Raw genomic sequence first — 113,217 nt, forward strand, 5'->3', positions numbered from 1 at the left:
AGTGAAAACAGTTTGTATTTTTGTACATAATTCTCCTTTAAATTCAAAAATTAATAACTATATGATGACTAACTTTTTATCAAGACAACAAAATAACATGAATAGCTTCTTACAATCTATAATTGACAGAGATCCAGCGGCAAAATCTAAGCTAAGTTTGGTATTAACTTACCCGGGTGTGAAAGCTGTTTTCTTTCATAGAATTGCTAATTTTTTTAGCGTTGCAAAATTTGATTTGATTGCAAGAATCATTTCTCAGTTTTCAAGATTTTTAACTGGTATTGAAATTCACCCAGGAGCAAAAATTGGAAAAAATTTATTCATCGATCATGGTATGGGTGTTGTAATTGGAGAAACATCTGACATTGGAGACAACGTTACTATTTATCATATGGCAACATTAGGTGGAATTGCGCCAAGTATAAATTCAAATGATCAACGTAATATAAAGAGACATCCAACAATTGAAGATGAAGTAGTTATTGGATCAGGTGCTCAAGTATTAGGGCCTGTTACAGTTGGAAGATGCGCAAAGATTGGTGCTAATGCAGTAATCACCAAAGATGTTCCAGAAAAAGCAGTAATGGTAGGAATACCTGCTAAAAATGTTGGGTTAGCTGATAGTGAGTTCAAACCTTATGGTATTACCCCAGACAGTGATACAAAATCAAATTAATGAGTATTATTCAAAATGATTTTATTTCAGGAATTGGAAATACTCCTTTAATAAAATTAAGAGCTGCATCAGAAATTACCGGATGTAATATTTATGGTAAAGCTGAATTTTTAAATCCAGGTGGATCAGTTAAAGATAGAGCAGCGTTAGCATTAATAAAAGATGCCCAAGAAAAAAAATTAATTTCAAAAGGTGGAACCGTTGTTGAAGGAACCGCAGGGAACACTGGAATTGGTTTAGGACTTTTAGGAAATTCATTAGGATACAAAACAATTATCGTAATGAACGATAATCAAACGCAAGAAAAAAAAGATTTGCTTAGAAATTTAGGTGCAGAACTTAGATTAGTTGCTCCTAAACCTTACAAAGATGATAATAACTTTGTAAAAATTGCAGCAAGACTTGCAGATGAGTTAAGACCCTCAAATAACAATGGAGTTATATGGGCTAACCAGTTTGATAACACTGCAAATGCAAAAGGTCATTATGAAGGCACTGGTCAAGAAATTTGGAAACAGACAGATGGTAAAGTGGATGGATTTGTATGTTCATCTGGAACAGGTGGAACAATTTCAGGGGTAAGTAATGCTCTTAAAGAAAAAAATAAAGATATCAAAATCTATCTATCAGATCCTAAAGGATCTGCTCTTTATAATTATATAAAAAATGGTGAATTAAAATCTGAAGGTGGATCAATTACTGAAGGAATTGGATCCAGTAGAGTAACTAAAAACTTTGGTGAAGCTAAAATAGATAACGCCTATTCAATTGATGATCATGAAGCATTACCTATTCTTTATGATTTAATTCAAAATGAAGGATTAAGTCTTGGAACTAGTTGTGGAATTAATATTGCAGGTGCTATTAGACTTGGTAAAGAATTAGGACCTGGAAAAACGATTGTCACCATTCTTTGTGATAGAAGTGATAAATACTCTACTAAAATGTTTAACAAGAAATTCCTTGAAGAAAAAGGCTTACCCTACCCTAGCTGGCTTTAGATATAAATCTTGTCAGACAATCCAAAAATAAGAACTGCACTTAAAATTGTGAAAACTAATGGTGCGATGATGGCTTCATTAGAATCGTTCTTAACACCTGTTTTATCAATCTTAAGGGAATAAGTGTTCACCAGTAAGACACAAATATTTTGAACAAAAATTAGATTAAAGAATGCCCATGTTCCTTCAACACCGTTTGGTCTTACAAACATTATATAAAGAGCCATTAAAAATGATCCTAGAAAAATAGCCCCAGTCATTCTCATGATAGTTGCTGCGGTCTCGTCTATTTCAAACTTTGCTCTAAACTTTTGGTTATCAATTGTCATTTGATATGAATAAACACCAAAACCAATAAAGTGGATTATGAAAACTATTAAATAAAAAACTCCATTAAATTTATCTATCATTTTAAAACCATAACAAATTTAACTACAGATAAATTAAAATTTTTGAGCATTTTAGTCTCACTCTCCTTAAGGTTGAGTAAAATAATCAACAAATATAAGGGTATGCATTAAGAGCATTACTGTTGCTACTATTTAGCTCTTATTGGACATCATTAGAAACTGTAACGTTTAATTATAATAATTCTAAACAAGGAGAAAACAGTGCAGGCAATTTATTCAAGAACAATGAGAGTTAAAGACGACATGCTAGGCAAAGCTATGGAGATTGGCAAAGGATTAGCAAAAGTTAGAAAAAAATATTATCCAAAACATGGGATTTATTTTTCATTTCAAATAGGTGGTGATCCAAGAACAATTAGAGAGACAGTTATTGGCCCTATGTTTGAAGGTGATAATGAAGCTGATGCAAAAATGTCTGCTGATAAAAAATATCAAAACCTTCAAAAACAATTAAAGAAAGTTGCAGTTGAAGGAACTATTCAAGATGAAATGAGATTCATATTTAGTGAATAAAAAGAAAGGAAAACAAAAATGAAAAACTACATAGTAACACACACTTTTAAATCAAAAGAAGCTAAAGCTAAAATGATAGAAGTTACTGGTTCAATGTCAATGGAAGATATGACCAAAGCTATGACAAGTGAAAATGCAAAGTGTCAAATGAGCTGGAATACGCCAGGTGATAACTTAACAATGTTTTGCTGGTGGAAAGGTAATGATCCAGATGCAATTAACAAACAATTAGAGTCTATGAATGATTTCTATGAACCTCATAAATTTGTTGAGTGTACAGATGATATTATAGATTTTAACGCTAAATAAACAAAAAGGAGTTAAAAATGATAGTAAAAATAGAAGGACCAATTGAAACTTTTGCTAAATGGAAAGCAATGGTTCACAACAATTCAGAAAAAATCAAAAAATATGGAATGACATTTCTTTATGCCGGATCTGAAAAAGGCAATGAAACTAAAATCACTGCAATAATTAGATTTGATACCATGGAAGGTCTTGAGGGTTTTAAGGCTGATGATGAGCTTCATAAAGAAAGAGCTGCAGCTGGCGTAGATTTGGCTAATTCAGTTACAACCCCAATGGGAGATGATCTCCTAGAACAATACAAAGGATAATAAATATGTCAATATTGGCAAAATATAATGCTGCTATGGAAGCTAAAGATGAAGCTGCAATGAATGAAATTTTACATGATGATTATAAGTTTACTATGCATGCATCAGGTAATGTTTTGGGAAAAGCAGATGTAATTAAATGGGCTATGAGTGGTGACATTAAAAGAGATAAAATAAGAGTGGTTTTTGAAAATGATGAAATTGGTGTTGAGCATGCATTTGTATCATTTAATGATGGAAATACAGAAGCAGTAATGGCGGTATTTAAATATCAAGATGGAAAAATGATTTCTCTTGAAACGGGTGCAACTAAGATACCTAAATAATTATATATATTTTGCGAGATTTCATTTAATATTATTAAATGAGTCTCGCAACATCCTATGGCTATTTAATCTTAGCAGTTTTGCTTGGAGTGACTTCAAATAGTTTTGCAAAAAGTGCTGAAGGTTTTACCCTTCTCTTTCCAAGTATCACCACTGGTATAACAATTGTTGCATGTATGTATGCACTTTCAATGGTGATGAAAAATATTCCAATGGGAATAACTTATGCTTCTTTTGCAGGATTAACTATTATTGCAACTGTAGTTGTTGGAATATTTAGATTTGATCAAATACCAAATCTTTATTCAATAATAGGATTAGCTTTCATCATAGTTGGAGTTTTGATGGTTAATTTGTTAGGCAATAATTAAACATGAAACCTTTGTTTAGTTATTTATTCTTGGCTATAGGAATTTCATTTGGTATAGCTTCAAATAGTTTTGCCAAAATATCTGATGGTTTTACAAAATTAACTCCATCAATTTTGTGTATTTTGTTTATGTGCATTACAATGTTTTCTATTTCAAAAGCAATGTCAGCACTACCAGTTGGATTTGCTTATTCTACTTATAGTGGATTAACAGTTACTGGTGTCGTTTTATTTGCAATGCTTAAATATAATCAAATACCAAATATTTATGGAACTATTGGGATTATTCTAATTATTGTTGGTGTTGTGATGGTTAATTATTTAGGAAAACTTAATTAATTAAAATCATCTGGTAGCTTGTGAATACCGTCATCTGCAAGTTTAATTTCAAATTCATCTACAACATTAGATAGATCTAATGAAGAGTATAAATGAGGAAACATATTACCATCTGATGCTTGTTCCCAAATTAGATGATCCAATTTTAATGTTTCAACCTTTAGTAAAACTAGATTTTCTTGTTTTGAGTAATACTTTTCAAGAGTTCCTTTAACCTGATCTTCTCCTGAAAAATGAATGTAACCATCTGCTATATCCTTAGATGATCCCAAATAAGTTTCTGATTGTTTTACTTTTTGCCACTCATCAAAATCAATTATTTTAAAAATATATTTTAAATTCACAGTTACCAGGAAGAGTTTGGACCATTTAAAAAGGTTAATTCTTCTTCAGTAGACTCTCTTCCCAGAATCTTATTCCTATGAGGATATCTATGAAATTGTCTAATAGCTTTAGTGTGATCTTTCCAAAATTTTTTAATTTGAACATATCCCTCATGCTCTTTTAGATATTTGTTAAGTAGATAATAAGCCATGTCATGATCCGTTATCTCTTCACTATGAATTAGAGGTAATATCATAAAAAATCTTTCACTTTCATTCATAGATTCTAGATAACCTGCGTAAACCGCATCATTAACAATTAATCTTGTTTTATGATCTTGTGCAAAAGCTTTCTTATCATCTCTAAACATGTTTCTTGAAAATTGATCAAAAAGAATGACTAATGCTAGCGCACTCATTGGTTGATCTTGCCAATCATCGTACTCATTTTGACTTGCAAGTTCATAATCATTTAAAAATCTATCTTTTATAGTTTTATCAAACAACTCGTCTTTCTTAAATCTCTTTTCAGATGAAGTTTCTTTAAACCAAAAATCTAAAATTTCTTGAGCTTTTTTTGGAATCATTTTGATACAGGTTTCAACAATTTTAAAAACTTATTGTGAATAGTTTTATTAGAGGAAACTAAGATATTGCCTGCATTTACTGCATCTCTATTATCCCAAGTTGAAATATATCCCCCTGCAGCTTTCACTATTGGGATTAATGGATGAATATCCCATATTTTATTTGAACATTGAATTACGATATCAACTTTACCTTCTGCTAAATGTGAATAACTTAATGCATCACTACAGGGAAATTGCATCAATCTTAATATTTGTGGAATTTTTTTTTGTTTATTAAGGGAGAGCCAGCCGTGAAATGCTGCTGAAACTTTTACGTCTTTGAAAGCAACTTTTTTATTAACTGATATTTTTTTTCTTTTACCGTTATCAACTACATATGCAGCTTTATCAGAATGGTTAATATAATATTTTTTTAAAACTGGAAAATTAGCCAAACCTAAAATAGGATTTCCTTTGAAATTTAATGAAATAAGATTGCTCCAAGTAGGATTTCCAATAACAAATGATCTTGTGCCATCTATTGGGTCAATTACCCAAGTGAAATCACTATTAGATTTTTTGTGACCAAACTCTTCACCAATAACTTGATGATTAGGAAATTTTTTTTTGATTTTAGACCTAATAAATTTTTCAAAAGCTTTGTCAGATGTTGTGACCGGATCGTATCCTTTATCTTTAAGTTTATTTGATATTTTGAATGTTTTATTTAATTTAGAGTAATAAAAATTAGTTAAATCATTTGCTAACTTATTTAAAAAATTAGCATAAATTGAATAGTTTTTTGAATTAAATTGATCCACATTAATTTCATACTATTTTATTTATGTTGAATAAAGTTAAAATTTAAATAATTTTTGATTTTAATTATGAAAATTGAACTCAGTAAAACAAAGTTTATTTTAATTAGCTCAGACAAAAAAAAGAGATACGCCCTTTTTAGTTAAGAGATAGAGTTGATGGTGAGAAATTTTAAGATAAAAATACTCAGTAAAGGCTGTTCAATCTAAATTAATTATGGTGTTATCTAAGATTGACCGAGATATTTAAAAATAAAATTTAATATCTAGATTATTTTTTCAAACAATTGTTAACAAGTATTGCCATTAAGATCCAGACAACAAAAGTTTCCCCATGGCTAAACACATAGTCTGCACCAGCAAAACCAGCAACAATATTTATTGCATAAATAATAATAGTTGATGCAACAAGACTTATTAATAGATCTCTTAAAGCACATAAGTATTTCATAATTAAACTTTATACATATTCAATTATCATGTAAACTTCATTCTATGAATAATATTGGCTTTATCGGTGTTGGCTACATGGGCTATGGAATAGCTAAAAATATTTTAAACAAGGGTAACAACTTATTTGTAATTGCTAACAAAAATAGAGAGCCAATTGAAAAAATTGTTAACGAAGGTGCAAACGAAGTAAAAACCTTAGAGGAATTTAAAGAAAAAAAATTAAATGTTTTAGTTAAATGTGTAACTAATACACCTATTGCTAAAGAAATAGCATCAAAGCTCTCTGGTATTTTAGATGAAAAAACTCTAATTATCGATATTACAACTCACAATAAAACAGGATCAATTGAAACTGAAAAGATTTATCAATCTAACAATATTAATTATGTTGAATGTCCTGTTATGGGAGGCCCAACGCAAGCAGAAGAGGGTGTCTTAGGTGGTATTGTTGGTGCTACAGATGATAATTTCAAACTTGCAGAACCAATTCTAAAATTTTTTTGTAAAAATTATTTCCATTTTGGCCCTGTTGGAATGGGTGCAAAATCAAAGCTTTTAAACAATTTTTTAACATTGGGGAATGCTGCTTTGATAAATCATATGACAAAAGCTGCAAAAAAATTTGATCTTGATTTACAAAAAATCTTTGATGTTGCTAAACTTGGATCTGGAAATTCGGCTGCACTAATTAGAATTTTTGATGCATTACTTAAAGGAGACTCAAAAGGATTTAAATTTACAGCAACTAATTCTGTAAAAGACTTAACTTACATTCAAGATCTATTAAAAGATTTTCCAGAAGCTGAAAAAATTGCAGAGGATAATAAAAATTATTTTCAAAAAGCTGTAGATGATGGTTATGGTGAAAATTTTATTAGTGAATTAATTGATAAAAAATAATTTAAGAAGAACTAAATAAATTATCGAGAATCTACTAAAGCGGCAGGTTGTATTCAAGAAGTATATTTACATAAAAAACAAATAAACAAATTGAAATTATTTTTATAATACTTACCTTTATAACACGGAGGTTATTATGTTAAAACTTACACCACCTGACACTTAGCTGAAGAAACAATCCATAAAACAAACTAAAAAAATCCAATCGGATTTAAAAGCCGAAGAGGTTGAATAAGGGAGCTCTTTAGGACTTATCTTAAAGAGCGAACCCTTAAAATAATTGAATTTTATTTATAAACTATTTTAAACATTGCCTCATTTCTTCTGTTCATTGGAAGAGTAAAAGGACTATCATAAGTGGCTCTTATAGGGGGGCCTGAAGTCATAATATTATTTTTTTCTAATTCTTTTAAAAGAATATCTCTATGTTTAATAAAGTTTTTATCACTAGCTCTTCCAGAATATCTAATAACAGCATAATAACCCCCTTCAATATTTACAATACTTACATTTTCTTTTATTGGTTTAGGTGCATTTTTAGAATTAAATTTAGAAGGTAAATAAAATTGCATACTCATGTTTCCATTTTTTTCAAATTGTGTAACAGGAGTTGTCATTTTTATCTTCTCATTATCTTCATTTCTTCCAGATATATAATTGAACAGTTTTCTAAAATTATTCTCAGAGCCAGAATCTATAGTTTCAACTGCCAAACGATCAGAATATTTTCTAATTTCATAAATTTCAATTTTTTGAACAACTTTATAATTAGGTTCTTCATAAGCCATTAGCAAAGAATAAGGTAAAAATACTAAAGTGCAAAATATAAGAGTATTCAGTTTTAGAAATTTCATATATTTATATTATTTTGTACTCAAAGTTTTGAGTATTTTGATTTATTTGTACCAATTTAGCACCATTTTTTTTGTGAAAATTAGTTGCCATTTCAGTTAATGGGGAAAGTGTGACCAATCTATTTAGATGATTTGATTTTTTAATTTTTTTAAATACTTCTTTAACTATTAATTTACCACCGCCCTTTTTCTTAGACCAGACCGTGTAAGCAATAGCAATTTGACCACCGCTTTGATCTCTCATCGCAGTTTGTAAAAAAGCATCAGTGCTTAATTTTTCTAACTCATCGACACTTTTTGGAATTATATTTGTATAAGCAAAACACATAACAGCATGAATTTCACCTTTGTACTCAACTCCATATATTTTTCTACCGTACCCAGTTCTAAAGTCATTATCTAGTTCAGGTCTAACTGGATCTTCTTCAGTATTACATTCTTTAAGCTCAACAAGTTTAGCTCCTTTAACCCAACCAAAAAAACTATCAATATTTTGATTTAATATTTTTTTATTTTTTCTAATACGCGCTTTAATTCTTGGTTTAAATTTTTTATTTAAAATTTTAATCATAAAAGATTAATAGTACTTAATGAGTAAATTTCTAATATTTAAGAAATTGTCACATATAATTAATAAGATAATCATAAACTAATTTAGAACTAGAAAATAGGATTAATATATAAATTATATTATAAAATAATTTTTCATCTATCATTTTAAGAATTCTATATCCAATATATATTCCAACAATAGCTAGTGGTACCAGTATGATTGATTGTTTAAAGGTTTGAAGGTTCATCATTGATAAATGGATATAAAATGGAAGTTTAATTAAATTAACAAAAGTAAAAAAGATAACTCTAGTTCCAACATAAATTTCTTTTTTTAATCTTAATGGTAATAAATAAATGCTTGTAGGTGTACCACCTGCGTGTACACAAAAACTTGTAAACCCAGCAATAGCTGAACATATTCCACCTTTAAAAATATTCTTTTTAGACTTTTCTTCTTTATCTTTTTTAAATAAAAAATAATGAACTGTAAAAACAAAACCCATTACACCAACAATAAATTTTAGTATCTCTTCTGAAAAATATGAAAACGTTAATGATCCTATTAAGATTCCAATTCCAGCAAATGGAATTATTAATTTAAGAGTACTTAAATCAAATTCTTTTCTAAACCTATATACTGCGATCATGTCTGAAAATATTAAAATTGGAAGTATAATTGCTAATGCCTGACTCAAAGGCATCACCAATGTCATTAAAGGAACTGAAATTAATGATATAGATCCACCTAAACCAGACTTGGCAATTCCATACAATATAATTGCTGGAACAACTGTAAAAAAAAATAATAAATTTATTTCCATTTATTTATTGAATTTAATAATTTTTGACCCAAGGGACTAATTGGTTCTTGAAGTGTGATCTTTCTACCTGTTTTTTCTTTAACAAGTTTAAGTAATTTTTTTGCAAATCCTTGTTTTCTAAAAATAGGATTAACAAATATATATTCTACCTCTCCTTTGTCATTAAAACGAACAAATCCTAGTGTTGTATTTTCATTTTTAAAGGTAAAAACTTCATCAGATTCAACAAGTTCGTAATTGGAATTATCAATATTAATCATGACTATTAATAATTAAGAAGTAAAAGAATGATAGCAATAGTAATTATAATTGAACTTACAATTATATAGTTCAACCTAATATTAAATCTTTTTTCAACATATTTAGTAATTTTTTCCCAAAAAAGAACAATTAAAAAGATAATAATAGCTGGTAATATATATTTGATCATTATCTAAGAATTATTGTCACTAACATAAACAGAAACTCCTCTTGAGTTTAAATCTACATCAAATTTTTTATGTAATGGTGGAAAAGCTCTTTGAGAACAGTCCAATCGATCACAAGTTCTACAAGATACTCCTATAGGAATTTCTGTTGACTTGTCATTAATGTTTACATTTTCTGTATATACAAAATCTTTTGCATACTTAGCCTCACAACCAAGACCTATTGATAATATACTTTTTGCTTGTCCAAATCGTCCAATGCCTTTTTCAACAGTTCTTGCAATACAAACATATTTTTCACCATTAGTCATCTTACTGACGGCAGCTTGAATAACTCCTGGTCTTGTTAATGCAGAATAAACATTCCATCTTGGACACGCTCCTCCATATCTGGGTATATCTATACCTGATAAAGAAAATCTTTTAGAGATATTCCCTGCCATATCTACTCTTAAAAAATGAAATGGAATTCCTGGAAGTTTTGGATCTTGCAAACAGGTAACCCTGTGTGCCACTTGTTCAAATGAAGTTGCAAATGTATTTTGTAATAGTTCCAAGTCGTATTTAAGTTTTTTACACTCAGTATGAAAAAATTTATAAGGCATTAATATTGCTGCTCCACAATAATTTAATAAAGCTACCTTTGTTAATTTTTTTGACTCTTCTGAGGGAAAACTAAATTTTGATAAATATTCATCGATTTCATTGTTAGCTCCCTCTTGCGCTATTTGTGCAGCTGCATGTAATTTTTTTGTTTCTAATGAACTATAATCACTTAATAAAAGTTCTTTTTTATTTTTATGATAAATTTTTGAAAAAGGTTTATTCTCTTCTGGTATTACATCTACAACTTTAATTGAATATTCAGATTTTAAATATTCGCATAAAGCAATATATCTTGTTCGATTATTTTTTTGAATTTTTTCAAAAACTTTATTTGCAAACTCTTCTAACTTAGGAAAATAATTTCGATTTTGCTGAAGAAAATCTGAAATAACTTCACCTGGGAACGAATTTTTTCTATTATCAACGATCTTTCCAGATATTTTTTCAATCTTATCAATTAGCTCATGGTCTTTTTTTTTTAATATGTCACCTAACCTTACAATTGCCTTACCAATTTTAGGATTAGTACTAACTAAATCTTTAACTTCAGGTCCCAAAATATCTAAATCTTCAAATAAACTATCATCTAAAATTTCAGAAATTGTATTTTGCAAGTTGAGATCTGTCTTTGATGTTAAATCTGATAACTCAATATTTAATTTTTCACAGACACTTAATAGTAAATCACCATCTATTTTTCTTTTTCCACTTTCAATTAAATTTAAATAACTTGGAGATATGCTTAGGTCTTCTGCTAATTTGTTCGCCTGAAGACCTAGCTGTCTTCTAAAAGCTTTGATTTTCGGGCCTATTTTTAAATTTATTTGACTCATATTTACTATTTGTAAATTTTGTAAATTTATTTTTACAATTTTTTTCTTTGATTTACAAGCTTTTTTGCGAATTAAGTGGCTATTGTAAATCTTGTAAATTATAAGTTTTATATGAATAAAAAATTAAATAATAATGAAAATGAAGCTCAAATCATAAAAAAAGAAGATTTTGATCAACATAATAGTAGAGGGATCTACATGAGAGATGATCATTGTGATTGGGGTTCTAGTGGAATGAGTGACCTTATTAAGTCTTTAGACGATAATAACTAATCCTTTCCAACTAATTCAATTTTCTTTAAAAAATACTAACTTCATAGGAACACTAATAATGAGTGCAGAGAATATCTCATACGATTTAAAAAGATTTGCTGGAATTAAACGTGATTATACAGACGAAGAAGTTGAACGTCTTAGAGGTTCAATTAAAATTGAATACTCTATGTGTAAAAATCAATCACAAAAACTTTGGAATTTATTAAACTCAGAATCTTATGTTAATACGCTTGGATCATTGTCTGGCAACCAGGCGGTACAGCATGCTAAAGCAGGATTAAAAGCAATTTATCTTAGTGGATGGCAAGTAGCTGCTGATGCAAATACCGCAGGAGAAATGTATCCTGACCAATCACTCTACCCTTATGACAGTGCTCCAAAATTAGTCGAAACTATGAATAATTCCTTGGTAAGAGCAGATCAAATTCAACACATGGAATTACAAGATGGTGATATGAAGAAAGAAGACTCTGTTGATTATATGTTGCCAATTATAGCAGATGGTGAAGCCGGGTTTGGTGGACCATTAAATGTATTTGAATTGACTAAAAAATTTATAAGAGCTGGTGCAGCAGGTGTTCACTTTGAAGATCAGTTAGCTAGTGAAAAAAAATGTGGACACATGGGAGGTAAAGTTTTGGTCCCCACTGGAACAATGGTTAAAAATTTAAAATCAGCAAGACTTGCAGCAGATATAGCAGAAGTACCTTTGATTATTTTGGCAAGAACAGATGCTAATGCTGCAAAATTAATTACAAATGATTTTGATGAAAATGATAAGCCATTTTTAACAGGTGAGAGATCTCCAGAAGGTTTCTTTTATGTTAAAGATGGAATTGAACAAGCTATTTCAAGAGGACTTGCCTATGCACCTTATGCTGATTTAATTTGGTGTGAAACAGCAACCCCAAATCTTGCTGAAGCTAAAAAATTTGCAGATGCAATACATGAAAAATTTCCTGGAAAGTTATTAGCATACAATTGTTCACCTTCATTTAATTGGAAAAAACATTTAAGTGATGACGAGATAGCTTCATTTCAACAAGAAATTGCTAAGATGGGTTACAAATTTCAATTCATTACATTAGCTGGGTTTCATACTCAAAACATAGCTATATTTGAACTAGCAGAAAAATATAAAGCAGAAGGTATGACTGCTTACTCTAGAATTCAACAACAAGAATTTTCTAGAGAAAAAGATGGATACACAAGTGTGAAACACCAAAGAGAAGTTGGTACATCTTATTTTGATGCAGTATCAAATACTATCAGTAGTGGAAAGAGTTCAACAACTGCTATGGCAGGTTCAACTGAATCTGAACAATTTTAAATAAATATAGATTCCCTCTAATTTTTTAATAGCCCTTAATTGGGCTATTTTTTCTTTGAAAACTTAGAAATAGGCTGTTAATTATCAAAAATGAGTAATAAAAATTTTGGTTTTGGTACACAAATTAGAAAGTCTCCTTACTTTGACTCCACTGTCAAATGGGGTGCTACAGGATTTTCAGTTTATAATCATATGTATATTCCAAGGGATTTTGGGAATCCTGAGCAAAATTTCTGGAACTTAATTGAAAAAGCTATTCTTTGTGATGTAGCAGTCGAAAGACAGGTTGAGATTACTGGTCCCGATGCATACAAATTTACACAATTATTGACACCTAGAGATTTATCAAAACTTGCTATTGGGCAATGCAAATATGTTTTAATTACAAATAATGAAGGTGGTATTTTAAATGATCCAGTATTATTAAGATTAGCTGAAAATCATTTTTGGTTATCACTTGCAGATAGTGATATTTTATTATGGGCACAAGGTGTTGCAGTAAATTCAGGTTTTGATGTTCAAATTAAAGAACCAGATGTTTCTCCATTACAACTTCAAGGGCCAACATCAGGTGAAATAATGGTCAAACTTTTTGGAGAAGAAATTAAAAATTTAAAATACTATTGGTTAAAAGAATATGATTTAGATGGAATACCTTTGATTGTTTCTAGAACAGGTTGGTCAAGTGAACTTGGTTATGAAATATATTTAAGAGATGCTTCTAAAGGAAATGAATTATACGAAAAAATAATGCTAACTGGTAAGCAACATGGATTGCAGCCAGGTCACACATCCTCTATTAGAAGAATTGAAGGCGGAATGCTTTCATATCATGCTGATGCAGATATCAATACTAATCCATTTGAGCTAGGATTAGATCGTTTAATAAATTTAGACGAAGATATTAATTTTATTGGAAAGGAAGCGTTAAAAAAGATTAAACAAGAAGGAATAAAAAGAAAACAAGTTGGTATCGAAATAAATTGTGACCCTTTAAAATCACCAAATACAACTTTTTGGAAAATTACAAAAGATAATGTTGATATTGGTAAAGTTACATCTGCAGTTTACTCTCCTAGACTAAAAAAAAATATTGCTTTAGCTATGATTTCAGTTGAACAATCAGAAATAGGAAATGAGTTTAAAATAACTACAAATGAGGGTGTGTTTGATTGTATTGTTGTTGAAAAACCTTTTTATGATCCAAAAAAGAAAATAGCTAGTAATTAAGATTTAATATTATAACCTTTTTTAAGAATATACGAAACTGCTGTTATACAAATTATCAAAAATACCATCATTGAACTGATACTTTTCCAAATATTAAAATCAGCTACACCGTAAAAAGAAAATCTTAAGCTATCAATTAAATAAACTACTGGATTAAAATAAGATATTGTTTGCCAAAAAGGTGGTAGCATATCAAGGGAGTATAAACTTCCTCCTAAAAACACCATTGGTGTGATTACTAATGATGGGATGATAGACATTTGTTCAAAGTTTTTACTAATAACTCCAATTAAAAATCCAAATAATGCAAAAGTAAATGAGACTAAAACTAATAGAAATATCATTAACATTGGATATTTAACAGTCACATCAGCAAAAAATGATGCTGTAATAAAAATTACCGTTCCAACCATTAAAGTTTTTGTAGCTCCTGCCCCAACAAAAGCGAGGACTGTTTCAAGTGTTGATATAGGTGCTGCTAAAATTTCGTTAATTGTTCCATTAAATTTTGGAAAAAATATTCCAAATGAAGTATTACTTATTGATTGAGTTAATAAAGTTAGCATTAACAGGCCCGGAACAATAAACGATCCATAACTAACACCATCAATCTTTTCAATATAACCCCCAATAACTGAACCAAAAACTACAAAATATAATGATGTAGATATTACTGGCGAAAGAATAGACTGACCGATTGTTCTTATAAATCTATTCATCTCATGAACATAAATAGCTTTGAAGCCATAATAGTTAAATTTCATTATTTTCCTTTACCAAATTAACAAATATTTTTTCCAGAGTACTTTGTTCTGTTTTTAAATCTTTTAATTTTAATCCAGTGTCTTTTAAATCTTGTAACAAATCAGTAATACCAGTTTTTTTAGCTTGTACATTGTAAGTATAAATTAAAGATATGAACTCTTCACCTATTTCAAGATTATATTTAAGTAAATTCTCAGGGATATTTGTAATTTTTTCTTGTAATTCAACAGTTAATTTTTTATGACCCATTTTCTTGATTAATTCTTTTTTATCTTCAACAATAATAATTTCACCTTGATTTATAACAGCCACACGATCAGCTATGGCTTCTGCTTCTTCAATATAGTGTGTTGTTAAAATAATTGTGACTCCAGTTTTTCTAAGATCATCAACAACCATCCACATGTCTCTTCTAAGTTCTACGTCAACACCAGCAGTTGGCTCGTCAAGAAATAGTATCTTAGGCTCATGAGATAAAGCTTTAGCAATTAAAACTCTTCTTTTCATTCCACCAGATAATTGTCTCAATCTTTGGTCTTTTTTGTCCCACAAACTTAAATCTTTTAAAATTTTTTCAATATGTTCAGGCTTCGGTGCTTTTCCATGCAGTCCCCTGGAGTAAGACACTGTGTCAAACACAGTTTCGAAAGACTCTAAATTTAATTCTTGGGGAACAAGTCCTATTATTGATCTTGTCTCTCTATAGTCTTTTATAATATCAAAATTATCTATTGTGACTGTACCTGAAGATGGTTTAACAATTCCACAAATAATACTAATTAAACTTGTTTTACCAGCACCATTGGGTCCAAGCATAGCAAGGATTTCGCCTTGTTTTACTTTGAGGCTGACATTATTAAGTGCCTTGAAGCCATTATCGTAGACTTTTGAAAGATTGTTAATGCTTATTTGAATTTCAGACATTTGGGATTGATAGTTATATAGAGGTTATTTATTGAATTTCAATAAGATATAAATAACAGTGAAAAGAGACCATAAAAATGGTCTCTTAATATAATCTAGATATTAGTTTTTTTTTATTAAAAGTATTATCGCTGGAAAAAAAGTTGCTACTACAAAAGATAAAAACAACAAAGATTGTGTAACAAATGGAGCAAATAAATCTTTAGACATTAGCACACCAACAAGTAAACTTTTTGAAAAATCTGGAAATGGAAACAATAGAAAGCCACCAATTAATCCTATAATAATTGCAACATATGCGACTTTTTCATTTACTCCTTTATTATAAAAACTATAAAAAACTGTGTACACAAACGCACAACAAAATAAATCAGCTAGTAAAAATAAATACAAAATATCAAAACCTTTTGAAGCAATAAAGAATGAAACTAAGGATATGGCAATTATAAAATATTTTGATAATTTTAGATAATCTGTATTTTTATTAAGTTTAAATGTTGCTTTTCCATCCACCACAAATAAGCTGGATATTGCATTAACTAAAGTATCAACAGTCGAAATTGTAAGCGATAATCCAAGTATAATTATTAATAAAGATAGAGTTTGCGTTTGCTCCTTTAGTAATAACGTAAAAAAACCTAAATCAGGTCTTTGACTAGGATCTATAGAAAAAGACACCATTCCAGTAAATCCCATGAAAAAAACTACTGGCACAATTATAAAAAAAGAAATTAACAAACTTTGTTTAAGAATTTGGTAATTTTTTGCAGCATATACTCTTTGCCAATTCCCTTGGTGAAATAAATTAGTTGCTGCTACAGCTATAAAAAAAGTTAGTCCAGCAGTGTAACTTGGTGCATAGGAGCCACTTAATAATTGGGGATTTTTTTGTTCTATAAACTCAAATGAAAAATTATTTCCAGTATTAGATAAAATATAAATTATTGAAATTAACAAAAGTATACTGATCACGATCATTTGAATATTATCTGTGAAAATAGATGCTCTCAAACCACCATATAGTGTGTAGGTTAATGTTGCTAAAAGTACTATTAATGCAGTAATCCATAATTCTGTACCTGATATATAGTTTATTAACACAGATACTGCTGTTACTTCTGCACACAAAAATATGAACATATAAAATATAGTCATTAACAAAATCAGTTTAAACAAACTCTTTCCAAATTTTTTTCTCATAAATTCTATGAGTGATGATCCTTTTGGAAATTCAGTTCTAATTTTTTTTCCAAAATAGATTAAAAAAATCATTGGAAAAGCTGTACCAAGTGAATATCCTAAAACAGCACCTATTCCACCCCATGTAGCTGCTGCAGCTGGACCAAATAAAATCCATGCTCCTAATGCGGAGGCAACCAAACTTGTAGTTAATGAGAATAAACCTACGTTTCTATTTGCTGTAAGATAATTGTTTATACCTTTGAATTTTCTTGAGTGATATAGCCCTAGCACCGTAAAAATTAAGCTTATAACTATAACTATTAATAATGATGTTGATTGACTTATTAAGTGTGTATTATCCATTGTTCTCCCTTTCTGAATTACCGGACAGGTTCTTAGGGTTTAATCTCAGTCTATCTAGACACCCCTTTAATTAACAAATAGTATATTTTTACCCTTTATGAAAGGTTTTTTTTATATCAAATGTTTCTCTATTAAATAATAAAGAGTAAAAATTATCAAAGACAAACAAATGATTATAAAAACTCTCTCTTGATTGCTCATTATTGTTGGCTTTTATGATTCATTATCTCAATCATACATTGAGTTGCATAGTCTCGCCATTCTGATGAATTTTTTTTTTTAAGATTGTTTAGATGATCTCGATTACTTTTAATGTCATCTTGATGTTTTAATTTATCAGCACCATTAAGATTAGCTTCCATACTTGATAAATTTGTCTCCATTGCTTTTATCCATTCATTACCAAGCTCAACACATTTTTGATCATCTTTTTCATCACAAATCTGTTTAAAAAAATTGAATATTACATCGTCAGTTTTGATAGCAGTATTCATGACTACTTATTACAAGTGCCTATTGATCCTGGACCACACGTTTCACCACTAGTCCATGTCGCGCCAATTAAATTAGCACCATCAAAATTAGCATTGGTAATGTTAGAAGAGGTAAAATTAGCTTCCATTAGATTTGCATTTTGAAAATTTGACTCTATTAAAGTGGCACCCATAAAATCAACTCTTGTCAAATTTGAACCTGTAAAATTTGTTTTTTCAAAATTTGCTCCTATAGAGATTGTTTCATATAAATTTGCTCTTACAAAAGTAGATTCAGGAAAAGTTCCAAATGACAAATTTGAATTCATCATGATACTCTTATCAAAATTTACTTGAATAAAACTTGCAAATGAAAGATTTGAATTAGGTAAGTAACTTCCTTGCAAATCTTGAGCATCTGAAAACCTACAATTTGAGTAATCTACTCCATCAGTCAATGGATCGTCACATCCTGCATTGCTATTAGTAAAAAAAAACAAACTTAAAATTATAAAAAGAAATATTCTCATATCTTATGTTAACAAAATAAATTTAATTAGACAAATAATTGTAAAAATATCTATTTATTTAGGCTAAATTATGAATTTGTTCTTCAGCCTCTTTGATTGATTTTTCATAGTCTAATGCCATTTGGTCAGCACTAACTACATCAACCTTTTCTATGCCAAAAAAATTTAATATGTATTTTAACCATGGTGTTAAGAAATCTTCCTTAGAGTTTAATTTGGTTCCTCCAGAAGTAATCACTAAATATGCGCGTTTATTTTTTAATAATCCTTCTCTTCTTCCATCGGGTTTAAATCTAAAAGTTTCTCCTACTCTAGCAGCTAAATCAGACCATGCTTTTAACGTTGCTGGAGGACCATAATTATAAATTGGGGCTGAAATTATAATAATGTCACTCTCTTTTAATTCAGAAACAAGTTTATCTGACAGACTAAACATCTTTTTATGTTCTTCTGTTTGATCTTTTTCGTCAATTTTCATACCAGACTCAGTGAGACCACTCACAAAAAGCATTTCATCATCTAGATCTCTATAAACAACCTCGTCCTCAGGTTTTTTAATTTTATCTAATACTTTTTTGGCTAATGCTCTTGAAGTAGAACCTTTTTTTCTAGCGCTTGAATCTATTTGATAAATTTTCATAAATTATTATTAACCGAAATTTTGCATAAATGGAAAAATTTTAATTATGTAGAAACCAATTGCCTGCAGTTGATTTGTTAAAATTAATATACCTGTAACTAAAAGAATAATTCCACCAGATTTGGATATAAGATTAATATTTTTCTTAAAATTTTTAGAAAATAATAAAAATTTTTGAATTAAATACCCTGAAAGTATAAAGGGGATTGCAAGACCAATAGAATAAAAACTCAATAACATAATAGCTTTTGATAAAGTTTCCTCTATAGAAGCTAAAGCTAGTATTGAACCTAAAATTGGACCAATACATGGTGTCCACCCAAATCCAAAAGCCAACCCTATTAAATAGGGAAATAAGATGTGTTGTGATTTCTTTGCTTCAAATCTTTTTTCCAAGTTCAAATAACCAATATTTATTAATCCGATTAATTGTAGAGAAAAAATTATTATTACAATACCTGCCAGCACCCTTAATATTTCTGAATTTTGCAAAAGTGTTTGACCTAAAAAGGATGCTGAAGCTCCCAAGATAATAAATACAGTTGAAAATCCAAAACAAAATAAAATTAAAGGTAAAACATCTATTTTTTTTGATTTTAAAATTTCTTGTAATGATTGCCCTGAAATAAAAGAAACATATCCAGGTATCAAAGGTAAAACGCATGGGGACAAAAAACTAATAAGTCCTGCTCCAAAAGCTATTAATAATTCAATCATTTAACCTGTGTTTTTCATAGCAGCAGAAATTCCAGCAATTGAAGTCATTAAAGAATCTTCTAAAAATTTTTTATCTAATTTTTTATATTTTTTATTTGTTAATTTATTCATTATATCAGATTGCAATATGTTTAACATTTCTGTGTAATTATTTCTTATAAATAATGCTTTTCTAAATTCTTTTCTCTCTTTTACTACATCTTTGGGAGTAATTTTATTATGTAACTTCACCAGTGCATTAAATTGAAACCTTAATTTTTTTCCAATTCTTTTTAAAGATTCATCTGCTAAATTTTTTTCATAAATTACTGAGATTTCAGTATCTACTTTTGAAATTACCATGTCCAAAATATCCATAGTTGACACAAAATATGGCCAATTTCTTTCCATGTCTGTTAGTGTTTTGGAAAATTTTTTTATTGAACCATATCTCAATGCTTCTGTTGTTCCAAGCCAAGCAGGCAACATTAATCGTATTTGAGTCCATGCAAATACCCAAGGTATAGCTCGTAGGCTTTGTATGTTATCAACATTTTTTCTTTTAGTTGGTCTTGATCCTATCGCAAGTTTTCCAAGTGATTTGTGAGGAGTGACTGTTTTAAAGTATCTTATAAAATCTTCACTTTGGTTTAAATATTTTCTATAGGCTGAAGTCGATATTTCAGACATTTTCTGGATTAACTCTCTCCAATTTTTTTTTGATCTTGGAGGAGGGTTTAACGATGCATCCATCACTGCACCAATGTAACTACAAAGATTGTATTCTGCCAGAGGTTTGTATCCATATTTTTGTTGAATTACTTCGCCTTGATCCGTAATTCTAATTTTCCCATTTACAGTATTTGAAGGTTGAGATTTTAATGTTGCTTGTATAGGTCCTCCTCCTCTTCCAGCAGAACCACCTCTGCCATGGAAAAAAACTAAATCTATTTTATATTTTTTAGCTAGATTTCTAAGCTCTTCTTGAAGCTTGTATTGATGCCAACTTGCAGATAGTTTTCCTGCATCTTTGCTAGAATCTGAATAACCAATCATTACTTCCTGCTGATTGTTTATGAGTTTTCTATACCAAGATAATTTAAAGAGATTTTCCATTACATCTTTTGCATTTTTTAAATCATCTAATGTCTCAAAAAGTGGAACTACTCTTAGTAAATTCTTAATTTGAGCTTGTTTTTGCAAAAAATAAACTGATAAAATATCTGAAGCTTTTGAAGTCATTGATATTACATAAGCACCAAGACATTGAGCTGGCTCTTTAGAAATCTGTTTAAAAGTATCCCAAACCTCTTTGTTTTCTTTATCTCTAATATTTATTTTATCTAAAAAATATTTTTTTTGTTTAATTAAAGAATTTAGTAAATTTATTTTTTTATTTTCAGATAGTTTTAAGTAATTAGTTTTATATTTATTTTTTATTGCATCATTTATCAATTTTTCATGACGTGAAGACTCTTGTCTTATATCTAATTTTGCAAGATTAATTCCAAAACATCTAACTCTTCTAATCAAATCTAATAGATCTGAATTTCCCACATGTTGTCCACGATTTAAATTTAATGAGTCCCTTATATCTCTTAATGGTTCTAAAATTTCATTTTTACTTTGTAATAATTTACTTTCATCAAGTGATATATTTTTATTTAAATGTCTCTCTATTATTTGGTGAGTTCTTCTTATTTTATCTCTCGTAGGTCTTAAATATACTCTGTATGGCTCAAAAGTATTTCCAACTACTCGTCTGATCTTTTGAGAACATTCTTTCATTGATAGGTCTTGAATTAATTTAGTTAATTCTTTTTCATACAATTTAGCAGCTTGCCATCTAGAAAATAAAATTACCTTTTTAGTAACTTCGGCTGTTACATTAGGGTTGCCGTCTCTATCACCGCCCATCCACGATCCAAATTGAATAGGATTAAAAGTCCTTGGTAAATCTTTTTTTAAATTTTTTCTAAAAATATCATTTAATCTTTTGTAAACTTTGGGAATTGTATCCCACAAACTGTCTTCAATAATTGCCAAACCCCATTTTGCCTCATCTAATGGAGAGGGTTTTGATCTTTTAAGTTCATCAGTTTTCCATATTATTGTGATTTCGGTATAAAGTTTTCTGTCTATTTCAATAATTTTTGATGGATACTTTTTATACAAATGTCTCTGTTCCATTAAATCAATTAAATTGGCGTATTTCTGAATCAATGTTCTTCTTTTTACCTCAGTTGGATGGGCGGTTAGAACAATGCCAATATCTAAATTTTTAGCTTGTTCGTATATTTTATTATTAGAAATATTTTTATCCTTAAAAAGTCCATTAATTATGTCTTCAATAAATATATTTTGATTTTTATCTTTAAAGAAAGGATTGTCATATTCATTTAGTTTTCGTGATGCATCTAATGACTCTGCAAGATTCATTAAATTTAGAATATGAGAAAATGCTCGAGTAATTTTGAAAGTTTGTTTGGGTGGTAGTTTTTTAATTTCTTTAGATATTTTTGAAAAAACTTTTCTTTTATTTTTATCTAATAATGTATTTTTAGATAATAATCTTAATCTCTCTACAATCTTAAAAAAACCAATACCTTCCTGATCTTTTATAACTCTTCCAAGAAATGTTCCTAATAACCTTATATCTTCTCGTAAAAGTTTTGTAGGAATTCGCTCATAATAAAGATCTCTTTTTTTCATCAGCTATAATAAATTTTTTTTGTAAAATTCCCTTCGAGTTAGTTTTTACACTAAATAAGAAACCTGAATATCTAAATTTTTGCAGATCAGCTCTGTTCATACCTTTTGTTGCTGAAGTAATAAAAATTTCATTATTTTTTTGTCCACCAAATGTACAATTAGTTATATTTTTTGCTGGCAAATTAATTCTATGAATTAATTTAGCATTTTTATTAAATACTGAAACACAAGCGCCATGAAAGTGTGCTACCCAAAGATTTTTGTCTCTATCCAAAGTCATACCATCTGGTGATCCATCCTTTGGTAAAAATTTTTTAAATATTTTTTTATTAATAATTTTATTTTGATTATTAATTTTTATTTTATAAATTATCTTTTTTGAACTATCGGTGTGATAAAAATTATTTTCATCTATAAATGCTGGTCCGTTAGTAATTCTATAATTCTTATCGACTTTAGTTAAATTTAAGTTCTTATCTAATTTATAAAGTGAGCCTTTTTCAATTTTTCTTTCTAGATTGTCCATAGTTCCAAACCATAAATTTCCTTTTGGATCAGTTTTTCCATCATTAATTCTATTTAATTTAATACCCTGTTCGATTAAAATACTTTTTATTATTTTTTTTGTTTTTATATTTTGAATTCTTAATTCACCTTGAAGACCCAAGATAAAGATATTATTTTTAATATGAGCCAAAAAACCAATTTCTTTATCAACTTTAAATTTTTTCTTTTTGTTATTTTTTGTATTTAAAGAGAAAAAATATTTTTTTTTAATGTCTACAAAGTAAATTGAATTATGTTCTTTAACCCAGAGAGTTCCTTCCCCAAGTTTACATCTTAATTTCCAGAGAACTTTAGGTTCAGTTGTTTTAATTTTATTCATTGACTTCAAATTCTTTAATAAAATCAAAGTTAGGGGTTATTCCTATTCCAGGATTATCTGATACAGACGCAAATCCTTTATTTTCTTTTACTTGATCTAGAATTGAAAAACTTTCAGTCGGAAGATCAGTGATAAAAATATTTTTTTCTGTTGTGTCAAACTCAAGCATTGATTTTGAAGGAAATAAACCTCCTGGCATATCAGGTTGAGCTATTAACAAATGTAGATTAGTTGCAATACTTACAGCAGATCCCCAGACATGGTTTACAACTGGTATAAAGTTAGCTTGTGCTAATGCAGATACTTTTAAATACTCAGTAATTCCACCTAATCCACAAACTTCTGGTTGAGCTATATCTATACATTTTTTTTTAATTAATTCATTCCATCCATATTTTGTAAACTCAGCTTCCCCTCCTGCAATATTTGTTTTGATTTTTTGCTTTAATTCTCTATAGCCATCATAATCTTCAGGCGCCACAGGTTCTTCAAACCAAAAAATATCAAGCTCATCTAAACCTCTACCAACAAATAAAGCATCATTTAGATTATATGCATGATTTGCATCTACCATTAGTCTAAAATCTTTTCCAACAACTTCTCTTACTGCTCTGACCAACTTAAGATCTTCAGTTGGTCCCAATCCAATCTTCATTTTCATAGCTTTAAAATTTTTAGATTTAATTTGGCTTGCTTCTTCTTTAAATAAATCAATTAATTCTGATGTAGATTTTTTTTGTAACATCATTCCATAACCATATACTGGAACTTGCTCATTACACTTTCCACCAATCAATTGGTAAAGAGGGCTTTTAGTTTTTTTTCCTAAGATATCCCATAGTGCAATATCAACACCAGACAATGCCTGAATTGGCATTCCTTTTTGCCCACTATCTCTTAAAAGATTATAAACTTTATGCCAAATGTGCTCTTTATTTAAAGGATTTTCGCCAATGATTAATGGTTGAATTACTTTTTCAACAATAAACTTGTTAGCTAAAGCAATATTACCAGGTCCAAAACATTCACCCCAACCTGTTATTCCTTCATCTGTTTGAACTTCTACAAGATGGGCAGTTCTAAATTTATAATATTGTTGTGAATACCCTAGTTCTTTTTCTAACTCATATTTAAGTACATGACTTTTAATAGAAGTTATTTTCACAATTTATTATATCGCAACTACTTTCGAGTTTTGCTCACCTAAGTTTTCTATTGATAATTTCATTGTGTCTCCAGCTTTCAAAAATTGCTGAGGTTTCATTCCCATTCCAACCCCTGGAGGTGTTCCAGTAGTAATAATATCACCAGGTTGTAATGACATAAATTTACTTACATAAGACACAATCACATTTACATTAAAAATCATTGTACTTGTATTACCTGTTTGCATTCTATTACTATTTACATCTAAGCTCATTTTTAAATTATTGATGTCTGATATTTCATCTTTTGTAACAAGATAAGGCCCAATAGGTCCATAGGTATCATGAGATTTTCCTTTTACCCATTGACCCATTTTTTCAATTTGCCATTCTCTTTCACTAACATCGTTAACTAAACAATATCCTAAAATATGATCTTGAGCTTTATCTTCTGAAATGTGTTTTGTATCTTTTCCAATTACAATTCCAAGTTCAACTTCCCAATCTAATTTTTTTGACCCTGAAACTATTTCAACATTATCATTAGGGCCAGTTATACAGCTAGTTGCCTTCATAAACATTATAGGTTCTGACGGAACTTCTGCTCCAGTTTCGGCAGCATGGTCAGAATAATTAAGACCTATTGCTACAAATTTTCCTGGTTTTGTAAGACATGAACCAACTCTTTCACTTGAAGATAGTTCTGGTAACGAAGATAAATCCACACTTTGTAATTTAGATATAGTTTCAAAATTTACATGATCAGGATTTAAATCTTTAATATGTGAACTTAAATCTCTAATCTTACCCTCTTTATCTAATGCTGCGGGTTTTTCATTTCCTTTTTGTCCTACTCTTAATAATTTCATAACTTTCCTTTTTTTATTAATTAAATTGAAATTCCACCGTCAACAGAAATAGTTGTTCCTGTTGTAAATGTTGCATCATCACCAGCTAAATAAACAGCTACAGCTGCAATTTCTTCTGCTGTTCCTAATCTTCCCATAGGCTGTCTAGCTATAAAATCTTTTTTGGCTTGAACTGGATCTGGGCTTTGATTAACTCTATCTTGCCAAGAAGGTGAAAACACTGTTCCTGGTGCTATAGAATTACATCTTATATTTTGCTTAACAAAATCGGCTGCTATTGATTTGGTTAAACCAATTACTGCTCCTTTTGTTGTGCCATATACAAATCTATTGGGAAATCCTTTTAAACTTGAAGCGCAAGATGAAACATTAATTATACTTCCTCCGTTTTGCTTAACCATTAAAGGTAAAATTGCTTTACACATTTGGTACATAGATTTGACATTTACATCAAAAGAAAAATTCCAGTCTTTTTCTTCACATTCAAGAATACTTCCATGATGAACAAATCCTACCGCATTAAATAAAACATCTACTTTGTCTAATGTTTTTATAAATTCTAAAATTGCTTCGTTATTTGTTGAGTCTAATGTTTGAACATTAATATTAGGATATTCTTTATTTAAATCAGCTAAGGTTTTATCGTTTAAATCTGTTGCTGTAACACTTGCTCCTTCATTATGAAAAGCAATTGCAGTTGCTTTTCCAATTCCCTGGCCAGCTGCTGTTACTATTATTTTTTTACCTTCTAATCTACCACTCATTTTTTATTTATCCTTTCAATTTCTTTATAAAGAGAACTATGGTCTGTTTCTCCATGTCCATTTTCAACAAGAGTTTTATACATTTCTTTAACTAAATTTGAAATAGGTAAATGAGTATTATGGCTATTTGCACACTCTAAAATGTTATTCATATCTTTTAAATGAACTGAAGTTCGACCTTTTGGAGTAAAGTCTTTATCAATCATTCTCTTTCCATGTGTTTGAAGAATTTTACTATCTGCCCAACCACCTGATAAGGCTTTGATCATTTTATTTGGGTTTGCTCCTGCTTTTTCACAAAGAGTTATGGCTTCTGCAACTGCTCCAATAGTTAATCCAACTATAATTTGATTTGCTAATTTAGAAACTTGTCCACTTCCAACTGGTCCTACTAAAGTTGGATTGCCCATAGCTTTTAAAACATTAAGAGCTTCATTAAAAACATCTTGTTCACCACCTACCATTATTGCTAATGAGGCCTCTTCTGCCCCAATAGTTCCTCCAGAAACAGGTGCATCTAAATATTTAATATTTTTAGATTTTAAATTATTACCATATTTAGTTGCTGTAGTAGGCTTAACTGAACTCATATCAATAACTGTAGCATTTGATTTTAAATTTTCTAAAAAATTAGAACTATCCATTACTTCATTAATTGCCGTATCATCAGTAAGCATAGTGATCACAACATCACTATTACTTACGACATCATCAATAGAAGTTGCGATTTCTGCACCAAATTCTTTTAAGGCTTCAGCTTTCTTTTGGGATCTATTGAAACCTTTTAAACTATAACCAGCTTTCAATAAGTTTTTTGCCATAGGTAGACCCATTAGGCCTATCCCAATAAAACCAATTTTTTTCATTATTTAGTGGGTTTGAACTCGTGGAAATTTTGTGTCGTAAATTCTGGAAAGAACATCACGCACGCTAAAACAATTAATTGAATTACTATGAAAGGACCAAATCCTCTAAAAATATCTGTCAATGAAATGTGAGGTGGAGTAACAGATTTTAAATAAAAAGCAGCTGGCCCAAATGGTGGGCTTAAAAATGAAACTTGCATATTTACACAAAATAGAATTCCAAACCAAATAGGGTCAAAACCAAGTGCTAAAACTATAGGTAAAAATACAGGCATTGCTAATAAAACAATCCCCACCCAATCCATAAATGCTCCTAGTATTAAAAACATTATTTGCATCATAAAGATTAGATACATAGGTTTTAAATCGTAGGCTAATATTGTTTCTGCAACATAAGTTGGACCACCTGCTAAAGAATAAGCTCCAGCTAAAGTAGTTGCTCCAAATGTAATTGTTAAAATTGTTCCAGAAGCCTTAAAAGTTCTAACTAATGCATCTTTAAATAAAAACCACGTTAACTCTTTTCTAAAAAAAATTATGATTAATGTTGCAACAACACCCATTCCTGCTGCTTCAGTAATTCCTGTTATACCAGAATAAATTGAACCCAAAACAATTACCACTATTCCAATTGGAGGAAGCAGACCTGGAAGGTAAGACATTTTTTCTTTAAAAGTTAATGGTGGTTCATCGCTTAATGGTGCTAAATGCGGCTGCAATCTTGTCCGAACTAAAATATAAGTAATTATTAAACCTGAGATCATTAAACCTGGAACTATTGCCTCTTGAAACAGCATCGTAATAGATGTTTGAGTTGTTAATCCATAAATGATTAAAACAATTGATGGCGGTATCATTGTTCCTAAAGAACCTGACGCACAAATAATTCCAATAGACATATCTTGGTCATATTTAAGTCTCAACATCTGAGGTAATGCAATCAAGCCTAGTAAAACTATTTCTCCTCCAATAATTCCACTCATCGCAGCCATAATTGTCGCCATGATAGCTGTTACGACACCAACACCACCTCTCGTTTTTCTTAACCATGCATTTAAAGCATCATACAAATCTCTAGCTATATTTGAGCGCTCAAGTAAGGAGGCCATAAATATGAATAAAGGAACAGATAAAAAAGAATAAGTTACAACAAGTGAATAATATCTTGAAAGTAAAATACCCATTGCATGTTCGCCAATATTTACAAATACAATAACTGCTGCCATAAAACCTGATGCAAAACCAAGTGGAACTCCAATAGCAATAAGTAATAGCAGTCCAAATATTACAATTAATGATAGCGTTCCTATATCCATTTTATTTTAAGTCTTTTGAGGGGTCGTATTGTTTTTCTTTTGGGTTTTTCCAATCTACTATTAAGTTATTTACTGATTGAACAGCGATAAGGAATACACAAATCAGTGTAAGCGGCTTCATGGTTGCAGGAATTGGAGGATCCCAAAAAGTTGCGAATCTTTCCCAAGTTACAAATGATCTATGTGCGTCTTCCCAACCTCCATAAATGACAGCAGCAGCAAAAATGACTATTACTAATGTGCTTATTAAATCAAAAATCCTTTGAGTTGGTCTTTCTACATAATCATACAACATCACAATTCTTATATGACTTCTAAGTCTTGTTGCATATATTCCGCCGACTAAATAAATAACTCCTGCTAACCACAAACATAGTTCATTTACCCACATAGTTGGCTTTTCCATAATATATCTCATAAAAATTTCATACATCATTACAATTACAATGACCGGGATTAAATATTTAATTGTATGGCTTATAAATAAAGTAATTCTATCTATCCAATTAATTGGGAAATCATCTTTGCTTGCAACTTTTTCTGTTTGTTCTTGTAAGGACTTATCAAGCATAATTTTTTAAATTTTGAAAAAGAAGGGCCTTTTCAGGCCCTTCAAGATTTTTCTGTATGCTATAATTATAGGATACCGTTAGCTTTCATGTAAGCTTTGTGCATTTCTATAAGTTGAGCAGCCTCAGGAGATTTTGTCTTCCAAGTTTCCCAAGCTTTTAATGCAGATGCTCTGAACTTAGCTCTCTCTGATGGAGCCCAGTCATGAAGAGTAACACCCATACCTGCTAATTGTTTAACAGCTTCAGCATTTTTTCTTTCAACTAAGCTAGTGATAGTTCTACCAGCAATTTCTATTCCAGCTTTCATAGCACCTCTTTCATGCTTCTTAAGTTTTTTCCAAACTTTAGAATTACAAGCTAAGTGATCAGCTGGCATAGAGTGGAAACCAGGATATGTAGCATATTTATTTTGCTCATAGTGTCCACCAGCAGTATTAGTTGCTAAACTAGAATAGTCAGCACCATCAATTAGACCAGTTTGTAAAGCAGTTGGAACTTCACCAAAATCCATTACGATTGGTTTAGCACCTAACTCAGCAAAGATCATACTTTCCATTCCTGGAGGTGATCTAAATTTAAAGTCTTTAATAGATGCAACATCTGGAATTGGAACACTTGAAATAAGCGACTCATGTCCAGGTATCCACCAACCAATAAGTGTCATTCCATACTTATTGTATAATGCATCAACTGCATCTTGAGCACCAGGGTACTTTAAGAAATCATATTGTTGATAAGGGTTATCGTATCCACCCATTACATCACCTGCAAATTGGAACGCAGCATTTTTACCAGTTTGGTAACCAGCACCTGTCATATCACAGTCAATAATTCCAGTTTGTGCAGAGTTAAATACTTCAGCAGATTTTCCTGAAACTGATGATGAGTAAAACATTTCTACTTTTAAGCTTCCGCCAGAAAACATTTCTACGTTTTTAGCGAACTGAGCTGCAACTTCACCGTTTGGTGAATTAGCAGTAAAGTGTGTTTCAATCTTTAATGTTTTTGCATTTGCAGAACCAAATAAAGCAACTGAAACAACAGCTACTGCAGCTATAGTTTTTGTTATTAATTTTAACATTATCTTCCTCTCGGTTATGTTTTTAATTATATAACTAAATCATATTTGATTTTAAATTACAAATAAAACGGTAATAATATGTGTATAGAAATTATATATATTAATTAAATAACAACTTTAAGTTGTGTTAGACTACTTCTGAGATAAGCGGTTTGTTTTCAAAAAAACAAAAAATATTATCAACAGCCATCATGCTCATTGCTAAACGAGTTTCATGAGTTGCACTTCCAACATGAGGTAAGACAAAACAATTATCAAGTTTCATGTATCTTTCATCAAGATTAGGTTCATTATTAAACACATCTAAACCTGCTGCATAAATTTTATTATTTTGAAGAGCTTCTATCAATGCATCATCATCGATAGTTGATCCTCTTGAAGTGTTGATAACGACAGCATGTTTTGGCAACAAACTAATTGTTGATGAATTTAAGATATGTTTAGTTTCAGATGTTGCTGGAGTATGGATACTTACAAAATCACATTCAGGCATCATTGATTTGACATCAGAAAAATATTTTGCACCATCTTCAAGATCTTCTGAAAGTTTATTTCTGTTGTAGTAAATTATTTTCATACCAAATGCTTTTGCGGATTTAGCAGCCATTCTACCAATTCGACCCATTCCTATTATACCAAGAGTTTTTCCTGTAACAGAATTTCCTATCATAAATTTAGTTAGGTCGGGTTTTTGATCTTTCCATGTTCCAGATCTTACAAGATTGTAAGCTTCACCTATCCTTCTTGATGCAGCTAAAATTAAAAGAATAGTTGTTTCAGCAACAGCTTCATTTAAAACATTAGGGGTATTTGTAACTTTAATTTTTTTACTTTCAGCTGATTTAACAGAGATGTTGTCGTAGCCCACTCCAACTTGAGCAATAATTTTTAATTTACCATTTAAATCTTTAAAAAACTCTTCTCCAATTTTATCAAACCCTGTTGAAATAAATCCATCGTACTCATTAGCCATTTTAACAAGATCAGCGTTTGGAATTGGCTCATCTTTTAAATTAAGAGTTACATCAAAATTTTTCTTTAATTTTTCTTCTGCTCCATCTGATAATTTTCTTGTTACTAGTATTTTTGGTTTCATATTAATGAGAATTTCTAGGTATACCTTTTTTAGTAGCTACATCTAAATACTGAGATCTAGATTTAATGCAAGCTCCATCTTCAAGTTGACCGACTGTATTTCTAAAAATTTCCTGCCATGGTGTTTGGTTATCAATTTTAAGAAGTTTCTTTTTCTTTCTTCTTTTTTTAAATTCTGATTGTGTGATTAATAGATCCACTCTTCTTTTATTAAGATCAATTGTCATTTTATCTCCAGTTCTAACAATAGCTAAATCACCCCCTACGGCAGATTCTGGTGAGACATGAAGAATAGATGGACTTTCTGAAGTACCACTTTGCCTTCCATCTCCAAGCGTCGGTAATGCATTAATCCCTTGCTTTAATAACTTATCTGGTGGCTGCATATTAACTACTTCTGCAGCACCTGGATAACCTACGGGTCCACAACCTCTAATAATTAGAATTGATTTTTCATCAATCTTTAATTTTTTACTATTTATTCTTTTATGATAATCCTCTGGTCCTTCAAACACTACCACTTTACCAGTAAAAACATTAGGTTTTTTTGGATCTGATAAAAATCTTTCTCTAAATTCTTTACTAATAACAGATGTTTTCATTACAGCTGTTGAAAAGAAATTACTTTTCATAACTAAAAATCCAGCTTTTTCTGTTAAGCATTCTTTGAAAGTTTTGATTACACTTCTATCTACTTCAATTTTTCTTTTTAAATTTTGACCAACATTTTTTCCCGATACTGTCATTATATTGGTATGAATTTTTTTATGTTTCATCAGCTCTTTCATAACAGCTGGAATTCCACCAGCTCTATAAAAACTTTCCATTAAATATTCGCCAGCTGGCTGACAGTTGGCAAGCAATGGAATTGCATGTCCTAATTTTTGCCAATTAGATAAATCAAATTTAATTCCCATGTGTTTTGCAATAGCAATTAAATGCGTGGTACAGTTGCTTGAAGCTCCTATTGCACTTGCAACTACAACTGCATTTTCAAATGCTTTACGTGTCATAATTTTTGATGGTTTTAAATCTTCGTGAACCATTCCAACAATTCTTTTTCCTGTTTCAAAAGAAATTTGCTCTCTTTCTCTGTAAGGTGCAGGTATAACCGCACATCCTGTTAAAGACATTCCTAAAGCTTCAGCAACTGAATTCATAGATGAAGCAGTTCCCATTGTATTGCAATGACCTATGCTTGGAGCAGAAGCAGATACCATATCCATAAACTCATCATAATTAATTTTTCCTTTTGACAGCAATCTTCTTGCTTCCCATATAACGGTTCCTGATCCAGATAACTTACCTTTGTAAACACCATCCAACATTGGTCCACCTGATAGAACAATTGCTGGAATGTTTACAGTTGCTGCTGCCATTAAAGCTGCTGGAGTAGTCTTGTCACAACCTGTTGTTAAAATTACTCCATCAATTGGATATCCATAAAGCACCTCAACCAAAGAAAGATAAGATAAGTTTCTATCTAACATTGCCGTTGGTCTTTTTCCCGTTTCTTGAATTGGATGTGTAGGAAATTCCATTGGAATACCTCCCGCTCTTCTAATTCCATCCTTTATTCTTTTACTTAAAGACTGAAAATGTCTATTGCATGGTGTTAAATCACTTCCTGATTGAGCTATACCAATGATTGGGTTACCAGATTGAAGTTCTTTTCTAGTTAAACCATAATTAAGATAACGCTCTAGATAAATTGCTGTTTGTTCAGGATCTTTTGGGTTATCGAACCACTGCTGACTTCTTAAATTCTTTTTTTTCATAGAAACAATCTAATAAAATTATTATGGCTTGTTTAAAATAATATTTATATAATAAATCTGTGAATAATCTAATAGTTTTAAATCAAAATGACAATGTTGGCGTAAGTCAATTTATAATCCCTGAAAAAACAAAAATAGAAGGGCATGATATAAGCACAATAGATCCAATTCCATTTGGTCATAAAGTTTGCTTAAAATCTATAAACAAAGGTGATCCTATTATAAAATATGATCAAATAATTGGTTTTGCTTTAGACAACATAAAACCAGGTGAGCATGTTCATTCACATAATCTAGAATTTAGAGAATTTAAAAGAGATTTTAAAGTAACTAATAAAAAGAATATTATTAATGAAAAAGCAGATACTTTTTTTAATGGTATCTTAAGAGATAATGGTGATGTAGCCACTAGAAATTATATTGGAATAGTAAGTACTGTTAATTGTTCTGCAACAGTGACTAAAATGATTGTAGAAAGAATTAAATACTCCAATATTTTAAAAGATTATCCGAACATTGATGGCATAGTTCCTATTACTCATTCTACTGGATGTGGAATGAATACAGAAAGTGAAGGTATGCAAATCTTTCAAAGAACAATTGATGGATTTAAAAATCATCCAAACTTTTCACATGTTTTTGTAATAGGTTTGGGATGTGAGTGTGCACAAGTAAGTTTGTTTGACGAGTCATTAAAAAAACATAACAGAATTCACTTCTTAACTATCCAAGATGAAGGTGGAACAAAAAAGATTGTGGAAAAAGTATTATCTCAAATTAAAAATTTGCTAGCTGAAGCAAATAAAGTTGAAAGAACATCTCAATCAGTAAATCATTTAACGCTCGCTTTGCAATGTGGAGGATCTGATGGATATTCAGGAATTACAGCAAATCCCGCATTAGGTATTGCTGCAGATCTTTTAGTTAAAAAAGGTGGGAGCTCAATATTATCTGAAACTCCTGAAATATATGGAGCTGAACACTTGCTAATTAATAGAGCTAACTCACAGGAGACAGCAGATAAATTAATAAAAAGAATTGAATGGTGGAAAAATTATACTTCAATTAATAATAGTTCGATGGATAACAATCCTGCACCTGGAAATAAAAAAGGAGGTTTGACTACAATTTTAGAAAAATCTTTAGGAGCAGTTGCTAAGGGAGGAAATTCTATACTCCAAGATGTATTAAATTATGCAGAGCCTCTAAAGAACAAAGGATTTAATTTTATGGACTCTCCAGGTTATGATCCCGTATCTGTCACAGGTCAAGTTGCTTCAGGTGCAAACGTAATCTGTTTCACAACTGGTAGAGGCTCTTGTTTTGGTTGTAAACCAGTTCCAAGTTTAAAACTTTCAACTAACTCTGCAATGTATGAAAAAATGACTGAAGATATGGATATAAATTGTGGAACTATTGCTGAAGGAAAAGAAAATGTAGAAGAAGTAGGACAAAAAATATTTGAACTAGTAGTGGATACAGCTTCAGGCAATAAATCAAAAAGCGAAATTAACGGCTATGGTGACGAAGAATTTAATCCATGGCAAGTTGGTGTTGTAATGTAAATATTATTTAAATATTTACTCAACTTATAAACATGACAGATACCAACAAAACCCCTCTACTAAAAATAGTTTTGTTATCTGCAACTGGCTTTTTTATGTTTGTGTGTATGGACTCTTTAGCTAAATTTTTAGGAGGAGTAATGCCAATAACTCAAGCTGTATGGGGTAGGTTTTTTTTTCATTTTATAGCATTGGGAATTTATTTTCTAATTTTTAAACCAAAGATAAATTTAAAAAAAAATTTTAAAATTCAAATTTTAAGATCTTTATTAATGGTCACAGCTACTTTTTTTATGTTTAATTCGTTACAAAGATTTGATTTAGTGGATATTTATGTAGTGTTTTTTTCTGCGCCATTAATTGTTGCAATGTTGTCAGCAATTTTTTTGAAAGATGTCTTGAGTCTTAAAGGTTTATTATTGATGGTAATGAGCTTTGGTTCTATCATATACTCACTTGGACCAAGCATGAAAGTTTTAAGTCCTGAATTAATTTTTCCACTTGTGCCTCCATTATGTTGGGCGCTTTATCAATTTTTTACTAAATTAATTTCTGGAAATAACGATCCTTTTGCTTCAATATTTTATACAGCAATTACCGGGGCTATTATTTTTACAATTTATGTATCATTAAATTGGGTTCCAATCGAAAAAAATAGCTATTGGTTACTTTTAATTTTATTAGGATTAGCTGGTTTTATAAGTCACTTCATGCTGATATATGCAATTCAATTATCAAATTTATCGTTTGTAACTAATTTTCAATATTCTCAGTTAGTGTGGTCTACAATAATTAACTTTATGATATTTGGTGTTCCAATTGATATTAATAAAATTTATGGGGTAATTGGAATAATTATATTTGGAATATTGTTCATTCGTACCGAAGGGAAAAAAAAGAAAATTAAAGTTTAATTTTTTTACCTGATTTAGCACTTTTAGTTATTGCGGCAAAAATTTTAAGAGAGATTAAACCATCATTCCCATTTACCTTTGGTTTAACTTTTTTCAAAACTACATCTGCAAAATGGTTGATTTGATTTACTAAAGTACTATCATCTTTTTTGTTTTTATCTTCATTAACTAAAATTTTATTCCACCAACTTCGTTCATTTTTATAAAACCAAAATTTTAAATTAGGAAATTGTAGTGAGCCCTTAGTGCCACCAATCATATATGCAGATTGATTGGTTACAGGGTAAGCAGGATTTTCTCCAGCTGTTAATTCATAACTCCATGGCGCAACGATAGTATCTGATAAATTTAAAGTACAAAGAGCTCCTGAATTAAAAACTAAACTAATTGTTGCAGTATCCTCTACTTTAAATTTTCTCGTTTTATTGGCTGTAAACGCTTGAACATATTTAATTGAACCAAGTAAATAACAAATCATATCAATATCGTGAACCAAGTTAATTCCTAAAGGACCCCCTCCTTTACTTATCCTCCATTTTTCTTTGTAATAAGTTTTGTGTTTATAAAGCCAGCACAACACATTTGCTGAAACTATATTTCCTAATTTACCTTTATCGATAAGCTCTTTTACCTTTGATACTATTGAATTATGTCTTCTGTGATACCCTATCAATAACGGGGTTTTATTTTTATTAGCACTACTAATAATCTTTTTAGCCGAATTAATGTTATCTGAAATAGGTTTTTCCAATAACACTGGAATTTTTTTCTTTAAAAAACCAACTGTATGCTTTTCATGTAATTGATTTGGGGTCGCAACAATCACTGCATTTAAATTTTTTGAGTTTAAAAGTTCATTTACATTTGAATATAATGGAATTTTAAATTTTTTTGATAAATTTTTAGCGGTATTACTAATATCTACTATTGAATGGAGATTAGCTTTTTTTGATTTTGAAATAGCCTTGATATGCTGAAGGCCCATTAAACCAGTTCCCACGATTGATATGTTTATTTTTTTATTCATTTTATGAAATATTTATTTTTGTAAAGTACTTATAAAGTTTATTTGGTTTAATTAAAGTAATAGGAAAATTTTTTTTATTAGGAGCATCTGGATAGTGTTGAGTTTCTAAACAAACACCTTGGTAAGGAGTGAGTTTATTTTTATATCTTAAACCTTGACTGGTATAGAGCTGTACTCCAGGAAGATTTGAATAAAAATCTAATTGGATATTAGTTTTTTTATTTTTTAATGAGGCTAAATAATTTTTGGAATTTTTTTTGACACAAAATGTTAAATCAAATCCTAATGCATTTATTTTATTTGATGTTCTCTTTATTTTTTTGTTTTTAATAATGTCTATTTTTTCTCCAATATTTTGGAACTTATTAAAGTCATTAATAGTGTTTTTAACTTTTTTAATTTTGCCTGTTGGGATTAATTTATTGGTTACTTCAAGATACTTTTCAGAATTAATTCTTAAATCATGGTTAAATATTGTTTCATTTTTATTTTTATTTAAATTCCAATAACTATGATTAGTTAAACTTACATAAGTTAATTGATTTGATTTATATTGGTATTTGATAAATAAACTTTTATTCTTGATTTCAAAAGTGCACTCTGAATTCAAATCTCCTGGAAAACCTTGGTCTAGATTTTTAGATAATAATTGATAGATAATTTTAGTTTTTGAATGATTTTGTATTTTCCATTCTAATCTATCAAATCCTATTTTTCCTCCATGTAGTGTATTTTTTCCCTCATTGTCATTGAGTTTATAAATCTTATTTTTAATCTTAAATCTTGAATTTGATATTCTTCCCGCATACCGACCACAAGTAGCACCTACATAAAAATTTTTACTACTATAATTTTTTTTAGGACCTAGATTTAAGATTATATTTATTTTCTTTTGCTTATCATAAACTTCATACAAACAAGCACCAATATTAATTGATTTAATCCTTAAATACTTATTTTCTATCGTAGAACATTGTACCCTCACAAAGTCTATTATAACCAGCCTTTATCAACTACGTAAGATTGATTGGTGCAACCCGAAGATTGTTCTGATGAAAAAAACAATACTGCTTGAGCAAGTTCATGTGGCATTAATTTTTCTTTTAAACACTGTCTTTTCATCAATTCTTTCTCAGACTCATCATTTAACCACAAATCTATTTGTCTTTGAGTCATTACCCATCCAGGTACAACTGAATTAACTCTGATGTTAAACTCACCTAAATCTCTAGCAAAAGATCTTGATAAACCAACAACTCCAGATTTTGCTGCTGTGTAAGCGGCCATGCCTCCCTGACCTACCATCCATGATGTTGATCCCATATTAATGATTGCCCCACCACCATTGTCTATCATTGATTTTTTAACAGATTGAACTGTGAAGAAAAAATGTCTTAAGTTTACATTTATTCTTTCATTCCAATATTCTTCAGTTACATCGTCAATTTTATGTCTAGTATCATTAGCAGCATTATTAATCAAAATATCTATCGGTCCCTTATTGCTAATAATATCAGCTATAGTCTTTTGAAGTTGTTTTATATTTAACAAATCACATTGAATAAAAGTTGGGATTGAATATTTTTTATCTTTTATCTCTTCAATTAATTTTTCAGATTCTGATACATTAATATCTATAAAGTAAACCTCTGAACCTTGTTCGCAAAAATGCTCAACAATTGAAGCACCAATTCCTGATCCTCCACCTGTGATAAATACTCTTTTACTTTCCAAATCATAATATTTTACTTTCATTATAACTCCAATTCTTTAGCAAGATCTCCAATTTTTGCACCACCTGCCATCAATCTTTTTACTTCTTCGTTACCAAGATCTGCAGACAATCCTGAACCAATTACTTCACCTAAACTTAAAAAAGTAAATCGATCAGCTATGAGACGTGCATGAATTTCATTGTGGGTAATTAGTATAATTGCAATATTTCCAAAATTTTGAACTTTTTTTATTGTTTTTAAAACTTCCATTTGCTGTTTTTGACCTAATGCTGATGTGGGTTCGTCTAATATTAATATTTTTGCACCAAAGTAAATTGCTCTTGCAATAGCCAATGTTTGTCTTTGTCCACCTGACATTGTTCCAACTGGTTGATTGGGGTTTGAAATGTTAATTCCAATTTTAGACATTTCTTCTGTTGTAATTCTATCCATCTCATCCATTTGCAGTAAACCAAATGCCCCAGGTCCTTTTTTAATTTCACGTCCAAGAAAAAAATTTCTTGTAACTGATGTTAGGGAATTGAGTGCTAAATCTTGATAAACTGTACCAATGCCTGCATCAGATGCTTGACGTGGTGTAGTAAAGTTAACTATTTCTCCATCTACTTTTATTTCTCCACTTGTCATTGGATGAACTCCAGATAACACTTTAATCAAAGTTGACTTTCCAGCACCGTTGTCACCTAAAAGAGCGTGAACTTCACCCGGATAAACATCTAATGAAACGCCATTTAAAGCAGTAAATGCTCCGAATTTTTTAACTAAATTTTTTATTTCAATTAATGGTTTTTTATCCATTAGATATTCCCCATAATTCGTTTCCTAATGTTCTCATTTGTAAAGGCAGCAGTAACAAGAACCGCTCCAAGGAACACTCTATAAAAAGATCCATCAATTCCAGGAATATAAAAGAAGGCTTCTTTTGCTATTCCAAAAATAATTGTACCTAGAATAATTCCACCTATTGTTCCAAAACCTCCTGTTAGAACAACACCACCAATAACCGCTGCAGCAATTGCTTCTAATTCTTTTAAATTTCCTTTAGCAGTATCAGCAGTATTAACTTCAAAAACCTGACATGCAGCAAACATAGTTGCACAAAACGCAGTATTGACAAATAATGCAATCTTAACTTTGTTCGTCGGTACACCATTAGCCTTTGCAGCATTAAGATTTCCACCAGTTGAATAAATCCAGTTACCTGCTTGAGTTTTGCTCAAAATGAAATAACAAATAAAAGCTATAAGTCCCCAAATCATTAAAGCAGAATACATTCCCTTAGCAAAGATGTTTCCAAAGTTATTTACATTCCAATCTACTGTATAATATAGCCAATTAAATACTGGCTCCATAATATCGCCTCCAAAGAAATTAGCGACTGGTCTTGCAGTAACTATGGTGTCAATATAAGCTCTTGCAATATCAATATTAGTAACTGCTTTTGCTGTAACCGCAGGAACGTCAACGCCAGCTTCAATTTTCTTTGTCAAAATTTCTACCATTGAATCATTGCCAGATTTCTTTGCCCCAGCTAAAGATTTTTCTAATGTTGAAATCATTTTTTCTGCATTTATGTCAGTTTTATAAGCTGCAACTTTTTCGTTCACATACGTTAGTCGTTCAGTTAATTTTGCAACAGTACTTGCTGGCGCGTTGCTAAGAATTTCTAATAATTGGTCATTTGGTAAAGCTTTAGCCGCATCTCTTTCCATTTCTCCGAGACCTGGTACATTTATAATGTTTTTGATATCTGGCAAATCAGTAACAGTTGTTGATCCAGCAGTTTGATCAGGAGCTCTATTAAATGCTCTATATGATACTTCTGTTAAACCTCTTAAGAAGAAAAGTCCACCAAGTGTAACAATGAAAGAAGATATTCCACTTTTAACAATTATCCATCCCTGGATCCATCCAAAGGATAAAGTCATACATAAAGTAATTAATATTGCCATTAATGGTGAGACATCTCTAATTTCAAATAATTGAAATCCCTCAAAATGAAAACCTCCTACAAAAGATACGTAAGGAATAACAACAGCAAAACCCCATTTTAATATCATTGCCATACAACCACCAGCAAAACCAATCATTGAACCAACTGAAAGATCAAATTCACCTGCAATAATTAACATCCCAGCAGCAAGTGCTACGATCCCTAATTGAGCAATTACCCTAAAATTATTTCTAATTCCTAAGGCGTTAAATCCTTCACCAGAAAAAGGGTTAAGAGAAAATTCTCCTTCTGGAATAGAAAAGTATCCCAACATACAAAAAAGTAAGATCATTACCCCCAAAGGTCCAACCTCTGGACGAGCCATTAATGCAGAATACCATTTTTTTTCACCTTGTCGGTCTGACTCTTGTCTTGGTTTGTTTGTTGTTGATGTATTCATTTTTAAAAAAGGTTTTTAAATTTTTATAAAAAAAAGGGCCGATTAAATAATCGACCCTTTAAATTTTAACTAACTATCTGTCAATTCCTGCAAGAGCAGCAACTGAAGAAGCGTTAGACTTATCTACGAAGCCAGGTCCTGATGGGATGTTAGCTCCTGGAAGAAGTCCAGCACTGTTGTTGTACAAGTGTAATACGATAACTGGCACATAACCTTGTAGTCTTTGTTGTTGATCAATAGTAAAAGCAACTCTTCCTGATCCGATTAAATCCATAACCGCAGGACTTAAGTCAAAGCAAGAATGGTGTACTGTCATACCAAGATCAGCTAAAGCTTTATCAACAGCTTCACATACGTGAGGTCCTACTGAAAGGACTGCATTGACATCTTTGTTAGCTTGTAAAGCAGCAGTAGCTCTAGTTTGAATAGTTGCAGGGTCAGATGTAGTATCAGTCATTTGCATAGGAACTGCAGAACCATAACCTTCACATCTGTCTACAAGAGCTGTGTTGTATGCTTCTTGAATCATACAAAGTGCTTTAGAAGCACCTTCAGCTTTTGCTCTTTCACCAGCTTTTTGTCCAGCAAGTAATTCAGGCTGACCAACGTGCATCAAAGCACCTAGGCTAGCAGAAGACTCTAAACCAGAGTTCATTGTAATTACTGGAACACCAGCTGCAACAGCAGCTTTAATAGCTGGGCCTAATGCATCTGGGTCTGGTAAAGAAATTACCATTCCATCTGGTTGAGTAGCTGCAGCAGCTTGAATTGAGCTTGCCATATCAGCCATATCAGCAGAAGGGTTGTAGATGTATTCAAAATCAGCACCGATTGCTCGAGCTGCATCTTCACCACCTTTTTGAACTACTGGCCAAAAAGGATCTTTTCCTTCACCATGAGTTATCATGACGTATCTTTCAGCGAAAGCAGTAGTTGCAAATAATGCAAGAGCTGCAATCGAAAGTATAAGTTTTTTCATTATTTCTCCCATTTTAAATTAATTTAAAAAATGAAATATAACTGCTTTAAGGAAAGATCATAACAAAAAATATAAATACAACTCTTAATTGATTTTTTTTAATCAATATTTTTTCCCTACTTTTCTTATCTTTTGTAAAATTAAAATTTTCTAAATTAAATTCTAATGAGAAATTTTTAATTAATATGTCGCGCTTCTTCCCAATCTTGCGGCACCACGAACACCACTAGCATCACCATATTTAGGTTTTAAAAAAACACCCTCGTATTCTCTTCCAATAACAAATTTTCTCACTAATGAATCTATTTCATGTAAAAAATCAATTTCATTTGAAACGCCTCCTCCAAAAACAAAAGCGTCAGGATCTAAAATATTTATTATACTTGATAGTGACATTGCTAAATTTACTTTAAAATCATCTATAAATCTTTCTGCATCTAAATCATGTTTTCTATTTAATTCAAAAATTTCATTTGTTTTTAAATTTTTTCCATAAAGTTTATTAAATCTTTTTGCTAAACCTAAGCCAGATAAAAAACTTTCAATCTCAGCTTCTCTTGGATTAGTCGAGTCAAAATTTTCTTTCTTTGCAGCAAAATAAGGAATTTGATTATGACCCCATTCTCCTGCAACACCATTAGGGCCACTTACTATTTTTTTATCAATCACTAAACCACCTCCAACTCCAGAACCTAAGATTATACCATAAACAATTTTGTAATGTTTGCCTGCTCCATCTATAGCCTCTGATAAAGCAAAACAATTTGCATCATTTTCACAAAACACTTCTTTGCCAAGTGCTTTACGTAGATCATTTTGAAAAGGTTTTTTTTCTAACCAACTTATGTTTGGAACATTTTTAACTAACCCTGTTTGAGGAGAGTGAACCCCGGGGTGACAAACACCAATTGGAAGTTCTCGTTTAAATTCTTGTTCTAATTGTCTTTGAATATCTCTTATTGAGGTAATAATTTGAGTATAATTTTTTGGGCATAGTATTCTAGATCTGTGTTTTTCTTGACCATCTTTTTCAAGTACAACACTTTCTATCTTTGTTGCACCAACATCTATACCTATTTGCATAATTATTAGTAAGTTGCTCTACCACCACTTAAATCAAATACTGCAGCAGTTGAAAACGAATTTTCTTCACTAGCTAACCAAGTAACTAAAGAAGCTAATTCTTCTACTTTTGCAAATTTATTTCTTGGTATTTTTGAAAGCATATAATTAATATGCTCTTCAGTCATTTGATCAAAAATTCTAGTTTTTGCAGCAGCTGGTGTAACACAATTAACTGCAATATTTTTTTGAGCCAATTCTTTACCTAGTGACTTTGTTAAACCAATAACTCCTGCTTTAGATGTGCTATATGCACTTGCATTAGGGTTTCCCTCTTTTCCAGCGATGGATGCAATATTAACAATACGACCATAGTTATTTTTTTCCATAAAAGGAACAACAGCTTTACAACAATAAAATACAGAATTTAAATTTAGGTTAATAACTTTATTCCATTCATCCAAAGGGTATTCAGCTACAGTAGTGTTCATTCCTGCAATACCTGCATTGTTAATAAAAATATCTATTTTTCTAAGCTTGCTCTCTGTTTCTAGTAAGCTTTTATTAATATTTTCAAAGTTACTTACATCAACAATCTGATAGCTTAAATTTTCTGAATTAACTTTATCTAATGCTTTTTTTATAGCATCTTCGTCAATATCCCAGATTACCACTTTTGCACCAGCTTCGATAAATCTCTCAGTTACTGCCAAACCAAAACCTTGTGCCCCACCTGTTACAACTGCAACTCTGTTATTTAAATCGTATTTAATCATATTATTTCTTTTTCTTTTTTGATCTTAATAATGGAAAAGCTAGGGCAATTAAAGATAAAATAAAGAATGTCAAAGCAATAGGTCTTGTTAGAAACATTAACCAATTTCCATCAAATATTACTAATGATTGTCTAAGAGTACCCTCAACCAATTCTCCTAATATTAACCCTATGATAACTGGAACAACTGAAAAACCATATCTTCTCATAAAAAATCCAAGCACTCCAAAGAATATCATTATCCAAACATCAATAATTGATTGACTTAATGAATAAGTTCCACAAACAGAAACAGCAAAAATCATTGGCCATAAAATCTTATTAGGTACCAATGTTATTCTTGCAAAAATCTTAGCACCAAAAAAACCAAATATAAAAAAGAGTACGTTAGCAATTAACATTGCTCCAAAAATTCCATATAAAAATTCTGGTTGTTCCCTAAATAAATCAGGACCCGGTCTTACCCCATGAATTATTAAACCTGTTAATATTACGGCAGTAGTTGCGCTACCAGGAATACCCAGAGCAAGAGTTGGCACCATAGCTCCACCTGTTGCAGCATTATTAGCAGCTTCAGCTCCTGCAATTCCTTCTATTGAACCTTTACCAAATTCTTCGGGTTTTTTTGAAAATCTTTTTGCTTCTGAATAACCAATTAAAGATGCAACTGTGCCACCTTCTGCAGGAAGCACTCCTATAAATGATCCAATACCTGATGATCTTAAAATAGTTTTCCATGTTTGTTTATAATCATTAAGTGAGGGTAATTTTACTGCTTTTAAAGCTACTCTTTTAAAAACTTGATCTAGTAAAGTTGATTGAGTTAACATTTCACTAATTGCAAATAAACCAACAACAACTGGTATAAAACCAATACCCTCAGATAATTCATTAATTCCATAGGTAAATCTATCTATTGAGGTCATAAAATCTTTTCCAATAGTTGAAATCAATATTCCAAAAGCTCCAGCAATTAAGTTTTTGATTGGACTTCCATCACCAATAGAAGCAAGCATAGTTAAACCAAAAATAGCTAAAGCAAAGTATTCTGGCTGCCCAAACTCATAAGCAAGTTTTGCCAATAAAGGTGCAAAAAAAACTAATATGATCACACTAAAAATTCCACCTACTGTGCTTGATACCGTTGCCATTCCAAGAGCTCTACCTGCCTCACCTTTTTGAGCCAATGGATAACCATCTAAACATGTTGCTGCTGCCGCAGGAGTTCCTGGTGTATTAATTAAGATAGCTGTAATTGCTCCGCCATAAGTACCAGCACAGTAAATAGAGGTTAATAATACAATTGCTGAAAGAGGATCAAGCGTCATAGTAAAAGGTAAAATTAATGCACCACCTGTTGTTGGCCCTAGTCCTGGTAAAACTCCTAAAATTAAACCAAATAAAGTTCCAAAAAATAAAACTGTCATTAGTTTTGAACTAAATAGAGGTGCCAACATTAATAATAAATTATCCATCTAATTATAATAAATGTTAGTTATTATTCCTGGTGGAAATCTTAACCCTAAAATTGTTTCAAAAAAAATAAATACTATTACTGGAAAAATTATACCTACTAATAGTAAATAAAATAATCTTTTTTCACCCCAATTATAAGATACAAAAATTGATAAAATAGAAATTGCTAGAAAAAAATCTAAAGTTTTTGAAATTACTACAAAAAATATAAAACTGAGTAATGTTAAAAAAAATGTTTTTGGTAATTTTTTTTCAATTTTCCAAGGTTTTTTTTTTGATAAATAATAAATTATTAATGTTAAACTTATTATTAAAACCAACAATGCCTTTGGGAAAGTTGCTGGTTGAATACCTCTGTTTAAAATTGGAGGAACAATATCAAATGTAAAAGTTGTAATTAGTAAAATAGTAGAAATAAATATTATTATAAATGAAACTTTAAATTCATCTTTAAAAAAAAAGGGCAAACTTTTGTTTGCCCTTTTTTGTTTTCGTACATTATTCATTAATTAAATGTACTTTCTTTTAAATTACTTAATATAACCTAAAGCTTTAAGTTGTGCAGTCATTTCAGTAAGCATTTCTTCCATTTGCTTACCCCATTCATCAGCACCAACTACACTAGTGTCATCAAGACCAATTTCAGTTAAGAAATTTTTGTAATAGTTGTGTCCCATAGCTTTCATCATTCCAGCTTCTAACTCTTTAACTCTTGCTGCTGGAGCTCCTTTTTTAGTTACGAAACCTCTAACTGTAGATAAAGAAACAGGTATTCCTAACTCTTTAGCTGTTGGAGAGTCTCCAATTTTAGCCATTCTATTATTTGCTAAAACAACAGAAACACATAGTGTTCCATCATTTATTTCTGTTAATGCTTCCCCTAAGTTTAAAACACCTACATCAATATCTCCTTTGATTAGGTTAGTTTTAATTGGAGCCACACCTTTATAAGCAACAATAGTTGGATCTTTTAATCCACCTTTTTTTGTAAATGCAATTGCACTAACGTCATCAATTCCACCAACGTGAGTTGTTCCATATTTAAGTGATTTTGATTTTTGAACACTAATAAATTTTTTAGCATCTTTGATGTCAGCTTTACAATTTACAACAAATAATTGAGGATCATCAGTTCCTCTTGCAAGTGGTTGCATATCGCTAATTTTAACTTTAGTTTTACCTAATGCCATTGATACAGCATGACCAGTAGTCCAAGTTAAAGTGTGTTGACCATCGGCAGGTAAGCTCATCATATAGTCCATAGATACAGCTCCACCACCACCTTTTTTATTAACTAGTTGCATGTCTTGTTTAAGAACTCTTCGAGCTCTTAAAAGCATCATTCTAGTAGTTACATCAGTACCACCACCAAAACCAGCGTGAGTAATTGCCTGTATAGCACCATCTGCTCTAGCAGAAGTAGTAAGCATTGGTAATGCTATAACAAAAAATTCAGTCACTAGAAATGCAGCAGCTAAGAAAAGTTTAAAACTTTTTTTCATTATTTCCCTCTTTAGTTAATTTATAATTAATTATATAAACATAATCTGATACAAACCGTAAAGTAAAAAATGCCTCAAAATAAAATTAATATTGCATTACTGCTAGGTGATCCTTCTGGTATTGGACCTGAGTTAGTGTCTAAATTATTGACAAAAAAAATTACGAATGAGGCAAATGTTGTTGTAATTGGAGAAAAAAATATATTTGAAAATGGTAATAAAATTTCTGGTTATTCACATAATTTAAAATTTGTTGAAAGTTTTGATGAAATTAATTTTCAAGATGGAAATCAATATTTTCTAGATATTTCTAAAGGTAAAAATCATAGTTATAAATTATCAGAATGTTCTAAAGAATCTGGGGAAAGTGTTTTGTCAGCTTTAAATTTAGCCTTAGAACTTGCTAAAGAAAATAAAATTCATGCAATAAATTTTGGACCATTCAATAAAACAAGTTTAAAACTTGGAGGAAATAAATATTCAGATGAATTACATTTAATGGCAGAAAAATTAGATGTAAAAAATTTTTTTTGTGAATTTAATGTTATTGATAATTTTTGGACAGCACGAGTTACATCGCATATTCCAATTAAAGAAGTTCCAGATCATGTTAAAAAAGAAAAAATTATAAAACCAATTAAATTAATTAATGAAGCGATGAAATTAAACGGTATTAAAAGTCCAAGAGTTGCTGTTCAAGCACTTAATCCTCATGCAGAATTTGGAACTGAAGAAAAAGATGAAATTATACCAGCTATAGAAGAAGCAAAAAAAATGGGTATTAATGCAGATGGACCTTTGCCTTGTGATACTTCTTTTATTACTGCTTATAAAAATAAAAATCATGATTGTATTGTTGGGATGTATCATGATGCTCTTCAATCTGGTTTAAAAGCTTTTGGTTTTGATAGAGGTGTTACCGTTCAAGGTGGATTACCAGTTCCTATAACAACCCCTGCACATGGTACAGCTTTTGATATTGCTGGTAAAAATGTGGCAAATTTAGAACCTACTTTGAATTCTTTCAAAATTGCTTTAACAATGGCTGAAAATAAAAATAAATAATGACAAAAATTAAAGAGATAAGAACTAAAGTTTATCAATGGAATGGTAAAACTGTACCTCCACAAAATAACTTTTGTACAAATGCCTCTGATCTTTTATTTGAAAAATCTGATGCTATGGGTTCATTTAGGTTTCATGAATGGTTAATTTGTGAAATTGAAACTGACGATGGAACTATTGGAATTGGTAATGCAGCTTTAGCACCACAAGTAGCAAAAAAAACAATTGATACATATTTAAAACCATTAGTAATTGGAGAAGATCCTTTTGATTACGCTTATATTTGGGAAAAAATGTATAGAAGAACTCATGCCTGGGGTCGAAGAGGAATTGGTATGGTTGCAATATCAGCAATTGATATCGCTCTCTGGGATATAATGGGTAAAATTACAAAAAAACCAGTATTCAAACTTTTGGGTGGAAGAACAAAAGAAAAAATTCCTGTTTACGCTTCAAAACTTTACAGCCAACCTATTAAGCAACTTCAAAAAGAAGCTGAAAGTTACGTTAAGCAAGGTTTTAAGATGTTTAAAATGAGATTTGGTTGGGGTCCTAAAGATGGACCTGAAGGAATGAAAAAAAATATTGAGCTTGCAGAAGCTGTAAGAGAAGTAATTGGTGAGGATACAGATTTAATGATGGAATGTTATATGGGTTGGAATTTAGATTATGCAAAAAGAATAATTCCAAAACTTATGAAATTTAATCCAAGATGGCTAGAAGAACCAGTTATTGCAGATGACATTCATGGATATGCTGAACTCAATAATATGAATATGATTCCAATCTCTGGTGGAGAACACGAATTCAACATGTTTGGTTTCAAACAATTATTAGATTTAAAAGCGGTAAGTTATATTCAGTATGATAATAATAGAGTTGGTGGTTTTACAGTTGCTCAAAAAATTAATGCAATTGCAGAGGCTCATCAAGTTCCTGTAATTCCTCACGCAGGTCAAATGCATAATTATCATTTAACAATGTCTAATTTTAATTGCCCTATATCTGAGTTTTTTCCTGTTCACGATGTTGAAATTGGAAATGAACTTTTCTATTATATTTTTGAAGGTGATCCTACTCCAGAAAATGGATTTATTGATTTAGATGATAATAAACCAGGTCTTGGTTTAACGATTACTGACAAATATAAGTCTGATTTCAATATTATTGAATAATACAAATCTACTTTAAAATTTTTTTAATTTCCTTCAATGAAAATGATTTAGGTTTTTGACAGCTTGTTTTTATTGATTGAGAAACACCAGAGGTACAAGCTTTCATGGTTGATTGAATTATATCTAATACATGTAAAGATAACTCTCCATTACATTTATTTATTTTTTTATTTTCAATTGAGTACGCCATCTCAGCTAATCCAGCTCCACGATAATTTGCATTTGTTGGTGACTCGTTAGCTCTAGAACTTTGCGATCTGATGTTAATTTTTCCTAATGGCATTTTATCAGTTTTGTATTCTCTCCATGTGTCACCTAAATTTTTACATACATAAACTGAACCACCAAACATATTTGGGTCTGGGACTATCATCGATCCTTTATCACCATATAATTCTATGTGGTTTCTTTGGTGAGCTATCACATCAAAAGATAAAGTTAGTCTAATAATCGTTCCATTCTTAAATGTAATTGTTGATAAATATGTTGTGGGACATTCAACTTTAAAGGTTTTGTTTTTTCTTGGACCTATTCCAATAGTTCTTCTCTTTACTCCATTCACAATACTGCCTGTAACTTTTTTTGCTGGCCCTAATAAATTAACTAAAGCTGTTAAATAATATGGACCCATATCGATTACTGGACCACCTTCTTTTTTAGCAAACCAAGGTTCAGGATTTGGGTGATAAGATTGAACTCCAGGAAAGGCAAAAATTGCATTACCCAAATTTATTTTTCCTATAATTTTTTTATCTACTAATTCTTTTGATTTTTGAATACCACCACCTAAAAAAGTATCGGGAGCGTTTCCAATATAAAGTTTTTTCTTTTTTGCTATATTTATGAGATCTTTTCCATCCTTAAAATTAATTGCTAGTGGTTTTTCAGAATAAACATGTTTGCCATTAACTAATGCATGTTTTGCAACTTTATAGTGAGCTTTTGGAATTGTTAAATTAAGTATGATTTCGACTTCTTTATCTTTCAAAAGTTCATTAACGGTTACCGCTTTTATCTTATATGTTTTTGCACATTTGATCGCATTGTTAAGATTTATATCTGCACATTTAACAATTTTAATATTGTTGAAATATTTTTCTGCTCTAAAATATGTTTCAGAAATATGGCCACAACCAATTAGGCCTACTTTAAAAATTTTATTCATAAAGAATTAAACGCCTTGTCTTTGTTTGTTTTTTCCTTCTTTATATAGTTTTAAAGCTTCTTTATTTTCTTTAGTAGTTGGAATTTCTAATGTGGGACTATCCCAAAACGAAGAACCTTCTAACCACTGATAAGCATGTGTCTTAATTGAAATGACATATGTAACATCAGATTTTTTTGCTCTTTTAAATGCTTCTCCAAGTTCGGATATAGAATTTACATGTTCTGATTTAGCTCCCATGCTTTCAGCATGTTTTGCAAAATCAACACTTACAAGGCCTGGTGTTTTTGAGCTTTTAAGTAAATTATTAAATTCTTTTCCACCTTTAAATAATTGAAGTCTATTAATCACTGCAAAACCACCGTTATCACAAACAATTATAATAAGCTTATTGTTAGTTATAACTGAAGAATAAATATCTGTATTATTTAAAAGATAAGACCCATCTCCAACAAAAGAAATAACTTCTTTGTCAGGGTTTGCCATTTTTATTCCCAAGGCTCCTGATATTTCATAACTCATACAACTAAATCCCCATTCAGTTTCATGAGTATTTAATTCTCGTGGTCTCCAAACCTGAATAACTTCACCAACCAAACCTCCTGCTGCAGTAACTGCAATATCTGATGGATCAGAATTCTTGTAAACGGCACCAACTACTTGAACATAACTTGGCACCTCTTGATTAGAAGGAGCGCTCTCTTTATCTACATGCTCATTCCACGCTTTTAACTCTGCTTGAGATTTTTTATTCCACTCATCACCAGCTTTCCAATCACCTAATGCTTGTGAAAGTTCATCTAATGAAACTTTTGCATCACCTACTACTGCTTGAGCCAAATGCTTATTAGCATCAAATCTTGAAACATTTATTGATACAAGTTTAAAGTTTTCGTTCTCAAAGTTAGCCCAAGATCCAGTAGTAAAGTCTCCTAGTTTAGTTCCAACTGCAATTGCAAGATCAGTTTGTTTAGCTAATGAATTCGTATTTTTTCCACCTAACCCACCTATTTGACCGGCATAATGTGAGTGGTCTCTTTTCATTGTAGAATATCCCATCACAGTTTGTGTAACCGGTATATTGTGTTTAACAGCAAAGTTACTTAATTCTTCCATAGCATCAGAGTAAAAAACTCCTCCACCAGATATGATTATTGGATTTTTTGAAGATTTAATTTTTTCTGCAGCCTCTTTTATTTGAAATTCATCAGGTCTTGGTCTTCTAATTGCATGAATTTTTTCTTTAAAAAATTCTTCTGGATAATCAAATGTTTGTCCTTGAATATCTTGACTTAATGCAATGCAAGCTGGTCCACAATCTGCAGGATCTAACATTGTTTGAACTGCTGCTGGAAATGATTGAATAATTTGCTCAGGTCTAGTGATACGATCAAAATATCTGGTTACAGGTTTAAAAGCATCATTAGCAGTTATTCCTGGATTATTAAAATGTTCTACTTGTTGAAGTACTGGATCAGGCATTCTATTTGCATACGTATCTCCTGGTAAAAATAAAATCGGCAACCTATTACTCATGGCAACACCAGCTGCAGTTACCATATTTGTTGCTCCTGGTCCAACTGATGATGTTGCTACAAAAATTTGCTGCCTTCTCTTTGCTCTTGCATAACCAATGCCTGTGAGAGCCATGTTCTGTTCATGGTGTCCTCTATAAGTTGGAAGCTCTTTTTGATTTTCCTCTAATGCTTGACCTAAACATGCTACATTACCATGACCAAAAATTCCAAACACACCCGGGAATAAAGGTTCTTTTTTACCATTAATTAATATTTTTTGAGCAATTAAATATTTTACAATTGCATGAGCGCAAGTGAGAGTAATTTTTTTCATAAATATGTTTATCTTTTAATATGTATAGTGTTTATATATAAATATATTTATAAATTAATAAACCTAATTAAGTAAACTTAAAAATAAAACTTATGTACGAAAAATTTGGACAATTCATTGATGGTAAATGGCAACAAGCTGAAAAAAAAGAAACTTATGATGTAATCAATCCTGCAACAGAAGAAGTGATTGGAAAAGCATCAAAAGCGTCCTCTATAGAAGTGCAAAAAGCATTAAAGTCTGCTGAGAAAGGTTTAGAGATTTGGAAAAACACAGCACCTTGGCAAAGATCTTATGTTCTTAGAAAAATTGCTGACTTAATGAGAGAAAAAAAAGAAGTACTAGCAAAATGGTTAACTCTTGAAGTTGGAAAACCTCTTGCTGAAGCTGTTGGAGAAGTCGGTGGTGGAGCTGATATTTTTGAATGGAATGCTGAAGAAACAAAAAGAATTTATGGTGAAACACAACAAAGTAGATTTCCAGATACTAGAGTTCATGTTTACTATCAACCAGTAGGTGTTGTTGCTGCTTTGGTTCCATGGAATTTTCCAATAGTATTAGCGTCAAGAAAAATTTCTACTGCTTTGGCTGCAGGTTGTTCTGTTATTTGTAAACCAGATACAATTACTCCTGGTGCCGTAATGGAATTAGTTAATATTTGTAAAGAAGCTGGTGTGCCAGATGGAGTTGTAAATCTTTTATCAGGTGATCCTGCTGAAATTTCTAATGAACTAATGGAATCTGATATAATCAAAAAAGTATCAATCACCGGTTCAACAAGAGTTGGTAAAATAATTTTAAAAAAGGCAGCTGATAAAGTTCAAAGAGTTACCATGGAACTAAGTGGACACTCTCCTTTTATTGTTTGTGAAGATGTGGATATGAACAAAGTTGCCGACATAGCAATAACTGGCAAATTCAGAAATAATGGACAAGTTTGTATCTCTCCAAACAGATTTTATATTCAAGAAAATAGAAAAGAAGAGTTTGTAAGTGCTTTTATGGAAAGAGCAAAAAAATTAAAAATAGGAAATGGTATGGATGAAGGGGTTGAGTTGGGCCCTTTAAGTACTGCAAAGAGATTAGAAGAAATAGAAAAGCTAGTTGAGACTACAAAAAAAGAAGGTGCAAAAGTTTTAATGGGTGGAAAAAGACCTTCTGGTTTTAATAAGGGTTATTATTATGAACCAACAGTATTTGATGACGTAAAAGATAATTTTACTATTATGAAAGAAGAACCTTTTGGTCCATTGGTACCAATTCTTACATTTAAAACTTTTGATGAAGTTATTGAAAGAGCAAATGATAATGACCTTGGTTTATGTAGTTATCTATACACAAATTCTATGGATAAAGCTCATATTGGATCAGAAAAATTAGAGTCTGGATGTGTTGCGGTTAATACTGGCGTGGTTGCAATTGCTGAAGCACCATTTGGTGGTATTAAACAAACTGGTTATGGACGTGAAGGTGGATCAGGAGCAATTAAAGATTACTTAAATGTGAAATACACTCACATGGGTTTAAAAATATAATAATGAGAAAAAACAAAGTAAAAGAAATGATGAAAGCAGGGAAACCTGTAATCAATGGTTGGTTGCAGATTCCTAGCACTGTTTCAGCTGAAGTAATGGCTCATCAAGGATGGGACTCACTTACAATTGATATGCAACATGGTTTAGTTGATTACACTAATGCTCTCCCAATGTTACAAACTATATCAACAACTGATGTTACTCCACTTGCAAGAGTTAATTGGAATGAACCTGGTCAAATAATGAAAATACTTGATGCAGGTTGCTATGGAATTATTTGTCCAATGGTAAGTAATAAAGAAGAGGCGGAAAGATTTGTTCAAGCATGCATGTACCCTCCTCATGGTTATAGAAGTTTTGGACCAGTTAGAGGTTTAATTTATGGTGGTTCAGATTATGCAAAACATGCAAATGACGAAATGCTTAAATTAGCAATGATAGAGACAAAAGAGTCTTTAGGTAAGCTTGATGAAATAATGTCAACACCCGGCGTTGATGGTATTTATATTGGTCCAGCAGACTTAAGTTTAGCTATTGGTGAAGAACCAGGTTTTGATAGACCAGAAAGCACAAAAGCTTATTCAGAAATTTTAAGAATTTTAGAACATGCTAAAAAAAATAATATTTTTGCAGGAATACATAATGGTACGCCTGAGTATGCTCAAAAAATGATTGATAAAGGTTTTAACTTCGTAACAATTGGTGCGGATCAAAGAGCATTAAGTTCAGGCGCAAAAGCTGTGGTTGATAAAATGAAAGGTTCTTCTAAAAAAGAAGAATCTAAAGCTTATTAATTAAAATACATATTATATCCCTTTATACATAATATCTCTTCTATCGATAAACCCTTCAAAAGTTTTTATTGTAATTACAGATGGCAAGATAAAGATAGATCTTTTGTCTTTTTCATTTCTTATAATTCTAAAAAATCCTTTTTTAATAGCAGTATCGATATAAACATTTGAGGTTAAGTAAGATTTTTCAATAACTTTTAATAATTCATTTTTAGTAATTGATTTATTTTTATAATAAGCAAGCATTACCATGTGCAACATTATCCAATGTTGAGGTGTTAATGAAAACCAATTAAGCAATTCATTTTCCAGTCTTCCCTCAAAGTCACCTAGTGACACTTCAGCTAATTTAATTCTTTTTTGAGTAATTTTTGGGATTTTTTTTTGTTCCTCAAAATGCTTGGGATACTTAAATTGTCTCTTCATCTGGCAAATGTTATCTTAAAGAAAGTTAAATTAATATTATTTTTTATTGTTTAATTCTTTATATATATTGTTAACTCTGTGCACTTCTTCTGCAGTATTAAAATACCCTTCATACTCTATTTCTTCTGGAGTTACATCAAAGTGATAGTGGCCAGCAATATTTTCTTTTGTATAAGAATGAAAATGAGTGTGTTCGCCAGACTCTCTTAAATTAAGATTTCCTCCTGTTGGGTCGCCAGTCCAAAGCACACAATAACCTTGTAACTCAGGTCCAACTGGTTCATAAAATTGTAAAAAATCTTTTACACATTTCATTTGTTTAGGATCATAATATTCATGTTTAATATCTTTATAATCAGGCTGAACATGCGATCTGATCTTTCCATTTAAAATTCTAAAAACACCTGCCAATGCAATATGATCATTATCTTTAATTTTCAAATGATCAGATAAAGCTTTTCTCATTGCTTGCGTTAAAGATCCCTGCTCTCCAGATCTTCCTTTTATTTTTATTTTAATAACTTTTCCTCTATTTCCATCAGTATAAAAAACATTACCTAAGCCACCATGTTTTCTGGCTGTATATTTTTCAGCAATACATTCTTTATTTTTTCCAACACGAGCTATTATTGATTTTGACTCATCAGTGATTAGATTTTCGTTAATTACTAACTCTCCACAATGTCCATCTAAACATGACATAGCACCTGAACCAGCACCTAAAGCATAAGATTTTTCTGAACCAATCATTTTAGAAATTTCTTCATAATCAAATTCAGCACCTATAAATTTAGGATCATGCATGTAAGGCTCACCACCAACATCTATAATTTTTTGATTTCCACTAATTCCTTCAGATGGACAATCCCAATCTCTTAGATTTGGGCAATCAACTATTGAGACTTCGACTACTTTATAATTACTTGATAATCCACTTTGTAAGGCATCAGATATTTTATCAAATGAATACTCTGTAAATTTTGATTTTTCTATTTTTAATTGCATTGATTATTAAAGCTATAATTTATTTTGCATGATGTCTATAGATAATATATATAATATCTATACATAAATTAATTATAAAAAAGCTTTAATGATAAATAAAGATTTAAAAGTTGCAGTTTTAGGTGCTGGTGCAATGGGCTGTTTGTTTGGGGGTTTGTTAGCTGAAAAAGGACTTAACGTTATCCTGATTGATGTTTGGAAAGAACATGTAGAAGCTATAAATAAAAATGGTCTTAAGATGGATGGTCATGGTGGTGACAGATTTATTAAAGTTAAAGCAACAACTGATCCATCGACAGTTGGTATTGTAGATGCCGTGATAGTAATGTGTAAGGCAACTGTCTTAGAGCCAGCTCTAAATAGTATTAAAAATATTATTGGTGAAAAAACTGTTTTTATGTCATTTCAAAATGGCTTTGGTCATGAAGCAATTATGCAAAAAATTGTAGGAGTTGAAAAAGTTCTAGGAGGAACGACCACTCAAGCTTCAAATATATTAGGGCCTGGTCATATAATGAACCATGCTGCTCTACCTTCTTGGATTGGAGAATATGAAGGTGGAATGAGTGAAAGAGTAAAAGATATTGCTGACACTTTTACTGATTATAATCTCGAAACAATTGCTGCTGATGATGTAAAAAAAAGAAAATGGATGAAACTGTTTGCATTAACAGCGATTGGACCCCTATCAGCAATTTTTGATCTACATCATACTGATCTATACATAAATAATAGTGCAAATGACGTATCTAGATCACTAGGTAAAGAAATAATTTTGGAAACAAGACAAGTAGCCTTGGCTGATGGCGTACAGGTTTCTGAGGATGAGTGCCTTTTTATGTTTAATAAAATCGTAGACTCAAACCAAACAAATAAATCCTCTATGGCTTTTGATGTTCAATACAAAAGAAAAACCGAAATTGATTTCATAAGCGGTGTTGTTTCAAGTCTTGGAAAAAAACATGGGATAAAAACCCCTTTAAATGATCTTATGTATAAGATGATCAAAGTTAAGGAGGGAATGTATAGCTAAATGCTACGAATTGAAAAATTAAAAAAGGTAAAAGGAAATTTTCCAGTTCTAGTAGGTAGCAACATTATTCCAAAAAGTATTTGCAAAATATTAATCAAAGAAATTAGTTACTCTAAATCTTTTGATGATATGATAATGGGTGGAAGAAGTCGTATTAATAAAGGCTCAAAAAATTTTAATAATTATATTAAACAGTCAAAAATTTCTAAAAAACTTTTTAAGCTTTTTAATAGCAAATCTTTCTACAAGAAAATTGAAAATATATTCAAAAAAAGATTTAAAAATGGATCATGGGAAAACTCAAATCTACCAAAAATTTTTAATCCAAAAAAATTTACTATTAAAAAAAAATTAAACTCAAATGAACTTCAAAAATTACTTGGCAATAATTATTCTAATCCAAAAGTGAATTTAGATATTGATTTTTCTGTTTCAAAAGGTGGTTATAGATTGAGACCGCATCGAGACGATATTACAAGATTATATAATTTTTTAATTTATTTAACCGACATACCTAAAAAAAATGGAGGGTCACTTACCATTTATAGAAAAAAAACTAAAAAAAATATTAGAAAAAGTTTTAGAAGATTTCCAAAAATTAGTGAATTAGAAGTTGTCAAAGAATTTACTCCTAAACAGGGAACAGTAGTATTTTTCCAATCCACTCCCAATTCGTATCATGGTGTTAAAAGATTTATTGAAAAAAATTGCCCTAAACGTTTTTTTATTTATGGAAGTTATGCTTTAAATAAACCGGTAATATGGAAATTTAATGATATTCCCTATTATCCTCATATAATTAAAACTAAAAAAAAAATGTTAACTTCTTTTCATGATGCAAATTATCTTACAGTACCAGTTGCAAATTAGTAAAAAATTTAAAAATGATATCATTAAATAAAAAAAAATTTGAAGAACAAGGATATGCGATAGTAAAAAATATTTTAAATTTTGATAATGATCTAAAACCTATTTTAAATGATATGGAATATGTAATGGATCGATTGATTCACAAATTCTCTCCAAAATCTAAAATTTCAAAAGCACTAAAATTAAAATTTGAAAAAAAATATCAGTTTGTATCTTCTCTTAATATTTTTGATTTAGATCAATATTTTAATACTCGACTTCCAAGAGATCATGTTAAAAAGGATAGCGATTATTTTGCTACACATTCTTTATGGAATTTAATTAAACACAAAAAAATACTTAATGTGGTTGAAAAAATACTTGGCTCAGAAATTCTCTCTAACCCAGTTCAAAATACAAGAATAAAACAACCAGAAAAAACACTACCTAAAAAATCAATTTTTGATGGTTTAAGTGGTAGAACTCCTTGGCACCAAGATGCAGCAGTATTATCTACTAAAGGTCAAAAAAATACTGAGCTTTTAACTGTGTGGATTCCATTTACAAAAACAACTAAGAAAAATGGATGTATGATTACTATTCCTGGAATTAACAAGTTAGGATTGCTGAATCATCACTCAGGTTACAAAGGTCAAGTTGAAATCAAAAATTCAGACTTACTAAATTCAAAAAAAATTTTTTACCTGGAAGCTGATGTTGGAGATATAGTTTTGCTTCACCGATACTCTCCACACTGCTCTATTCCAAATAAATCAAACTCTTTTAGAATTAGTGCTGATCTAAGATATAATAAAGCTGGTCAAACTTCAGGTCGCGAACCTTTGCCTAGTTTTTATGTTAAAAGTAAAAATAAAAAAAATATTACTATTTTAAACTTTAAACAATGGCTTGCTCTTTGGGAAAAAGCTAAAGAAAAATGTATACCCCGTAAATATGCCTTTAAATATCCTTTGCCAACATATAAAAATAGCAAAAGAGATCTTTCAAAACTAATATAAAAAATAAACTTATGAATTCAGTAACTACCCGTGTCTATTCGGTAGACTTTCTTTTAGCAATTCTTGGCTACTCTTTATTTGTTATCATGGATTCCATAGCAAAAGAATTGACAAATTATTATCATGTAACACAAATAATTTTTATTAACTCCATATCGGCATTACTTCCAATCTTACTTTATACTCAAGTAAGAAATTCCTGGAAAAAAATTAAAACCAAAAACTTCCTTATTCATTTAGTTAGAGCGGTAACTATAATAATTTCGATGGGATTATTTTTTCTTTGTATAAATAAACTTCCACTTACAACAATGTATAGCATTATCTTCTTTACACCCTTTGTGTTAACGATTGGCTCAGTAATTTTTTTAAAAGAAAAAGTAAGTTGGAGAAGATATACAGCAATATTAGTAGGTTTTATTGGAACAATAATTGCAATTGATCCGTTTGGAAAAGAAATAAATAATTATGTATTATTAGCATTATTAATACCAATTTTTGCCTCAGTAGGTCATTTGTTGGTCAAAAAGTATGGTCAATCTGAGAGTGTGTATTCATTTTTAATAATTGGAAAATTAATTTTAATTATAATTTCTGGCGTGATTACATTTGAAGTTTATATTCCAATGACAAAAACAGATTTCTTTTTAAATTTTAATGCGGGCTTATTAAGAGGAATGGGAATGATTTTTATTATAAATTCTGCTCGACATCTTCCAGCTTCTATATTTGCAAACACACAATATATCCAATTATTAATAGGTGCATTAATTGGTTTTTATGTATTTAATGAAATTCCAACTTGGAATATTTATTTAGGAAATATTTTTATAATTGGAGCTGGAATTTATATTGTTTTAAGAGAGATAAAACTTTCTAGAAATATAGTTTCAAATTCAATAAGACCATCAACGATTTCAATAAAAAAGTAAGTTATTTAATTTAATATTTAATAAAATTTATTTTTGTGTATAAAGCCATATGAAAAAAATACTAATTATCCAACCCATACATCAGGCTGGAATTGAACTTATTAAAAAAAATCCTGAATATGAATTCGAAGTAGTAGAAAATACAGATATTGAATTTCTGAAATCAAAAGTAAAAGATTGTGATGGTGTTTCTATTAGAACTGCAAAACTCCCAGGGGAAGTAATTAATTGTGGAAATAAACTTAAAATAATTTCAAGACATGGTGTTGGTTATGATAATATTGATTTAGAAACATCAAAAAAAAATAATCTTACTCTAGCAATTACTGCAACAGCGAATGCTGTAGCTGTAGCTGAACATGTAATGTTCATGCTCCTTAATATTTCTAAAAGAAAGAGTATGTACGATAATGCTGTTAAAGATGGAAAATTTAACGACCGAAATAAATTGCCTAAGACTGTAGAACTTTGGGGTAAAAATATATTGATTGCTGGATTTGGTAGAATTGGTCAAGCTCTTATAAAAAGATGCTTAGGTTTTGAAATGAAAGTTTTTGTTTATGACCCTTTTGTCTCTAAAGATGTAATAGAAAATTTAGGTGGAATAAAAGTTGAGAGTATGGAAGATACTTGTAAAGATATGGATGCAATTTCTCTTCATATTCCATTAAATGATAAAACTAAAAATATAATTAATTATGATTTACTCAAAACTATGAAAAAAAATTGTATTATAATTAATGCTGCTAGAGGTGGAATTGTTAATGAAATTGATTTAGATAAAGCTTTAAAAGAAGATTTAATTTTTGGTGCTGGTTTAGATGTTTTTGAAATTGAACCCCCGGAGTCAAACAATCCTTTACTTAAAAACGATAAAGTTTTTCTAAGTCCACACACAGCAGCTTTTACAGAAGAGTGCATGACAAGAATGGGTAAAGAGACAATACAAAATATTATTGATTTTTTTGATGGAAAATTAGAAAAATCAAAAACAGTAAAATTATAATTTAAAAATTATTTTTGAAAGACTTCTAAGTTACTCTTATTAAGAGTTTCTGTTAAATATTTGTAGCCAATCTTTGCATATTCAAAAGGATTTGCTTTTGCAGGATCTTGTTCGGCCTCTACTACTAGCCATCCTGAATAATTTTTTTCTTTCAATACATCAAACAAAGGCTTGTAATCAATACATCCATCACCCGGAACTGTAAATGCACCCTCTAAAAAAGCACCTCTAAAACTTAAATCTTCTTTTAAAGATTTTTCTAAAACACTTTTTCTAATATCTTTACAGTGCATATGAATTAATCTTTCACTAAAATCATTTAATAATTTTAAAGAGTCTCCTTGAGCAAACAACATGTGACCAGTGTCTAATGTAAGTTTTACGCTATCATCAGTATTTTCAAGCAATCTAACTGTATCTTCTTCAGTCTCTATTACGGTGCCCATATGATGATGGTAAGCAAGTGGCATCCCTTCATCTTCAAGATATTTTCCCATTTCTGAAATTTTTTCATAGTATTTTTTAGACTCTTCAAGATCCATTTGAGGTCTTGTAGATAATTTTCGATTTGGATCTCCTTGAATTGAACCAGAAACTTCAGCAAAAACCATACAAGGTGAATTACAATCTTTAAAAAGTTTTAACTGATCTTGAATTAGATTTTTTTCTTCATTAATACTATTTGTTCTTAAATTAGCTCCATACCAACCTGAGCATAAATTTAATTTAAACTCTTTTAATTTAGGTATTAATTCCCCTGACTTTTTTGGAAATTTACCACCAGATTCAATTCCAATAAATCCTGCCTGACTAGCTTCAGACAAACATTGTTCTAAAGAAGTATCACCTCCCAATTCAGGCATATCATCATTACTCCATGCTATCGGTGCTATTCCTAATTTTACTGACATAAAAATTTATTAAAAAGTTTAATGGATTTTTAAATGATGATGTTGTGTGCATCAAGAAAATTATATTTTTAATTGATGTTTAATTCATCATTAAAAAATGTTTCTTGATTTTGTTTTTTAATTCTGTTCTATATTCTTATGATCAACTTTTCTTTAATGGGAGCAGGACGGATTGGAAAAATGCATGCTAAATTTATAGCAGCACATCCAAAAGCAAAATTAAAATACATATATGACGTTAATTCTCAATTCGCTGAAGAAGTAGTAAAATTAACAGGATGTTCAATTGCATCATCACCAGAAGAAGCAATTAATGCAGATGATATAGATGCAGTTCTTATAGCTTCTGCTACACCAACTCACACTCAATTTATTACAATGGCAGCAAAAGCTGGAAAAGCAATTTTTTGTGAAAAACCAATTGATTTAGATATCAATAAAGTAAATGAGTGCATGGAAAATATTAAAGGAACAAACGTTCCTATTCAAATTGGCTTTAATAGAAGATTTGATGCAAGCCATGCTAAGGCACAACAGTCAAGAGTAAAAAAAGAAATTGGTGAATTGGAAATGGTGGTTATTACAAGTAGAGACCCTGAACCTCCAGGTATTGACTATTTGAAAGCTGCCGGAGGTTTTTTTAGAGATACTACTATCCATGATTTTGACTTAACTAGATTTATATTGGGTGATGATCCTGTGGTTCAAATATCTGCATTTGGAGATGCTTTATTTGATAAAAATTCACAACAAGTAAAAGATCTAGATACCGCAATGTTTATTTTAAAATCAAAAAAAGGTGTTTTAATTCATATTAATAACTCACGAAGAGCAGTTTATGGATATGATCAAAGAGTTGAAGTATTTGGCAGTAAAGGAATGGTTATCTCTAATAATCAAACTCCTACTTCTTTAGAAAGATACACAAATACATCTACAAGTGAAAAAGAAACTATACATTTCTTTTTTATTGAAAGATATGAGCAAGCTTACAGAGATCAATTTAATGAGTTTGTAAAATGCGTTGAGGATAAAACAAAACCTTTGGTAGGATTTGAAGATGGTAGAAATGCTTTGATTATAGCTAATGCAGCATATGAATCGTTTGAAAGTGGTAAAGTAATAGATATTAAATTCTAGTATGTCTAATAAATATATATCCGAACAATCTAACCAATTTAAAAATAAAATAATAATTGTCACAGGAAGTACTCAAGGAAGCGGAGCTGAGACTGCAAAATTACTAGCAAGCAGAGGTGCTAAAGGAATAACTATCTGTGGAAGAAATAGCGACAAAGGAAATAAAGTAAAATCTGAAATAGAAAGTATGGGTACAGAATGCATATACATTCAAGCAGATTTAGAGAAACTTGCAGACTGTAAAAAAATAATTTCTGAGACTGATAAAAAATTTAATACTGTAGATAGTTTTATCAATGTTGCCGCTTTTACAGAAAGAGGAACAGTTTTAAGTACGACAGAAGAAAATTATGACAAAAATTTTAATGTAAATGTAAAAGCTCCTCTTTTTATGATGCAAGACGTTATAAAAATAATGATTAGAGATAAAAAAAAAGGAACTATCGCTCATATTTTATCAATGGCTGGATATAGTGGTATGCCTTTCTTAACTGCTTACAGTTCTTCTAAAGCAGCATTGGCAGTAATGATTAAAAATGTTGCAAATTCAGTTTCTGGTCATCAAATAAGAGTGAATGGTGTAAATCTAGGTTGGACAGATACCCCAGCAGAAACAGTAATTCAAAAAAAATTTCACAACGCAGATGATGATTGGTTAAAAAAAGCTGAGGCAAAAGTTCCTTTTAAAAGATTAAACAAACCTTTAGATGTTGCTAAAATCCTAGCTTTCTTATGTTCAGATGAGTCAGGAATAATGACAGGAAGCATTGTTGATTTTGATCAAACAGTTGCAGGATGGCATTCTTATTCAGCATATGACACTAAAATATTAGATGATAGTATTTTAGGTGAGTAAGTCTTATTTAAATTAACTTATGAAAAAAAATAAAATTAAAGATACTGATGTAGAAGTTACAGAATTGAGTTTTGGAACATCCTCTTTGGGGAGTATGCCAGATACTTATGGCTATGAAGTACCAGAACAAAGAGCTCAAGAAACTTTAAAAAGATTTTTTCAAGGTCCAGTAAATATGCTTGATACTTCAAGAAATTATGCAATGGGAGAAAGTGAGAAAAGAATTGGAATAGCAATAAAGGAAAATGGTAGCTGGCCAGAGAATTTTGTTTTATCAACTAAAATTGATAGGGATATGGATACTCTTATTCTTGATAAAAAAAGAACCAGGGAGTCTATTGAAGAAAGTTTAAAAACTTTGAATGTAGATTCTGTTGATGTTTTATTTCTTCATGATCCAGAATATGTAAAAGATATAAATGACGTAACCAAAAAAGATGGTGCAATAGATGAGTTATTTAAAATAAAAGAAGAGGGATTAGCAAAAGCTGTTGGTTTAGCTATGGGAAAAGTGGACATAATGTTTCCTATGTTAAAAAATTGGGACTTTGATGTGATAATTAATCATAACAGATATACTTTGTTAAATAGAGAGGCAGATGAAATGTATAGTTATGCCTACAGTAAAAATATATCTATTTTTAATGCAGCTCCTTACGCTGGAGGTGTTTTAGCAAAAGGTCCAAGTAACTTTAAAAAAATAACTTATCAAGATGCTACAGAAGAAAAACTTGCACCTGCTAGAGAAATAGAAAAAGTTTGTAAAAAGTATAATGTAGAAATGGGTGCAGCTGCTTTACAGTTTTCAATGAAAGATAAAAGAATAACCTCTACCCTATGTGGAGTTACTAGTATTCAGAGTATTGAAAAAAACCTTTCTTGGGCTAAAACAAGTATACCAGAGGATTTTTGGAATGAAGTTTTAAAATTACCTTACTCAACCAAAGATCCAGAATCTGAAAGAAATTATACACCTGGTTAAATTCATTGATTTCATTATCATTTAAAATTTGACTCATCGTTTATTTAATCAATAATGACACTTATAACATATGAGTATTCTTAAAGATAGTTTCGGTAGAAAATTCCCATACATACGACTTTCTATTTCCGATGTTTGCAACTTTAAATGTGGGTATTGTTTACCTGATGGATACAAAATTGATAAAAGTGACAATAGAAGTTTTCTAAATATTGAAGAAATAGGAAGATTAGCAAAAGCACTATCTGAATTAGGTGTGTCAAAGATTAGACTTACTGGTGGTGAACCAACTGTAAGAAAAGATTTTTTTGAAATAGTTAAAATTATTAAAAAAAATTCAGGAATAAAAAAAACTGTTATGACTACTAATGGTTACAGATTAGATAAGATAGCAGATAACATAAAGAATAGTGGCTTAGATGGAATTAATATTAGTATTGATAGTTTAAACGCCGATACTTTTAAAAAGATTACAGGTCATGACAGATTAGGAGAAATTCTAAAAGGTATTAAAAATTTACAAAAATTAAATTTCAAAAATATTAAAATTAATGCTGTTTTGTTAAAAGGAGTGAATGATACAGAGAAAGATTTTAATAATTGGGCTGAATTTATAAAAAATAATGAAATTGATTTTAGATATATTGAATTGATGCAAACAGGAGATAATCTTGATTATTTCAATAATTATCATGTTTCATCAAAAAAATTTACTGATTATTTAAATAATAATAATTGGGTTATTCAAACATTTGGTAAAGATGCAGGGCCATCAAAGAATTATTTAAATCCAAAGTTTAAAGGGAAATTTGGTGTTATAGCTCCCTACTCTAAAGATTTTTGCAAAAGTTGTAACAGGTTAAGAATTACTGCAAAAGGTGATTTAAGATTATGCCTTTTTGGAAATACTGGAATTAATATTAGGCATTTAATGCAAAAAGATAATCAAATAGAGGAATTAAAAGATTTAATTTTAAAACAACTTAACTTTAAGAAAGAGTCTCATTATTTAGAAATTGGTGAAACTGGGTTAACAAAAAATTTATCAACAACCGGTGGCTAATATGAAAAATTTAAAGGTTATTAAAAATAATGAATTAAAAGATTGGGCAGAAGAAATCTTTAATAAGAACTCTTTTAATATGGTAAATGTTTCAGCTAAAAAAGAGACATTTAGAAGAGCATTAGCGTCTGGAAAAATTTATGTTGGAAAAGATGTTTTTAAATTAATTAAAAATAAAGAGATGCCAAAAGGAGACCCAATAAGTCTTGCAGAGGTATCGGCAGTTTTGGGAGTTAAAAAAACTAGTGAATTAATACCTTTATGTCATCCCCTGCCAATTGATCATACAGCTACTAAAATTATTATGCATGATGAGGATAGTTCACTCGAAGTATTTTGTATTGTATCTGCATATGCAAAAACAGGGGTAGAAATGGAAGCTATTATGGGAGTAAATGCTGCTTTAATAACTATCTATGACTTAAGTAAAATTGTTAATCCACATTTGAAAATTGATAATGTTAAGTTGTTGATTAAAGAAGGTGGAAAAAGTGGTCTATGGAAAAATCCTGAGGGACTTCCAGAATTTTTAAAAGAAATATTTTAATTGTTAAAATTAATGAAGGTAACAATAGAACTGTTTGGTGCTAGTAGAGATTTTAGTAATCAAGATTCTATTGAAATAAATATTGAAAACAATTCAACAATTAAAGATGTGAGAGATAAGATGTTAGATTATCTACATTCAAATTTTAAAGGTAATGAAAATTTTATAAAAATTGTAAATTCATCAGTATTTTGCTCAAAGGACAATATAATCAGCGACAATTATAAAATAACAAATCATGAAAAAATTGCTATTATTCCGCCAATCGGAGGAGGTTAATGCTTCATACAAAAGTTGTAGATATTAAAGATAAAAAACTTTCAATTATTGATGCTGAAAAATTTATTTCATCCTCTGACTTTGGTGCATCAATATTTTTTTCTGGAACAGTAAGAAATCAAAATAATAATAAAAGTGTAACTGGAATAACTTATGATAGCCATGATGCACTAGTGATAAAAAGTTTTGAAGAAATTTATAATGAAGCAGATCAAAAGTTACAAATTAAAGACAAAGCGGTATTTATTGAGCATGCAAAGGGTTTCTTAAATCTTGGCGAAATAAGTATTATTATTGCTGTTGCCTGCAAACATCGTGATGAAGCTTATGTTTTATCTAGATATATTATTGAGGAAATAAAAAAAAGATCCCCTATTTGGAAAAAAGAACACTATCAAAATAATAAAACAGACTGGTTAAAAGGAAATCCAATCCAATATGAAAAAAATTAAATATTCAGAAATTACTCCAGAAAAGATTTATAGAAATAGAAGAAGCTTTATCAAATCAATGGGTTTAGGTGCTGGATCTATCGCTTTAACATCAATTCCATTTATTAATAATGCTAGATCCGAACAAAAAGACAAGCTTACTAGTTACAAAGATATTACTACCTACAATAATTATTACGAGTTTGGTACATCTAAAAGCGATCCATATAAAAATTCACAAAATTTTAAAACAGATCCTTGGAGTATTAGTATTGAAGGAGAAGTTGAAAATCCAATCAATATTTCAATGGAAGAAATTTCAGAACAATTTATGTCAGAGGAAAGAATTCAACGTTTAAGATGCGTTGAAGGATGGTCGATGGTAATACCTTGGATGGGTTTTTCTTTAAATCAACTTCTTTCAAAAGTAACTCTTACCTCTAAAGCAAAATTTGTAGAATTTGAAAGTGTTTATGATCCAGATCAAATGAAAGGACAAAGATACCCAGTGCTGCAATGGCCTTATAAAGAGGGATTAAGAATTGATGAAGCTATGCATCCTTTAACTACTGTTGTTACAGGTCTGTATAATAAAAAACTTCCTAATCAAAATGGAGCACCTTTAAGAATTTTTCTTCCTTGGAAATATGGTTTCAAAAGTGCAAAAGCTATTGTTAAAATTAAATTAGTTGAGAAAATGCCTACATCTTCATGGATGAGAGCTTCGCCTAGAGAATATGGCTTTTATTCAAATGTAAATCCAAATGTCGATCATCCTAGATGGTCTCAAGCTACAGAAAGAGTTATTGGTAATGATATTTTTGCTCCAAGGGTAGAAACTTTAATGTTCAATGGGTATGGAGATGAAGTTGCAAACTTATATAGTGGGATGGATTTAAAAAAATATTTTTAATGGAAAAATATTTTAAACCAAGCGTATTTTTTTTAAGTTTAATTCCATTTTTAATAATTATATATAAGATTTTTTTTAATCAATTAGGACCTGAGCCAGTAAAAGAAATTACACATCATACAGGTGAATGGACATTAATTTTTATTTGCTTAACACTTGCTATGAGTCCTTTAAAAAGATTAACCAATTTAGGTTTGTGGATTAAATTTAGAAGAATGTTGGGATTATTCGTTTTTTTTTACGCAACCATTCATTTATTAACTTATGTTGGAATTGATTACAGATTTGATTGGGCTCCAATTTTTAATGATGTTGTAAAAAAAAAATACATTTTTATTGGATTTTCAGCTTGGTTATTATTAATTCCTTTAGCTATTACATCATCGCAGAAAATGATGAAATTATTAAAACATAATTGGAAAAAATTACATAAATTAGTTTATGTGATAGCAATCTTTGGTTCTCTTCATTATATTTGGTTATCAAAATCAATTTTTTTTAAACCATTAATTTTCATGATAGTAATACTTGTGTTGCTTGCCTTAAGAATTAAAATTAAAAAAAGAGAGACAAATTATGGATGATAAAATAAAAAATGAAATTCAATCAGCTACTTTTGAAAGATTGTTAAATCATTTAGATGAAAGAAAAGATGTTCAGAATATAGATCTTATGAATTTAGCTAACTTTTGCAGAAATTGTTTGTCTAGATGGTATAGAGAGGAAGCTGAAAAAAAAGGTATTACTATATCTGACCCTGATGCTAGAGAACGTATATATGGAATGCCTTATCCAGAGTGGAAAGAAAAATATCAAAAATAACTATTTTTCTTTAAGTCTCGGAAAAAGTTCAACAAAATTACATGGTTTATGATTAATATCTAACTGATATTTTAAAATTCCATCCCATGCATCGGTAACACCTCCAGATGATCCTGGTAATGCAAAAACATATTTACCGTTTGCTAACACCGCACAAGCTCTAGACTGTATTGCTGACGTACCTACTGTCTTAAGACTTATGGTTCTAAAAACTTCACCAAAACCTGGTATTTGTTTATCTGCTATTTCATCTATTGCTTCTGGAGTAATGTCTCTTCCAGTAAGACCTGTTCCTCCAGTAGTTATTATTACATCAATGTCTTTATTGTTAATCCATTCTTTTAAAATTAAGATAATGTCTTCTTTATTGTCTTTGCAAATTTTTCTATCAATTAAATTATGACTAGCTTCTTTAATTTTTTCTACAAGAATTGCTCCAGATTTATCATTATCAAATGTTCTGGTATCTGTTACAGTTAATAAAGCTATATTTACATTCATAAAAATTTTTTAAGTATGATTATATTATCAATATTTTTTCTCATAACATCAATATTATATTCTAGTGTTGGTTTTGGAGGTGGATCAACTTATCTAGCTTTAATGTTGATATGGGAAATCCCTTTTTTTATAATTCCAATATTAGCATTATGTTGCAACATTATTGTAGTGTCAGGAAATTCGATCAATTATGTAAGATCTGGTAATTTTAATTTTAAATTACTTTTTCCTTATTTATTGGGATCTATACCTTTTGCATTTTTTGGAGCTTCAATATCCATCTCAAGGGAATTATTTGAGATAACATTATTTGTTATCTTATCCATTGCTGGAATATTTTTATTGATAGAAAGCAAATCATTTAACAATGATCAAATTAAATTAAATTCAATTCCAAAAGTTGTTTCAATTTTTATCGGCTCTATAATCGGGTTTATTTCAGGAATTGTTGGAATTGGTGGTGGAATATTTTTAAGTCCAATTTTATTCTTAATGAAAGCAGGATATCCAAAACATATAGCAACTACAGCTTCATTATTTATCTTAATTAATTCTATTTTTGGTGTGGCTGGTCAACTTACAAAAGATATTGTGTTTGATGAATTTTTAAACTATTGGCCTTTATTCCTGTGTGTTCTTGCTGGAGGGCAGATTGGAAATTTCTTAAATATAAGATTATTATCCAACAAAACCCTTGCATTAATTACGTCTGTGTTAGTTATTTTTGTAGCAATAAGAATGGGTATAAGACTGATACCATAATCTTGATTTAATTATCTTTTAATATATTTAAACTTAAAATGAAAAACATTAAACCTTTTGGACCATCGATCGGAAAAACTAAAATTTCTAAAAAATTTTCTGACAAATTAAATAACGAGTTTGATAGTAAATCTAATTCAAAAAAAATTGATTATAGTTCAAAATTAGCAAGTCAAATTAAAAACGAATTAAAGATCTCGAGTAATTTTATTAAAAAAAATTTAGAGAAAGAACTTAAAGAAAGTATTAATAAATTTCTTTCGAATGAAAAAATTCAAAACATCAAAGAGATTAAAATTTTAAATTTTTGGATAGTTAGACAATTTAAAGGTGAGTATAATCCAATTCACTATCATGAAGGTGATTTATCTGGTGTAGGTTATTTAAAACTGCCAAAAGGTATGACAAATAATAAAATGGTTAAAAATAAAAAACTTAAAACAAATGGCACAATTGATTTTATTAATGGTCAAAAAGGATTTCTGAGCAAAAGTATTTATAATGTGGTACCAAAAATCAGAGATTTATTAATCTTTCCAAATTATTTAATGCATACAGCCTATCCATTTAATATTGAAGGAGAGCGTAGATCTTTTTCCTTTAATGCAAAAATTATTTTAAAAAAATAGTTTACAACTAACCTTAAAAGTTTTATAAATTTATTGCCGATTTGATCCTATTGCGGGCTTTAACTGCTAAAAAGGAAATTCCCACATAAAATCAATAAGCAAGGAAGTTGAACTATATTGTGCACCTAGCAAAAGCTGAAGCACTAAAAAAGTGAGGATAAGATGGACCTAAATTTTTTCAAACAAACACGAATATTAGATGGTGGTATGGGGCAAGAACTACTAGCTAGAGGAATGAAACCAAATGGAACACTATGGAGTGCTAACGCAATATTGGATGAAAATTATCACCAATTACTTCAAGATACTCATAGAGATTTTATAAAAGCAGGAGCTGAAGTGATTGTCACTACCACTTTTACGACAAGACGAAAAAGACTTCGAGAAAATAATATTGAGGATAAATTTGAATATCTAAATATAAAGGCTGGCGAAATTGCTCATAAAGTAAAAAAAGAATTTCCAAATGTTTTAATTGCTGGTGGATTACCTCCTCAAGAATTAACTTATGAAGCGGATGAAAGAAGTGAAGAAGAAATTATCAACACTTTTAATGAGCAAGCAAGGTTATTAAATGATTATGTTGATTTTTTTTATTTTGATGTGTGGAGTAGTATTAAAGAGTTTAAATGCGGAATTAAGGCCATCAAAGAATTTAAGAAACCTTATCTGATTGGTATTCATATATCTGAAGGAACCAACTTACCAAGTGGTGAAAAAATTTCTGATATTAAAAACATTATTGATGACCAATTATTGGGAGTCATGCTTTCTTGTGTGTCTCCTGAAAATTATGAAAAAAATCTGAAGGAAATGAAAGAATTAAATGTTCCATTTGGTTTTAAATTAAATGGATTTATGACAACAAAACCAAAAAATGGTTACACGTCTTCTTTCTTTAAAAATTCTGGGGGAAATCCAAATGAATTCCTTGGTCATAGACATGATTTTACACCAGAAAATATTGGAGAAATCGCAAAAAAGTTTAAAGAAAATGGCGCTACTATATTAGGAGGATGTTGTGAAACTAGACCTTCTCATATTGCAGCAATGGCAAAACTCAAATAGTTTTTTTATTATCTGCTTTTTTAACAAAATAAATACCGATACAAACTGCTATTAAAGATATCAAAACTTTAATTGTTATTAACTCTTTAAGAAATATATAACCTAAAATAGTTCCAAATATGGGTATTAAATAAGAAACTTGAGATTGAAAGATTAATCCATTATTTTTTAATATTCTAAATCTTAACAACCACGCAACACCTGTTGGAACTATTCCCAAATATATTACTGATATCAAAGAGTCTGTTCTTGGAATAGACTGCCAGGGTTGTTCTATAAAACTTACAAGTGGAATTAAAATTATAATTGCCCAAATCAAAATTGAGCCAGTTACATTTTCATTTTTTTTCTTACTAATTTTTAAAGTTAAAACACCACCAATTACATAACAAGTTGATCCCAATAAAATTAATAGTGCTGACATAAAATTATTCTCATCAATTAAAAGATTGTCTGAAAATAAAAATACAATTCCTGAGAAACCAATTAAAATTCCAATTGTTTTTACTAAATTAAACTTTTCATTTTTGGTATAAAAATGTCCCAATACAGTTGAGCTTAAAGGGGTGGTTGACATTAAAATTGCTGCCAAATTACTTTGAACAGATTTTACGCCATATGCTATTAAGAAAAATGGAGCCACTAAATTGATAAATCCTATCATTGCAAACCAATGCCAGTCTTTTGAAAAAGCTTCAATTTTAATATTTTTATAATAACAAAGAAGCAAAACTGGAATTGCTCCAAAAAAAACTCTTAGAAAAGCAATTGTTACTGGTCCAAATGAATAAGTTGCGATCTTAATATTAAAGAACGCAGAAGCCCAAATCAACGCTAATACAGTTAGTAGAATATAATCAATTAATTTTGGTTGTCTCATTCAGCTATTTCTTTCATTTGACCATTAGTTAATTTTATTAATTGATTAAATTCTATTTCGAAAACACAATTTGGGTGTCCTGCTGCAGCAAATACGTTTTTAAATCTTTCTAAATTTGTATCAACATAGATCTTTAATTTACTTAAGTGACCTACTGGTGAAACACCTCCTATTGTATAACCAGTAATTCTTTTAACATCATCAGGATTTGCCATTGAAACATCTTTTTCTTCTAAGATTTTTTTTAGTTTATTTAATGAACACCTTTTATCTCCTGATACTAAGCAGAGTACAAAATTTTCTCCTGCCCTAAAAAGTAAGCTTTTTACAATTGCTCCAACACTACAACTTAAAGCTGTAGCCGCGTCTTGGGCAGTTCTTGCTGTTTGTTCTAAACAGAAAACCTCAAGACTTGGGTCAAACTCTTTAATTGATGTTTCTGTTCTTTTTACAGGTTCTTTTTCTAATATTGGATTCATAGATTTTTAATTCTTGTGGAATAATATTGAATAAATACACCACTTATGTGAAAATTGCATAGGTGTTATTTATTAAATTAGCGATATTTTTGCTGATTAATTTGTTAATTACCACTCATAAAATTATATAGGAGACATAATGAGCGCAGCAAATGTATTAAAATTTATTAAAGAAAAAGAAGCAGAATTCGTAGATCTTAGATTTACCGACCCCAGAGGTAAGCTTCAACATTTAACAATGGATGTAACTATTGTTGATGATGAAATGCTAAATGAAGGTGTGTTTTTTGATGGTTCATCAATTGCTGGCTGGAAAGCTATTAATGAGTCTGACATGATTTTAAAACCAGATACCTCAAGAATGATTATGGATCCTTTTACTTCTCATAATACAGTAGTTCTATTTTGTGATATTTTAGATGCTGTTAAGAAATCTCCTTACGAAAGAGACCCAAGAGGAACTGCAAAAAAAGCTGAAGAATATTTAAAAACATCAGGAGTTGGAGATAAAGCATTCTTTGGGCCAGAACCTGAATTTTTTGTATTTGATGATGTAAGAATTAGTAATGACCCTAATAACACAGGATTTGTTCTAGACAGTAAAGAAGGTCCTTACAACTCAGGTAAAGTTTATGAAAATGGCAACATGGGTCACAGACCTCCAGTTAAAGGTGGTTACTTTCCAGTTCCTCCTGTTGATAGTGAACAAGATATGCGTGGTGAGTATTTAAAAAACTTAAAAGAAGTTGGAATTAAAGTTGAAAAACACCATCATGAAGTAGCACCTAGTCAGCATGAACTTGGTATGTATTTTGGAACTTTAGTTGATCAAGCTGATAATGTTCAGTTATATAAATATGTTGTACAAATGGTGACACACTCATTTGGTAAAACAGCTACCTTCATGCCTAAACCTGTTGCAGGTGATAATGGTTCAGGTATGCACATACACCAATCTATTTGGAAAGGTAATACGCCAGTGTTTTCTGGTGATGCTTATGCAGGATTATCAGAAACAGCTCTACATTATATTGGTGGAATTTTAAAACATGCTAAGGCTATTAATGCTTTTGCTAACTCAACAACAAATAGTTACAAGAGATTAATTCCTGGTTTTGAAGCACCAGTACTTCTTGCATATTCTGCAAGAAATAGATCTGCATCTTGTCGTATACCAATTACTCTAAGTAAAAATGGTGCAAGATGTGAAATAAGATTTCCTGATGCGTCTGGAAACCCTTATTTAACTTTTGCCGCAATGCTGATGGCTGGACTTGATGGAATTAAAAATAAAATCCATCCAGGTGAATCGTTTGATAAAGATCTATATGAATTACCACCAGAAGAAGTTAGTGCTATTCCAACTGTGTGTGGTTCTCTAAGAGAAGCTATGGAAAGCTTAGATAAAGATAGAGAATTTCTAACTCAGGGCGGTGTATTTACAGATGATCAAATAGATGCTTACATTGCACTTAAGTTTGAAGAGATACATAAGTTTGAACACGCACCTCATCCAGTTGAGTTTGAGATGTATTACAGTAGCTAGTATTTAATTACTGCCTAGTTGTTGCGATAGTATCTTTGTTAACACCTTTTTTAACAACGTAGTCCTGTGTGCCGTTTGCACCAGTTTCTACTTCTTTACGAAGATCTTTAAAAAAAGTTCTTTGCTTTAAAGAATTCTTAAGGGTTTTAACAAGATTTTTAAATTCAAATGTATTCATAACAGATTCTTATACTAGATATGCAATATATGCAATATATGCAATACTGATATGCAAATAATAGGATAATATGTCCTACTCTATTTTGAAAGACTCACCACACCCACAACGCTCTGTTTCATTGGGGTTATTGAATACAAAAGATGATGAAAGTTCTTCTTTTTTATAATCCATCTCAGTTCCTAGCAAATACATTATAGCAGCAGAATCAACGAATACTTTTACGCCTTTATCATCAATGACTTCATCATTAGGATTAATTTCTTTTGTATATTCCATCACATAAGACATACCGGCACAACCACCTGTTTTAACTGACACTCTTACACCCAGTGAATCTTTTTCTGCATTAGACATGATTTCTTTAATTCTTAAAGCTGCATTATCACTTAATTTGATTATAGGATTCATTATAAATTTAACTCCAATTTTGCTGCTTCAGACATCATATCTTTATTCCAAGGAGGCTCCCAAACTAATTCAAGATCAACATCTTTTATTCCTTCAACTTGCATAGCACCTTCTTTAACTTCTTTAGGTAAGCTTTCTGCTACTGGACAATTAGGTGTTGTTAGTGTCATCTTAATTTTAGCAAAATTTTCATTTTCAACAGTAACATCATAAATTAAGCCTAGTTCATAAATATTTACAGGCAGTTCTGGATCGTAAATTTTTCTAATCTCTTCAATTATCTGTTCTTTTTTAGACATATCCTTTTAATTTTCTGTTTTAACTTCCTCGTTTTTATCATCGAATGCAGACACTAAAGTGTGCCATGATAAAGTTGCACATTTAACTCTCATTGGATATTGCTTTACACCCGATAAACACATTAATTTTGTTTTTTCATCTTCTTCCAAATTTTCAGATTTTAATTCTGGATTTTCTTTAATCATTCCTAAGAAATCTTCAACAATCTCCTTAGCTTCATGTTCATTTTTTCCTTTGATTAAATCAGTCATTATAGATGCTGATGCCATTGAAATGGCACAACCACTTCCTTCAAAAGAAATGTCCTCAACTATTTTTTGACCATTAAGTTTTAAAAAAACATGAACATTATCACCACATAAGGGATTATGTCCTTTGGCATCTTTATTAAAATCATCGGTCTTACCAAGATTTCTTGGATTTTTACCATGTTCTAGTATTATTTCTTGATATAATTCTTTTAAATTCATTATAAGTTAAATATTTTTTTACAGTTATTTATAGCATCATTAAGTTTATCAAGATCATCTTTAGTATTATAAATTCCAACTGATGCTCTAGAACTTGCAGGAATATTTAATTTATCATGAAGTATTTGACAGCAATGATGGCCTGCCCTAATAGCCACACCATCTTCATCCAATATAGTCGCTACGTCATGTGGATGAATACCTTCAATGGTAAAAGATAAAACGCCACCCTTATTTTTTGGATTACCAATTAATTTAACAGAATTATTTTTTTGCAGTAACTCTTGTCCATATTCAACTAATTCTGCCTCATGTTTCATCACATTTTCTATTCCAACACTCTCTAAAAATTTAATAGATTGGTCAAATGCTATTACTTGTGCAGTAGCCATTGTGCCAGCCTCATACTTATTGGGTAATTCACCATAGGAAATTCTATCTTTTTTTACCTCATTGATCATTCCTCCACCCCCTTGATATGGTGGCAATTCTTCAAGCCATTTTTTTTTACCATACAAAACCCCTAAGCCGGTAGGGCCATACATTTTATGACAAGAAATCGCATAAAAATCACAATCTAAATCTTGCATATCCAATCTTAAATGAGGCGCTCCCTGACAACCATCAACAACAACAATTATATTTTTGGAGTGTGCTAACTCAGTTATTTCTTTAATAGGTAAAATGGCTCCTGTAACATTTGATAAATGGGTAATTGATATTATCTTTGTTTTGGGTGTTATTTTTTTTTCAATTTCTTCTAAAGTAATCTCACAATCTTCATTAATTTCAGCAAAATTAATTTTTATATTTTTTGATTTTCTCAGAAAATGCCATGGTACATAATTAGAATGATGTTCTAATTCTGTAATAAGTATCTCATCACCTTCTTGCAAATAATCTTGGCCTAAAGTATTAGCAACTAAGTTCAATGCCTCAGTAGCACCTTTAGTAAATACAATTTCATTCTTGTCTTTTGCATTAATATATTTTTGAACTGAAGCTCTTGTATTTTCGTATAAATTAGTAGCAGCAACAGCAAGATAATGAACGCTTCTACCTACATTAGAAAATTGTTTTGTATAAAATTCATTGATTTTATCTGTTACAACTTTCGGTTTTTGTGATGAGTTTGCACTATCTAAATATACCAAATCATTATTTTGAATTTTTTCATCAAAAATAGGAAACTCTTTTTTAATTTCATCTATTTTCATTCTTTGATTCCAATCATATTTTTAATTAAATTTTTTATTTCTGAGTCGGTAATCTTTTCAACCACATCAAGTAAAAAACCATTAATCAATAGTTCTCTAGATTGCTGATAATTTAATCCTCTAGACATTAAATAAAATATAGAGTCTTCACTTAAGCTACCTGATGCAGAGCCATGTGAGCATTTTACATCATCTGCATAAATTTCTAATTCTGGTTTAGCATTAAATTCAGAGTCTTTATTTAATAAGATTGCTTTACTTAGTTGGTATCCATCTGTCTTTTGTGCTTCTGAATTAACAAATATTTTTCCCTGATACACTGATTTAGAATTATCATCTAAAACACTTTTAATTAATTGATAGCTTTTCGTGTTCTCAGTTAAATGGTTTATTACTGTTCTAATTTCATGATGTTTATCATTATTAAGAGAGAGAATGCCATTCACAAAAGCTGACGAATATTCCCCTTTTAAATTACAATTAATTTCATTTTTAAAGAAATTTGATCCCGAAGACAAAATAAATGTTTCTGAAATACTATTTTTATCTTGTTCAATATTATTAAAGGAATATTTAATATTTTTATTTTCAAATTTATCTACTTTGTAATTTTTTAAAACTGCATTTTCTTTTAGATCAAAGTTATAAAAAATATTTAAAAAATTTTTTTCAGAAGTATCGTTATATAAGTCAATTAATCTTAAAGAACTATCTTTACCTAACTCAAAATCTAATCTTAAATTTATATTTTTAGACCAAATATCAGAGTTAGTAATATGATAGATAATAAGTGGCTTTATTAGTTGATAGCCATTTTTAACCACTATTTTAAAAGATTTATTGGTAAAAGCATTATTTAGATCAGATAAAGAATTATTATTGTTAAATTTATTAATATTTTCTGACTTATCAATTATTTCTATTTGGTCTTTTTTTTCATAATTGAATTCAATTTTTTCAATTCTGCCATTTATAAAAACTATTTTATTATGCTCTAGTCCATCTACAAATACAGAGGTATCAACTTTACTGGTAGATGTATAATCATTATAAAAACTTAATTCCCCAATATTTTTTTTTATTATTTGATTAAGATCTGAAAATTTCCAATTTTCATCTCTTCTATTTGGAAATCCTTTGTTTATAAAGTTATCTAAATAAAATTTTTTAATTTCAGTATCTCTTTGAGATAAACTCAAATTTTTAATAATATTATCAAAATCTTTTTGTAATTGCTCTTTCATCTAATGAAAATTTTCGTATCCTTTTTTTTCTAATTCTAATGCTAAGTCTGGTCCTCCAGATTTAACAATTTTTCCATTTATCAATACATGTACAAAATCAGGTTTTATGTAATCAAGTAATCTTTGATAGTGAGTAATTATTAAAAATGAATTTTTCTTGTCTCGCAAGGTATTAACTCCTTCAGCAACAATCTTTAAAGCATCAATATCTAATCCTGAGTCTGTTTCATCTAAAATTGATAACTTTGGTTCCAATAATGACATCTGTAAAATTTCATTTTTCTTTTTTTCTCCACCTGAAAAACCGACATTTAATTGTCTATTTAATTTCTCCTCATCAAATTTAAGCTCTTTGGATTTTTGTTTAACTAGTTTTAAAAATTCTATAGCATCAAGTTCTTTTTCACCTCTTGCTTTTCTAACTGCATTTAATGATGTCTTTAAAAATATATTTGTATTCACTCCTGGAATTTCAAGTGGATATTGAAAAGCTAAAAAAATACCTTTATGAGCTCTTTCCTCTGTTTCAAGTTCAAATAAATCTTTTTCTTCAAAAAAAACTTCTCCAGAAACTTCATAGCCTTTTTTTCCTGATAAAATATTTGATAATGTGCTTTTACCAGATCCATTTGGACCCATTATAGCGTGCACTTCTCCAGGATTTATATCGAGAGAAAATTCCTTTAAAATTTCCTTATTATCAATTTTTGCATTTAATTTATTTATTTTTAACATTAACCTACGCTTCCCTCTAAACTGATCCCCACAAGCTTCTGGGCTTCAACTGCAAATTCCATTGGCAACTGTTGCAAAACCTCTTTGCAAAATCCATTTACAATCAATCCAACAGCCTCTTCTGCATTCAATCCTCTTTGCTGACAATAATGTAATTGTTCTTCACTTATCTTTGAGGTTGTAGCTTCATGAGCAATATTTGATTCAGAATTTTTATTCTTAATATATGGAACTGTATGCGCTCCACATTTATCACCCATTAATAATGAGTCACATTGAGTATAATTATTTGAATTTGAAGCTTTAGATGAAATATCGACAAGACCTCTGTAAGTCATATCTGAAAATCCAGCACTTATTCCCTTAGAAATAATCTTACTTTTTGTATTTTTACCTAAATGAATCATTTTAGTACCAGTGTCAGCTTTTTGGTGATTATTAGTAATAGCAATCGAATAAAATTCTCCAACAGAATTGTCTCCTTTTAAAATACAACTTGGATATTTCCACGTTATTGCAGAGCCAGTTTCAACTTGTGTCCAAGAAATTTTTGAGTTTTTACCTTTACATAAACCACGTTTAGTTACAAAGTTGTATATTCCACCCTTTCCATCTTTATCTCCAGGATACCAATTTTGTACTGTAGAGTATTTTATCTCGGCATCATCAAGTGCAATCAATTCAACGTTTGCAGCATGTAGTTGGTTTTCATCTCTCATTGGTGCAGTGCAACCTTCTAAGTAACTTACATAGCTTCCTTTATCTGCAACAATTAAAGTTCTTTCAAATTGACCTGTGTTAGTAGCGTTAATTCTAAAGTAAGTAGATAGTTCCATTGGGCATCTTACACCTTCTGGTATATATGCAAATGAACCGTCAGTAAAAACTGCAGAATTTAGAGTGGCAAAGAAATGATCTGTTGTTGGAATAACTGACCCTAAATATTTCTTAACTAACTCAGGATGGTTTTGGATAGCTTCAGATATAGGGCAAAAAATAATTCCTAGTTTAGATAATTCTTCTCTAAAAGTTGTGGCAACAGACACAGAGTCAAACACTGCATCGACTGCTATACCATTTAATCTTGCTTGTTCTTGAAGAGGTATGCCAAGTTTTTTATAAGTCTCTAAAAGTTTTGGATCTAATTCATCTAAACTTTTAGGTTTATCATCCATACTTTTGGGTGCTGAATAATAATATAAATCTTGATAATCAATCTTTGGATACTTTGGTTTTTGCCAATCAGGTTCTTTTAACTGTTTAAATCTTTCAAATGCTTTAAGTCTAAAATCAAGCATCCATTTAGGTTCTTTTTTTATATTTGAAATAAATTTAATTACTTCTTCACTTAAACCTTTTGGAGCTTTAGTACTTTCAATATCAGTTGAAAACCCATACTTATAATCTTTTAAATTATCAATTTCTTTTTGTCTTTGATCCATTTTATGTTCGTTGTTCTGTGTTATTTTTTAATAAATCTTCTAAGCTTTTTTTTTCAAAAAAAGTATTAATATGAGTTTCTAATTCATCCCAAAGATTATGAGTCACACACTTAGTTGCTTTACCATTACATCCTTTTTTTGACTCTTTCTTACATTGTACAGTTTTAACTTTTTCATCAACTGCATGAAATATATTGGTAAGTTTTATTTCATTTGGTTTTTTTGATAAAACGTATCCTCCTTGAGTTCCTCTTATACTTTTAACAATTTGATCTTTTTTTAATTTAGAAAAAATTTGCTCAAGGTAATCCAATGATATACCTTGTCTTAAAGATATATCTCTTAACGACACTGGATTGATGCTATCAAACCTTGCAAGATCTACTAATGCCATTACGGCATATCTACCTTTAGATGTTAATTTCATATTACCCTTTAAATTGTGGACTTTTTATACATACCTGACTAAATTGGTCAAGTATAGTTTACAATAAAAAAACTAACATATTGTCGCTCACTTATGATAAACGTAGTTTTTTTTTGAGAATAATAATCAATATCGCATATGGATAACAAAATTTTAGAAATATTTATTCCAGGTCCTGCTGGAAGACTTGAAGCAAAATATTACAAAAGTAAAAAAAATACATCACCGATTGCACTAGTGCTACAACCACACCCTCAATATGGTGGGACAATGAATAATAAAGTTGTTGTAGATACTTTTCACACATTTATGGATAATGATTTTTCAGTGTGTAGAGTAAATTTTAGAGGCGTTGGTAAAAGTGATGGTGAGTTTGATAATGGACAAGGTGAACTAGCTGATGCGGCAGCTGCATTAGATTGGCTTGAAAGAGAAAACTTTGATAACTCACAATGCTGGGTATCTGGATTTTCTTTTGGATCACTAATAGCTATGCAACTATTAATGAGAAGGCCAGAGATTAATAGATTTATAGCAATTTCTCCTCAACCTAATGTTTATGATTTTTCTTTTTTATCTCCATGCCCTTCATCTGGTTTAATGATTTACGGAAAAAAAGATGAGCTGGTACCATCAGAATATATCACTGAACTGGATAAAAGATTAAGTGCTCAAAAAGGTATAAAAGTTGAATTTCAATCTGTGCCTGAAGCTAATCATTTTTTTTCAAAAACTGAGGAAACTTTAATTAAAAATCTTGATAAATATATAAAAAAAGAGACTGCTCTTTATTAAAAATTTTTTACTAACTTACCCCCAATTGTCGGCACCTTACAACCTGTAGTCCTTGGAAATGATATTGGTAATTTTAGAAATGATCTAATCGAAAGATAACCAAATGCTTGGGATTCAATAAAATCTCCATTTAAACTATAATCATCAATTGAATTTAAACTTATATTTTTTTTATGTAATAAATAATCTTTAATAGATTGAATTAGAAAGGTATTTTTTCTACCACCTCCGCAAACTAAATATTTTATTGGTTTAATATTACTTCCATTAGCATGCTCAACTCCTTTTGCTATAAGGTAAGCAGTAAAATTAGTGATTGTAGCACAACCATCTTCTAATGATAGCCCTCTTGAAAATGAAATATCAAAATCTTTAACGTCTAAAGATTTATCAAAGCTATCTATTTTAAAATTATCAATTACTTGATTCAGTAATAGTTGATTAATTTTACCACTTTTTGCAATTGAACCATTCTCATCAAAATTATTTTTTGAATTTTTTCTTACCCATTCGTCAATCATACAATTCCCTGGACCTGAATCAAAAGCTTCTAAATTCTCTTCCAATTTTTCATCTTTTTTAATTATTTTGGTAATATTTGAAATTCCTCCAATATTGAGAAAGCAAATAGGAAAATCTATTTGGTGTTTTTCATTTATTCTTCTAGATAATAAGTTATGAAAAATAGGTGTTAATGGAGCGCCTTGGCCTTTATTTGCTAAATCTTCTTGTCTAAAATCATAAATAACTTTTTTTTTAACTAATTGAGACATTAACCTTCCATCTCCTAATTGTTTTGTAATTTTTTGTTCTGGATTATGAAAAATTGTTTGTCCATGAAAACCAACAAAATCGATCTCATCTTCATATTTAAAGGACAAATTGCTGACGATTTTGCTATGAAATACAGTAATTTCTCTCTCAAGCTTGTTTAGTCTTGATGAGTACTTTTTCAAATCATTTATATTTGCAATTAAATTTCTTAATTCAATTAATTCTTGTTGTAAACTTTCATTATACTCAAAATATTCATCTAAAATATTGGTAAATTGATTAAATCCATCTGATCTGATCAATGATACATCTACTCCGTCCATTGAGGTTCCACTCATTAATCCTATAGCTGTATATAATTTATTTTTCATTGATATTCTTTTTAATAAAAATTTGTATATTGTGTAACTATAAACTTATGAATAAATTTTTAAAAGAATTTAAAGATAGAGGTTTTTTCTATCAATGCACAAATGAAGAAGAATTGTCCAGTTTAATGGACAAGGAAAGAATTAAAGCATACATCGGATTTGATTGCACTGCAGAAAGCTTACATGTTGGTAGCTTGTTACAAATCATGTGTCTTAGATTATTACAAAAAAATGGTCATAGACCTATAGTGTTACTAGGTGGAGGTACTACTAGAATTGGCGACCCTTCGGGAAAAGATAAAACAAGAAAAATATTGAGTGAAGAAGAAATTGAAAAAAATATTAAAAATATAAAAAATATACTTCAAAAATTTTTAGATAACGATAACTTAGAAACCAAACCTATATTTGTAAATAACTATACATGGCTTAAAAATTTAAATTACATCTCTTTTCTTAGGGATATAGGTAAGCATTTTACAATTAATAAAATGTTAACTTTTGACAGTGTAAAACTAAGACTAGATAGAGAGCAATCTTTGAGCTACATGGAATTTAACTACATGATCTTGCAAGCTTATGATTTTTTAGAGCTTAGCAAAAAAGAAAATTGTGTTTTACAAATTGGTGGCTCAGATCAGTGGGGGAATATTGTCAATGGTGTGGAGCTTATTAAAAGATATTCAAATAAGCAAAGTTATGGGCTAACCACCCCCTTAATTACCCTGGCTACAGGAGCAAAAATGGGTAAATCTGAAAATGGAGCAATATGGTTGGATAAGAAATTTCTATCTGCTTATGACTATTGGCAATTTTGGAGAAACACAGATGATAGAGATGTTGTAAAATTTTTGAAAAATTTTACAGATATGGAAATAGAAGATATTAAAAAAGTTGAAAATAATAATATCAATGATTTAAAAATACTTTTAGCTAATGAAACAACCTCTATGCTTCATGGTGAAGATGCTGCAAAAAATTCAGAACAAGCTGCTAAAGAGGCCTTTTCAGGTAATACTCTTGGTTCGAACTTACCTTCTATAAAAATTAATTCAAAAAAAATTGGTGAAAAATTAGATATAATTGATCTAGTTGTTCTCTCTAAATTAGAAAAATCTAAAAGTGAAATAAGAAGATTGATTAAAGGTAAAGCTATAAAAATTAATGATAAAGTTATATCTGATGAGAAGCTAATTATTACAAACGATTTATTTAGTGAGGACTACCTTAAGCTGTCTATTGGAAAAAAAAGACATTTAAAAATTGAATTAGATTAGTTTTTTTTAATCTTTTCTAGCGTTCTAGTGATAAATCTTGGTGTTAATGTTTTTATTGGATTTACAGTTGTTTCAAGTTTTTTTGGAGGCCCCTTCACTTTAAAACTTACTCCAAAAACACCTTCACCAGCTTTCTTTCCAATAAGTAAATCTCCAATTATTGGAATTGAAGCAATGGATCTATTAATTGTAGTTGCGGGAACTAATGTGCCCCTTAAACTAATTAAATTGTTTTCTTCGATATAACCTTCAATTAAGATAGATATAGCTGGCCCAAGCGCATATAATTCTTCAATAATCATAAGCTTATCTTTATTTGTGAAATTCATTTCAAAATCTGTAAATCTAATACCCTCCCCAGTTAGTAAATCTGCTATCCCCTGTAAAGAAGCAAGAGCCAGCAACTTTGCTAATACTGGAATTTCTTTGACTTTAAAATTATCTATTTTTAATTTTGAATTTGAAATGCCATCTTTTTTTGAAGAATAAAAATCTAAATAACCTTCATTATTGTCTTCGAAACCTTTTATAAATTTATATCTTTTTACAAGCGGTTTAGCTCTTGAGGAAGATAAAGTTGTAATTTTTTCTCCTTCTTTAGTGTTTATTGTAAATTTTAAATTTTCATCATTTGTAAATTGTGCTGATATATTGGTATAATCTACTTTGTTATCTATAATTTGAATTCTACCATTTAAATTTTTAACAGAGTTATCATTATCAAGATAAACATTAGATAAATTTAGTTTTATGTTAATATCTTCTTTAAAAATATCTAGTTGTTGATCATTTTTACTTTCTAACAAGTTTGTTATGATGGTATCGGCATTTAATAATGATCCTTTTAGTTCATAATTATTGTTTTTAATTCTACTAAGTGCAAATTTATTTTTCATGTTTTCATTGTCAAAATAATCTAAGTCAATTTTATCTACTTTTGCTAATTTGTTATCTTTATCTATTATTAAATTACCAACTATCAAACTGTTACTTTTAGATAAAAGAGTAATCTTTTTAAAATCAAACCCAAATTTTTTATTATAATTTCCATTAATTTTTAATTGAGAATCAAAATTTTTATTTTTTTTATAATTAATAAGATCTATCTTTATTGGTGTATCATTAATTTCCAAATCAGTTTTAAAATTATATTTTTTATCTTTTTTTGAAAAAAAATATTTTATTTTATTTAATTCTTTCTCTAATCTGATTTTCCCTGAGCCTTCAAATGTCAGAACATTATTTTGATAATTTAATTTAATCTTGTGGTCTTTAAGATTTAAGATATCCTGAGTTTGAGGTAAATATTCTTTAATTAAATTTTGATTTTTAATATCTAGCTCACTTAATTCTAAATTTGATGATAGATTTAAATCAGAAACATTATTTATTAACTTATAATCAATAAGTTCAAATTTATTTTGAAGTTTAATTTGGCCTTTTCCTTCAATAGATAATTTTTTATCAGCATAAGATGCTTTTATCTTATGATCTTTTAAGTCAATTAGCTCCTTAATCTCAATGAAGTTCTCACTTATTAAATTATTTTTTTTAAACTGAGAGCTATTAATTAAGATACTTGAATTTATTGCAAAATTCTTAACTTTAAGCTTGTTATTAATATTAAATGAAAAATCATTTTCAGACTCAAAGTTTGCATTTATTAGATCAAATTCAGGATATCTTAATTTGATTGTTTGAAGTAGTTGATTATTTATAGAGGAATTTTTATTTCCTATGGTACCCTCAAATAAATAATCTTTTTTATCTTTTTTTATATTCAGTCTCTTAGATAAAAAATTAATGTTATTTGTATCAAAACTTATATCTCTAAAATTAAAATTATTATTTGTAATATTGAAAAGAAAATTTATTTTTTCTATTTTGTTTTTTTTTAAAACACTAATTTCTCCTTCTTTTAGTAAACCATTAACCTTATAATCTTCCTTAAGTTTACCAAACTCATCTAAATTAAATTTTAAATCTGCTATTAAATATCCTTTCTTTATAAATTGTTCTAAAAAAAATAATTCATGTCTGTTATTTATGGCTCTTGTAAATGATACAAAATTTTTAAATAAAATTGGTTTAGTTGATATTTCTATTTCTGAGGTAACTAATTGACTTTTAATTAATGAATTCAGTGATATTTGAGTTTTAATATATTCAAGCTCAATTGACTTGCCCTTAAAAGTTATTTTGGCATCTATTGTTTTTGCATTAATCCTAAAATTTAATAGATCCAAGGTAAGTCTAATTTTTTTTAAACTTGTATCGAATTTATTATTTTTTTGTTTAACAATATCTTTGATTTGCTTGTTAAATTTCTCTGTCTCAATACCAACTGTACTTAAATAAATTATTAATAAAATAAAAGGTATTAATAATATAGATGTAGATTTTAAAATTTTTTTACTCATTTAATTTGATACAAAGATTTTTCTAAAAATTCATCTAAATCTCCGTCTAAAACTTTATCTGGGCTTGTACTTTCAAAATTTGTTCTGTTATCCTTAACAAGTCTGTATGGTTGTAAAACATATGATCTAATTTGGTGACCCCATCCAATCTCTGATTTAGAATTTTCTGTATTTTGATTTTTTTGTTCTTTTTTCTTAATTTCATAATCATACAATCTTGCTTTTAACATGTTCATACACGTTTCTTTATTTTTGTGTTGGGATCTCTCATTTTGACATTGGACAACAATTTTAGATGGTAAGTGTGTAATCCTAACAGCACTATCGGTCGTATTTACATGCTGGCCTCCTGCTCCACTAGATCGATAAGTATCAATTCTTAAATCTTTTTCAATAATTTCAATATTAATATTCTCATCAACAACTGGATACACCCATACACTTGCAAAACTTGTATGTCGTCTTGCCCCTGAATCAAATGGAGATATTCTTACCAATCTATGAATCCCAGACTCTTTTTTAAGCCATCCAAATACATAATCACCTTCAACTTTAATTGATGATGATTTTATCCCTGCTTCATCTCCTTTGTGCTCACTAATTAAATTTGATTTAAAATTTTTTTGATCTGACCATTTTAAGTACATTCTTCTTAACATTTCTGCCCAATCTTGACTTTCTGTTCCACCCGCCCCTGCGTGTATTTCTATATAACAATCAAGAGAGTCTGCTTCATTTGATAAAAAACATTTAACTTCATTCTTTTTTACTAGAGTTCTAAGCTCTTTAATATTTAGTAACACCTCTTTTTGAATAGGCTCATTTTTTTCCTCTAAGGCCAACTCACTTAGATCATTTAAATCTGATAGATTATCTATTGATAGCTTGTAAGTGTTTAATAGATCCTCAAATAATTTTTTTTCTTTAATTACTTTTTTAGAATTGTCTTTATCTTGCCAAAAATTGGCTTCTAACATTTTATTGTTTAATGCTTCAAGCTTTGAATGAATATTATTTTTTTCAAAGATACTCCTTAACTCTTGAGTTAATTTTTTCTATTTCTTTTTTATAATTTTGGTATTTATCGTCCATTAATAAAATTTTAATATATTATTAGCATCTAATCTATCATTATTTGAGTATAAAACTTTTCCATCAACCACATTCTGTTTCTTATAAACTTCAATAATAGTATTTTTAGAATTAAATTTTGCTTTTTGGCCAGTATTTGGATCCACAACCATCATTACTGTTCCTTCTGCTGCTTTAAATGGTCTTGCATCTGATTTATTAACTGTTTTTTTTATAAATTCTTTAAAAATTGGTAAAGCCGTTTTTGAGCCTGTTTCATATCTTCCAAGTGGCGATGGATTATCTAAACCAACATAAACTCCAATTAAAAGATTAGATGTATATCCAACAAACCATGTGTCTGTATTTTTATTAGTTGTCCCAGTTTTTCCAGCAATATTTAATTTAAGATCTTTTAATTTTTTAGCTGTACCTCTTTGAACAACTCCTTCAAGGATTGACGTCATTTGATATGATGTTTGAGAAGAAAAAATTTTTTTATAATTATCTCTTATAATTGGATAATCTTTACCTAGATAAGATATTTCATCACAATTAATACATTTTCTTTTATCATTATTAAAAATAGTTTTTCCTTCACTGTCTTGAATTCTATCAATTAAAATTGGATCGACTAATTTGCCTCCATTAACAAAAACTGAGTACGCTGATGTAAGTTTTAATAGTGTTGTTTCTGCAGATCCTAGTGAAATAGACAGAAGTTCCTCAGGATTATCATATATACCAAGATCTTTTGAAAAATTTATAATCTTTTTGAGACCTAAGTCTTGAGCTATTCTGACTGTCATCAAATTTCTTGATTTTTCCAATCCTATTCTCAATGTTGATGGTCCATAAAACTTTTTTCCATAATTTTCTGGTTTCCACATTTTAAGATCTTCTCCTTGATCCAAAACAATTGGCGCATCTAAAATTAGTGATGTTGGAGTATAATTATTTTCAAGAGCTAAAGCATACACAAATGGTTTAAAAGCTGAACCGGGTTGTCTCAATGCTTGTGTTGCTCTATTAAATTCACTTTTTTTAAAACTGAAGCCACCACTTAAAGCCAACACTCGGCCTGTATAAGGATCCATAACAACAATTCCACCATTAACTTTTGGAAGTTGTTTTAAACTATATTTTTTATCAACAATTTTTTTTACATAAACTATATCGCCTACTTTTAATAATTGATTAAAATCTTTTTTTGTCCAAGAAATATCTTTAAATTCTATTTTTCCATTTAATTTATTTTCCGTTTCAATATTAGCTGAAAATTTATTTAATTTCTTAACAATTGCTAATTCCCAATTAATTGAGTCTTCTAAATTAAATTTATCAATATCTTTATTCCAATTTTTTGAATATTTTTTGTTTGTAAGAGCTCCTCGCCAACCTTTTCTCTTATCATAAGATGATAATCCATTCCTAAGTGAGTCGGTTGCTATCTTTTGAAACTCTAAATTAATTGGAGTATTAATGTTAAATCCTTGCTTATAAACTTTATCATAAGTTAAAGTATCAATTACATTTTTTCGAACATCTTCAATATAATATTGAGCATCTTCTAAAAAAACCTTTTTTGTTTTATTCAGTACAATTTTTTTTTCTTTAAGGTAATTATATTCCCTTAAATCTATATATTTGTTTTCAAACAGATTTTTTAAAACCAAGTCTCTTCTAAATTTCGACAACTTAATATCTCGATAAGGATTATATCTACTTGGTGCTTTTGGTAAAGCTGCCAATAACGCGGCCTCCCCATAATCTAAATCTTGAATAGATTTGTCAAAATATTCTAAACTCGCTGCAGCTACACCGTATGCGCCACTTCCAAGATAAATTTGATTTAAATATAATTCTAGGATTCTCTGTTTAGATAAAGCTCTTTCAATTCTAAATGCTAAAATAGCCTCTTTTATTTTTCTGTTGAGACTTACCTCGTTAGTTAATAAAAAATTCTTAGCTACTTGTTGTGTGATTGTTGAAGCGCCCTCCAGTCTTTTTGATGAGATTATGTTTGAAATATTGTTTATCACAGCCCTTAAAACTCCTTTTGCATCAACACCTGGATGAGAAAAGAAATTTTTATCTTCTGCAGATAGGAATGAATAAATTACATTTTTTGGAATTGAGTTAAATGGAACAAATATCCTTTTTTCTTTTGAAAAATCTGCAACTAGCTCCCCATCACCTGAATATACCTTACTTGATACTGGCGGCTTATAATTTTTAAGAAATCTATAATCAGGAATATTGTTTGAATAAAACCATAAAATTCCAAATATCAAAATACTCATTAAAAATAGAAAAGATAACAATATAAACAGGGTATTTTTAATAATTTTATTCATTTTATTTCCATTATATCTTGGAATTTGTTAAAGATAAGGCATTAGAATTAAACAAAATTTTATTAACACTTAAAATATTAAATGAATCAATTAATCAAATTATTATGGAAAAAAATTTATATATCGATGCATCGCATCCTAATGAAACTAGAGTTGTTCTTAAATCAGATGACAATATTGAAGACTACGAATACGAAGGTTTAAAGAATAATTTAATTAAAAATAATATATATCTAGGTAGAGTCAGTAGAATAGAACCATCTCTTCAAGCAGCATTTATTGATTTTGGACGAGAGAGGCATGGATTTCTATCTTTTAATGATATTCAGTCTGATTATTATCAAATACCAAAAGCAGATTTAGATAGAATTAAAGAGGAAGAGGAAAAAGCTAGAGAAGAACTCTCAAAAGAGATTGAGGCAAAAGAAGACGAAAATATTGCTGAGGGAAAACTTGAAATAGATGACCCTATTAATATTGATAAAGATCCAGCTGAAGAAAATGAAAATACTTCCGAAGAAAAAGTTAATCTAATTGAAGAAAAAGAAAAAAAGAAAGAAATTAAGTTTAAATTTAAAAGATACAAAATACAGGAAGTTATAAAACCAAATCAAGTTATCTTAGTGCAAGTCATCAAAGATGAGCGAGGACAAAAAGGTGCAGCACTTAGTACATTTATTTCAATTGCAGGAAAATATATTGTCTTGATGCCTAATACTCCAAAAGGAGGCGGGATATCTCGTAAAATATTTAATCCAGCTGATAGAAAAAAAATAAGAACTATTTTGAATGAAATTGAGATCCCTAAAGAAATGGGCTTGATTGTAAGAACTGCTGGAAGCAATAAAACCAAAAATGAAATTAATAATGATTTAGAAACTCTTATCAAAACATGGAGTCAAATTAAAGATACAGCTATCAATTCTATAGCACCATCATTAATTCATCAAGAAAGTGAAATTATAAAAAGAACTTTAAGAGACATGTTTGATGATACCACTCAAAATATAATAGTTGAGGGTAACGAAGGATATAAAAAAGCACAAACTTTTATGAAAATGATCATGCCGTCAAGTGTTAAGAAGGTAAAAAAATATAGAGGAAAAGTTCCTTTATTTATTGAAGAAAAAATTGAGCAAAAATTAAACCAAATATTTGACTCTGAGATAAAACTAAAATCAGGAGGATATTTAGTAATAAATCCCACTGAGGCACTTGTTTCAATTGATATAAACTCAGGTAGCTCAATTAAAGGTAAAAATGTTGAAAGCACTGCGTTAGATACAAATATTGAGGCAGCTGAAGAAATTGCAAGACAAATAAAAATTAGAGACTTATCTGGTCTAATTATAATCGACTTTATTGATATGCTCAGTTATGGAAATAGAAGATTGGTTGAAAGAAAACTTAAAGAAAAATGCAGAACTGATAGGGCTAGAATTCAAATTGGAAGAATAAGTAACTTTGGACTTCTAGAAATGTCTAGACAAAGACTAAGAGAAAGTGCAATAAAATGGAGGGTAACTCTTACAGATGAGTCATTTGCTCAAAAATTACTCAAAACAGTCGAGTTAAATGCAATTATTCACAAAGCTAAATTTGTTGAGCTAAAAGTTTGTGAGAAAATCTCTGATTTTTTAAAAGAAAATTTTGTTGATGATTTAACTTATTTTGAAAAGAAAAATAAAATGACAATAGATATTGTTAGCGATCCTACACTTATTATCCCAGAGTATATTATAGATGTTCAAAATAAATCAAAAAAAACAATTGAACTAATCGAACATTTTGAAAAATTAAAAAATTTAGAAATACAAATTAGAGAAGATAAGATTATTGACAAGAAAGAGGCTAAAAAATTTCATAAAAAACCCTTTAAAAAGAAACCTTACTTTAAAAAGAAGTTTGTAAAAAAAACAACAACTATTTAATAATTCCTATTTTTGGGGAAGACGCATTTCCATACAAATATTTATTAATACGTCCTGCTAAAAAGGATTGTCTACCGGCAATTACAGCATTTTTAAACGCAAGAGCCATATCAAATGGTTTTTTTGCTTTAGCAATTGCAGTGTTAACTAAAACACCATCACAACCTAACTCCATTGCAATTGTGGCATCTGATGCTTGGCCTAAGCCTGCATCAATAATTAAAGGTAATTTAGTTTGTTTTCTAATAATTTGAATATTTGTTTTATTCTGAATTCCCAAACCAGAACCAATAGGAGCAGCTAACGGCATTATTGCATCTGCACCTGAGTTTTCTAATCGTTTTGCCATTAATGGATCATCATTACAATAAACCATAACTTTAAAACCCTCTTTAGCTAAAACCTCTGTTGACTTTAGAGTCTCAATCATATCAGGAAATAAATTTTGTTTATCACCTAAAACTTCTAATTTAACCAATTTCCATCCACCCATTTCCCTCGCTAATCGAAGTGTTCTTAATGCCTCTTCTGAAGTAAAGCATCCTGCTGTATTTGGTAAATAAGTAATTTTTTTTGGATCAATATAATCCATAAGAAGTGGTTTTTTTTTATCAGTTATATTTACTCTTCTTACAGCAACGGTCACAATTTCTGCTCCTGAGAGTTTAATTGCTTTTGCACACTCGAGCATATTTTTATATTTACCAGTGCCTACAATTAATCGAGAATTAAATTTTTTATTTGCTATAATTATTTTATCATTTTTCATTTAACCCCCTCCAATAAAATGAACGATCTCAATTTTATCATCTTTTTTTAGAATAATCTTACTAATTTTTTTTTTATCTACTATCTCTTGATTGTGTTCAATTGCTACTTTTTTTAAAGGAATTTTAAGATCTTTTACCAAATCTGAAATCTTATAATTTTCTGTAATATTCTTAAATTTACCATTCACTTTAATTTCTATTTTTTTTATTTTTTTCATCGTATATAAGAGTTAAATGAACAATAAAATTATTATTATCAATGGTCCAAATCTTAATCTATTAGGTGAGAGAGAACAATCACAATATGGCTCAACAACTTTTGATCAGTTAAAAGAAAATTGTTTAAAGGAGTCAATTAAAATTGGTATTGAATTAGAATTTTCACAATCAAATATTGAAGGAGAGCTAGTTAATTTAATTCAGGATGCGAGAAAAAAATATGATGGAATGATAATAAATGCTGCAGGTTTTACTCATACGTCAGTTGCGATCAGGGACGCTCTCGATTTATTTAAAAAACCAATAATTGAATTACATATATCAAATATATATAAAAGAGAGGAGTTTAGGCATAAATCTCTAATAAGTGATATAGCAACAGGGGGAATTTTTGGATTAGGAGTTGAAGGTTATATTTTGGCCATAATTTCAATAGAAAAGATTTTAAAAAATGAAAATAGATAAAAGCATCATTAAAGAATTAAGTGACTATTTAGATGAGTTTAATCTCACAGAAATAGAAATTACTGAAAAAGATACTAAAATTAAAGTTTCTAAAAACAATGTGTCTATCGGCAATCAGCCAGTTTCAACCTCGGCAAATATTAGCGCAGGTAATGAAAATATTTCTGAAAAACTAAATTTAAAATCTGGTACTGAAATTACTTCTCCAATAATTGGAACTGCTTATCATGCTCCAGAACCAGGGGCGAAAAAATTTGTTGAAATAGGTAAAAAAATTAAAAAAGGTGATACAATTATGATTGTTGAAGCTATGAAAACAATGAATCATGTGCCATCAACAGCAGATGGTGTTGTAAAAGAAATCTGTGTTGAAGACGGTCACCCTGTCGAGTTTGGTCAAACTATTATTATCCTTGAATAAATAAATGTTTAAAAAAATCTTAATTGCAAACCGTGGGGAAATTGCAGTTAGAATTATTAGAGCTTGTAAAGAATGGGGAATTCCAACTGTAGCTGTTCATTCTGATGTTGATAGAGAGAGTATGCATGTAAGAATGGCAGATGAAAGTGTTTGTATAGGATCTCACCAACCTGCAAATAGTTACTTAAATATTCCTAATTTAATGTCAGCAATAGAACTTACTAATGCTGACGCTGTACATCCTGGTTATGGATTTTTATCTGAAAATGCCAGTTTTGCAAAAATTCTTGAAGAAAATAAAATTAGTTTTATTGGTGCATCATCAAAACATATAGAAATGATGGGTGATAAAATTCAAGCAAAGAGAATTGCTAAAGAGAATGGCTTACCAGTAATCGAAGGTTCTGAGAGTGGTGTCACCGATATTGCTCAAGCTAAAGAGCTATGTAAAAAAATTGGATTTCCTGTCTTAATTAAAGCATCAGGTGGTGGTGGTGGAAAAGGTATGAAAATTGTTCATAAAGAAGAGGAGTTTGAAACCTTGTTTTCTACTGCAAAATCAGAAGCAAAAAAATACTTTGGTAATGACGAAGTTTATATTGAGAAGTTTTTTCAAAATCCAAGGCATATTGAAGTTCAAATCTTGGCAGGTAAAAATAATGTTGTTCACCTTCATGAAAGAGATTGCTCTGTTCAAAGAAGACATCAAAAATTAATAGAAGAAACACCCAGCCCAGTTCTTAATGATGAAATAAGAAAAGATTTATTTGAAAGAACAGTTAATATGGTTACAAAAATTGGCTACCTAGGAGCTGGAACCGTAGAATTTATTTATGAAGATGGAAAATTTTATTTTCTTGAAATGAATACACGGGTACAAGTAGAGCATCCAGTAACCGAAATGGTAACTGGTATTGATATTATTAAGGAACAAATTTGGATCGCTTTTTCTGGAGAAACAGCACTAAAACAAAGCGATATAAACCCAAGAGGTCATGCGATCGAGTGCAGAATAAACGCCGAAGATGCAAGTAAAAACTTTCAACCATCTCCAGGAACTATAGGTATGTGTCATCAACCATCTGGTTTCAGGACAAGAGTCGATGGAGCTATTTTTCAAGGATATAAGGTTACCCCATATTATGACAGTATGGTTTGTAAATTAATTTGTCATGGAAGAAATAGAACTGAAGCAATTCAAAGAATGAATAGATCGCTAGATGAATTTGTTATAGAAGGAATTACTACAACCATTCCACTACATAAAAAGCTTCTAAGTCATAAAAAATTTATTAACTCTGATTTCAATGTTAGTTGGTTAGATAAAGATACTATAGTCTAGTAGCATTTAATAAGCCAAACATCATATACCGGATGATCGAATGGAGTAATTGATGGGCTTGACGAAAACATCCATCCATTAAATACAAAGACCTCATTATTATTTTCATCAGTTAGGTCTTTGACTTGTATATAGGCTGTAATTTCAGGATCATCGTCAAATTCTGAATTTTTGCATTTTAAAATTTTTATAGAGAGATCTTTAAAATTAATTAACTCCCCATTTTTTAATTTTAATAGAGTATTTTTTGAGCTTATTTTATCTAAAATTTTTATGTCTGTGAAAGAGCCTTCTGTAGCATCTTTTGCAAATGATAGATTTGTTAAAAAAAAATAAATTAAATAAATTATAAGATAAAAATTAAATTTATTGTTTCCAGCTAGAATATTTCTTTTTGATTCCATCTTTATCTTTATTTGGATAATAAGCTTCTTCTGTGCCGGTTAAGTTTGATTGATGAGGCTTTTGCCAATCATATTTTTCAAGTTCATGGGTTTTTTCTATTTTATTAGGAGTGAAATGCATCCATGAATACCACTCAACTGGTATCTTGGAAGCATCAATAGTACTTGCATAAATGACCCATCTCTTTCCGTTTTTACTTTCATAATATTTATTACCAAGTTCATCACTACCAACTAATTTTCCAAAAAAAATTGTTTTTAATCTAGTCCCTAAAGTATCTTGATTCCACCAAGTGAAAATTTTTTTTAAAAGTGTCAACATAAAATTTTTTATCAATTCAATTAAAAATTGTATAATTTAAATTAGACTAAAATATGAATTTGTATATAAATTAATTAATTCAATATTCAAATTAAAATTTAAATTGGAGTTAAATGGCAAAATATTTAGTTGAGACTTACTACACATGTACATTTAAAGTTAATCATTACTTAGATGATATAAATGAAACAGAACTAAAAAATCTTGAAAAAAGAGACGATGGAAAGTTTGAGGTCCTAGATGTTAAACTTGATAATCGTAAAACAAAAAGTCTTGATCCAAATAATAATAAAGTTATTGAAAGCAAAAAAGTTGAAGTTGTAGCTGAGGTCAACCAAAATAATTCTGTAAACAAAGAAAATATCATTTCAAACTTCAATAAATCCTCTGAAAGAGGTGGTAAAAGATTTGGAATGCCAGATAGAAGAAAAGGTTATATTCAAAAAGCTACTATTGGAGACCATAAAGTTTACTTACATACTGGAGAATACGAAGATGGCAAAATAGGTGAAATCTTTATTGATACCAGTAAAGAAGGAGAATTAGTGAAAGCACTCATGAACAATTTTGCTATCGCTGTCTCTTTGGGACTGCAATATGGTGTACCTTTAGATGAATTCATTAGTGCATTTGTTGGTACAAAATTTGAACCGTCTGGAAAAGTACATGGTAACGACAGAATACTCAGTGCAAGTTCAATACTGGACTATATTTTTAGAGAACTAGCAATATCTTATCAAAATAGAGAGGATTTAGCACATACACCTTCTATTGGTGGCAATGAAACTGCTACAAATGAGGAGAGTCAATCTGAAGATCAAAACCAGTTATTAAAAATTGTAAAAGATATAACAAGCAAAGGTTTTGTAAGAAATAATTATAAAAAAAATTTAGTAGATCTTTCAGATGTTAAAATAAATTTAAAAGGTAAAAAATAGATTTATTTTTTATTTTTTATACTAATACTAAGTTCTTTTAATTGTGTTTCACTTACATCGGATGGAGCTTTCATCATTAAATCTTGTGCATTTTGATTCATTGGAAACATAGTCACTTCTCTTATATTTTTTTCATTTGCTAACAACATTACTATCCTATCAATTCCAGGGGCAATTCCTCCATGAGGTGGTGCTCCATAGCTTAATGCATTAATCATTCCACTAAATTTTTCATCTACTTGTTTTTTATCATAGCCCGCAATTGAAAAAAGTTTATACATAAGTTCTGGCTTATGATTTCTTATTGCTCCTGATGAAAGCTCAATACCATTGCAAACAATATCATATTGATAAGCCAATATATCTAAGGGTTTTTCAAAATTTTCTTCGGTTAAATTTCCTTGTGGCATTGAAAATGGATTATGACTAAACTCAATTTTGTTAGTAGTTTCGTCTTTCTCAAACATTGGATAATCAACGATCCAACAAAATGCAAAAATATCATCATCAATCAAATCAAGATCTTTAGCTATTTTATCTCTTGCAAGTGAAGTAATTTTTTCTAAATCATTTTGTTTTCCACAGGCCATAAAAATACTATCTCCAACTTCCGAATTAGTTTGTTTCATGATTTTCTCTAAAGCCTCTTTAGAAAAAAACTTTCCAATGGGTCCTTTTGCTGAGAGCTGACCCTCTTTTTCAAAAGTAAAATATGCTAAACCTGAAGCACCTTGTTCTTTGGCCCATTTATCAATATTATCAAAAAAGCTTCTGGGTTTATCTTTTGTATTTTTAGTTGAAATACATCTGACTTTTGAACCAGATTTTACAAGTTTTTTAAAAATCTCAAATGAAACATCTTCTCTTGTAAATATTTCCGTAATATCATTTATAAGTAATGGATTTCTTAAATCAGGTTTATCACTTCCATAATTTAACATTGCATCAGCATATGAAATTTTTGGAAATTTATCATTCATTAGTTTTTTATTTGAGAATTTTTTAAAAGTATTAACCATTAAATTTTCAACAACTTTAAAAACATCTTCTTGTTCTACAAATGACATCTCTAAATCAAGTTGATAGAACTCTCCTGGACTCCTGTCAGCCCTAGCATCTTCATCTCTAAAACAAGGCGCAATTTGAAAATATTTATCAAAACCAGAAACCATTATTAATTGTTTAAATTGCTGGGGAGCTTGTGGTAATGCATAAAATTTTCCAGGATTAAGTCTACTTGGTACTAAAAAATCTCTTGCACCTTCTGGGCTTGATGATGTTAAGATTGGGGTTTGAAATTCTAAAAAGCCAAGTTTTGTTATTTCATTCCTAATATAAGAAATTACTTTTGATCTTAAGATTATATTTTCATGAATCTTTTTTCTTCTTAAATCTAAAAATCTATATTTTAATCTTATTTCTTCAGCATATTCTTGATCACTAAAAACTGGCATTGGTAATTCTTTGCAAGTTCCTAATATTTCAAATTCGTTTATAACAACTTCAATTTCACCCGTTTCAATATCTTTATTTATCGTGTCATTAGAACGATTAACTACTTTTCCATTTATTTTTATAACTGTTTCAAGTTGAGTTTTTTCAATATTTAAAAAATTTTTATTCTCTTTATCAATAATACACTGAGTAATTCCATAATTATCTCTTAGGTCTATAAATAAGAGATTGCCATGATCTCTTTTTTTATTAATCCATCCAGATATTATGATATCTTTATTTAAATCATCTTTTCTTAGCTCATTGCAATTATGTGTTCTATATTTACTCAATTATTCTCCTAAGACTTCTTTTATAATTTTAAAATCGATTGGTTTTTTTCGTTTTAAACTAATTTTGTCGATTTTATATATGAAATCAAAAATTTTGCCATACGATCTATCAATTCTTTTGATAATATAATCAACTAATTTCTTATCTATAGATATTTGGCGATCTGATAAATTTTTTAATATCAGGGCAAACATGAGATCATCCTCGGGTTTTTCAATATTGCATAATAAAAAATTTTTAGACCTTGAATTTAAATCGTTTAACTTAAAGGAATAATCAACAATGGAGTTTTTTGAAGTTAAAATTAGATATTTATTATCCTGGTCAACAATATTCAATAAAGTAAATAACAAATTTTCATCAATTTTATCATTAAAATTTTCAATGATTATATTTTCAAAGACCTTTATCTTTTTTAGAAATTCATTATCGATTTCTTTGGCTTCAATCTTAATTCCTTTAAACTTAGATAAAAAAATATTTACTAAATGAGTTTTACCTGAGAATCTTTCTCCAATTAAATTTACAAAGTTTTTTTCCCACTTGGGCCAGCTATTTAATAGTTTGAATGCAAATTCATTACTTTTTGAAACATAAAAATCTTGGTCTTTAAAATTTTGATCATATTTAAAATCTAATATTAGTTGATTTAAATTATTCATTTAAGGGCCCATATCTGATCTTGAATATCAAATTTATAGTTTTTATTTTTCATAATTTTTAGGAAATGGTCTGGTGATCCATTGTATATAATTTTATAAAAAACATTTTTATTATTTAATTTATGAATATAAAAATCATACACTAAATTCATATTACTTAATAACTCCTCAAATTTCTTAATTTCTATGTTTTTGTTATCTACAGAAATCGTTAAAAATATTTTTACCGATGTGTTAATTTCATTTTTACTCTTCCAATAATTTTCAAAAATAGTTTTTAAGCTTTTAACTAATTTATCTGCTTCTTGATTGTTATCTATATTAAGATTTTCAAAAGTTTTATTTTTGATATCTTCTTTTTGATTAAAATTTATTTTATTTAAAACTTTAACTGCATTATTTTCTTTGAAGATGATTGATATAATATATTCTTCAAGATTATATTTCTTAATAATTTCATTAAAGTTATAACTTTCTAGATATTTTGAATTTTTTTTTAATAGATTAAAATCATCTAAATCTTCAGTGGGCAAAATATATCTCAATAAATGATACTTTTGACTGTTTAAATTCCAATTATTAAAAATATAGTTTTCTGAAAAAATTGAAATTTCATCTTTATTGTTATCTACGACAATTGGCAAAAAAAAGATATTTTTTTTGCCAGGAAGAGATGGAAAAATATTTTTTTTCTCCATCAAATTTAATACTTTTTTTTTGTTAAAAGATACATTTAAGGATAAATAATATATCTCATCAATAAATTTTTCCTCTTTAATAGAAAAGGTTTCAATCATGCCTTTTATCAAACCAAGAGATACCTTATTAAGTTTTTTTTGATCTTTAGTTTGAACAATAGATAAAACTAACCTTTCAAATGCTTTTAAGAAACCTTCATCAATTATGTTATTTTTATCAAAATTTATCTCAAAAGGAGTGGATATCTCTATATCGTTGATTGAAAAAGTCTTTGCTTGAATATTTTCTGTGGAAAAAAAAATATTTAGCAAAGCAAGAAAGCAAAAATGAATATATAATCTTTTAAAATTTAAAATTTTAATATTTAATCTCATAAAACATACTAATGAATAATAAATTAATAACCTATAAAAAAAGTGGAGTTAACATAAACGCTGCTGATCAATTTGTTAATTTCATTTCATCTGTTTCATCAAAAAAAAGAGGCAAAAAAAAGTTTTCAAATATTGGTGGTTTTGGATCCATATCAAGTATACCAAATCAAATAAAACAACCTAAAATTGTTGCATGCACTGATGGTGTTGGCACAAAAGTGGAAATTGCTAATACTCTTAACAAGTATGACACTATTGGAATAGATTTAGTTGCAATGAGTGTCAATGATTTAATTGTTCAGGGTGCTAAGCCTCTATTATTTTTGGATTATATATCAATAAATAAAATTGATTTAAAAAAATTAAAGTCAATCATCAAAGGTATCTTGAAAGGTTGTGAATTATCTAAATGTGAATTAGTTGGCGGAGAAACAGCTGAAATGCCTGGTACATATGAAAAAGGTAAATTCGATATTGCTGGTTTTGCTGTTGGCATTGTTGGTAAAAATAAAATCTTAAGTAAAGATAAAATCAAAAATAATGATTTGATCTTAGCTATTCCTTCAAGTGGTCTTCATTCAAATGGATATTCTCTAGTACGTTACCTTCTTAAACAAAAAAAAATAGATATTAAAAAAAATAACTTTTTAAAAAAAGAGTTAATTAGACCAACTAAAATTTATGTAAATGAAGTTTTAAAATTAATAGACAAAGATTTAATTAATGGATGTGCAAACATTACTGGGGGTGGTTTAGCTGATAATATTAGAAGAGTTATTCCAGATAATTTAACAGCTGAAATAAATTTAGAGCAAATAAAAACATCTAAAATTTTTAAATGGCTCCATAAAAAAGGTATATCCGATAAAGAAATGCTTAAAACTTTCAATTGCGGTGTTGGTTTTTGTTTAATTATTAACCCAAAAAAATTTAATAAAATTAAAAAATATTTTACGCATAATTTTAAACCATATGTAATAGGAAAAATTTCCAAAAATTTTAAAGAAAAAGTAAAACTAAATGGCTCTGTTAACTGGATCTAATAAGATAAATACAGCAGTTTTTATATCTGGAACAGGTAGTAATTTAAAATCTCTTATCAAATTTTCAAAACTAAAAAAATCACCCATAACTATTGGGATAATTATTTCTAACAACCCTAAATCAAAAGGTTTAAAATATGCAAAAATTAATAAAATTAAAAAAAAAGTGTTTAATCTTAACAGCACTTTATTTGAGAAAAAAGCTATCAATGAACTAAAAAAAAATAATATAAATTTAATTTGTCTTGCTGGTTTTATGAAAATTTTATCAAAAAGTTTTATCAAAAATTTTAATGGAAAAATTCTAAATATTCACCCTTCTCTTCTTCCAAAATATAAAGGATTAAATACTCACGTAAAGGCAATCAAAAACAAAGATAAATATTCAGGATGTACAGTTCACCTTGTAAATTCTAAACTTGATTCTGGTAGAATTATTAATCAAAAGAAAGTTAGAATTAACAAGTTAGATACTCCTGAAACCTTAGCTAAAAAGATTTTAGCCCAAGAGCATAAACTATATCCAGCAGCTATTATGAAGTTGCTTAATCTTTAAAGAAAAAATCTATTTCGATTTTTGCATTTTCAACACTATCTGATCCATGTACAGAGTTTTTATCAATAGAAATTCCATATTTTTTTCTTATAGTGCCTTCTTCCGCATCATTTGGGTTGGTAGCACCCATTAACTCTCTATTGCCTAATACTGCGTTTTCTTTTTCAAGAACCATAACTACAATTGGTCCTGAGGACAGATAAGCACAAAGATCATTATAAAATGGTTTTGTTTCATGAACCTTATAAAATTTTTCAGCCTCTGATTTTTCAATTTGAATCTTTTTTTCTTTTAAAATTGAAAATCCTTTATTTTTAAACATTTCTTTTATTTCATTATCTAAATTTCTTTCAACTGCATCTGGCTTAATAATTGATAATGTTTGTTCTGTATTACTCATAGTCATCCTCTATTAGTTTGTTTAATAATCTTACGCCATAACCTGTTGCACCACCTGAATTAAGTGCTCCTCCATATTTTGAAAAAGCCATACCCGCTATATCTAGGTGTGCCCAAGGTGTTTTGTTTAATACGAATCTTTGTAAAAATTGTGCAGCAGTAGTTGAGCCTGCACCACCAACATAATTAATATTTTGCATATCAGCATTTTTACAGTCTATCAATTTATCAAAGTTTTTGTGCAGTGGCATTCTCCATAATTTTTCATCAACTTTATTTCCAGCATTTAATAATTGATTAGATAATTTATCGTCATTAGAAAAAAGACCAGCGTATTCAGATCCAAGAGAAACTATAATTGCACCAGTAAGAGTTGCTAAATCAACCATAAATCTTGGCTTGAATTTTTTTTCTGTGAAAGTAAGAGCATCAGCTAAAACTAATCTACCCTCTGCATCTGTGTTTAATATTTCAATTGTTTTACCACTATATGATTTAACAATATCGCCAGGTCTTTGAGCATTTCCCCCTGGCATGTTTTCTACAAGACCTACAACACCAACAGCATTAATCTTTGCTTTTTTTACTGCTAAGTTTTTCATCAAACCAACTACTGTGGCAGATCCTGCCATATCATACGTCATATCTTCCATAAACTTTGCAGGTTTTAGTGAAATACCACCCGTATCAAAACAAACACCTTTTCCAACAAAAGCTAAAGGTTTAGAATTATTTTTTGCTCCATTCCATTCCATTGTGACGAGATATGATCCTCTAATACTACCTTGCCCAACTCCAAGCAAAGCATTCATTCCAAGTTTTTTTAGTTTTTTTTCATCATATATATTAATTTTTAATCCAAATTTTTTAAGTGAATTAATTCTTTTTGCATATTCATCAGGATGTAAAATATTACCTGGCTCAGAAACAAGATCTCTTGCAAAAAAGATTCCTTCTTCTAATGCTTTAAATCTTAATTGATCTTGTGAAGATATCTTATTTTTACTTCCAATTAGATTTATTGAGGCAAATTTTTTATCTTTTTTTGATTTATATATATTAAATTCATAAGATTTTAATTTTATTCCATGCAAAAAATATCCTACAAAATTTTTAATATTACTATTGATGGTATCTGAATTTACAAAATAATCATTTTTCTTATCATATTTTATATAACCATGAAATTTAGCGCCTAAATTTTCTATATCAGAAGTATTAATGTCTTTCTTAATTGATATTAAAAATATTGTTTTTTTTGAGTTAACTTCAAAAACAAGTAAATTTTTTTTTAAATCACTATTTTTTAAAAGGTCTGAGATGTATGATAATTCAGAATTTGAGATATGTTTTTTTAATCCGCTAATATTGAATTTTTCATCCACAAATAAGACAAGATTTGATGAAATTTTTTTTGAATTACTACTTTTATAATTAATTTGAACAGTCATAAATTTTAAATACAATCCTAACGAGTAGAATGCTATATATTGTCAAAATTTACATATTTCAATGAAAAAAATTATTTTTAGAAAACTATTATTAGACTGCTTAACTTTTTTCTTTTTAGCATTGTTTGGTATAAGTTTAATTATTTGGGTTTTTCAAGCAGTAAATTTTTTAGACATTATGATTGAAGATGGTAGAAATTATAATGTTTATTTCAATTATACACTACTAAATTTCCCAAAAATTATTAGTAGGATTCTTCCTTTTGCACTTTTTATAAGTTTTTCTTATACATTTATCAAATATGAGGCAAACAATGAATTAATCATTTTTTGGAATCACGGAGTTAGTAAAATAAGTATAATAAATTTTTTTTTCTGGATTTCGATTTTAATTATGTTGGTACAAATTCTACTAATGTCAGTCATTGTTCCAAAATCACAGGAAATGGCAAGATCAAAATTAAGAAGCTCCAATGTAGATTATTTTGAGGGATTAATTAAGCCAAAAAAATTTAACGATACAGTCAAAGGACTTACTATATTTGCTGAAGATAAAAATGAAAATGGGGAACTTAAAAATATTTATATCAAAAAAAATAACTATGAAAAAGGATTTCAAATTACATTTGCTAAAAAAGGAGTTTTTGAATTAAAAGGAAATAAAAGAATTCTTGTTCTTTATGATGGCCAAACCTTAAATAAAAATAATAATAACAATATTACAAATTTCGATTTTTCTCAATCAGATTTTGGACTGGGAGATATGGACTCGCATCTTGTTACTCACAAAAAGATACAAGAGCAATCAACATTTTCTTTGTTAACATGTATGAAATCTATTTTCGAAAAAAAAAATTATAATATAATTAATTGTAATAAAAGTAATCCAAGAAATATTTATAAAACAATATTTAAAAGATTGATAAACCCATTTTATTTACCAGTTTTAATATTAATTTCTCTATTATTTATATTAATCTCAAAAGAAAATCTTAAATATAATAAATATAAATATTTAATTTTTTTATTTGGTCTTGGGTTGATAATACTCTCTGAGAGTTCACTTGGGTATATTTCAAATAATTTAAATAAAAATATTTTAATTTTAATTCTTCCGATTATTTTAACTTTATTTATTTACTTAATTTTTATTCACAAATTAAGATTATTTTACAAAATTACAAAATGAAAACATATACAAAATTTTTAATAAATGGTTTTATAAAGTCGTTTCTCAACGTCTTTTTTATAATGTTGTGTCTTGTATTTATTCTAAATATTTTAAAAGAAATTGAATTTTTTAGTAATAAAGAGGTGCATTCACTTTACCCAATTTATCTGTCTATCATGAGTTCGCCATCTATTATTTTTGAAATGTTTCCCTTTATATTTTTAATAGCAACTCAATTTTTTTTTCTTAAGTTGTTTAATAATGATGAAATAAATATTTTTAAATATTCAGGCTTAAAAAATATTAAAATAATTTATATTTTGAGTTTTGTTAGTTTTGTTATTGGTATTTTGGCTATAACTACATTTTATTCTCTTTCATCCAATTTACAGCATTATTACCTACAAATTAAGAATCAATTTTCAGATGATAAACTATATTTAGCAGTCATAAATAAAAATGGATTGTGGATGAAAGATGTTGTCAATAACCAAACTAGTATTATAAATTCATCAAAAATTGATAATAATTTTTTAACTAATACCTTTATAACAACTTTCGATGATGAGTTTAATTTAATCAAAAGTCTCAAAAGTGACAAGATAGATATAAAGGATAATGAATGGTTAATTTATGATGTAACAATTTTTGAGGGAAATATGAGTAAAAAAAAAGATTTGATAAAATTTAAATCAAATTTTAATCAAAAAAAAATTGAAAGTTTATTTTCAAATTTATCATCACTTTCTCTGCTTAAGCTTATTGATTTAAGACGAAACTATAAATCATTAAATTATTCTACTGTAGATGTTGATATGCAAATTTATAAGGTCGCAACATATCCTCTAATTTTAGTCATAATGACAGTTCTGTCTTCAGTTATTATGCTAAATACTAAAAAATCTAACAGCAAAGTCATTAAGATAATTATTGGTCTATTTTTTTCAGTAATAATTTATTATATAAACAATTTTTTTAACGTAATGGGTTCAACTGAAAAACTACCATTAATGGTATCGGTATGGACACCCATTATATTTTTAAGTTTAGTAAATCTAATAATGTTATTAAATATAAATGAAAAATAAATTTTTTAATTCTTTATTCTTCTTAATTTGGATTATCTTTTCCTTGAGTGCTTCAAATGCAGATGAAGCATTTACATTAAATGTTACTGAAATCGAAATTTTAGAAAACGGAGACAAAATCAATGGCACTAATGGTGGTACAGCTATTTCAGATGATGGTAGCACTATTACAGGTGAAAATTTTTTTTACAATAAACTTACAAACATTTTGGAAATAACTGGCAACGTAAAATATTTAGACAACATTAAAAATGTTATAATTATTGCTGATAAAGTAATTTATTTTAAAAATGATGAAAAAATATTTACAATCGGAAATTCAAAAGTAGTTGATGAAAATAAAGATATAAAAGCAGATAATTTAGAATATGATAAAAGCCTTAATACTTTTAAAGCAAAACAAAATGCTGAAATCAATGATTATGAGAAAGATACAAAAATTTATGCAGAAGAAATATCTTACTTTATAAATACAGAGAAAATTTTTACAAAAGGTGAAACTAAAGCCTTAATTCAAAAAAAATATAAATTTAAATCCAGTGACATCTCTTATTTTAGAAATGACGAAAACCTATTTTCAGAAAAAAAAACATCCATAGAAGATGAAAATGGAAATATTTATAAACTAGATAAATTTTCATATAATATACCCAAAGAACTTTTAAAAGCTAAAGAGATAGAAGTTTTGGCAAAAGTTGAGGGGAACAAAATAGATAAATATTTTTTTTCAGAAGGTTTTTTTAATTTTAAGAATAAAAGTTATATAGCAAAAGAAACTAAGATTAATATTCATAAAGATGTATTTGGAGATGAAAGTAATGATCCTAGAATTTATGGCTCAGCCTCATCAAGTGATCAAAACAAGACTATAGTCAATAATGCGATTTTCACTAGCTGTAAACTTAATGATGATTGCCCTCCTTGGAGTATAAAAGCAGAAAAAATAACTCATGACAAAATCAAAAAAGATATGATTTATAAAAATGCCATAATAAGAATATATGATACTCCTATTTTATATTTTCCAAAATTCTTTCATCCAGACTCATCTGTAAAAAGAAGAAGTGGTTTTTTGCAACCTAGATTAAATAATTCAAAAACTCTAGGTTCGTCAATTAATATCCCTTATTTTAAAACACTTGGGTCTAATAAAGATTTAACCTTTAAACCAACATTATTTGAAAAATTTTCAAAATTTGAGAAAGAAAAATATATCTTACAAACTGAGTTTAGGAAAAAAGAAAAAAACTCCTCACTAATTGCTGATTTTGCTTTTTTAAGAGATTATAAGTCATCAACCAATAGTAAAACTAAAAATATTAATCATTTATTTCTTAATTATAACAACGAATTAAATATTCCCGATTTTATAGAAAGTAGATTTGAAGCCAATATTGAAAGAGTTACAAACGATACGTACTTAAAAGTTTTTGAAAACAATTTATTCGATACACCTTTGTTGCCAGCAAGCCAAACAACGTTGAATTCAAATGTTAAACTTTATCTTGAGAAAGAAAATCAAAATCTAACAACAGGTATAGAGGTTTATGAAAATCTAGGAGTAAAACACAGTGATAGGTACCAATACACTTTACCTTATTATGATTTTTCAAAAAATGTTACCTCAATGATTACTGACAATACAATTAATGGATATTTAAATTTTTATTCGTCGGGAGTAAATAAACTTTCAAATACGAATAATGTAAGAACCACAGTTGTTAATGATCTTATTTACAATTCAAATAGTTTTATATCAAAATTAGGATTTAAAAATAACTTTGACTTATATTTAAAAAATTTAAACTCAGCAGGAAAAAATGACTCTATATATTCATCCAACATACAAATGGACGGAATGAGTATTTTAAAAATCGACTCTGCTATCCCTTTATTAAAATCAACTAATATGAACATACAAACTCTTACACCAAAAATTTCTCTAAGAATTAATCCAGGAAATAATATGGACAATTATAGTGACACAGTGACTAATATTACTGCAAATAATGTGTATGATATAAATAGACTAGGTATCTCAAATGCTTTTGAAGCTGGGAGATCTCTCACACTTGGTTTAGATTATAAATTTGATAAACAAGAAAATGATCTGTCTGAAGATGTCAAAGACAAATATTTTGAAGTTAAATTAGCAACTGTTGTAAGGGATCAATTTGAAAATGATATTCCAATAAGCTCTACAATTAACAAAAAAAATTCAGACATATTTGGGTCCATCAATAATAGATTGTTTAATAATTTGAATTTAGTTTATGATTTTTCATTAGATAATGATTTGAAGACCATAAATTCAAACTCCATTTCAACTGAATTTTCAATTAATAATTTCGTTACATCTTTTAATTACATTGAAAAAAGACATGAAATTGGATCAACGCATGTGCTTTCAAATAACACAGAATATACAATTAATGATAATACCTCTTTAAAATTTTCCACAAGAAGAAATAAAGAAATTAATTTAACAGAATATTATGATCTTAGTTATGAGTATAGAAACGATTGTTTAACAGCTGCTTTAAAATTTAAAAAAAGCTTTTACCAAGATGATGACTTGAAACCTACTCAAGATTTATTTTTTTCAATAACATTATTCCCACTAGCAACCTATGAAACTGGAATAAAGAAATAGTTAAATAAATGTTTAAAAAGTTAATTCTGATATATTTGACGTTTATTTTCTTTATTTATAGCTCTAGTTCGTTTGGAATTGAAAATAAGATATTAGTAAAAATTGAAAATCAAATAATTACAAGTTTAGATGTAAATAATGAATATAAATACTTAATTGCACTTAACCCAAGTTTAAAAAATTCTAAAAAAAAAGATATTATTAAACTTTCAAAAAAATCAATCATAAATGAAAGAATAAAAAAAATAGAAATTGAAAAAACTTTTAAAAATCCACAATTACCTAAAGAATTTTTAGATAAAATTTTACAGAATATTTACTCAAGAATAGGTATTACAAATTTAAATGACTTTAAAGAATATTTAACTCTTAATAATGTTGATATTGAAAATGTAAAAAATAAATTAGAAATAGAAGCTCTTTGGAATGAGCTAATCTTAATTAAGTTTTCTTCAAAAGTTAAAATCAATGAAAAAAATTTAAAAGCAAAAATAAATGAAGGTAATAAATTTTCAAAATCATATTTATTATCTGAGATTTCTTTTGAAGTTTCAAATCTAAAGGATCTAGACAATAAATTTACAGAAATCAGTAATGTAATAAATAATAGTGGTTTTGATTTTGCAGCTCTTAAGTATAGTGTTTCAGCGACTTCAAATTTTGGAGGTAAATTAGATTGGATTAATGAAAATTCTCTTAATAAGAAGATTAAAGACGCAATAAAAAATTTAAATATTAATGATTTTACAAAACCAATTAATGTATCAGGTGGTTTTTTAATTTTACAAATTAATGATATTAAAAATATTCAAATAGAAGTTAATGTTGAAGAAGAATTAAAAAAAATAACTAATTTTGAAAAAAATAATCAATTAAATCAATATTCAAAAATTTATTTTAATAAGATTAAAAAAAATTTACAAATTGATGAATTATAAACCAATAATAATTGTTGCTGGAGAACCTAACAGTATTTTCTTTGAAATTTTTTTTAAAGTTATAAAAAAAAAATTAAATCTCCTATTATTTTAATAGCATCAGAACAGTTAATTTTAAAACAAGCAAAATTTTTAGGAAAAAAAATTAATTTAAATCTTATTAATGAAGATGATCTAATTAAAAAAAAGAATAATTTAAAGAAAATAAATTTAATAAATGTAGACTTTAAACAAAACAAAGCATTTGATAAAATTACACCCAAATCAAATGAATACATTTCTTCTTGCTTTGAAATAGCTATAAAATTAATCCAAAATAATATTAGCAACAAACTAATCAACGGGCCTATTGCTAAGAAAACTTTTTTGAAAAATAAATTCAATGGAATTACAGAATTTTTAGCAAAAAAAACTAATACCAAAGACTTTGCAATGATAATTTATAATCAAAAGCTTTCAGTTTGTCCTTTAACCACTCACCTTCCAATTAAATATGTTTCTAAAAAAATTAATAAATTAGAATTAATTAAAAAAGTGTTGCTTATAAATAAATTTTGGAAAACAAAATTTGGTAAAAAAATTAAAATTGGTGTCACAGGACTAAATCCACACTGTGAAAGTATTGATAGTTTTAATGAAGATAAAAGTATCATCTACCCTACTATTAAAAAATTGAAAAAACTTAAATATGATATTCAAGGTCCTTTAGCAGGAGATACTATTTTTTTAAAAGATAATAGAAAAAAATTTGATCTAATAATTGGAATGTATCACGACCAAGTACTTGCTCCTATTAAAACACTATTTGAATATGAGGCAATAAATATAACTATAGGTCTACCTTTTATAAGGGTTTCTCCAGATCACGGCCCTAATGAGTCTATGCTTGGTAAAAATAAATCTAACCATTTAAGCTTACATAACTCAATAAAATTTTTAGATTTTTAAGTGATTAGAGCAAAAAAAAGTTTAGGGCAAAATTTTTTAATCGACAATGATATAATCAATAAAATAGTAAGCACTGTATCAATTACTGATAATGAAATTTTAGAAGTTGGTCCTGGTACTGGCAATTTAACCAAAGAAATTTTAAAAAATAATCCAAGCAAAATGTATCTTGTTGAAAAAGATAATTTTTTAGCAGAATCTTTAAAAGAGATAATGGATGAAAGAGTTGTAATTTTTAACGAAGATATTCTTAAATTTGATACAACCTCACTTTCAAAAAATAAAATCGTGGTATTTGGAAATTTGCCCTACAATATTTCAACTGAAATTTTAAGTACATGGATTGTAAATTTAAAGAATAATTATTGGTTTTCTGACCTTATTTTAATGTTTCAAAAAGAAGTGGCAGATAGAATTATAGCTCAATTTAACACATCTGCTTACGGAAGATTATCAATTTTAGCAAATTGGAGACTAAACGTAAATAAAATTTGTGATATTTCACCTGAAAGTTTTTCACCTAGACCTAAAATACAAAGCACTTTAATTCATTTTACTCCTAAAAAAAACTTTGTTGATATTAAAGATCCGTTAAATTTAGAAAAAATTACAAGAGTATTTTTTAGTCACAGAAGAAAGATGTTAAAAAAACCATTTAATCAAATATTTAATGGAAATACTGATTTACTTGATAAATTTAATTTAGACTTAAAGTTAAGACCTCAAAATTTAGATTTTGATACTTATTATAAATTAACTATTGAATATGAAAAATTAAGAAGTTAATTTTTCAACGTGATTTCGAATATATTCCAAATCATAATCTTTAGACCCATCAAAAATTTCTGCATTAATCAAATTACTAATTTTAGAATAACAACTTTTTAATTCATCATTAATCACCACATAATCATAATTTATCCAATGCAATACATCTCTTCCAAATTGCTTCATTCTTTCCTCTGCAATTAATTTATCTTTCATATCTCTATTCGATAATCTTTCAAATAAGACCTCTTTACTTGGAGGCAAAATAAAAAATGTTATGAGTTTGTAATCTAACTTTTTGTTTTTAATCTGATCTGCACCTTGCCAATCAATATCAAATAAAACATTTTTACCTTTATTTAATTTGTCAATTACAGGTGTTCTAGTTGTTCCATAAAAATTGCTAAATACTTTTGCATATTCCAGAAATTCCTGATTTTTGATTAACCTATTAAACTCATTTTCATTGACAAAATAATAATCTTTGTCGTTTACTTCATTAGGTCTTGGTTGGCGGGTTGTATGTGAAATTGAGGTTTCGTAGTTATCCTTTTCGGATAACATTTTAACTAATGTAGTTTTACCCGCCCCTGAAGGAGAGGATAAAACAATCATTACGCCATCATTTTCTGAAGGCATTTAAAATATTAGTTCGCTTTTCCTTCGATAAACTTAACTGCATCGCCAACAGTTAAAATTTTCTCAGCTTCACTATCTGAAATTTCAGATCCAAATTCTTCTTCAAAAGCCATCACTAATTCAACAGTATCTAAGCTGTCCGCACCCAGATCATCTATAAAACTAGACTCCTCAGTTACTTTTGCTTCGTCGATACCTAAGTGATCAGCTACAATTTTTTTTACTTTGCTTGAAACGTCTTCTGACATATTGATCCTTTTTAGTTATAAATTCTTAATAGTTTAAAAAGCTATTTTGTCAAGCCATATACATGCCCCCATTAACATGCAATGTTTCGCCATTTATATAATTAGACAGATCTGAACTTAAAAATAATACCGCATTTGCTATATCCTCTGGTTCACCAAGGCGAGCTGATGGTATTTTTGATATAATAACTTCTTTGAATTTATCATCAATTTTATCTGTCATTGCTGTTTTAATAAATCCTGGCGAAATACAATTTATATTAATATTTTTCTTTGCGTATTCTGTTGCCAAACTTTTTGACATAGCAACTATCCCAGCTTTTGATGCTGTATAGTTGGCTTGTCCCAAGTTACCTGTGTGACCAACAACTGATGTAATATTCACAATTTTTCCAGACTTATTTTTAAGCATTTTTTTAATTGCAAATTTACTCATTAAGAAAGTTGAGGTTAAATTGATATTTATAACTTTTTGCCATTCATCTAAGCTCATTCGAATTGCAAGATTATCTTGAGTTATTCCTGCATTATTAATTATACCATCTAAACTTCCACCTAACTCACCTGTAGCATTTTCAATAAACTCTTCAATTTTATCACTTTGAGATATGTCAAATTTTAATATTTTAATACCTTCAAAATTTTTTTTAAGCTCTTCTAGTTTTTCAATTCTAGTACCAGAAGCTAAAATATTTGCTCCTGCTTCACTTAGTTTTTTAATTATGGCATTACCTATTCCACCTGATGCACCAGTTACAATAATATTTTTATTTTCTAAACTACTCATAATTGCAAGCCTTCAATATCTGTTTGATTGTTAATAGTATCTATTTTTACTTCTTTGCTAATTCTTTTAACTAAACCTGATAAAACTTTACCTGGGCCAATTTCAATAAAATGATTTACACCACCACCAATCATATTAATTACACTCTCTCTCCATCTTACTCTATTTTCTATTTGTTTTACTAACAAATCCTTTAGCTCATTGGTATTTGATATTTCATTAGCAGTAACATTTGAAATTAATTTATTCTTACCTTCTATAAAGTTTATTTTGTTTAATTCATCATTCATTATATTTGTTGCTTTATTCATTAAACTACAGTGAAAAGGTGCACTAACTGGTAACTTTATATTTTTAATAGAATTTTCTTTTAAAAGTAAAATAAATTTATCTACATCATCCATTTTACCACTTAATACGATCTGACCCTCAGAATTATCATTTGCTATTTCAACACTTAAACTTTTTTCATTATCTTTTAGGATTTTTTCAACTATTTCAACAGTTGAGCCTAATACTGCAACCATACCACCCTCGCCTTTAGGAACTGAGTTTTGCATAGCGTCTCCTCTTGTCCTTAAAATTTTTAAAGTATCTGAAAAATTTAAGTAACCCGCGCAAGATAAAGCAGAATATTCACCTAATGAATGTCCTGCAAAATATTTTGCTTTACTCAAATCAATATTGAATTCTTTTTTAATTACAT

Annotated in this window: 126 protein-coding genes and 1 riboswitch (2 of these 127 only partly in view); of the genes, 52 read left to right on the forward strand and 74 right to left on the reverse strand. The window is 29.0% G+C overall.

Annotation, left to right across the window (positions count from 1 at the left end; all coding sequences use genetic code 11):
* Nucleotides 1-28: the start of a VOC family protein gene (locus AC5SLZ_RS04075; RefSeq protein ID WP_028036797.1), read on the reverse strand. The gene continues 383 nt to the left of window position 1, outside the view; only the first 28 of its 411 coding nucleotides appear in the window; the start codon lies at nucleotides 26-28; its stop codon lies beyond the left edge, outside the window.
* A gap of 69 nt (nucleotides 29-97) precedes the next feature.
* On the opposite strand from AC5SLZ_RS04075, the gene epsC reads away from it, so the two are divergent.
* Nucleotides 98-676 carry a serine O-acetyltransferase EpsC gene (gene epsC / locus AC5SLZ_RS04080; RefSeq protein ID WP_028036796.1) on the forward strand — a complete coding sequence of 193 codons (579 nt, stop codon included), beginning with the start codon at nucleotides 98-100 and terminating at the stop codon, nucleotides 674-676.
* Nucleotides 676-1,677, forward strand: coding sequence for a cysteine synthase A (locus AC5SLZ_RS04085; RefSeq protein WP_028036795.1), 1,002 nt, complete (start codon nucleotides 676-678; stop codon nucleotides 1,675-1,677). Before epsC ends, AC5SLZ_RS04085 begins: the two co-directional genes overlap by 1 nt.
* On the opposite strand, the gene AC5SLZ_RS04090 is transcribed toward AC5SLZ_RS04085, so the two are convergent.
* Nucleotides 1,674-2,087, reverse strand: coding sequence for a hypothetical protein (locus tag AC5SLZ_RS04090; RefSeq protein WP_028036794.1), 414 nt, complete (start codon nucleotides 2,085-2,087; stop codon nucleotides 1,674-1,676). The genes AC5SLZ_RS04085 and AC5SLZ_RS04090 overlap by 4 nt on opposite strands.
* A gap of 201 nt (nucleotides 2,088-2,288) precedes the next feature.
* Here AC5SLZ_RS04090 and AC5SLZ_RS04095 point away from each other — a divergent pair, with 201 nt between their 5' ends.
* The 6 genes from AC5SLZ_RS04095 to AC5SLZ_RS04120 are packed head-to-tail and all read left to right on the forward strand — an operon-like array spanning nucleotide 2,289 to nucleotide 4,252.
* On the forward strand, nucleotides 2,289-2,600 hold the full coding sequence (locus AC5SLZ_RS04095) for a hypothetical protein (RefSeq protein ID WP_494615056.1): 312 nt from the start codon (nucleotides 2,289-2,291) through the stop codon (nucleotides 2,598-2,600).
* Nucleotides 2,601-2,618: 18 nt separating this feature from the next.
* Nucleotides 2,619-2,909 (forward strand): hypothetical protein, encoded by a 291-nt coding sequence (locus AC5SLZ_RS04100; RefSeq protein WP_494615057.1) that lies wholly within the window; start codon nucleotides 2,619-2,621, stop codon nucleotides 2,907-2,909.
* A 17-nt stretch (nucleotides 2,910-2,926) separates the two neighbouring features.
* The gene (locus AC5SLZ_RS04105) at nucleotides 2,927-3,217 is read left to right on the forward strand and encodes a hypothetical protein (RefSeq protein ID WP_023648300.1); all 291 of its coding nucleotides are present in this window, start codon (nucleotides 2,927-2,929) and stop codon (nucleotides 3,215-3,217) included.
* A gap of 5 nt (nucleotides 3,218-3,222) precedes the next feature.
* On the forward strand, nucleotides 3,223-3,543 hold the full coding sequence (locus tag AC5SLZ_RS04110; RefSeq protein ID WP_028036792.1) for a nuclear transport factor 2 family protein: 321 nt from the start codon (nucleotides 3,223-3,225) through the stop codon (nucleotides 3,541-3,543).
* A gap of 38 nt (nucleotides 3,544-3,581) precedes the next feature.
* On the forward strand, nucleotides 3,582-3,914 hold the full coding sequence (locus tag AC5SLZ_RS04115) for an SMR family transporter (protein ID WP_028036791.1): 333 nt from the start codon (nucleotides 3,582-3,584) through the stop codon (nucleotides 3,912-3,914).
* Between the two features lie 2 nt (nucleotides 3,915-3,916).
* Complete coding sequence (locus AC5SLZ_RS04120) at nucleotides 3,917-4,252, forward strand: SMR family transporter (RefSeq protein ID WP_028036790.1); 336 nt, start codon at nucleotides 3,917-3,919, stop codon at nucleotides 4,250-4,252.
* Here the strand turns inward: AC5SLZ_RS04120 and AC5SLZ_RS04125 are convergent.
* From AC5SLZ_RS04125 to AC5SLZ_RS04140, 4 genes are all read right to left on the reverse strand, one after another.
* Nucleotides 4,249-4,596 (reverse strand): DUF952 domain-containing protein, encoded by a 348-nt coding sequence (locus tag AC5SLZ_RS04125; protein WP_028036789.1) that lies wholly within the window; start codon nucleotides 4,594-4,596, stop codon nucleotides 4,249-4,251. The two genes, AC5SLZ_RS04120 and AC5SLZ_RS04125, sit on opposite strands and share 4 nt — an antisense overlap.
* Nucleotides 4,597-4,598: 2 nt before the next feature.
* Entirely contained in the window at nucleotides 4,599-5,162 is a 564-nt protein-coding gene (locus AC5SLZ_RS04130) for a DUF924 family protein (protein WP_196228258.1), read from the reverse strand.
* A complete protein-coding gene (locus tag AC5SLZ_RS04135) occupies nucleotides 5,159-5,965 on the reverse strand; it encodes an inositol monophosphatase family protein (protein WP_494615059.1) in 807 nt (268 codons plus the stop codon). Before AC5SLZ_RS04135 ends, AC5SLZ_RS04130 begins: the two co-directional genes overlap by 4 nt.
* A 268-nt stretch (nucleotides 5,966-6,233) precedes the next feature.
* On the reverse strand, nucleotides 6,234-6,413 hold the full coding sequence (locus AC5SLZ_RS04140) for a hypothetical protein (RefSeq protein ID WP_028036786.1): 180 nt from the start codon (nucleotides 6,411-6,413) through the stop codon (nucleotides 6,234-6,236).
* Between the two features lie 44 nt (nucleotides 6,414-6,457).
* Here AC5SLZ_RS04140 and AC5SLZ_RS04145 point away from each other — a divergent pair, with 44 nt between their 5' ends.
* Nucleotides 6,458-7,315 carry an NAD(P)-dependent oxidoreductase gene (locus AC5SLZ_RS04145; protein WP_494615060.1) on the forward strand — a complete coding sequence of 286 codons (858 nt, stop codon included), beginning with the start codon at nucleotides 6,458-6,460 and terminating at the stop codon, nucleotides 7,313-7,315.
* A 287-nt stretch (nucleotides 7,316-7,602) separates the two neighbouring features.
* On the opposite strand, the gene AC5SLZ_RS04150 is transcribed toward AC5SLZ_RS04145, so the two are convergent.
* From AC5SLZ_RS04150 to AC5SLZ_RS04170, 5 genes are all read right to left on the reverse strand, one after another.
* Nucleotides 7,603-8,169: an SOUL family heme-binding protein gene (locus AC5SLZ_RS04150; protein ID WP_494615061.1), complete on the reverse strand. Its 567-nt coding sequence runs from the start codon at nucleotides 8,167-8,169 to the stop codon at nucleotides 7,603-7,605.
* Between the two features lie 4 nt (nucleotides 8,170-8,173).
* Nucleotides 8,174-8,740, reverse strand: coding sequence for a hypothetical protein (locus AC5SLZ_RS04155; protein ID WP_028036783.1), 567 nt, complete (start codon nucleotides 8,738-8,740; stop codon nucleotides 8,174-8,176).
* Between the two features lie 49 nt (nucleotides 8,741-8,789).
* Nucleotides 8,790-9,545: a sulfite exporter TauE/SafE family protein gene (locus AC5SLZ_RS04160; protein WP_028036782.1), complete on the reverse strand. Its 756-nt coding sequence runs from the start codon at nucleotides 9,543-9,545 to the stop codon at nucleotides 8,790-8,792.
* Nucleotides 9,536-9,805, reverse strand: coding sequence for a GNAT family N-acetyltransferase (locus AC5SLZ_RS04165; protein ID WP_494615062.1), 270 nt, complete (start codon nucleotides 9,803-9,805; stop codon nucleotides 9,536-9,538). Before AC5SLZ_RS04165 ends, AC5SLZ_RS04160 begins: the two co-directional genes overlap by 10 nt.
* Nucleotides 9,806-9,978: 173 nt before the next feature.
* Entirely contained in the window at nucleotides 9,979-11,412 is a 1,434-nt protein-coding gene (locus AC5SLZ_RS04170) for a helix-turn-helix domain-containing protein (protein WP_494615064.1), read from the reverse strand.
* A gap of 111 nt (nucleotides 11,413-11,523) precedes the next feature.
* Between AC5SLZ_RS04170 and AC5SLZ_RS04175 the strand changes: the two genes are divergently transcribed.
* The 3 genes from AC5SLZ_RS04175 to AC5SLZ_RS04185 all read left to right on the forward strand — a co-directional run bounded on the left by AC5SLZ_RS04175 (nucleotide 11,524) and on the right by AC5SLZ_RS04185 (nucleotide 14,248).
* Nucleotides 11,524-11,685 carry a hypothetical protein gene (locus tag AC5SLZ_RS04175; protein WP_435162444.1) on the forward strand — a complete coding sequence of 54 codons (162 nt, stop codon included), beginning with the start codon at nucleotides 11,524-11,526 and terminating at the stop codon, nucleotides 11,683-11,685.
* A gap of 58 nt (nucleotides 11,686-11,743) precedes the next feature.
* Nucleotides 11,744-13,018, forward strand: a complete 1,275-nt coding sequence (aceA, locus tag AC5SLZ_RS04180) for an isocitrate lyase (RefSeq protein WP_028036779.1) — start codon at nucleotides 11,744-11,746, stop codon at nucleotides 13,016-13,018.
* Between the two features lie 90 nt (nucleotides 13,019-13,108).
* Nucleotides 13,109-14,248, forward strand: a complete 1,140-nt coding sequence (locus AC5SLZ_RS04185) for a glycine cleavage T C-terminal barrel domain-containing protein (protein ID WP_494615065.1) — start codon at nucleotides 13,109-13,111, stop codon at nucleotides 14,246-14,248.
* Here the strand turns inward: AC5SLZ_RS04185 and AC5SLZ_RS04190 are convergent.
* The 18 genes from AC5SLZ_RS04190 to AC5SLZ_RS04275 all read right to left on the reverse strand — a co-directional run bounded on the left by AC5SLZ_RS04190 (nucleotide 14,245) and on the right by AC5SLZ_RS04275 (nucleotide 32,905).
* Nucleotides 14,245-15,012, reverse strand: a complete 768-nt coding sequence (locus tag AC5SLZ_RS04190) for an ABC transporter permease (RefSeq protein ID WP_494615066.1) — start codon at nucleotides 15,010-15,012, stop codon at nucleotides 14,245-14,247. The two genes, AC5SLZ_RS04185 and AC5SLZ_RS04190, sit on opposite strands and share 4 nt — an antisense overlap.
* Complete coding sequence (locus AC5SLZ_RS04195; RefSeq protein ID WP_028036776.1) at nucleotides 15,002-15,937, reverse strand: ABC transporter ATP-binding protein; 936 nt, start codon at nucleotides 15,935-15,937, stop codon at nucleotides 15,002-15,004. The genes AC5SLZ_RS04190 and AC5SLZ_RS04195 overlap by 11 nt, the downstream gene beginning before the upstream one ends.
* A gap of 102 nt (nucleotides 15,938-16,039) precedes the next feature.
* Nucleotides 16,040-17,482, reverse strand: a complete 1,443-nt coding sequence (locus tag AC5SLZ_RS04200) for a sodium:solute symporter family transporter (RefSeq protein ID WP_494615067.1) — start codon at nucleotides 17,480-17,482, stop codon at nucleotides 16,040-16,042.
* Between the two features lie 200 nt (nucleotides 17,483-17,682).
* Nucleotides 17,683-17,976, reverse strand: coding sequence for a hypothetical protein (locus tag AC5SLZ_RS04205; protein WP_028036774.1), 294 nt, complete (start codon nucleotides 17,974-17,976; stop codon nucleotides 17,683-17,685).
* 2 nt (nucleotides 17,977-17,978) lie between these two features.
* Nucleotides 17,979-18,485: a pentapeptide repeat-containing protein gene (locus tag AC5SLZ_RS04210; RefSeq protein ID WP_028036773.1), complete on the reverse strand. Its 507-nt coding sequence runs from the start codon at nucleotides 18,483-18,485 to the stop codon at nucleotides 17,979-17,981.
* 58 nt (nucleotides 18,486-18,543) lie between these two features.
* Nucleotides 18,544-19,125, reverse strand: coding sequence for an NAD(P)H-dependent oxidoreductase (locus AC5SLZ_RS04215; RefSeq protein WP_028036772.1), 582 nt, complete (start codon nucleotides 19,123-19,125; stop codon nucleotides 18,544-18,546).
* A gap of 9 nt (nucleotides 19,126-19,134) precedes the next feature.
* Complete coding sequence (locus AC5SLZ_RS04220; protein WP_028036771.1) at nucleotides 19,135-19,842, reverse strand: cytochrome c biogenesis protein CcdA; 708 nt, start codon at nucleotides 19,840-19,842, stop codon at nucleotides 19,135-19,137.
* On the reverse strand, nucleotides 19,843-22,533 hold the full coding sequence (ppc, locus tag AC5SLZ_RS04225; protein ID WP_494615069.1) for a phosphoenolpyruvate carboxylase: 2,691 nt from the start codon (nucleotides 22,531-22,533) through the stop codon (nucleotides 19,843-19,845).
* Nucleotides 22,508-23,419 carry an SMP-30/gluconolactonase/LRE family protein gene (locus tag AC5SLZ_RS04230; RefSeq protein WP_494615070.1) on the reverse strand — a complete coding sequence of 304 codons (912 nt, stop codon included), beginning with the start codon at nucleotides 23,417-23,419 and terminating at the stop codon, nucleotides 22,508-22,510. Before AC5SLZ_RS04230 ends, ppc begins: the two co-directional genes overlap by 26 nt.
* Nucleotides 23,412-24,584: a mandelate racemase/muconate lactonizing enzyme family protein gene (locus AC5SLZ_RS04235; protein WP_028036768.1), complete on the reverse strand. Its 1,173-nt coding sequence runs from the start codon at nucleotides 24,582-24,584 to the stop codon at nucleotides 23,412-23,414. Before AC5SLZ_RS04235 ends, AC5SLZ_RS04230 begins: the two co-directional genes overlap by 8 nt.
* A 6-nt stretch (nucleotides 24,585-24,590) precedes the next feature.
* A complete protein-coding gene (locus AC5SLZ_RS04240) occupies nucleotides 24,591-25,433 on the reverse strand; it encodes a fumarylacetoacetate hydrolase family protein (protein WP_028036767.1) in 843 nt (280 codons plus the stop codon).
* A 20-nt stretch (nucleotides 25,434-25,453) separates the two neighbouring features.
* Nucleotides 25,454-26,197 carry an SDR family oxidoreductase gene (locus AC5SLZ_RS04245; RefSeq protein WP_028036766.1) on the reverse strand — a complete coding sequence of 248 codons (744 nt, stop codon included), beginning with the start codon at nucleotides 26,195-26,197 and terminating at the stop codon, nucleotides 25,454-25,456.
* Nucleotides 26,194-27,063 carry an NAD(P)-dependent oxidoreductase gene (locus tag AC5SLZ_RS04250; protein WP_028036765.1) on the reverse strand — a complete coding sequence of 290 codons (870 nt, stop codon included), beginning with the start codon at nucleotides 27,061-27,063 and terminating at the stop codon, nucleotides 26,194-26,196. The genes AC5SLZ_RS04245 and AC5SLZ_RS04250 overlap by 4 nt, the downstream gene beginning before the upstream one ends.
* Nucleotides 27,063-28,379, reverse strand: a complete 1,317-nt coding sequence (locus AC5SLZ_RS04255) for a TRAP transporter large permease subunit (RefSeq protein ID WP_051348059.1) — start codon at nucleotides 28,377-28,379, stop codon at nucleotides 27,063-27,065. Before AC5SLZ_RS04255 ends, AC5SLZ_RS04250 begins: the two co-directional genes overlap by 1 nt.
* Nucleotide 28,380: 1 nt before the next feature.
* The gene (locus tag AC5SLZ_RS04260; RefSeq protein ID WP_051348057.1) at nucleotides 28,381-28,950 is read right to left on the reverse strand and encodes a TRAP transporter small permease subunit; all 570 of its coding nucleotides are present in this window, start codon (nucleotides 28,948-28,950) and stop codon (nucleotides 28,381-28,383) included.
* A gap of 65 nt (nucleotides 28,951-29,015) precedes the next feature.
* Nucleotides 29,016-30,032: a TRAP transporter substrate-binding protein DctP gene (dctP, locus tag AC5SLZ_RS04265; RefSeq protein ID WP_051348055.1), complete on the reverse strand. Its 1,017-nt coding sequence runs from the start codon at nucleotides 30,030-30,032 to the stop codon at nucleotides 29,016-29,018.
* Nucleotides 30,033-30,159: 127 nt separating this feature from the next.
* Nucleotides 30,160-31,128, reverse strand: coding sequence for a 2-hydroxyacid dehydrogenase (locus tag AC5SLZ_RS04270; protein ID WP_028036763.1), 969 nt, complete (start codon nucleotides 31,126-31,128; stop codon nucleotides 30,160-30,162).
* Nucleotide 31,129: 1 nt separating this feature from the next.
* The gene (locus AC5SLZ_RS04275; RefSeq protein ID WP_494615072.1) at nucleotides 31,130-32,905 is read right to left on the reverse strand and encodes an IlvD/Edd family dehydratase; all 1,776 of its coding nucleotides are present in this window, start codon (nucleotides 32,903-32,905) and stop codon (nucleotides 31,130-31,132) included.
* Nucleotides 32,906-32,964: 59 nt separating this feature from the next.
* On the opposite strand from AC5SLZ_RS04275, the gene AC5SLZ_RS04280 reads away from it, so the two are divergent.
* Together AC5SLZ_RS04280 and AC5SLZ_RS04285 are read left to right on the forward strand one after the other, a co-directional pair.
* On the forward strand, nucleotides 32,965-34,470 hold the full coding sequence (locus AC5SLZ_RS04280) for an altronate dehydratase family protein (protein WP_028036761.1): 1,506 nt from the start codon (nucleotides 32,965-32,967) through the stop codon (nucleotides 34,468-34,470).
* Nucleotides 34,471-34,502: 32 nt separating this feature from the next.
* Nucleotides 34,503-35,384 (forward strand): DMT family transporter, encoded by an 882-nt coding sequence (locus AC5SLZ_RS04285; protein ID WP_494615074.1) that lies wholly within the window; start codon nucleotides 34,503-34,505, stop codon nucleotides 35,382-35,384.
* Here AC5SLZ_RS04285 and AC5SLZ_RS04290 read toward each other — a convergent pair.
* The 11 genes from AC5SLZ_RS04290 to AC5SLZ_RS04340 form a co-directional block, all read right to left on the reverse strand.
* Nucleotides 35,374-36,411 carry a Gfo/Idh/MocA family protein gene (locus AC5SLZ_RS04290; RefSeq protein ID WP_494615075.1) on the reverse strand — a complete coding sequence of 346 codons (1,038 nt, stop codon included), beginning with the start codon at nucleotides 36,409-36,411 and terminating at the stop codon, nucleotides 35,374-35,376. The two genes, AC5SLZ_RS04285 and AC5SLZ_RS04290, sit on opposite strands and share 11 nt — an antisense overlap.
* Before the next feature lies 1 nt (nucleotide 36,412).
* Nucleotides 36,413-37,396, reverse strand: coding sequence for an aldose epimerase family protein (locus AC5SLZ_RS04295; protein WP_494615076.1), 984 nt, complete (start codon nucleotides 37,394-37,396; stop codon nucleotides 36,413-36,415).
* 8 nt (nucleotides 37,397-37,404) lie between these two features.
* On the reverse strand, nucleotides 37,405-38,166 hold the full coding sequence (locus AC5SLZ_RS04300) for an SDR family oxidoreductase (RefSeq protein WP_028036757.1): 762 nt from the start codon (nucleotides 38,164-38,166) through the stop codon (nucleotides 37,405-37,407).
* Nucleotides 38,166-38,945, reverse strand: a complete 780-nt coding sequence (locus tag AC5SLZ_RS04305; protein ID WP_494615077.1) for an ATP-binding cassette domain-containing protein — start codon at nucleotides 38,943-38,945, stop codon at nucleotides 38,166-38,168. The genes AC5SLZ_RS04300 and AC5SLZ_RS04305 overlap by 1 nt, the downstream gene beginning before the upstream one ends.
* A complete protein-coding gene (locus AC5SLZ_RS04310) occupies nucleotides 38,945-40,540 on the reverse strand; it encodes an ABC transporter permease (RefSeq protein ID WP_494615079.1) in 1,596 nt (531 codons plus the stop codon). The genes AC5SLZ_RS04305 and AC5SLZ_RS04310 overlap by 1 nt, the downstream gene beginning before the upstream one ends.
* 73 nt (nucleotides 40,541-40,613) lie before the next feature.
* Entirely contained in the window at nucleotides 40,614-41,519 is a 906-nt protein-coding gene (locus tag AC5SLZ_RS04315; RefSeq protein WP_028036754.1) for a sugar ABC transporter substrate-binding protein, read from the reverse strand.
* Nucleotides 41,520-41,699: 180 nt separating this feature from the next.
* Nucleotides 41,700-42,602 (reverse strand): ROK family protein, encoded by a 903-nt coding sequence (locus AC5SLZ_RS04320; RefSeq protein WP_494615080.1) that lies wholly within the window; start codon nucleotides 42,600-42,602, stop codon nucleotides 41,700-41,702.
* Between the two features lie 5 nt (nucleotides 42,603-42,607).
* Nucleotides 42,608-43,357 carry an SDR family oxidoreductase gene (locus tag AC5SLZ_RS04325; protein WP_028036752.1) on the reverse strand — a complete coding sequence of 250 codons (750 nt, stop codon included), beginning with the start codon at nucleotides 43,355-43,357 and terminating at the stop codon, nucleotides 42,608-42,610.
* Nucleotide 43,358: 1 nt separating this feature from the next.
* The gene (locus AC5SLZ_RS04330; protein WP_494615081.1) at nucleotides 43,359-44,831 is read right to left on the reverse strand and encodes a tripartite tricarboxylate transporter permease; all 1,473 of its coding nucleotides are present in this window, start codon (nucleotides 44,829-44,831) and stop codon (nucleotides 43,359-43,361) included.
* Nucleotides 44,832-45,338: a tripartite tricarboxylate transporter TctB family protein gene (locus AC5SLZ_RS04335; RefSeq protein ID WP_435087513.1), complete on the reverse strand. Its 507-nt coding sequence runs from the start codon at nucleotides 45,336-45,338 to the stop codon at nucleotides 44,832-44,834. It lies immediately after the preceding gene.
* Nucleotides 45,339-45,362: 24 nt separating this feature from the next.
* Entirely contained in the window at nucleotides 45,363-46,334 is a 972-nt protein-coding gene (locus tag AC5SLZ_RS04340) for a Bug family tripartite tricarboxylate transporter substrate binding protein (protein WP_023648252.1), read from the reverse strand.
* Nucleotides 46,335-46,403: 69 nt separating this feature from the next.
* Between AC5SLZ_RS04340 and AC5SLZ_RS04345 the strand changes: the two genes are divergently transcribed.
* Nucleotides 46,404-47,399, forward strand: a complete 996-nt coding sequence (locus tag AC5SLZ_RS04345; protein WP_494615083.1) for a 4-hydroxythreonine-4-phosphate dehydrogenase PdxA — start codon at nucleotides 46,404-46,406, stop codon at nucleotides 47,397-47,399.
* Complete coding sequence (locus tag AC5SLZ_RS04350) at nucleotides 47,399-48,574, forward strand: L-rhamnonate dehydratase (protein WP_494615084.1); 1,176 nt, start codon at nucleotides 47,399-47,401, stop codon at nucleotides 48,572-48,574. Before AC5SLZ_RS04345 ends, AC5SLZ_RS04350 begins: the two co-directional genes overlap by 1 nt.
* A gap of 7 nt (nucleotides 48,575-48,581) precedes the next feature.
* On the opposite strand, the gene AC5SLZ_RS04355 is transcribed toward AC5SLZ_RS04350, so the two are convergent.
* Both AC5SLZ_RS04355 and iolD read right to left on the reverse strand, forming a co-directional pair.
* On the reverse strand, nucleotides 48,582-49,739 hold the full coding sequence (locus AC5SLZ_RS04355) for a Gfo/Idh/MocA family protein (protein WP_494615085.1): 1,158 nt from the start codon (nucleotides 49,737-49,739) through the stop codon (nucleotides 48,582-48,584).
* 6 nt (nucleotides 49,740-49,745) lie between these two features.
* Nucleotides 49,746-51,590 (reverse strand): 3D-(3,5/4)-trihydroxycyclohexane-1,2-dione acylhydrolase (decyclizing), encoded by a 1,845-nt coding sequence (gene iolD / locus AC5SLZ_RS04360; RefSeq protein WP_494615086.1) that lies wholly within the window; start codon nucleotides 51,588-51,590, stop codon nucleotides 49,746-49,748.
* A 92-nt stretch (nucleotides 51,591-51,682) separates the two neighbouring features.
* Between iolD and AC5SLZ_RS04365 the strand changes: the two genes are divergently transcribed.
* Both AC5SLZ_RS04365 and AC5SLZ_RS04370 read left to right on the forward strand, forming a co-directional pair.
* Nucleotides 51,683-53,125, forward strand: coding sequence for an NAD-dependent succinate-semialdehyde dehydrogenase (locus AC5SLZ_RS04365; RefSeq protein WP_297681515.1), 1,443 nt, complete (start codon nucleotides 51,683-51,685; stop codon nucleotides 53,123-53,125).
* Nucleotides 53,126-53,127: 2 nt separating this feature from the next.
* Nucleotides 53,128-53,919: an HpcH/HpaI aldolase family protein gene (locus tag AC5SLZ_RS04370; RefSeq protein WP_494615088.1), complete on the forward strand. Its 792-nt coding sequence runs from the start codon at nucleotides 53,128-53,130 to the stop codon at nucleotides 53,917-53,919.
* A 12-nt stretch (nucleotides 53,920-53,931) separates the two neighbouring features.
* Here AC5SLZ_RS04370 and AC5SLZ_RS04375 read toward each other — a convergent pair whose 3' ends face one another.
* Both AC5SLZ_RS04375 and AC5SLZ_RS04380 read right to left on the reverse strand, forming a co-directional pair.
* Nucleotides 53,932-54,345 carry a MarR family transcriptional regulator gene (locus AC5SLZ_RS04375; protein WP_271484054.1) on the reverse strand — a complete coding sequence of 138 codons (414 nt, stop codon included), beginning with the start codon at nucleotides 54,343-54,345 and terminating at the stop codon, nucleotides 53,932-53,934.
* Nucleotides 54,346-54,381: 36 nt separating this feature from the next.
* Entirely contained in the window at nucleotides 54,382-55,350 is a 969-nt protein-coding gene (locus AC5SLZ_RS04380; protein WP_494615089.1) for a DUF1907 domain-containing protein, read from the reverse strand.
* An 88-nt stretch (nucleotides 55,351-55,438) separates the two neighbouring features.
* Here AC5SLZ_RS04380 and AC5SLZ_RS04385 point away from each other — a divergent pair, with 88 nt between their 5' ends.
* The 5 genes from AC5SLZ_RS04385 to AC5SLZ_RS04405 all read left to right on the forward strand — a co-directional run bounded on the left by AC5SLZ_RS04385 (nucleotide 55,439) and on the right by AC5SLZ_RS04405 (nucleotide 60,189).
* On the forward strand, nucleotides 55,439-56,383 hold the full coding sequence (locus tag AC5SLZ_RS04385; RefSeq protein WP_494615090.1) for a ketopantoate reductase family protein: 945 nt from the start codon (nucleotides 55,439-55,441) through the stop codon (nucleotides 56,381-56,383).
* A complete protein-coding gene (locus AC5SLZ_RS04390) occupies nucleotides 56,384-57,253 on the forward strand; it encodes a 2OG-Fe(II) oxygenase (RefSeq protein WP_494615091.1) in 870 nt (289 codons plus the stop codon).
* Between the two features lie 14 nt (nucleotides 57,254-57,267).
* Nucleotides 57,268-58,251, forward strand: coding sequence for a phytanoyl-CoA dioxygenase family protein (locus AC5SLZ_RS04395; RefSeq protein ID WP_494615093.1), 984 nt, complete (start codon nucleotides 57,268-57,270; stop codon nucleotides 58,249-58,251).
* A gap of 86 nt (nucleotides 58,252-58,337) precedes the next feature.
* Complete coding sequence (locus tag AC5SLZ_RS04400; protein ID WP_494615094.1) at nucleotides 58,338-59,183, forward strand: DMT family transporter; 846 nt, start codon at nucleotides 58,338-58,340, stop codon at nucleotides 59,181-59,183.
* A 49-nt stretch (nucleotides 59,184-59,232) separates the two neighbouring features.
* Complete coding sequence (locus AC5SLZ_RS04405; RefSeq protein WP_494615095.1) at nucleotides 59,233-60,189, forward strand: hydroxyacid dehydrogenase; 957 nt, start codon at nucleotides 59,233-59,235, stop codon at nucleotides 60,187-60,189.
* 8 nt (nucleotides 60,190-60,197) lie between these two features.
* Here the strand turns inward: AC5SLZ_RS04405 and iolE are convergent, their stop codons facing one another.
* Nucleotides 60,198-61,100 carry a myo-inosose-2 dehydratase gene (iolE, locus tag AC5SLZ_RS04410; protein ID WP_494615097.1) on the reverse strand — a complete coding sequence of 301 codons (903 nt, stop codon included), beginning with the start codon at nucleotides 61,098-61,100 and terminating at the stop codon, nucleotides 60,198-60,200.
* A gap of 138 nt (nucleotides 61,101-61,238) precedes the next feature.
* Here iolE and iolG point away from each other — a divergent pair, with 138 nt between their 5' ends.
* The 10 genes from iolG to AC5SLZ_RS04460 all read left to right on the forward strand — a co-directional run bounded on the left by iolG (nucleotide 61,239) and on the right by AC5SLZ_RS04460 (nucleotide 68,133).
* Nucleotides 61,239-62,240 (forward strand): inositol 2-dehydrogenase, encoded by a 1,002-nt coding sequence (gene iolG, locus AC5SLZ_RS04415; RefSeq protein WP_494615098.1) that lies wholly within the window; start codon nucleotides 61,239-61,241, stop codon nucleotides 62,238-62,240.
* A gap of 1 nt (nucleotide 62,241) precedes the next feature.
* Nucleotides 62,242-63,096 carry an SDR family oxidoreductase gene (locus tag AC5SLZ_RS04420; protein WP_494615100.1) on the forward strand — a complete coding sequence of 285 codons (855 nt, stop codon included), beginning with the start codon at nucleotides 62,242-62,244 and terminating at the stop codon, nucleotides 63,094-63,096.
* 19 nt (nucleotides 63,097-63,115) lie between these two features.
* The gene (locus AC5SLZ_RS04425) at nucleotides 63,116-64,078 is read left to right on the forward strand and encodes an aldo/keto reductase (RefSeq protein WP_494615101.1); all 963 of its coding nucleotides are present in this window, start codon (nucleotides 63,116-63,118) and stop codon (nucleotides 64,076-64,078) included.
* A gap of 70 nt (nucleotides 64,079-64,148) precedes the next feature.
* On the forward strand, nucleotides 64,149-65,141 hold the full coding sequence (moaA, locus tag AC5SLZ_RS04430) for a GTP 3',8-cyclase MoaA (protein WP_494615102.1): 993 nt from the start codon (nucleotides 64,149-64,151) through the stop codon (nucleotides 65,139-65,141).
* A 1-nt stretch (nucleotide 65,142) separates the two neighbouring features.
* Nucleotides 65,143-65,688, forward strand: a complete 546-nt coding sequence (gene moaC, locus AC5SLZ_RS04435) for a cyclic pyranopterin monophosphate synthase MoaC (RefSeq protein ID WP_494615103.1) — start codon at nucleotides 65,143-65,145, stop codon at nucleotides 65,686-65,688.
* A 12-nt stretch (nucleotides 65,689-65,700) separates the two neighbouring features.
* Nucleotides 65,701-65,967 (forward strand): MoaD/ThiS family protein, encoded by a 267-nt coding sequence (locus AC5SLZ_RS04440; RefSeq protein WP_297681488.1) that lies wholly within the window; start codon nucleotides 65,701-65,703, stop codon nucleotides 65,965-65,967.
* A complete protein-coding gene (locus AC5SLZ_RS04445) occupies nucleotides 65,967-66,419 on the forward strand; it encodes a molybdopterin synthase catalytic subunit (protein ID WP_494615105.1) in 453 nt (150 codons plus the stop codon). Before AC5SLZ_RS04440 ends, AC5SLZ_RS04445 begins: the two co-directional genes overlap by 1 nt.
* Entirely contained in the window at nucleotides 66,406-67,311 is a 906-nt protein-coding gene (gene msrP, locus AC5SLZ_RS04450; protein ID WP_494615106.1) for a protein-methionine-sulfoxide reductase catalytic subunit MsrP, read from the forward strand. Before AC5SLZ_RS04445 ends, msrP begins: the two co-directional genes overlap by 14 nt.
* The gene (gene msrQ / locus AC5SLZ_RS04455) at nucleotides 67,311-67,895 is read left to right on the forward strand and encodes a protein-methionine-sulfoxide reductase heme-binding subunit MsrQ (RefSeq protein WP_494615107.1); all 585 of its coding nucleotides are present in this window, start codon (nucleotides 67,311-67,313) and stop codon (nucleotides 67,893-67,895) included. The genes msrP and msrQ overlap by 1 nt, the downstream gene beginning before the upstream one ends.
* Nucleotides 67,888-68,133 carry a DUF1244 domain-containing protein gene (locus AC5SLZ_RS04460; RefSeq protein ID WP_494615108.1) on the forward strand — a complete coding sequence of 82 codons (246 nt, stop codon included), beginning with the start codon at nucleotides 67,888-67,890 and terminating at the stop codon, nucleotides 68,131-68,133. The genes msrQ and AC5SLZ_RS04460 overlap by 8 nt, the downstream gene beginning before the upstream one ends.
* Here the strand turns inward: AC5SLZ_RS04460 and moaB are convergent, their stop codons facing one another.
* Entirely contained in the window at nucleotides 68,134-68,634 is a 501-nt protein-coding gene (gene moaB, locus AC5SLZ_RS04465; RefSeq protein WP_494615109.1) for a molybdenum cofactor biosynthesis protein B, read from the reverse strand.
* Between the two features lie 15 nt (nucleotides 68,635-68,649).
* On the opposite strand from moaB, the gene AC5SLZ_RS04470 reads away from it, so the two are divergent.
* The 3 genes from AC5SLZ_RS04470 (at nucleotide 68,650) to AC5SLZ_RS04480 (ending at nucleotide 71,093) form a co-directional block, all read left to right on the forward strand.
* On the forward strand, nucleotides 68,650-69,396 hold the full coding sequence (locus AC5SLZ_RS04470) for a sulfite exporter TauE/SafE family protein (protein WP_494615111.1): 747 nt from the start codon (nucleotides 68,650-68,652) through the stop codon (nucleotides 69,394-69,396).
* A 38-nt stretch (nucleotides 69,397-69,434) separates the two neighbouring features.
* On the forward strand, nucleotides 69,435-70,025 hold the full coding sequence (locus tag AC5SLZ_RS04475; RefSeq protein ID WP_494615112.1) for a putative 2OG-Fe(II) oxygenase: 591 nt from the start codon (nucleotides 69,435-69,437) through the stop codon (nucleotides 70,023-70,025).
* A gap of 92 nt (nucleotides 70,026-70,117) precedes the next feature.
* Nucleotides 70,118-70,180, forward strand: a riboswitch (SAM riboswitch).
* Between the two features lie 7 nt (nucleotides 70,181-70,187).
* Nucleotides 70,188-71,093 (forward strand): homocysteine S-methyltransferase family protein, encoded by a 906-nt coding sequence (locus AC5SLZ_RS04480; protein WP_494615113.1) that lies wholly within the window; start codon nucleotides 70,188-70,190, stop codon nucleotides 71,091-71,093.
* Here the strand turns inward: AC5SLZ_RS04480 and AC5SLZ_RS04485 are convergent.
* Nucleotides 71,086-71,973, reverse strand: a complete 888-nt coding sequence (locus AC5SLZ_RS04485; protein ID WP_494615114.1) for a DMT family transporter — start codon at nucleotides 71,971-71,973, stop codon at nucleotides 71,086-71,088. The genes AC5SLZ_RS04480 and AC5SLZ_RS04485 overlap by 8 nt on opposite strands.
* Nucleotides 71,970-72,452: a YbaK/EbsC family protein gene (locus AC5SLZ_RS04490; RefSeq protein ID WP_494615115.1), complete on the reverse strand. Its 483-nt coding sequence runs from the start codon at nucleotides 72,450-72,452 to the stop codon at nucleotides 71,970-71,972. Before AC5SLZ_RS04490 ends, AC5SLZ_RS04485 begins: the two co-directional genes overlap by 4 nt.
* A gap of 139 nt (nucleotides 72,453-72,591) precedes the next feature.
* On the opposite strand from AC5SLZ_RS04490, the gene glnA reads away from it, so the two are divergent.
* On the forward strand, nucleotides 72,592-73,998 hold the full coding sequence (gene glnA / locus AC5SLZ_RS04495) for a type I glutamate--ammonia ligase (RefSeq protein ID WP_028036712.1): 1,407 nt from the start codon (nucleotides 72,592-72,594) through the stop codon (nucleotides 73,996-73,998).
* Between the two features lie 7 nt (nucleotides 73,999-74,005).
* On the opposite strand, the gene AC5SLZ_RS04500 is transcribed toward glnA, so the two are convergent.
* From AC5SLZ_RS04500 to AC5SLZ_RS04540, 9 genes are all read right to left on the reverse strand, one after another.
* Nucleotides 74,006-74,176 (reverse strand): hypothetical protein, encoded by a 171-nt coding sequence (locus AC5SLZ_RS04500; RefSeq protein WP_023648206.1) that lies wholly within the window; start codon nucleotides 74,174-74,176, stop codon nucleotides 74,006-74,008.
* Between the two features lie 75 nt (nucleotides 74,177-74,251).
* A complete protein-coding gene (locus tag AC5SLZ_RS04505; protein WP_023648205.1) occupies nucleotides 74,252-74,587 on the reverse strand; it encodes a HesB/IscA family protein in 336 nt (111 codons plus the stop codon).
* Entirely contained in the window at nucleotides 74,587-74,886 is a 300-nt protein-coding gene (locus AC5SLZ_RS04510; protein WP_494615116.1) for an SUF system Fe-S cluster assembly protein, read from the reverse strand. The genes AC5SLZ_RS04505 and AC5SLZ_RS04510 overlap by 1 nt, the downstream gene beginning before the upstream one ends.
* Before the next feature lie 6 nt (nucleotides 74,887-74,892).
* The gene (sufU, locus tag AC5SLZ_RS04515) at nucleotides 74,893-75,357 is read right to left on the reverse strand and encodes a Fe-S cluster assembly sulfur transfer protein SufU (protein WP_023648203.1); all 465 of its coding nucleotides are present in this window, start codon (nucleotides 75,355-75,357) and stop codon (nucleotides 74,893-74,895) included.
* Nucleotides 75,357-76,574 (reverse strand): aminotransferase class V-fold PLP-dependent enzyme, encoded by a 1,218-nt coding sequence (locus AC5SLZ_RS04520; RefSeq protein WP_023648202.1) that lies wholly within the window; start codon nucleotides 76,572-76,574, stop codon nucleotides 75,357-75,359. The genes sufU and AC5SLZ_RS04520 overlap by 1 nt, the downstream gene beginning before the upstream one ends.
* Complete coding sequence (gene sufD, locus AC5SLZ_RS04525; protein WP_494615117.1) at nucleotides 76,571-77,818, reverse strand: Fe-S cluster assembly protein SufD; 1,248 nt, start codon at nucleotides 77,816-77,818, stop codon at nucleotides 76,571-76,573. Before sufD ends, AC5SLZ_RS04520 begins: the two co-directional genes overlap by 4 nt.
* Complete coding sequence (gene sufC / locus AC5SLZ_RS04530) at nucleotides 77,819-78,553, reverse strand: Fe-S cluster assembly ATPase SufC (RefSeq protein ID WP_494615119.1); 735 nt, start codon at nucleotides 78,551-78,553, stop codon at nucleotides 77,819-77,821. It lies immediately after the preceding gene.
* The gene (gene sufB / locus AC5SLZ_RS04535) at nucleotides 78,553-79,995 is read right to left on the reverse strand and encodes a Fe-S cluster assembly protein SufB (RefSeq protein ID WP_494615120.1); all 1,443 of its coding nucleotides are present in this window, start codon (nucleotides 79,993-79,995) and stop codon (nucleotides 78,553-78,555) included. The genes sufC and sufB overlap by 1 nt, the downstream gene beginning before the upstream one ends.
* A gap of 1 nt (nucleotide 79,996) precedes the next feature.
* The gene (locus AC5SLZ_RS04540) at nucleotides 79,997-80,422 is read right to left on the reverse strand and encodes an Rrf2 family transcriptional regulator (RefSeq protein ID WP_271497732.1); all 426 of its coding nucleotides are present in this window, start codon (nucleotides 80,420-80,422) and stop codon (nucleotides 79,997-79,999) included.
* Between the two features lie 150 nt (nucleotides 80,423-80,572).
* Here AC5SLZ_RS04540 and AC5SLZ_RS04545 point away from each other — a divergent pair, with 150 nt between their 5' ends.
* Nucleotides 80,573-81,217: an alpha/beta hydrolase gene (locus tag AC5SLZ_RS04545; protein WP_028036705.1), complete on the forward strand. Its 645-nt coding sequence runs from the start codon at nucleotides 80,573-80,575 to the stop codon at nucleotides 81,215-81,217.
* Here AC5SLZ_RS04545 and AC5SLZ_RS04550 read toward each other — a convergent pair.
* Nucleotides 81,214-82,362: an anhydro-N-acetylmuramic acid kinase gene (locus tag AC5SLZ_RS04550; protein ID WP_494615122.1), complete on the reverse strand. Its 1,149-nt coding sequence runs from the start codon at nucleotides 82,360-82,362 to the stop codon at nucleotides 81,214-81,216. The two genes, AC5SLZ_RS04545 and AC5SLZ_RS04550, sit on opposite strands and share 4 nt — an antisense overlap.
* Before the next feature lie 47 nt (nucleotides 82,363-82,409).
* Here AC5SLZ_RS04550 and tyrS point away from each other — a divergent pair, with 47 nt between their 5' ends.
* Nucleotides 82,410-83,639, forward strand: coding sequence for a tyrosine--tRNA ligase (gene tyrS, locus AC5SLZ_RS04555; RefSeq protein ID WP_494615123.1), 1,230 nt, complete (start codon nucleotides 82,410-82,412; stop codon nucleotides 83,637-83,639).
* On the opposite strand, the gene AC5SLZ_RS04560 is transcribed toward tyrS, so the two are convergent.
* The 3 genes from AC5SLZ_RS04560 to AC5SLZ_RS04570 all read right to left on the reverse strand — a co-directional run bounded on the left by AC5SLZ_RS04560 (nucleotide 83,636) and on the right by AC5SLZ_RS04570 (nucleotide 89,487).
* Nucleotides 83,636-86,059, reverse strand: a complete 2,424-nt coding sequence (locus tag AC5SLZ_RS04560; protein WP_494615124.1) for a hypothetical protein — start codon at nucleotides 86,057-86,059, stop codon at nucleotides 83,636-83,638. The genes tyrS and AC5SLZ_RS04560 overlap by 4 nt on opposite strands.
* Nucleotides 86,056-87,087 (reverse strand): peptide chain release factor 2, encoded by a 1,032-nt coding sequence (gene prfB, locus AC5SLZ_RS04565; RefSeq protein ID WP_080658533.1) that lies wholly within the window; start codon nucleotides 87,085-87,087, stop codon nucleotides 86,056-86,058. Before prfB ends, AC5SLZ_RS04560 begins: the two co-directional genes overlap by 4 nt.
* A gap of 63 nt (nucleotides 87,088-87,150) precedes the next feature.
* The gene (locus AC5SLZ_RS04570) at nucleotides 87,151-89,487 is read right to left on the reverse strand and encodes a penicillin-binding protein 1A (protein WP_494615125.1); all 2,337 of its coding nucleotides are present in this window, start codon (nucleotides 89,485-89,487) and stop codon (nucleotides 87,151-87,153) included.
* Nucleotides 89,488-89,591: 104 nt separating this feature from the next.
* On the opposite strand from AC5SLZ_RS04570, the gene AC5SLZ_RS04575 reads away from it, so the two are divergent.
* On the forward strand, nucleotides 89,592-91,418 hold the full coding sequence (locus AC5SLZ_RS04575) for an Rne/Rng family ribonuclease (protein ID WP_494615127.1): 1,827 nt from the start codon (nucleotides 89,592-89,594) through the stop codon (nucleotides 91,416-91,418).
* Here the strand turns inward: AC5SLZ_RS04575 and AC5SLZ_RS04580 are convergent.
* The gene (locus AC5SLZ_RS04580) at nucleotides 91,411-92,187 is read right to left on the reverse strand and encodes a thiazole synthase (protein WP_028036698.1); all 777 of its coding nucleotides are present in this window, start codon (nucleotides 92,185-92,187) and stop codon (nucleotides 91,411-91,413) included. The two genes, AC5SLZ_RS04575 and AC5SLZ_RS04580, sit on opposite strands and share 8 nt — an antisense overlap.
* The gene (thiS, locus tag AC5SLZ_RS04585; RefSeq protein ID WP_028036697.1) at nucleotides 92,188-92,406 is read right to left on the reverse strand and encodes a sulfur carrier protein ThiS; all 219 of its coding nucleotides are present in this window, start codon (nucleotides 92,404-92,406) and stop codon (nucleotides 92,188-92,190) included. It lies immediately after the preceding gene.
* A 16-nt stretch (nucleotides 92,407-92,422) separates the two neighbouring features.
* Here thiS and aroQ point away from each other — a divergent pair, with 16 nt between their 5' ends.
* The 3 genes from aroQ to accC are packed head-to-tail and all read left to right on the forward strand — an operon-like array spanning nucleotide 92,423 to nucleotide 94,635.
* Nucleotides 92,423-92,872, forward strand: a complete 450-nt coding sequence (aroQ, locus tag AC5SLZ_RS04590; protein WP_494615128.1) for a type II 3-dehydroquinate dehydratase — start codon at nucleotides 92,423-92,425, stop codon at nucleotides 92,870-92,872.
* Nucleotides 92,859-93,293 carry an acetyl-CoA carboxylase biotin carboxyl carrier protein gene (locus AC5SLZ_RS04595; protein WP_494615129.1) on the forward strand — a complete coding sequence of 145 codons (435 nt, stop codon included), beginning with the start codon at nucleotides 92,859-92,861 and terminating at the stop codon, nucleotides 93,291-93,293. Before aroQ ends, AC5SLZ_RS04595 begins: the two co-directional genes overlap by 14 nt.
* A gap of 4 nt (nucleotides 93,294-93,297) precedes the next feature.
* On the forward strand, nucleotides 93,298-94,635 hold the full coding sequence (gene accC, locus AC5SLZ_RS04600; protein ID WP_494615130.1) for an acetyl-CoA carboxylase biotin carboxylase subunit: 1,338 nt from the start codon (nucleotides 93,298-93,300) through the stop codon (nucleotides 94,633-94,635).
* On the opposite strand, the gene AC5SLZ_RS04605 is transcribed toward accC, so the two are convergent.
* Both AC5SLZ_RS04605 and AC5SLZ_RS04610 read right to left on the reverse strand, forming a co-directional pair.
* Nucleotides 94,632-95,039, reverse strand: a complete 408-nt coding sequence (locus AC5SLZ_RS04605; RefSeq protein ID WP_028036693.1) for a DUF2155 domain-containing protein — start codon at nucleotides 95,037-95,039, stop codon at nucleotides 94,632-94,634. The genes accC and AC5SLZ_RS04605 overlap by 4 nt on opposite strands.
* Nucleotides 95,002-95,361, reverse strand: coding sequence for an NADH-ubiquinone oxidoreductase subunit NDUFA12 family protein (locus tag AC5SLZ_RS04610; RefSeq protein ID WP_494615132.1), 360 nt, complete (start codon nucleotides 95,359-95,361; stop codon nucleotides 95,002-95,004). The genes AC5SLZ_RS04605 and AC5SLZ_RS04610 overlap by 38 nt, the downstream gene beginning before the upstream one ends.
* A 113-nt stretch (nucleotides 95,362-95,474) precedes the next feature.
* On the opposite strand from AC5SLZ_RS04610, the gene AC5SLZ_RS04615 reads away from it, so the two are divergent.
* The gene (locus tag AC5SLZ_RS04615) at nucleotides 95,475-96,299 is read left to right on the forward strand and encodes a TSCPD domain-containing protein (RefSeq protein ID WP_494615133.1); all 825 of its coding nucleotides are present in this window, start codon (nucleotides 95,475-95,477) and stop codon (nucleotides 96,297-96,299) included.
* Nucleotides 96,300-96,301: 2 nt separating this feature from the next.
* Here AC5SLZ_RS04615 and aspS read toward each other — a convergent pair whose 3' ends face one another.
* Genes aspS through AC5SLZ_RS04630 form a run of 3 tightly spaced genes read right to left on the reverse strand, consistent with a single transcriptional unit; the run spans nucleotide 96,302 to nucleotide 99,822 of the window.
* Nucleotides 96,302-98,086: an aspartate--tRNA ligase gene (gene aspS / locus AC5SLZ_RS04620; protein ID WP_494615134.1), complete on the reverse strand. Its 1,785-nt coding sequence runs from the start codon at nucleotides 98,084-98,086 to the stop codon at nucleotides 96,302-96,304.
* Complete coding sequence (locus AC5SLZ_RS04625; RefSeq protein ID WP_028036689.1) at nucleotides 98,087-98,749, reverse strand: HdaA/DnaA family protein; 663 nt, start codon at nucleotides 98,747-98,749, stop codon at nucleotides 98,087-98,089. It lies immediately after the preceding gene.
* Nucleotides 98,746-99,822, reverse strand: coding sequence for a hypothetical protein (locus AC5SLZ_RS04630; protein WP_494615136.1), 1,077 nt, complete (start codon nucleotides 99,820-99,822; stop codon nucleotides 98,746-98,748). Before AC5SLZ_RS04630 ends, AC5SLZ_RS04625 begins: the two co-directional genes overlap by 4 nt.
* Nucleotides 99,823-99,833: 11 nt before the next feature.
* Here AC5SLZ_RS04630 and purM point away from each other — a divergent pair, with 11 nt between their 5' ends.
* Both purM and purN read left to right on the forward strand, forming a co-directional pair.
* Nucleotides 99,834-100,865, forward strand: a complete 1,032-nt coding sequence (gene purM / locus AC5SLZ_RS04635) for a phosphoribosylformylglycinamidine cyclo-ligase (protein ID WP_494615137.1) — start codon at nucleotides 99,834-99,836, stop codon at nucleotides 100,863-100,865.
* A complete protein-coding gene (purN, locus tag AC5SLZ_RS04640) occupies nucleotides 100,843-101,421 on the forward strand; it encodes a phosphoribosylglycinamide formyltransferase (protein WP_494615138.1) in 579 nt (192 codons plus the stop codon). The genes purM and purN overlap by 23 nt, the downstream gene beginning before the upstream one ends.
* On the opposite strand, the gene ndk is transcribed toward purN, so the two are convergent.
* On the reverse strand, nucleotides 101,411-101,821 hold the full coding sequence (ndk, locus tag AC5SLZ_RS04645) for a nucleoside-diphosphate kinase (RefSeq protein ID WP_028036685.1): 411 nt from the start codon (nucleotides 101,819-101,821) through the stop codon (nucleotides 101,411-101,413). The genes purN and ndk overlap by 11 nt on opposite strands.
* Complete coding sequence (locus AC5SLZ_RS04650; protein ID WP_494615140.1) at nucleotides 101,814-103,271, reverse strand: leucyl aminopeptidase; 1,458 nt, start codon at nucleotides 103,269-103,271, stop codon at nucleotides 101,814-101,816. The genes ndk and AC5SLZ_RS04650 overlap by 8 nt, the downstream gene beginning before the upstream one ends.
* Before the next feature lie 61 nt (nucleotides 103,272-103,332).
* Between AC5SLZ_RS04650 and AC5SLZ_RS04655 the strand changes: the two genes are divergently transcribed.
* From AC5SLZ_RS04655 to rsmA, 6 genes are all read left to right on the forward strand, one after another.
* Entirely contained in the window at nucleotides 103,333-104,460 is a 1,128-nt protein-coding gene (locus AC5SLZ_RS04655; RefSeq protein WP_494615142.1) for an LptF/LptG family permease, read from the forward strand.
* A gap of 62 nt (nucleotides 104,461-104,522) precedes the next feature.
* Nucleotides 104,523-105,530, forward strand: a complete 1,008-nt coding sequence (locus tag AC5SLZ_RS04660; RefSeq protein ID WP_494615143.1) for an LptF/LptG family permease — start codon at nucleotides 104,523-104,525, stop codon at nucleotides 105,528-105,530.
* A complete protein-coding gene (locus tag AC5SLZ_RS04665) occupies nucleotides 105,520-108,183 on the forward strand; it encodes an LPS-assembly protein LptD (protein ID WP_494615144.1) in 2,664 nt (887 codons plus the stop codon). Before AC5SLZ_RS04660 ends, AC5SLZ_RS04665 begins: the two co-directional genes overlap by 11 nt.
* Before the next feature lie 8 nt (nucleotides 108,184-108,191).
* Nucleotides 108,192-109,121 carry a peptidylprolyl isomerase gene (locus tag AC5SLZ_RS04670; RefSeq protein WP_494615146.1) on the forward strand — a complete coding sequence of 310 codons (930 nt, stop codon included), beginning with the start codon at nucleotides 108,192-108,194 and terminating at the stop codon, nucleotides 109,119-109,121.
* A 111-nt stretch (nucleotides 109,122-109,232) separates the two neighbouring features.
* Nucleotides 109,233-110,069: a 4-hydroxythreonine-4-phosphate dehydrogenase PdxA gene (locus AC5SLZ_RS04675; RefSeq protein ID WP_494616227.1), complete on the forward strand. Its 837-nt coding sequence runs from the start codon at nucleotides 109,233-109,235 to the stop codon at nucleotides 110,067-110,069.
* Nucleotides 110,070-110,855: a 16S rRNA (adenine(1518)-N(6)/adenine(1519)-N(6))-dimethyltransferase RsmA gene (gene rsmA, locus AC5SLZ_RS04680; RefSeq protein WP_494615147.1), complete on the forward strand. Its 786-nt coding sequence runs from the start codon at nucleotides 110,070-110,072 to the stop codon at nucleotides 110,853-110,855. It abuts the gene before it with no gap.
* On the opposite strand, the gene gmk is transcribed toward rsmA, so the two are convergent.
* The 4 genes in view from gmk to fabD are tightly spaced (at most 49 nt apart) and all read right to left on the reverse strand, a layout consistent with a single transcriptional unit that may run on beyond the window.
* Nucleotides 110,844-111,476 (reverse strand): guanylate kinase, encoded by a 633-nt coding sequence (gmk, locus tag AC5SLZ_RS04685; protein WP_494615148.1) that lies wholly within the window; start codon nucleotides 111,474-111,476, stop codon nucleotides 110,844-110,846. The two genes, rsmA and gmk, sit on opposite strands and share 12 nt — an antisense overlap.
* A gap of 8 nt (nucleotides 111,477-111,484) precedes the next feature.
* Complete coding sequence (locus AC5SLZ_RS04690; RefSeq protein ID WP_008544320.1) at nucleotides 111,485-111,724, reverse strand: acyl carrier protein; 240 nt, start codon at nucleotides 111,722-111,724, stop codon at nucleotides 111,485-111,487.
* Nucleotides 111,725-111,773: 49 nt separating this feature from the next.
* Nucleotides 111,774-112,511, reverse strand: a complete 738-nt coding sequence (fabG, locus tag AC5SLZ_RS04695; RefSeq protein ID WP_494615150.1) for a 3-oxoacyl-ACP reductase FabG — start codon at nucleotides 112,509-112,511, stop codon at nucleotides 111,774-111,776.
* On the reverse strand, nucleotides 112,508-113,217 hold the 3' portion of the coding sequence (fabD, locus tag AC5SLZ_RS04700) for an ACP S-malonyltransferase (RefSeq protein ID WP_494615151.1). 217 nt of this gene lie beyond the right edge of the window; 710 of the gene's 927 nt are visible here — the last part of the coding sequence; its start codon lies beyond the right edge, outside the window; its stop codon occupies nucleotides 112,508-112,510. Before fabD ends, fabG begins: the two co-directional genes overlap by 4 nt.

The organism is Candidatus Pelagibacter sp. PS_06 (genome assembly GCF_059418045.1).

Excerpts from the sequence above, each read along its gene's own strand:
- AC5SLZ_RS04510 (WP_494615116.1), bottom strand. The coding sequence starts at position 74,886 with ATGTCTAAAAAAGAACAGATAATTGAAGAGATTAGAAAAATTTACGAT.
- AC5SLZ_RS04255 (WP_051348059.1), bottom strand. The coding sequence starts at position 28,379 with ATGGATATAGGAACGCTATCATTAATTGTAATATTTGGACTGCTATTA.
- sufB (WP_494615120.1), bottom strand. The coding sequence starts at position 79,995 with ATGGATCAAAGACAAAAAGAAATTGATAATTTAAAAGATTATAAGTAT.
- AC5SLZ_RS04380 (WP_494615089.1), bottom strand. The coding sequence starts at position 55,350 with ATGCAATTAAAAATAGAAAAATCAAAATTTACAGAGTATTCATTTGAT.
- AC5SLZ_RS04605 (WP_028036693.1), bottom strand. The coding sequence starts at position 95,039 with ATGGAATCAAAAAGAAATATTCTAGCTGGAAACAATAAATTTAATTTT.
- aceA (WP_028036779.1), top strand. The coding sequence starts at position 11,744 with ATGAGTGCAGAGAATATCTCATACGATTTAAAAAGATTTGCTGGAATT.
- AC5SLZ_RS04190 (WP_494615066.1), bottom strand. The coding sequence starts at position 15,012 with ATGAAATTTAACTATTATGGCTTCAAAGCTATTTATGTTCATGAGATG.
- AC5SLZ_RS04285 (WP_494615074.1), top strand. The coding sequence starts at position 34,503 with ATGACAGATACCAACAAAACCCCTCTACTAAAAATAGTTTTGTTATCT.
- AC5SLZ_RS04520 (WP_023648202.1), bottom strand. The coding sequence starts at position 76,574 with ATGAAAATAGATGAAATTAAAAAAGAGTTTCCTATTTTTGATGAAAAA.
- iolE (WP_494615097.1), bottom strand. The coding sequence starts at position 61,100 with ATGTCAGTAAAATTAGGAATAGCACCGATAGCATGGAGTAATGATGAT.
- AC5SLZ_RS04115 (WP_028036791.1), top strand. The coding sequence starts at position 3,582 with ATGAGTCTCGCAACATCCTATGGCTATTTAATCTTAGCAGTTTTGCTT.
- AC5SLZ_RS04460 (WP_494615108.1), top strand. The coding sequence starts at position 67,888 with ATGGATGATAAAATAAAAAATGAAATTCAATCAGCTACTTTTGAAAGA.
- AC5SLZ_RS04355 (WP_494615085.1), bottom strand. The coding sequence starts at position 49,739 with ATGAATAAAATTTTTAAAGTAGGCCTAATTGGTTGTGGCCATATTTCT.
- aroQ (WP_494615128.1), top strand. The coding sequence starts at position 92,423 with ATGAACAATAAAATTATTATTATCAATGGTCCAAATCTTAATCTATTA.
- AC5SLZ_RS04615 (WP_494615133.1), top strand. The coding sequence starts at position 95,475 with ATGGCAAAATATTTAGTTGAGACTTACTACACATGTACATTTAAAGTT.
- msrP (WP_494615106.1), top strand. The coding sequence starts at position 66,406 with ATGAAAAAAATTAAATATTCAGAAATTACTCCAGAAAAGATTTATAGA.
- AC5SLZ_RS04240 (WP_028036767.1), bottom strand. The coding sequence starts at position 25,433 with ATGAAATTATTAAGAGTAGGACAAAAAGGAAATGAAAAACCCGCAGCA.
- AC5SLZ_RS04485 (WP_494615114.1), bottom strand. The coding sequence starts at position 71,973 with ATGAGACAACCAAAATTAATTGATTATATTCTACTAACTGTATTAGCG.
- AC5SLZ_RS04420 (WP_494615100.1), top strand. The coding sequence starts at position 62,242 with ATGTCTAATAAATATATATCCGAACAATCTAACCAATTTAAAAATAAA.
- accC (WP_494615130.1), top strand. The coding sequence starts at position 93,298 with ATGTTTAAAAAAATCTTAATTGCAAACCGTGGGGAAATTGCAGTTAGA.
- AC5SLZ_RS04340 (WP_023648252.1), bottom strand. The coding sequence starts at position 46,334 with ATGAAAAAAAGTTTTAAACTTTTCTTAGCTGCTGCATTTCTAGTGACT.
- AC5SLZ_RS04670 (WP_494615146.1), top strand. The coding sequence starts at position 108,192 with ATGTTTAAAAAGTTAATTCTGATATATTTGACGTTTATTTTCTTTATT.
- AC5SLZ_RS04270 (WP_028036763.1), bottom strand. The coding sequence starts at position 31,128 with ATGAAACCAAAAATACTAGTAACAAGAAAATTATCAGATGGAGCAGAA.
- AC5SLZ_RS04305 (WP_494615077.1), bottom strand. The coding sequence starts at position 38,945 with ATGGATAAAAAACCATTAATTGAAATAAAAAATTTAGTTAAAAAATTC.
- AC5SLZ_RS04445 (WP_494615105.1), top strand. The coding sequence starts at position 65,967 with ATGCTTCATACAAAAGTTGTAGATATTAAAGATAAAAAACTTTCAATT.
- AC5SLZ_RS04090 (WP_028036794.1), bottom strand. The coding sequence starts at position 2,087 with ATGATAGATAAATTTAATGGAGTTTTTTATTTAATAGTTTTCATAATC.
- AC5SLZ_RS04130 (WP_196228258.1), bottom strand. The coding sequence starts at position 5,162 with ATGATTCCAAAAAAAGCTCAAGAAATTTTAGATTTTTGGTTTAAAGAA.
- AC5SLZ_RS04200 (WP_494615067.1), bottom strand. The coding sequence starts at position 17,482 with ATGGATAATACACACTTAATAAGTCAATCAACATCATTATTAATAGTT.
- sufD (WP_494615117.1), bottom strand. The coding sequence starts at position 77,818 with ATGAAAGAGCAATTACAAAAAGATTTTGATAATATTATTAAAAATTTG.
- AC5SLZ_RS04425 (WP_494615101.1), top strand. The coding sequence starts at position 63,116 with ATGAAAAAAAATAAAATTAAAGATACTGATGTAGAAGTTACAGAATTG.
- AC5SLZ_RS04540 (WP_271497732.1), bottom strand. The coding sequence starts at position 80,422 with ATGAAATTAACATCTAAAGGTAGATATGCCGTAATGGCATTAGTAGAT.
- AC5SLZ_RS04250 (WP_028036765.1), bottom strand. The coding sequence starts at position 27,063 with ATGAAAAAAATTGGTTTTATTGGGATAGGCCTAATGGGTCTACCTATG.
- AC5SLZ_RS04385 (WP_494615090.1), top strand. The coding sequence starts at position 55,439 with ATGATAAATAAAGATTTAAAAGTTGCAGTTTTAGGTGCTGGTGCAATG.
- AC5SLZ_RS04215 (WP_028036772.1), bottom strand. The coding sequence starts at position 19,125 with ATGAAAATTTATCAAATAGATTCAAGCGCTAGAAAAAAAGGTTCTACT.
- AC5SLZ_RS04375 (WP_271484054.1), bottom strand. The coding sequence starts at position 54,345 with ATGAAGAGACAATTTAAGTATCCCAAGCATTTTGAGGAACAAAAAAAA.
- AC5SLZ_RS04655 (WP_494615142.1), top strand. The coding sequence starts at position 103,333 with ATGAAAAAAATTATTTTTAGAAAACTATTATTAGACTGCTTAACTTTT.
- glnA (WP_028036712.1), top strand. The coding sequence starts at position 72,592 with ATGAGCGCAGCAAATGTATTAAAATTTATTAAAGAAAAAGAAGCAGAA.
- AC5SLZ_RS04335 (WP_435087513.1), bottom strand. The coding sequence starts at position 45,338 with ATGAATAATGTACGAAAACAAAAAAGGGCAAACAAAAGTTTGCCCTTT.
- AC5SLZ_RS04405 (WP_494615095.1), top strand. The coding sequence starts at position 59,233 with ATGAAAAAAATACTAATTATCCAACCCATACATCAGGCTGGAATTGAA.
- AC5SLZ_RS04480 (WP_494615113.1), top strand. The coding sequence starts at position 70,188 with ATGGACCTAAATTTTTTCAAACAAACACGAATATTAGATGGTGGTATG.
- AC5SLZ_RS04650 (WP_494615140.1), bottom strand. The coding sequence starts at position 103,271 with ATGACTGTTCAAATTAATTATAAAAGTAGTAATTCAAAAAAAATTTCA.
- AC5SLZ_RS04570 (WP_494615125.1), bottom strand. The coding sequence starts at position 89,487 with ATGAATAAAATTATTAAAAATACCCTGTTTATATTGTTATCTTTTCTA.
- AC5SLZ_RS04440 (WP_297681488.1), top strand. The coding sequence starts at position 65,701 with ATGAAGGTAACAATAGAACTGTTTGGTGCTAGTAGAGATTTTAGTAAT.
- fabG (WP_494615150.1), bottom strand. The coding sequence starts at position 112,511 with ATGAGTAGTTTAGAAAATAAAAATATTATTGTAACTGGTGCATCAGGT.
- AC5SLZ_RS04575 (WP_494615127.1), top strand. The coding sequence starts at position 89,592 with ATGGAAAAAAATTTATATATCGATGCATCGCATCCTAATGAAACTAGA.
- AC5SLZ_RS04160 (WP_028036782.1), bottom strand. The coding sequence starts at position 9,545 with ATGGAAATAAATTTATTATTTTTTTTTACAGTTGTTCCAGCAATTATA.
- AC5SLZ_RS04320 (WP_494615080.1), bottom strand. The coding sequence starts at position 42,602 with ATGCAAATAGGTATAGATGTTGGTGCAACAAAGATAGAAAGTGTTGTA.
- moaA (WP_494615102.1), top strand. The coding sequence starts at position 64,149 with ATGAGTATTCTTAAAGATAGTTTCGGTAGAAAATTCCCATACATACGA.
- tyrS (WP_494615123.1), top strand. The coding sequence starts at position 82,410 with ATGAATAAATTTTTAAAAGAATTTAAAGATAGAGGTTTTTTCTATCAA.
- AC5SLZ_RS04370 (WP_494615088.1), top strand. The coding sequence starts at position 53,128 with ATGAGAAAAAACAAAGTAAAAGAAATGATGAAAGCAGGGAAACCTGTA.
- ppc (WP_494615069.1), bottom strand. The coding sequence starts at position 22,533 with ATGAAAAAAAGAGATCTTTATTATGAGCGAATTCCTACAAAACTTTTA.
- sufC (WP_494615119.1), bottom strand. The coding sequence starts at position 78,553 with ATGTTAAAAATAAATAAATTAAATGCAAAAATTGATAATAAGGAAATT.
- AC5SLZ_RS04150 (WP_494615061.1), bottom strand. The coding sequence starts at position 8,169 with ATGAAATTTCTAAAACTGAATACTCTTATATTTTGCACTTTAGTATTT.
- thiS (WP_028036697.1), bottom strand. The coding sequence starts at position 92,406 with ATGAAAAAAATAAAAAAAATAGAAATTAAAGTGAATGGTAAATTTAAG.
- AC5SLZ_RS04560 (WP_494615124.1), bottom strand. The coding sequence starts at position 86,059 with ATGAGTAAAAAAATTTTAAAATCTACATCTATATTATTAATACCTTTT.
- AC5SLZ_RS04185 (WP_494615065.1), top strand. The coding sequence starts at position 13,109 with ATGAGTAATAAAAATTTTGGTTTTGGTACACAAATTAGAAAGTCTCCT.
- AC5SLZ_RS04550 (WP_494615122.1), bottom strand. The coding sequence starts at position 82,362 with ATGAAAAATAAATTATATACAGCTATAGGATTAATGAGTGGAACCTCA.
- sufU (WP_023648203.1), bottom strand. The coding sequence starts at position 75,357 with ATGAATTTAAAAGAATTATATCAAGAAATAATACTAGAACATGGTAAA.
- purM (WP_494615137.1), top strand. The coding sequence starts at position 99,834 with ATGAATAATAAATTAATAACCTATAAAAAAAGTGGAGTTAACATAAAC.
- AC5SLZ_RS04500 (WP_023648206.1), bottom strand. The coding sequence starts at position 74,176 with ATGAATACATTTGAATTTAAAAATCTTGTTAAAACCCTTAAGAATTCT.
- AC5SLZ_RS04205 (WP_028036774.1), bottom strand. The coding sequence starts at position 17,976 with ATGAATACTGCTATCAAAACTGACGATGTAATATTCAATTTTTTTAAA.
- AC5SLZ_RS04660 (WP_494615143.1), top strand. The coding sequence starts at position 104,523 with ATGTTGTGTCTTGTATTTATTCTAAATATTTTAAAAGAAATTGAATTT.
- AC5SLZ_RS04505 (WP_023648205.1), bottom strand. The coding sequence starts at position 74,587 with ATGAATCCTATAATCAAATTAAGTGATAATGCAGCTTTAAGAATTAAA.
- AC5SLZ_RS04345 (WP_494615083.1), top strand. The coding sequence starts at position 46,404 with ATGCCTCAAAATAAAATTAATATTGCATTACTGCTAGGTGATCCTTCT.
- iolD (WP_494615086.1), bottom strand. The coding sequence starts at position 51,590 with ATGAAAAAAATTACTCTCACTTGCGCTCATGCAATTGTAAAATATTTA.
- AC5SLZ_RS04220 (WP_028036771.1), bottom strand. The coding sequence starts at position 19,842 with ATGATTGAATTATTAATAGCTTTTGGAGCAGGACTTATTAGTTTTTTG.
- AC5SLZ_RS04330 (WP_494615081.1), bottom strand. The coding sequence starts at position 44,831 with ATGGATAATTTATTATTAATGTTGGCACCTCTATTTAGTTCAAAACTA.
- AC5SLZ_RS04475 (WP_494615112.1), top strand. The coding sequence starts at position 69,435 with ATGAAAAACATTAAACCTTTTGGACCATCGATCGGAAAAACTAAAATT.
- AC5SLZ_RS04145 (WP_494615060.1), top strand. The coding sequence starts at position 6,458 with ATGAATAATATTGGCTTTATCGGTGTTGGCTACATGGGCTATGGAATA.
- AC5SLZ_RS04290 (WP_494615075.1), bottom strand. The coding sequence starts at position 36,411 with ATGAATAAAAAAATAAACATATCAATCGTGGGAACTGGTTTAATGGGC.
- AC5SLZ_RS04260 (WP_051348057.1), bottom strand. The coding sequence starts at position 28,950 with ATGCTTGATAAGTCCTTACAAGAACAAACAGAAAAAGTTGCAAGCAAA.
- AC5SLZ_RS04245 (WP_028036766.1), bottom strand. The coding sequence starts at position 26,197 with ATGAGTGGTAGATTAGAAGGTAAAAAAATAATAGTAACAGCAGCTGGC.
- moaB (WP_494615109.1), bottom strand. The coding sequence starts at position 68,634 with ATGAATGTAAATATAGCTTTATTAACTGTAACAGATACCAGAACATTT.
- moaC (WP_494615103.1), top strand. The coding sequence starts at position 65,143 with ATGAAAAATTTAAAGGTTATTAAAAATAATGAATTAAAAGATTGGGCA.
- AC5SLZ_RS04140 (WP_028036786.1), bottom strand. The coding sequence starts at position 6,413 with ATGAAATACTTATGTGCTTTAAGAGATCTATTAATAAGTCTTGTTGCA.
- iolG (WP_494615098.1), top strand. The coding sequence starts at position 61,239 with ATGATCAACTTTTCTTTAATGGGAGCAGGACGGATTGGAAAAATGCAT.
- msrQ (WP_494615107.1), top strand. The coding sequence starts at position 67,311 with ATGGAAAAATATTTTAAACCAAGCGTATTTTTTTTAAGTTTAATTCCA.
- AC5SLZ_RS04175 (WP_435162444.1), top strand. The coding sequence starts at position 11,524 with ATGAATAAAAAATTAAATAATAATGAAAATGAAGCTCAAATCATAAAA.
- AC5SLZ_RS04195 (WP_028036776.1), bottom strand. The coding sequence starts at position 15,937 with ATGTCTGAAATTCAAATAAGCATTAACAATCTTTCAAAAGTCTACGAT.
- AC5SLZ_RS04110 (WP_028036792.1), top strand. The coding sequence starts at position 3,223 with ATGTCAATATTGGCAAAATATAATGCTGCTATGGAAGCTAAAGATGAA.
- AC5SLZ_RS04580 (WP_028036698.1), bottom strand. The coding sequence starts at position 92,187 with ATGAAAAATGATAAAATAATTATAGCAAATAAAAAATTTAATTCTCGA.
- AC5SLZ_RS04170 (WP_494615064.1), bottom strand. The coding sequence starts at position 11,412 with ATGAGTCAAATAAATTTAAAAATAGGCCCGAAAATCAAAGCTTTTAGA.
- AC5SLZ_RS04665 (WP_494615144.1), top strand. The coding sequence starts at position 105,520 with ATGAAAAATAAATTTTTTAATTCTTTATTCTTCTTAATTTGGATTATC.
- AC5SLZ_RS04490 (WP_494615115.1), bottom strand. The coding sequence starts at position 72,452 with ATGAATCCAATATTAGAAAAAGAACCTGTAAAAAGAACAGAAACATCA.
- AC5SLZ_RS04625 (WP_028036689.1), bottom strand. The coding sequence starts at position 98,749 with ATGAATAATTTAAATCAACTAATATTAGATTTTAAATATGATCAAAAT.
- AC5SLZ_RS04350 (WP_494615084.1), top strand. The coding sequence starts at position 47,399 with ATGACAAAAATTAAAGAGATAAGAACTAAAGTTTATCAATGGAATGGT.
- dctP (WP_051348055.1), bottom strand. The coding sequence starts at position 30,032 with ATGTTAAAATTAATAACAAAAACTATAGCTGCAGTAGCTGTTGTTTCA.
- AC5SLZ_RS04100 (WP_494615057.1), top strand. The coding sequence starts at position 2,619 with ATGAAAAACTACATAGTAACACACACTTTTAAATCAAAAGAAGCTAAA.
- AC5SLZ_RS04325 (WP_028036752.1), bottom strand. The coding sequence starts at position 43,357 with ATGATTAAATACGATTTAAATAACAGAGTTGCAGTTGTAACAGGTGGG.
- AC5SLZ_RS04630 (WP_494615136.1), bottom strand. The coding sequence starts at position 99,822 with ATGAGATTAAATATTAAAATTTTAAATTTTAAAAGATTATATATTCAT.
- AC5SLZ_RS04470 (WP_494615111.1), top strand. The coding sequence starts at position 68,650 with ATGATTATATTATCAATATTTTTTCTCATAACATCAATATTATATTCT.
- AC5SLZ_RS04315 (WP_028036754.1), bottom strand. The coding sequence starts at position 41,519 with ATGAAAAAACTTATACTTTCGATTGCAGCTCTTGCATTATTTGCAACT.
- AC5SLZ_RS04210 (WP_028036773.1), bottom strand. The coding sequence starts at position 18,485 with ATGAGAATATTTCTTTTTATAATTTTAAGTTTGTTTTTTTTTACTAAT.
- AC5SLZ_RS04400 (WP_494615094.1), top strand. The coding sequence starts at position 58,338 with ATGGATTCCATAGCAAAAGAATTGACAAATTATTATCATGTAACACAA.
- AC5SLZ_RS04230 (WP_494615070.1), bottom strand. The coding sequence starts at position 23,419 with ATGAATAAAATTAAAACAACTGAACCTAAAGTTCTCTGGAAATTAAGA.
- AC5SLZ_RS04365 (WP_297681515.1), top strand. The coding sequence starts at position 51,683 with ATGTACGAAAAATTTGGACAATTCATTGATGGTAAATGGCAACAAGCT.
- ndk (WP_028036685.1), bottom strand. The coding sequence starts at position 101,821 with ATGAGTAATACAGAACAAACATTATCAATTATTAAGCCAGATGCAGTT.
- gmk (WP_494615148.1), bottom strand. The coding sequence starts at position 111,476 with ATGCCTTCAGAAAATGATGGCGTAATGATTGTTTTATCCTCTCCTTCA.
- AC5SLZ_RS04690 (WP_008544320.1), bottom strand. The coding sequence starts at position 111,724 with ATGTCAGAAGACGTTTCAAGCAAAGTAAAAAAAATTGTAGCTGATCAC.
- AC5SLZ_RS04395 (WP_494615093.1), top strand. The coding sequence starts at position 57,268 with ATGATATCATTAAATAAAAAAAAATTTGAAGAACAAGGATATGCGATA.
- AC5SLZ_RS04155 (WP_028036783.1), bottom strand. The coding sequence starts at position 8,740 with ATGATTAAAATTTTAAATAAAAAATTTAAACCAAGAATTAAAGCGCGT.
- AC5SLZ_RS04105 (WP_023648300.1), top strand. The coding sequence starts at position 2,927 with ATGATAGTAAAAATAGAAGGACCAATTGAAACTTTTGCTAAATGGAAA.
- AC5SLZ_RS04610 (WP_494615132.1), bottom strand. The coding sequence starts at position 95,361 with ATGTTGACACTTTTAAAAAAAATTTTCACTTGGTGGAATCAAGATACT.
- AC5SLZ_RS04595 (WP_494615129.1), top strand. The coding sequence starts at position 92,859 with ATGAAAATAGATAAAAGCATCATTAAAGAATTAAGTGACTATTTAGAT.
- AC5SLZ_RS04310 (WP_494615079.1), bottom strand. The coding sequence starts at position 40,540 with ATGAATACATCAACAACAAACAAACCAAGACAAGAGTCAGACCGACAA.
- AC5SLZ_RS04085 (WP_028036795.1), top strand. The coding sequence starts at position 676 with ATGAGTATTATTCAAAATGATTTTATTTCAGGAATTGGAAATACTCCT.
- AC5SLZ_RS04300 (WP_028036757.1), bottom strand. The coding sequence starts at position 38,166 with ATGAAAGTAAAATATTATGATTTGGAAAGTAAAAGAGTATTTATCACA.
- AC5SLZ_RS04165 (WP_494615062.1), bottom strand. The coding sequence starts at position 9,805 with ATGATTAATATTGATAATTCCAATTACGAACTTGTTGAATCTGATGAA.
- AC5SLZ_RS04275 (WP_494615072.1), bottom strand. The coding sequence starts at position 32,905 with ATGAAAAAAAAGAATTTAAGAAGTCAGCAGTGGTTCGATAACCCAAAA.
- epsC (WP_028036796.1), top strand. The coding sequence starts at position 98 with ATGAATAGCTTCTTACAATCTATAATTGACAGAGATCCAGCGGCAAAA.
- purN (WP_494615138.1), top strand. The coding sequence starts at position 100,843 with ATGGCTCTGTTAACTGGATCTAATAAGATAAATACAGCAGTTTTTATA.
- AC5SLZ_RS04120 (WP_028036790.1), top strand. The coding sequence starts at position 3,917 with ATGAAACCTTTGTTTAGTTATTTATTCTTGGCTATAGGAATTTCATTT.
- AC5SLZ_RS04390 (WP_494615091.1), top strand. The coding sequence starts at position 56,384 with ATGCTACGAATTGAAAAATTAAAAAAGGTAAAAGGAAATTTTCCAGTT.